A 114342-nucleotide genomic window follows, 5' to 3' on the forward strand; every position below is an offset into this window, starting at 1 on the left:
CCCGGTCCGCTGACCACCCGCTTTACCGCCAACGTTGACCAGACCCGGGCCGATCGGCCGGTCACCAATCCCGGCATCGCCAGACGCTTTACGCTGCCGCCGGAAGCCGTATTGCCTAAACTGCGTCATGCGCTGGAGAGCCCGCGCCCCAGGCTGCGCTATCCGGTAACGCTGGTGGCGCACGCTCTGTCCTGGCTGCGCCGTCTGCTGCCCGGACGCTGTCTGGATAATGTATTACGTACCCGTTCCTAATATACCCTATAGATTTCGAGTTGCAGGAAGGCGGCAAGCGAGCGAATCCCGATGAGCTTACATCAGTAAGTGATTCGGGTGAGTATACGCAGCCAACGCACCTGCAATTTGAAAGATGACGGGTAGTGGCTTGAAGCGACGCGTTCCGCCCCCATATCAAATCGAAACGGATAAGAGAGAACCCCATGCTAGAACAACAAGCAACGATTATCGATGTTAACGAGTCCAATCTTCATCAGGTGCTGGAACAGTCCGCGACGCTGCCCGTGCTGTTTTATTTCTGGTCGGAGCGCAGTCAACATTGCCAGCAACTGGAGCCGGCGCTAAATAAACTGGCGCAGGAATATGTCGGGCAATTTCTTCTTGCCCGCGTGGATTGCGACGCCGAGCAGCGCGTTGCGGCACAGTTCGGCCTGCGGGCGATCCCCACCGTCTACCTGTTCCAGGACGGCCAGCCCGTCGATGGTTTTCAGGGGCCGCAGCCGGAAGAGGCCATCCGCGACCTGCTGCAGCGGGTATTGCCGAAAGCGGAAGAACTGAAGGTCGCCGAAGCTCAGCAGCTGATTCAGGAGGGCAAACTGCCGGAGGCGCTGGCGCTGCTGAAAGAAGCCTGGCAACTGAGCCAGCAGCGCAGCGACATCGGCCTGCTACTGGCGGAGGTGCAGATTCAGCTCAACCGCAGCGAAGAGGCCGAAGCCGTGCTGGCAACCGTTCCGCTCCAGGATCAGGATACCCGCTACCACAGCCTGGTGGCGCAGATTGAATTGCTGAAGCAGGCCGCCGACACGCCGGAAATCCAACAGCTGCAACAGCAGTTGGCGGACGATGCGCAGAACGCCGAACTGGCGGTACAGCTGGCGCTGCAGCTGCATCAGGTGGGGCGTAATGAAGAAGCGCTTGAGCTGCTGCTCGGCTTTCTGAAGCAGGATCTCGGCGCGGCGCAGGGCAACGCCCGCAAAACGCTGCTGGATATCATGGCTGCGCTCGGCACCGGCGACGCCCTCGCCGCCCGCTACCGCCGCCAGCTTTATTCACTGCTGTATTAATATTCCCCTGACAAGGGGGGCTGTGAGGGAGTTGGCTCCTCCCCCTGACAAGGGCTGTCTCTTATACACAAATCCAAGGAACCTCTAGAGACCATGTGTATTCTGGTCTTGGGTTCATTCTTGGTTCTTTGTTTTTTGCTTTTCGTCGGCGTAAAAAATTATGCTGAGGAATGGGAGGTCTCCCGAATGAGCCGCATGGATGCGGCGAAAGCCAGTGCCGCGCCGGACAAAAACGCCGGGAGCGTTTTTGAACAGCACTTGTGCTGGCCCGTTAGGGCGAGCCCCATGGATGGGGCGAGTATCCCGCGTCAATGGCGGTTCGACAGGAGACCTCCGATTCCGAAGGCACCGCGAAGCGGCATAATTTCAGCCGATAGCCAGGGTTCGCAGGGCTGCGGCGACTGAGCGCCCTGCGTCGGGCGCGTGCTTCGACGTGGCATAAAAATCCCTTTCTTTTCGCGCACGAAATAGCGCTGAACTCACATATACCGTTAACAGTATATGTGACTAAGAGACAGTCGCAGGGGAGGGAGTTTGGCTCTTCTGACAAGGGTCCGCCAATAGTCAGAAACCAGAATTGGCTATTCCGCTGATAACCCCTGATGCCCTGACTCCAATGTCTCCAGCACGGCGATCCAGCCGTGGCCGCCGTAAACCGGCCAGCCATTCAGCCAGCGGCGCAGCATATTCATGGCGAATATGGCCGTCAGTTCCTGATGTATCTTCAGACTATAACGCGGCGCGGCGGACTGTATCGTCTGGGCAAACGTCCCTTGCGGCGTATGCAGCGCAATGGTCAGCCGCTCGTCATCCCTGGCGCCGACCGTCAGCGCCAGCGGGGCGGCGTGACGTTCCGCCAGTTGGCGGGTATCGGCCGCCAGTTGGTTCAAGTCCCGCGAGCGGGTATCTGCCGGCAACTCGCCCCCCGCCAGCGGCATGCCGACCGCCTGTAGCCGCCAGTTCAGCAGGCCGGCGGTAAAGCGCTCACTCACCGCCAGCCGAAGCCCGCGCTCAGCCAGCCGGCGCGCCAGCTGCGCGGGCAACCCCTCGGTGCCTTCAAATAGCGTATTTTCCCCCGCCACGCTACGCACCTGCTGCCACAGTTGCTCCATCGCCGTCCGCTGCGCCGCCGGCCCCGTCAGTTTCAGCTCGATAATCGGCATCGCGGAGCGATAGCCCAGCACCACGCCCGGCGGCAGCGCCAGCCCGTCCAGCTGGTTGGCGAGATCGCTTTCCGAACGGCCGAAGGTGGTCAAACGCAGACACAGCGGCGCCTGGCCGATGGCAAAACGCTCGCGCAGACGCGGCATGATTTGCTGCTCCACCATCACCTTGAATTCGGAAGGCACGCCCGGGGTAAAAAACAGCAGGCATTTATCTAACCGCAGGGAAAAACCGCAGGCCGTACCGACCGGGTTATCGATCATTTCCGCGCCGGCGGGGATCTGCGCCTGTTTACGATTGTTGGGCGCCATCACCCGTCCGCGCCCGGCAAAAAAGGCCTCCATGCGCGCCAGCCACTCCGCGTGCTCAACCAATCCTTCGCCCGCCGCGGTGGCCGCCGCCAGGGCGCTAAGGTCGTCGCTGGTCGGCCCCAGCCCGCCATTGACAATCAGAATATCGGCGATCCGGCTGCGCTGGGTCAGCGCGCTGACCAACGCGTCGAGATCGTCCCCCACCGTCATCCGGCTGCTCATCGGCAATCCCTGCTGAAACAGGTAGTCCGCCAGCCAGGCCGCATTGGTATCCATAATCTGACCATGCAGCACTTCATCGCCGGTACATAACATCTCGACCCTAAGCATTTTTCACTCCTGCGTAATAGCAAACGGGCGCGATCGCTCGCGCCCGTCACCACATCCGATGGCCGTGTGGGTAACGCCGGCTATCAGAAGCTCAGACCAACTCCGATGTAGGCTGAATCCGCCAGCTTGTTGTCTGAACGGCCGCTTTCGCCGGCCAGATTGATATAGCGGTAACCCACATCCACATTGAGTATCGGCAGCGCCTGCCAGCGCACGCCTGCCTTGCCTTCAACATAGTGATCGACATGGCTGGAGAACGCGTCCGGCGAGTAGTACCCTTCGCCGTAAACAGAGAAGTAACGGTTGATCGGCCACTGCACCCCGCCGCCCAGCGCCAGCGCATGGCCGTCCGACCCGCGATCCTGATTCAGATACAAAGCCTTGCCGCCCAGCGTTACTTTCAGCGGTCCCGCGGGAATAGTGTAGCCCAACCCGAAACCGTACACATCGTTATTATTGTCGCCGTGGGCATAGCTTACGTTGCCGGACAGGCCGGGGACCAGCAGCCCGAAGCTGGCGTTCGCGCCCGCATAGTCGCGCCCCGCCTCCCCGGAAATACCGATGGCATGCGCGGAAGCCGTGGCAAGCAGCAAGCTTCCCGCACAGGCAATCACAAATTTTTTCATTGTCGATTTCCCTCAAACAGTTAGTAAAAGCACGCAAAATGTATTGATATCGCTGCCGATTCTACCTCAATCCCGCCGCTACTCCAGCGCGACATTATCCTAAAACGCCGCCTGTTGCGCTAAATAATGCTAACCATTTCCATTCCCGACGGCTGCCGATAATAACGATAAGCGCCACCTATTTGGCTAAAACCACAAAATGAACAATAGTATTAAGAGTAAATATCCGTACCAATACCATGACTATAAGGAAGAAATGATGAGCAAGAAAAAGCTGACGACCGTAGCGGGCGCGCCGGTTGTTGATAATAATAATATCATAACCGCCGGACGGCGCGGCCCCATGTTGATGCAGGACGTATGGTTTCTGGAAAAACTGGCGCATTTCGATCGTGAAGTGATTCCGGAACGACGGATGCACGCCAAAGGTTCCGGCGCGCACGGCACCTTCACCGTTACCCACGATATTACCCGCTATACCCGGGCAAAAATCTTCGCTGAAATCGGCAAGAAAACCGATATGTTTATCCGTTTCTCCACCGTGGCCGGGGAACGCGGCGCCGCTGACGCGGAGCGCGATATTCGCGGTTTCGCCATGAAATTCTATACCGAAGAGGGCAACTGGGATCTGGTGGGCAACAATACCCCGGTGTTCTATCTGCGCGACCCGCTGAAATTTCCCGATCTCAACCATATTGTCAAACGCGACCCGCGCACCAACCTGCGCAACCCGGTCTACAAATGGGATTTCTTCTCCCAGTTGCCGGAATCGCTGCATCAATTGACCATTGATTTCAGCGACCGCGGATTACCCAAATCTTTCCGTCATATTCACGGCTTCGGCAGCCATACCTACAGCTTTATCAACGCCGCAAACGAACGCTTTTGGGTCAAATTCCACTTTATCTGCCAGCAGGGCATCGAGAATCTGATGGACGACGAAGCGGAAGCGCTGGTGGGCAAAGACCGCGAAAGCTCGCAGCGCGATCTGTTCAACGCCATTGAAAACGGGGATTTCCCGCGCTGGAAGCTACAGATCCAGATCATGCCGGAAGCCGAGGCGTCACAGGTTCCGTACAACCCGTTCGACCTGACGAAAGTCTGGCCGCACGGCGATTATCCGCTGATCGACGTCGGCTTTTTCGAACTGAACCGCAACCCGGACAACTACTTTGCCGAAGTGGAACAGGCAGCCTTCAACCCGGCGCATATCGTACCCGGCATCGGCTTTTCGCCGGATAAGATGTTGCAGGGGCGTCTATTCTCTTATGGCGACGCCGAACGCTACCGTTTAGGGGTCAATCACCATCAGATCCCGGTCAACGCCCCCAAATGCCCGTTCCATAACTACCATCGCGACGGCGCGCTGCGCGTTGACGGCAACAGCGGCAACGGCGCCACCTATGAACCGAACAGCTTTGGCGTATTTCAGGAGCAGCCGGACTTCAGCGAGCCGCCGCTAACCATTGAAGGCGCCGCCGATCACTGGAACCACCGTGAGGATGAAGATTATTTCAGCCAGCCGCGGGCGCTGTTCAATCTGCTGAGCGAAGAGGAACACCAGCGCATGTTCCAGCGCATCGCCGACGAACTGTCGCAGGTGCCCGAGTTTATTCAGCAACGGCAGATCGCGCTGTTCAACAAGGTCGATCCCGCATACGGGGCAGGCGTGGCGCAAGCGCTGCAAGCCGTTGGGAAATAACAGAACAAGCCTGAGGCGATCCCTCGGGTTTCAGGACTCGCGTCGTCGCCATTAATGACCCCCACCCGGCCTCCCCCTTGTCAGGGGGAGGAGCTAAACGCCCTCCCCTGCGAAGGGGAAATACGCCTCAGTCTTTCTGCGAATTACTCTCGCTATCCACCCACGCTTTCACCTGACGGCGGGAAATTTTAATCCCGCCGTTCTTCAATGCCGCCGGCAGATGATAATAGGCCACCGGACGCTGGAAGCCCGCCAACTGCGGCAGCAACCAATCCCGCAGCGCATCCAGCGTTGTCGAACCGCTTATTTCAACCACCGCGACGGGGCGCTGACCGAACTCCAAATCATCAATCGGCACCACGTAGGCTTGCCGCACCGCCGGGTGCGTGAGCAGCGCGGACTCGATATTTTCCGGCTGAATCCCCTCGCCGCCGCTGAAGAACTGGTTATCCAGACGGCCCAGAATATGCCACTCGCCGTCGGCGAAACGCCCGCGATCGCGGGTATGAAACCAGCCCTCTTCGTCGACCAGCGGGAAAAGCCGCCCGTCGCGCCAGTAGCCTGCCGCCAGCGTCGCGCCGCGCAGCAGCACCTCTTCACCCGCCAGACGGATTTCCCGCTCGCGCAACGGCAGCCCGACGCCCGCCCGGCCATCGGCGCGCTTGGCGCACACCGTGGACGCCAGCTCGGTCAAACCGTATCCACACCAGCAGTTGATGCCGCGCGCCTGCGCCTCGCGGGTTAATTCCTGCGGGATCGCCGCGCCCCCCAGCAATACCGATTTCAGCGCGGCCGGCGCCGCATCGTGCGTCAGCAGCCGCCATAGCTGGGTCGGCACCAGAGAGGCGTGAGAGCAGCCCTGCAAGGCGCGCTCCAAAGGCTGATGGGCGCGCACCACCACCGTCGCGCCGCAAAGCAGCCAGCGCCACAGGATGCCCTGCCCGGAAACATGAAACAGCGGCAATGAGAGCAGCCAGCTGTCGCCGGGGGCGAACGCCATCATCGCCAATACCCCCTCCGCGCTGGCCAAATGGGCGGCAAAGGTATGCGCCGCCGCCTTCGGCGCGCCGCTGGAGCCGGAGGTCAACGTCAGCGTCGCCAGCCGTTCCGGCCGCCAGGGCGGCGCGTTATAAGCGGCACCGCCGCGTTCGCCGGGCGCATACCGCAGGGCAACCACGCCCGACGGCCATGATTGCGCATTCAGGCATAGCCCGTAAGTCACGTCGAGCGAATCCCACAGTGCGTCGGTTAACGATGCCGGCAGTTGCGGATTCAGCGGCAGCAAACGGGCGCCGCACTGCAACAGCGCCAGATAACACCACAGCATCGCCGCGCTGTTTTTGCCGCGCAGCGCCACCCCGCAGCCCGACGTTACGCCCTGACGCTCGAAGTCGGCCGCCAGTTGATTAATCCGCTCCGCCGCCTGCCGCCAGCTCCAGCGGAGGTCGTCCTCCACCAGCGCCGCCGCCTGCGGCGCGCGTTCGGCCCAGTAATGCCAGGGCCAGTCGCTCAGGATTGCCATACCGTTTCCAGCCGTTCGGCGGTCAACAGCGGCAAGCGGCTTTCCGGCCAGCCCCTGACCACCTGCGCCTGCATCAGGTCCAGCGTGTCCAGGCCGGGCACCGTATGCGGCGTCAGCCAGTGCGCCACCCGCGCCAGTTGGGTTAACCCCAAGCTGGATTCGATGCTGGAGCTGATCACCGCGCTTAACCCCGCCTGGCGGGCTTGCTGCGCCAGCTCTCGACAGCGCGCCAGACTGCCGACCAGCGTCGGTTTGATCACGATGGCGCTGACGCCGGGTTCCGCTTCCACCCGAAAATCGGCTTCGCGCACGCTCTCGTCCCAGGCGATGTTGATGCCGGTTTCCCGCGCGAACTCGCGGGATTCCTGACGGGTTTTGCACGGCTCTTCCAGAAAGGCGATGCGCGAACGCAACGCCGGATCCACGTAGCGGGCAAAGCCGTCGGCTTTGGCGCGCGTCCAACTGCGGTTGGCGTCCAGCCGCAGTTGCAGGTCCGGCAAGGCTTCCAGCAGAACGTTGACGATCATGCCGTCACGCACCGCCTCGTACAGCCCGACCTTGACCTTGGCCACCTTTTCGCCCGGCATGCTCTGCAGCATGGCGAACAGTTCGTCGGGATCGCCGCTGCACAGCGGCGCCTTGCGGTAATCCGCCGCCTGCGGCAAACGCTGCTCCAGCTCGGCCTGCGCGCAGCTCAGGCCGAAAGCCACCGACGGCGGAAGGTCATCCGCCAGCGGCTGTCCCGCCGCCCAGCGTCGCAGCTGTTCAAGGGCGGCCGACTCGGCCTGCGCCAGCGTTTCCGCGCTGAACTCCGGCAGCGGCGCAATCTCCCCCCAGCCCTGCCCGTCACCCTGTTGCAGGTGAACGATCAGCCCGTCGCGGGTTTTCAGGCGCTGATGGCGCAGCACCACGCCGGCCTCCATCGGCACGCTGTAGCGATAAACCTTAACCCGGCGCATTACGGATTCCGTTTGAATTTACTGAAGTCGGGCTGGCGTTTTTCATTAAAGGCATTGCGCCCCTCCTGCCCTTCGTCGGTCATATAGAACAGCATGGTGGCGTTGCCCGCCAGCTCCTGCAAACCGGCCTGACCGTCGCAGTCGGCGTTGAGGGCGGCTTTCAGGCAGCGCAGCGCCATCGGGCTGTTCTGCAACATCTCGCGGCACCAGCGCACCGTCTCTTTTTCCAGCTCCGCCAGCGGCACCACGGTATTGACCAGCCCCATCTCCAGCGCCTGCGCCGCGTCATACTGCCGGCACAGGAACCAGATTTCGCGGGCTTTTTTCTGTCCGACGATACGCGCCATATAAGAAGCGCCCCAGCCACCGTCGAACGACCCGACGCGCGGACCGGTCTGGCCGAAGACGGCGTTTTCCGCCGCGATGGTCAGATCGCACATCATATGCAGCACGTGTCCGCCGCCGATGGAGTAGCCCGCCACCATCGCCACCACCGGTTTCGGACAGGTGCGGATTTGACGCTGGAAGTCCAGCACGTTCAGGTGATGCACCCCGCTGTCGTCCTGATAGCCGCCGTAATCGCCGCGCACTTTCTGATCGCCGCCGGAGCAGAAGGCCTTTTCTCCCGCGCCGGTCAGAATAATCACGCCGATGCCGTCGTCGTGACGGGCGTTATCCAGCGCCTGGATCATCTCTTTCACCGTCTGCGGGCGAAAAGCATTACGCACCTGAGGACGATTGATGGTGATTTTGGCAATGCCGTCGGTGGATTTGTGATAGAGAATATCGACGAAATCGCCGCTGCAATCGTGCCATTCCACCGGGGCGTAAAGCAGTTCTTCACTGGGATAAAGCATAATAATTAATCCTTAACGGGATGCGAAAGAAAAGAAAGTATCCGCGCGGCGTACTCCGCCGGGTTGGCCTGATGCGCATTATGGCCGGCCCGCGCCACGCTCAGTAACGGCAAATTATACTGCGCCGCCAGCGCCTGAAACTTGGCGTCGGCGGCGCCGCACAGATAAGCAAAGGGAACAGCCAGTTGCCGCAGTTTCTCCCCCAGCCAGGGCTGCCGCCCCAGCGAGGTGGCTTCCAGCATATCCGCCACCGCGGGGCCGTAATTCAGGCGGCGTAGGGCAACCAGGCCGGCGCGCTGCGCGGCGTTTAAATCAGCGAATACCGCCTGCCGATACCAGTCGTTCAATACCGCCGCCATCGGTTCATGGCGCAAGCGCCGCGCCCAGCCGGCGTCGTGCAACAGGCGCTGTTCACGCAACCGGGGCTGGGCCAACCCCGGATGGCCGCCCTCCGCCAGCAGCCCCCGCATGCCGCGAGGCTGCCCGCAACAGGCATGATACATGGCAATGCGGCCGCCCAGCGAGTACCCCAGCAGCAAATACTCTTCAATGCCCTGTTGGCGCAACGTGGCGCTCAACAGTTCGCTGACCTGGGCAAAACCGCCGGGCGTAACGCCGAGGGAGCCGCCATGCCCCGGCAAGTCCACCAGCAGCAAGGGCCAGTCGTTGAAAAAAGGCGCTATCGGTTGCCAGTCCTCTCCGCTGCCTAACAGGCCGTGCAGGCACACCAGCCACGGCCGGGCGGGAGAGCCTTCGGCCGGGGCTATTTTCCGGCAGTGCAGCATTACCACGTCGCCGCCTGCGCCACCAGGGCGCTCAGCGTTTCCGCCCCATCCTTCGGCGGCACCACCACCTCCAGCAGGGTGACGCCGCCCTGCGCCCAGCAGCGGGCGACGGCATCGCTTATCTGCCGCCAGCTGTCGGCGCGCACGTAGTCAAGACCGAACATCGCCGCCGCATGGCCGAACTCCACATTCTGCGGCATACAGTAAAACGCTTCCCGCTGCTGCGGCGGCGTCGGCAACAGGGAGAATATCTGGCCGCCGTTATTGTTGACCACGATCAGCACCAGCGGCGCCGGCGCCTGGCGCAGCAGCGCCAGCGCATTAAGATCGTACAGCGCGGAGAGATCGCCCACGATCCCCAGCGTCGCCTTGCCATTGCCGCGCTGAACGCCGGCCAGGGTGGAGATTAGCCCGTCGATGCCGCTGGCGCCCCGGTTACCGTACACCGGATATTGTTGCGGCAGCTGCGCCAGCGCGTCAATCAGCCGCACCACCAGGCTATTGCCGACAAAAAGCTGACCGTCCGGCGGCAGCAGTTCCGGCAGCCGTTGCGCCAATTGCGCCTCGCCAAAGCGCGCAGCCAGATGGGCCGTAACCTGCTGCCGGGCATGACGGGCTATCGCCGTCAGATCGTCGGCCCAGGGGGATTGCGTCAGCGGAGGATGCGCGGCGAGCCAGTCGCCGATGTCGGCGATCAGACGGCGGCCGCGATGCTGCGCCGGATCCAGCCGGCCGGGCAGCGCATCCACCAGCCAGAACGACTGCGGACGGCACGTTTCCTGCCACTGCAACAGCCGTTTTCCGGTCAGGCAGCCGCCGAACTGCACCACGATTTCCGCCCGATCGAGCCGCTCCAGCGCCGCGGGATTCGCCAGCCAGATATCCGCACAGGGTAACGGCTGGCCGCTTTGCGACAGCACATCGCCGATCAGCGGCCAGCCAAGGGCGCTGGCCCACCGCGCGATCTGCGCCCCCTGCTGCGGACCGACCTGTCCGACAATGACAACGCCGCGCTTGCGCCGCCATTCATCCCAGTCGGGCTGCTGCGCCAAGGTCGTCCGGCGCATTTCACGCAGCCAGGGTTCGCGGTGGCGCCACCAGTCGCCCAGCGCCGTCAGCCAGTCACGGTAGGCGGCTTCGTCGTCAGCGCCATATAGGGGTTCCGCAAACGGGCAATTGATATGCAGTACGCCGTGCGTCAGCTGAGCCATGGCGCTATCCAGCGTCGAGACCAGCCAGCGGGCCGGTATATCCGCCGTGGGCCGCGGCAGATTCAGCGCCAGCGCCGGGTGGGAGGCATACAGGCCGTGCTGGCGAATGGCCTGATTGGCGCCGCAGTCAATCAATTCGGGCGGACGATCGGCCGTCAGCACGATCAGCCGCTCGCCGGTCAGCCCCGCTTCCACGATCGCCGGATAAAGATTCGCCGCCGCCGTGCCGGAGGTCACCACCACCGCCACCGGTTCAGCGGCGGCCTTTGCCAGCCCCAGGGCCAAATGCCCCAATCCCCGCTCGTCAAAATGGGTATGGCAAATCAGCGCGCCGTGCTCGGCCGCCGCCAGCGTCAGCGGAGTGGAACGGGAACCCGGCGCGATGCAGATATGGCGCACGCCGTGGCGGGTTAGCGCCTCAAGCAACAACTCGGCCCAGCGGCGATTAAAGACACTTGTCGACATTATGTACTCAGCAATTCAGGTTGCGGGTTATCCCCGTCATATTTCAAGCTACGGAGGCGTTGGCTTTACCGCAATTCGAATTATTCAGGGCATATGGCAATAATTATAATTTTTTCCACTTGGCCGACTTTGATATAAACCGGCGCCGGACACAACAAACATAAAACAGAACTATGATATATCGTCTTCCAACAGGGATTTTAACCCGGCGGCCTTGTTTTGCCGCTTCTGCGATTCTTGTTGCGGATCGGAACCCGCCGTATGCCGGCGCCGGCATACGGCGTTAAAACAGCGTCGCTGATTTCAACCGAACGCATTGATAAACGCCGCCGTCTCCTGATGTAAGGTACGGGATTATACGGGAAAAAAAAGCGCCGTGGGTAAGAGGTTATACCGCTTGAAAAGGATCACCCGCCGTTCATTTTTCAGCCAGTCCGCGTTAACTTATCCGATAATCCGTCCATCTGTCGGTTTACGATCACGAATCCTTCGATTCGGCCTCCCGATTATGGTAGAAAGAAGCCCTTATTACGTCCATTAGGTATGTGTCGTTCAGGCTATGAGTACCGCACTGCATTCCGAAGCATCCTCCATCCGGCGGGAACAACCGGGCAAAAAGGCTCAGGCCGCCACGCGCAGCGCTTTTTTTATCGCCGGTTTTGCCATGGCTTCCTGGGCGCCGTTGGTGCCTTTCGTCAAAAACCGTCTGGCAATTAATGATGCCTCGCTGGGAATGCTGTTGCTTTCTCTCGGCATCGGTTCGCTGCTGGCGATGCCGTTCAGCGGATGGTTGACCGGCAAGCTGGGATGCCGGACGGTTATATTACTGGCGGGCGCCTTACTGTGCCTGGTGCTGCCGATGCTGACGCAGGCGGACAGGCTGCCGCTGATGGCGATCGTCCTGCTTTTTTTCGGCGCGGCCATCGGCATGATTGACGTCTCCATGAATATTCAGGCCGTGATTGTCGAACAGGCCAGCGGCCGGGCCATGATGTCCGGTTTTCACGGATTTTTCAGCATCGGCGGGATAGCCGGCGCCGGCGGCGTCAGCGCGCTGCTGTGGCTGGGGTTGTCTCCCGCGGCGGCGATGCTGATCGTGGTGGCGCTGATCGTGGCGTTACTGTCTCTGGCGCAGCGCCATCTGCTGCGCGCCGCCAATCGGGCCGATAGCGGTCCGTTATTCGTCATCCCCCGCGGCTGGGTGATGTTTATCGGCCTGCTGTGCTTCATTATGTTTCTGGCCGAGGGCGCCATACTGGACTGGAGCGCGCTGTTTTTAACCGTGGAGCGCAGTCTGGACGGCGCCCAGGCCGGCATTGGCTACGCCGCGTTTTCCGTCGCCATGGCGCTGGGTCGGCTTAGCGGCGATCGCGTCGTCAATGCGCTGGGGCGCTATGCCGTCCTAACCGGCGGCAGCCTGTGCGCGGCGTGCGGATTGCTGTTGGCCGTCGGCATCGACAACGCGGCGACCGCTATTCTGGGGTTCGTCATGGTAGGGATCGGCGCCTCAAACGTGGTGCCGATACTGTTCACCGCGGCGGGCAATCAGCAAGTCATGCCGGCGAATCTGGCTATCGCCTCTATTACCACCGTCGGTTACGCCGGTATTCTGGCGGGTCCGACGCTGCTGGGCTTTATCGCGCAGGCCAGCAGCCTGGGCGTCGCCTTCGGGTGCGTCGCGCTGTTATTGTTGCTCGTCGGCGCCAGTGCGCGCGCCGTTATCCGTTAATCAGGAGCGTAAATTCAATGCCGGCAATTATCATGCGTTATTTTGCTCTGTTCATCGTGCTGCTCCTCCTGCTCACCGGCACTTTTGGCTATAACTATCTCAGTAGCTGGCTGACGGAGAAAAAGTATGCCTTGACGGATATCGCCCAGGGGATACAAAAACGCATCGATACCTATCGTTTTTTTACCTATCAGATTTACGGCAACCTGAATGGCGAGGCCCCCGCCAGCGACGATAATATCAACGCCATCAATCTGATGCCGAATGTCTTTTACGTGGCGAAAAGCGGCCAGGTCACCGACGCGCTGATATTCGGCCAGCACGATCAAACCACCCTGAACGCCGTCTACCGCATATCACAACACTATCTGGACATTCTGTGGGGCGCGGAAAACGATGTCTATTCCATGTACTATCTTAACGGCATCGATAACAGTCTGACGATGATTTCAACCCAGACCCTGAAAGACATATCGTCCCAGTTCCGCGGCAGCTACATCAGCGCCATTGCGGAAGCGCGCCGCACGGAGATGCTGCAGCAGGCCAATGTACTCGATGAGCGCGAAAGTTTTTCGCCTATCCGCAAACTGCGGTTCTATAACGATTATTATTTCACCCTGCGCACCACATTTAATCAGCCCGGCCACCTGGCGACCATTATTGCCTTCGACTTGCCCATCAACGATCTGATCCCGGCCAATATGCCGCGCGAAAATTTCGTTCTGCGCCAGGATGCGCCGGCCTCGTATGACGCCAATAGCCACAATGAAGATAGCGCGCTGGTCCACTTGAACGGCGCGCTGCTTGAGATATCCTCGCCGCTGGTTAATGCGCCGGTAAAAATCGTTTTCCAGATTCCGGTGAAAGTGCTGGCCGTCGATATGCTGCATAATAATATCTGGCTGCTGTTGCTGACGCTGGTATTACTGATACTCACCCTTGCCGGCTTTTATCTTTTCCGTCAGAAATACGCTCGCCCCGGCGAAGATTTATCACAACGGCTGAGTAAGCGGTTGGATATCTATCATGAAACGCTCGGCCGCATTCCGCTGGGCGTACTGATTTACGACTTCAGCAGCAATAAGGTTATTGTGCAGAACGCGCTGGCGGAAAATTTGCTGCCCCATCTCAGCCTGCAAAAAATCACCAATATGGCCGATGAACATCAGGGCGTTGTTCAGGTCACGGTGAATAATGAAATGTATGAAATACGCCAGTTCCGCAGTCAATATTCCACGGACTATTGCCTGTTTCTGCTGCGTGAACAGGATAAAGAGATTCTGGTGAATAAAAAACTCCAGTTGGCGCAGCGTGAATATGAAAAAAATGTTCAGGCAAGGAAGCAACTGTTCAGAAATCTGTTCAATGAATTCAAACAGCCATTGCTTTCGCTACGTCAAAATATACTTTCCCTTCGCCGTAGCGATGATATTACCGAACGGCGGCAGATCGTGCGGCAACTGCTGACCGATGCGGACAACGCCATTGATCTGCTGGAGAATATCGCGTTGCAGGAAAAACTGGAGACGCAGGAATGGCAACTCGCCCATGAAAGCTTTTCTCCACTGACGATGGTCGACGGCCTATTGCTGGAATTACTGCCGAAGATTAATCAAAAAGGGCTTTCCCTGTTTAATCACTACAAGCTGGATATTAATCAAACCTATCTGGGCGATGGCGAACTGCTGAGAAAAATAGTATCGCTGCTGCTGAATTACGCCATTACCAATACCGACTACGGCAAGATTACGCTTTCCATCGATCGTGATACCAATACGCCGGAAAAGCTGATGATACAAATCAGCGATACCGGCGCCGGTATTCCGGGAATCGAACAGGATAATCTTAACCATCCTTTTTTACATCCGGCAAGCGCGGATCGTTTCAGTCAAAATTCAGGATTGACCCTATTCCTGTGTAATCAACTGTGCAACACACTGGGCGGCAAGCTGCATATCCACAGTAAAACGGGGCTTGGCACACACTATACCCTGACGGTAAGAGTGGAGCCCGAAACCCTGCCGGCCGAGGAAGAGAAACTGCTGGACGGCATCAACGTATTGCTGGATATCACCTCAAACGAAGTACAGCATATCGTCAGCCATCTGCTGACCGGCTGGGGAGCCAACTATCTGCTGGTCGACGATCGCCAGGTCAATCAGCAAGCCGATCTGTGCATCACCGACGATGAGCAAAGGAGCGCGGATTATTCCATATTGCTCAGCGGCGACGATACCGCGGTAGTTCTTTTGGGGCCACATCGGCTGCGGGTGAACTATAATATCAGCCAACTACTGCTGGAGGCGCTGCTTAAGTTGATTGAGCAGCAGTTGGAAACGCCGCCGTCGGAAGAGTGTCACGACGCCGTGTTCTACGCCCGACAATTGGCGTCAAGCGATTATTTTTCGCTGTTTGTCGAGACAGTACCGGATGATTTAAAGAGGCTGTATACTGAGGCGCAAGAGGGTGATTTTTTGTCACTTGCGCAAACGGCACATCGGCTGAAAGGCGTATTTGCCATGTTAAACCTGCATCCGGGCAAACAGCTCTGTGAGCAGCTTGAACAGCATATTACCGCGCACGATAGTGTACAGATAGAAAATAACCTTCATGAAATTGGAGGATTCGTCGGTGCATTACTACAGCAAGGTAGCCAACATATGAGTAACCAAAACGATGAGTAACCTAAACGTAATTATTGCCGACGACCATCCTATCGTCCTTTTTGGCATCAGAAAGTCGCTTGAACAAATTGAATGGGTCAACGTGGTGGGTGAATTTGAAGACTCAACCGCCTTGATCAATAACCTGCCGAAACTGGACGCCAACGTTTTAATTACCGATTTGTCGATGCCGGGAGATAAATACGGCGATGGCATTACTTTAATTAAATATATTAAACGTCACTTTCCGCACCTCTCCATTATTGTTCTGACCATGAACAATAACCCGGCCATTCTGAGCGCCGTACTGGATTTGGATATTGAAGGTATTGTGCTGAAACAAGGCGCGCCGACCGATCTGCCCAAAGCGCTGGCGGCGCTGCAAAAAGGCAAGAAGTTTACCCCGGACAGCGTCCTCAAGGTATTGGAAAAAATCAGCGCCGGCGGTTATGGCGACAAACGCCTGTCGCCGAAAGAGAGCGAAGTGTTGCGCTTGTTCGCCGAAGGTTTTCTGGTAACCGAAATCGCCAAGAAACTGAACCGCAGTATTAAGACCATCAGCAGCCAGAAAAAATCGGCGATGACCAAACTGGGCGTGGATAATGATATTGCGCTGCTGAACTACCTCTCTTCCGTTAACGGCAACGCCACGCATACGGAAAAAGAGTAACCCCCCTGCTCTGTTATCATGCCCGCGATATACGCGGGCTTCATCTTCTGGCGGCTCAGATTTCCGGCGCGGCCTCCCGCGTCTGGCGCACCACGTTGCTGTAGTAAAACAGCGTCTGCTGCAGGGTATCCAGCGTCACTGGCTTGGATAGACAATTATCCATGCCCGACTGTAAACAGCGCTGCCTCTCTTCCGCCAGCGCGTTCGCCGTAACGCCGATCACCGGGAAAGTCCGCTTTAATTCACGTAAGCGTTGCGTCAAGCGGTAGCCGTCCATATTCGGCATATTGACGTCCGTCAGCACAATATCAACGGTGTTTTTACTTAATACGCTTAACGCATCGACGCCATCGTTTGCCGTCAGCGCCATATATCCCAACGATCCGAGCTGGTCCGCCAGCAAACGGCGGTTAATCGGATGGTCGTCCACCACCAGAATCATGATGTCGCCATTCTCGATACGGTTATAGTTGGTCAACGGCGACGACAGGGTGGAATGCGATGCGTCGCTCGCCTCCGGCAGGTAAATTTTCTCCAGTAAATCAGGCAAATATTGCGGCGTCGAGGTACTGTGCAACCAGCGGCCGGGACTGACTTGCTGCGCCGAACCGGTATGTGCGCCGCTCATCACGATTTGCGCCCGCGCTTCAAAAGTCTGCGTAGGCGTATAATCGCTGATGATCACATCATTCGCGCCGATCGTTTGGCGCTGATGACGACAGGCCTGCAACCCGTGCGCCTGTAAAAAAGCCAGCAGATAGGACTCCAGCCGGACATTGCGCACCATCAGCCAGCAAATTTTCCCCTGCAAGGCGCCATTAATCGTCACCGGAACATAGCGCGCTTTATAGAGGGGGATCCTGACGCCAAACTGACTGCCCAGCCCCGGCTCCGACTCGATGGTAATATCGCCGTCCATCAGGTTGACCAGCTTCTCGCAGATGGCCAGCCCCAGCCCGGTTCCCTGGAAATGACGCTGCACGCCGCTCCCCGCCTGAAAAAAAGGATCAAACAGTTTCATCGTTTCTCGCGCCGGGATCCCCATGCCGGTATCGCGCACCAGAAACTCCAGATAGCCGTCGCGACAGCCCACCTGGAAAATAATGCATCCGGTATCGGTAAATTTGATGGCGTTGCTCAACAGGTTGGAGAGCACCTGCTGTAAACGCACCGGGTCGCCGGACAGGCTCACCGGCACATTCGGGTCGATAAAGCAGTACAGCGACAGGCGTTTTTTCACCACCAGCGGCAAATAGTTGCTGGTGATATGGCTGATAACCTCATGCGGCGCGAAATCACAGGGTTCGATTTTCAACTGCTCCGATTCAATCTTGGAAAAGTCGAGGATATCGCTGATGATTTTCAGCAGCAGCGAGGATGAATTATTCATCGCCGCCACCAGGCGATTGGCGTCCTTGGGCAACGCTTTGGTTTGCAGCAAGTCCAGGTTACCGATAATGCCATACAGCGGCGTGCGCAACTCGTGGCTCACCGTGGCCAGAAACATCGATTTGGACTGGCTCGCCTGCTCCGCGGCGTTGGCCATCTCCTGTAGCGACTCTTCCATTTTGACTCGGGCGCTGACATCCGATAGTACGCAAATCGCCACATTCTCATTACGATAGCGGGAGTGGACAAAGCTGATTTGCAGGTGATCGTTCCTGCTGGTCATCACATCGACGAATTTGGATTGCTGCTCGCAGATAATGCGGGTAATCCGCAGACGATCCTCATGGGTAAGTAGATTGAGGTAATTATGCGCCAGCTCGTTACTGAGAATATTCGTGCCGTCATTAATCCGCAGAATGCAAATCCCCACCGGGGCGGATGCCACGATTTTGCGGTTGAACTGTTCGTTTTCTTCTAATTGAAACGCATTGACTTCGGCGGGCAACAGCATTTTACGCTCAAAAACCCACGCCAGCACAAACAGCAAGATGGCCGACAGCGCGTTGAGCAGCGCCATATTCATTATCAGCCCGCCGATATGGGACAGTAACACCTTTAACGGCAGCGAATAAATAATGCTGAACGCGGTGGGCGGCAGGTTTTTTTTCAGAATAATTTCATCATAGCCGTTCACATAGCCAAAGTAATTATGTTCTATCGGATAGCTGTTCACCGAAGAGGCGTGGCGCCCTCCCCCTTCGGCAAACTGCAAAACGGTCTGGTTATACTGATTAAGCAGCTTGGCGCTTATCGGGAATTTCCCCAGGGTCACGAAGTCATCAAGGCGAATGGTCTGTTCAATCCCCATGATCACTTCCAGCTTATTATCGACATAAATCGGCGTCAGCGCGTAGAGATAACCGACGTCCGGGATTGAGGCCGGGGTAATCCAATAGAGAGTTTCATCGCGCGCCACCGACTGGATGGTATTTTTCTGCTCCAGAAAACGATCCTGCACGTTTTTCAGCAGGTTATCACGGTCGAGCGCCTGATTGCGGATACCGAAATCAACCATACAGCGTCGATCGCCGCCGACGAAAAATACCCGATTAAGATCGTACACTGCGGAAAAGTTTTCGCGCCAGCCATTAAAAAAATCATTTAACGACGCCAGGGGGTTATTATTTTCTCCCTCATTAGCCGAACAATTCGCCCCCGGCGATAACGGATAAATAGATAAGGCCGTATCTTCGTTTATCCGCCGTGGTTGATTGCCCTCGACGTTCATCAGGCGGTTGGAGGCTAAATATTTAAGCTCGCGTACAATATCGGCCGCATGGCGAATATATCCCTGAGACTGATCGAAGCTCAGATTGTATTCCTGCCGCAGTTCCGACTCCTTTTCATTCAGCGCCTTGCTGATATAAAAAAGCGATATCAGCGCGCCAAGCACCCACAGCATAGTCGCCAGCACCCGAAATAAATAACGGGAAACTTTTAATGTCGTATGGAACGAGGCCAGATATTTCAAGTGGATACCATTGCATTGTCAAAGAGGTAATAACCCGCGGAACCTGTCGATACACTACCGATACCGCATAAAAAAAGCCAGCGCATCACGCGCCGGCTCAATGTCGTCATCCCCGCGCTGGCGGGGAGCCGCGCTCAATAATCCGATACCCCGGATTATTCATCATCTTCCACGATGTCGTCATCGATATCGATATCGTCGGCGACGTCTTCGTCTTCGGCAATTTCACCCTCGACTTTCACCACGTCGTCCAACTCTTCATCTTCCACCGGTTCGGCGACACGTTGCAGACCGACCACGTTCTCATCTTCCGCCGTGCGGATCAGCGTAACGCCCTGAGTATTACGCCCGACGATACTGACTTCGGAAACGCGGGTACGAACCAGCGTACCGGCATCGGTAATCATCATGATCTGGTCGGCGGCATCCACCTGAACGGCGCCGACCACGTTGCCGTTACGCTCGCTCACCTTGATGGAGATAACCCCCTTGGTGGCGCGGGATTTGGTCGGATATTCGCTGACGGCGGTGCGCTTGCCGAAGCCGTTCTGCGTCACCGTCAGGATATCGCCGTCGCCGCGTGGAATAATCAGCGATACCACCCGGTCCTCGCCTTGCAGATTGATGCCGCGCACCCCGGTGGCCGTACGGCCCATGGAACGGACCGCCCCTTCGGAGAAGCGCACCACCTTGCCATCCGCCGAAAACAACATCACTTCATTGCTGCCGTCGGTCAGATCCACGCCGATCAGTTCATCGCCGTCGTTCAGATTAACGGCGATAATACCGGCGCTGCGCGGACGGCTGAATTCGGTCAGCGCGGTTTTCTTCACTGTACCGCTGGCGGTGGCCATAAAGACATGGCGGCCTTCTTCATATTCCCGCACCGGCAGGATCGCCGTGATACGCTCGTTCGGCTCCAGCGGCAGCAGGTTGACGATGGGCCGGCCGCGCGCTCCGCGGCTGGCTTCCGGCAGCTGATAAACCTTCATCCAGTACAGGCGGCCGCGGCTGGAGAAACACAGAATGGTATCATGGGTGTTGGCGACCAGCAGACGATCGATAAAATCCTCTTCCTTGATGCGCGCCGCGGATTTACCGCGTCCGCCGCGGCGCTGGGCTTCATAGTCGCTCAACGGCTGATACTTGACGTAACCCTGATGCGACAAGGTCACCACCACATCCTCCTGACAGATCAGGTCTTCAATATTAATATCGGCGGTGTTGTGGGTGATCTCGGTGCGGCGTTCGTCGCGATATTGCTCCTTGATCGCTTCCAGCTCTTCGCGGATCACTTCCATCAGCCGTTCCGGGTTCGCCAGGATATAAAGCAGCTCGGCAATCTGCGCCAACAGCTCTTTATATTCATCCAGCAGCTTTTCATGCTCCAGACCGGTCAGTTTCTGCAAACGCAGATCCAGAATCGCCTGCGCCTGCTGCTCGGTCAAATAATAGCGACCGTCGCGGATGCCGAACTCCGGCTCCAGCCATTCAGGGCGCGCGGCATCGTCGCCGGCACGCTCCAGCATCGCCGCAACCGTACCCAGCGCCCACGACTGGGCGATCAATCCGGCCTTTGCTTCCGCCGGGGACTGCGCGCGGCGGATCAGCTCGATAATCGGATCGATATTCGCCAGGGCAATCGCCAGCCCTTCCAGAATGTGCGCCCGGTCGCGGGCTTTACGCAGTTCGAAAATAGTCCGGCGGGTGACCACTTCGCGGCGATGGCGGATAAAGGCGGAAAGAATATCCTTCAGCGGCATAATCTTCGGCTGGCCCTGATGCAGCGCCACCATATTGATGCCGAAAGAGGTCTGTAGCTGGGTCTGGGAGTACAGATTGTTCAGCACCACCTCGCCCACCGCATCGCGCTTGATCTCGATAACGATGCGCATGCCGTCTTTATCGGACTCGTCGCGCAGCGCGCTGATGCCCTCGATACGCTTGTCTTTCACCAGTTCGGCAATTTTTTCAATCAGGCGCGCTTTGTTCACCTGATACGGAATTTCATGCACGATGATGGTTTCACGCCCGGTTTTGGCGTCGGCCTCCACTTCGGCGCGCGCGCGAATATAAATCTTGCCGCGTCCGGTACGATAGGCTTCTTCGATACCGCGCTTGCCGTTAATGATGGCGGCGGTCGGAAAGTCCGGCCCTTTGATATGCTCCATCAGGCCTTCAAGGCTGATATTTTCGTCGTCGATATACGCCAGACAGCCGTTCACCACTTCCGTCAGGTTATGGGGCGGAATATTGGTGGCCATCCCGACCGCGATACCGGAAGACCCGTTAACCAACAGGTTGGGTATGCGGGTCGGCATAACGTCGGGAATCTGCTCCGTGCCGTCATAGTTCGGCACAAAATCAACGGTATCTTTTTCCAGATCGGCCAACAGTTCATGGGCGATTTTCGCCATGCGTATTTCGGTGTAACGCATCGCCGCCGCAGAGTCGCCGTCAATCGAACCAAAGTTGCCCTGTCCGTCGACCAGCATATAGCGCAGCGAGAACGGCTGAGCCATACGGACGATTGTTTCATACACGGCGGAATCACCGTGCGGGTGATATTTACCGATCACATCCCCGACCACACGGGCTGATTTTTTATACGATTTATTCCAGTCGTTGCCCAATACGCTCATCGCATACAGTACGCGACGGTGTACCGGTTTTAGTCCATCACGAACATCTGGTAATGCACGCCCGACAATAACGGACATGGCATAGTCCAGATACGAGCTTTTCAGCTCTTCTTCAATGTTGACCGGTGTGATTTCTCTGGCAAGGTCGCTCATGGAGCCGCTATCCCTCTATTTTATGCATCTACCCGAGTTCAAAAGGTGAAAAAGTATATCACAAAGCGCGGTTTCGGGGGAAACTCCCCGCCGCCTGATAAAGGGGATGCGTTTTAGGCGCGGGGCGGGAAAATCGATGACGGCTACAACATTACCGGCGCTGACGATATACTCGCGGAAGATGAAAATAACCAAAGGTCGTAATTGCAGATGAATGCAGAAAATCAAACCCCAAACGTCGACCAGCAGGAAATCGCCAAATTTGAAGCCATTGCCTCGCGCTGGTGGGATCTGGAGGGGGAATTCAAACCGTTGCACCGTATCAATCCGCTGCGGCTGGGCTATATTGCGCAGCGCGCCGACGGCCTGTTCGGCAAGAAAGTGCTGGATGTGGGCTGCGGCGGCGGCATTCTGGCCGAAAGCATGGCGCGGGAAGGCGCCGACGTCACCGGGCTGGATATGGGCGCCGAACCCTTGCAGGTGGCCCGTTTACACGCGCTGGAAAGCGGCATGGCGGTGAATTACACACAGGAAACCGTCGAGGCGCACGCCCAGGCGCACAGCGGCGAATATGATGTGGTGACCTGTATGGAAATGCTGGAGCACGTTCCCGACCCGCAGTCGGTGGTGCGCGCCTGCGCCAATCTGGTCAAGCCGGGGGGTCATGTGTTCTTCTCCACCATTAACCGTAACGCCAAGGCCTGGCTGATGGTGGTGGTCGGCGCCGAATATATCCTGAAGATGCTGCCGCGCGGCACCCATGATATTAAAAAATTCATCCGTCCGGCCGAGCTGATTGAGTGGGTCGACGACACCCCGCTGCGGGAAAAACATATCACCGGATTACACTACAACCCGCTGACCGATCGCTTTAAGCTCGGCCCCAATGTGGACGTTAATTATATGTTGCATACAGAGGCGGCGAACAACCATTAGTTAGGAATAATCTCAAATATCGCGCGGCAAACCTGCGCGCGATACCCTCCCGTGGCGACTAATTCGCCAAACGATTCAAAATGACTTCCATCGCCAGCCGGAAACATCTTTCCCCTATGCCTTACCAGACGAGGGTTTTAACAAAATGCCTTTCCCTGGAACGCAAAATTTACAAAAAATCAACTCTTGTTCTTCAGCTAATCCTCACTACAATACTCATCATATAGTGATTCCTTTATCAAAATGCCCCAATATCTAGTATTTATCCACAGCGTTAGCCACAGCGGGGCCTCTGTGTATAAACGGGGGATATTTTTATTTCACAACAGGTAAAACCCACATGAACCAGAGCCTGCTAGTAACCAAACGCGATGGCAGTAAAGAAAAAATCAATCTGGATAAAATCCACCGAGTCATTACCTGGGCTGCGGAAGGATTGCACAATGTCTCTGTTTCTCAGGTGGAACTGCGCTCCCATATCCAGTTTTATGACGGTATCCGCACCGCGGACATCCATGAAACCATCATTAAGGCGGCCGCCGATCTGATCTCCCGTGAAAGCCCCGACTACCAGTATCTGGCGGCGCGGCTGGCGATTTTCCACCTGCGCAAAAAAGCCTACGGCCAGTTTGAGCCGCCCGCGCTGCTGGATCACGTCAGAAAAATGGTCGATATGGGCAAATACGACAAACATCTGCTGGACGACTACAGCGCGGAAGAGTTCGCCGCGATGGACGGCTTTATCGACCACTGGCGCGATATGAACTTCTCTTACGCCGCCGTCAAGCAGCTGGAAGGGAAATATCTGGCGCAGAACCGCGTGACCGGAGAAATCTACGAGAGCGCCCAGTTCCTCTATATCCTGGTCGCCGCCTGCCTGTTCTCCGGCTATCCGCGGGAAACCCGGTTGGACTACGTGAAGCGTTTCTACGACGCCATCTCCACCTTCAAGATCTCGCTGCCGACGCCGATCATGTCCGGCGTGCGTACGCCGACCCGCCAGTTCAGCTCCTGCGTGCTGATCGAGTGCGGCGATAGCCTGGACTCCATCAACGCCACCTCCAGCGCCATTGTAAAATACGTTTCCCAGCGCGCCGGCATCGGCATCAACGCCGGGCGCATCCGCGCGCTGGGCAGCCCGATCCGCGGCGGCGAAGCCTTCCATACCGGCTGTATTCCTTTCTATAAGCATTTCCAGACCGCCGTCAAATCCTGCTCCCAGGGCGGCGTGCGCGGCGGCGCGGCGACGCTGTTCTACCCGCTGTGGCATCTGGAGGTCGAAAGCCTGCTGGTGCTGAAAAACAACCGCGGCGTGGAAGGCAACCGCGTGCGCCATCTCGACTACGGCGTGCAGCTTAACAAGCTGATGTACCAGCGTCTGGTCAAAGGCGGAGATATCACCCTGTTCAGCCCGTCGGACGTGCCGGGGCTGTACGACGCGTTTTTCGCCGATCAGGACGAGTTCGAACGTTTGTACGTGCAATACGAGCAGGACGACAGCATCCGCAAGCAGCGTATCAAGGCGGTCGAGCTGTTCTCTCTGATGATGCAGGAACGCGCCTCCACCGGCCGTATCTATATTCAGAACGTGGATCACTGCAACACTCACAGCCCGTTCGACGCGCAGATTGCGCCGGTGCGCCAGTCCAACCTGTGTCTGGAAATTGCGCTGCCGACCAAGCCGCTCAACGACGTGAATGACGACAACGGCGAAATCGCCCTGTGTACGCTCTCCGCGTTCAACCTCGGCGCCATCGACAGCCTGGACGATCTGGAAGAGCTGGCGACGCTGGCGGTACGCGCGCTGGACGCCCTGCTGGATTATCAGGACTACCCGATCCCCGCCGCCGAACGCGGCGCCATGGGCCGCCGCACGCTGGGCATCGGCGTTATCAACTTCGCCTACTATCTGGCGAAAAACGGCGTGCGCTACTCCGACGGCAGCGCCAACAACCTGACGCACAGAACCTTTGAGGCCATTCAGTATTATCTGCTGAAAGCCTCCAACGTGCTGGCGCGCGAGCAAGGCGCCTGCCCGTGGTTCAACGAAACCACCTATTCCCAGGGGGTGTTGCCCATCGACACCTACAAGCGCGATCTCGACGCGATTTGCAACGAACCGCTGCACTATGACTGGGAAACGCTGCGTCATGAGATTAAGGAATTCGGTCTGCGCAACTCCACGCTCTCCGCGCTGATGCCGTCCGAGACCTCTTCGCAGATCTCCAACGCCACTAACGGCATTGAGCCGCCGCGCGGATACATCAGCGTGAAAGCCTCCAAAGACGGCATTCTGCGCCAAGTGGTGCCGGAGTACGAAACGCTGGAAGACGCTTACGAACTGCTGTGGGAAATGCCGAACAATGACGGCTACCTGCAACTGGTCGGCCTGATGCAGAAATTTGTCGATCAGGCGATTTCGTCCAACACCAACTACGATCCGTCGCGTTTCCCGTCGGGAAAAGTGCCGATGAAGCAACTACTGAAAGATTTGCTGACGGCGTATAAATTAGGCGTCAAAACGCTCTACTACCAGAACACCCGCGACGGCGCGGAAGACGCGCAGGACGACCTGTCGGCACAGCCGCAGGACGACGGTTGCGAAGGCGGCGCCTGTAAGATTTAAGCCTTTCCCCCTCCCATCCTCCCCCTTATCAGGGGGAGGCGCTAAACTCCCTCCCCTGCGAAGGGGAGGGTTGGGGTGGGGTTGATTCAGGCGCCCCAGGTGCTACGCAGCTTCTGCGTTTTTTATCGCGGGCAATCCCTGCAACCACGCTTTGTGGGCCGCCGCAAGCGGCGTTAAAAAATGCTCCCGGCATTTTTTTATGGCGGGCTATCCTGCCCGCCCCTACGGCCGCCGCAAGCGGCGTTAAAAAATGCTCCCGGCATTTTTTTATGGCGGGCTATCCTGCCCGCCCCTACGGCCGCCGCAAGCGGCGTTAAAAAATGCTCCCGGCATTTTTTAGGAGAAAACAATGGCCTATACCACATTTTCACAGAATAAAAACGACCAGCTACTCGAACCCATGTTCTTCGGTCAATCGGTTAACGTTGCCCGTTTCGATCAGCAAAAATACGAAATCTTTGAAAAGCTGATCGAAAAACAACTTTCCTTCTTCTGGCGCCCGGAAGAGGTGGACGTTTCCCGCGATCGCATCGACTATCAGGCGCTGCCTGAGCATGAGAAACACATTTTTATCAGCAACCTGAAATACCAGACGCTGCTGGATTCGATTCAGGGCCGCAGCCCCAACGTTGCGCTGCTGCCGCTGATCTCCATCCCGGAGCTGGAAACCTGGGTGGAAACCTGGGCGTTTTCCGAAACCATCCACTCGCGCTCCTACACCCATATTATCCGCAACATCGTCAACGACCCGTCGCTGGTGTTTGACGACATCGTGACCAATGAAGAGATCCTCAAGCGCGCCAAGGATATCTCCGGCTACTACGATTCGCTTATCGAAATGACCAGCTACTACCACCTGCTGGGCGAAGGCACCCATCAGGTGAACGGCAAAACCGTTACCGTTAATCTGTATGAGCTGAAAAAGAAACTCTATCTGTGCCTGATGAGCGTCAACGCGCTGGAAGCGATCCGTTTCTACGTCAGTTTTGCCTGCTCGTTCGCCTTCGCCGAACGCGAACTGATGGAAGGCAACGCCAAAATCATCAAGCTGATCGCCCGCGACGAGGCGCTGCACCTGACCGGCACCCAGCATATGCTGAACCTGATGCGCGCCGGCCACGACGACCCTGACATGGCTAAAATCGCCGTGGAATGTCAGCAGGAATGCTATGACCTGTTCGTGCTCGCCGCCCAGCAGGAAAAAGAGTGGGCCGACTATCTGTTCCGCGACGGCTCCATGATCGGCCTGAACAAAGAGATCCTGTGTCAGTACGTTGAATACATCACCAATATCCGTATGCAGGCGGTGGGCCTGGCGCGGCCGTTCGAAACGCGCACCAACCCGATTCCGTGGATCAACGCCTGGCTGGTGTCCGATAACGTCCAGGTCGCGCCGCAGGAAGTGGAGGTCAGCTCTTATCTGGTGGGTCAGATTGATTCTGAAATGAATGCCGATGACCTGAGTGATTTCCAGCTTTAACCGCCATGAATAACGCCACCATCACCCTGCGCGCGTCGGGTGCGCAGCTGGCCTGCGCGGACGCGGGGAACTCATTGCTGGATGTGCTGGAGTCCCATCAGATCAGCGTCGAATACCAGTGCCGCTCCGGGTACTGCGGCTCCTGCCGCCTGCGCCTGCTGAAAGGCCAGGTCGCCTACCGCCAGACGCCGCTGGCCTGCATTCAGCAGGGAGAAATTCTGCCCTGCTGCTGCATGCCCGTTAATGATATTGAACTGGATATGTGACGCGCGAGCTACGCCTGCTCCTGCTCCGCCGCAACCGGCTGTTCGGCCAGCCAGCCGAGCACCTCGTCAATGCCAAGCACATCCGCATAGCGGGCGTTAAGATCCAATAGGGTGAAATCCAGCACGGACTGACTTCTGTCGCCGGCAATCTCCCGCGGCAACACCACGTGAAACCCCGCCTGGAACGCTTCAATCGCCGTAGCGCGCAGACTGCCGCTGGCGGTCACGCCTCCCAGGATAAGCGTATCCACCCCCTGTTGCTTCAGCCACATCGTCAGATCGTGACCGTGCAAATCGGAGATATAGCAGGTGGACTGCATCCGATCGAACGCGATGCCCTCCAGCGCGGCATCGGTCCGATTAAGGTAGGCATCTTCCGCCAGGACGGTAATAGAAGAAAACTTTTTCCCCCACATCCGGGAAAAATGGTGATCTTGCTGATAAATCGTGCGGCTGAATACCGTCGGCGCTTGATGTCGCCTGGCCAATTCCAGCAACTGGCGCAGCGCGGTTTTATTAAACGGCGTATTAATCGCCAGCGTGGAGCCCGAATCCATAAAGGCATAGGTCACGTCGCGAATCAGAACGGCCGCCTTCGAGCCAAAGCCGATTTTACTGGCAAACCCGGTCTGTGAATAAATGCGCTGGATTTCATCGGCCAGATAGCGGCGTTGGCCGCCGGGGGTGTAAACCACCTTGAGGCCATAGGTTTTCACCTCGCCATTTTCCTCCAGCCGTCTCAGGGTGCTGGCGGAGATCCCCAGCATTTTCGCCGCATCGGAAACCGTCAATAACTTATCGTACATAACACGCCATCCTGGTTAACCGGAAAAGAGTACACGCACAAACCGTGCGCTTAAAAAAAATGCCAGGAGCATTTTTCAACGCCGCTAGCGGCGGCCCCCAGGGTGACGGGCAGGGATAGCCCGTCATAAAAAAATGCCCGGAGCATTTTTCAACGTCGCTGGCGGCTTATTTTCATTGCTGGCATACCGGCGGTAAACAGGCATGCCAATCGGTCATCTGCTGATAGTACAACCCCAGATCCACCAGCGCCTGTTCATTACCGTGCCGGGCGACCCACTGCATGCCGATAGGCAATCCCGAGCGGGAAAAACCCACCGGCAGCGCCAGCGTCGGCACACCGGCGTTGGTGAACGGCATATTAAACGCCGGCGAACCGGTAAGTTCCAGGCTATAAGGCGCCAGCGTCGGCGTGGCCGGCGTCATCAGAATATCCGCCTGCTCAAACAATTGCGCCAGTTCAGAGCGGTAACGGGCCCGCGTCTGCTGGGCCTGCAAATACTCATGGGCGGAAATAGCCAGCCCCTGTTGCAGGAACTCCTGTAAATAAGCGCCGAATAGCGCCGGCGTTTGCAGAAACGTGGTGCGGTGATAGGCCGCGCATTCGGCCTGCATCACGATCTGATGCGCCTGACAGGCCGCGGCAAAACTCTCCGGCAACTCGATGCGTCGCAGCCGAACGCCGCGTCCGGCCAGTTCGTCCATCGCCTGCCGGCAGGCCACGCCGATCTCGTCATCCACGTCGGCAAACCACGGATGTTCCACGATGCCGACAGTATAATCGTGCTTCTCCCTTAATTGCAGCGGCGTGTAAGGCTGGTTCTGCGTCGTCTCATCCCGCGGATCGGGGCCCGACAGCGCGTTATACACCAGCACGGCATCCTCAACGGTATGAGTAAAGGCGCCGACGTGATCCAGCGACCAGCTCGCGGGGATGACGCCGGCCTTGCTAATGCGCCCATAGGTCGCCTTAAGCACGGTGACGCCGTTAAACGCCGCCGGACGGGACAGCGATCCGGCCGTCTGCGTCCCCAGCGTCATCAGCGCCATACGCGCGCCAAGCGCCGCCGCGGAACCGCTGCTTGAACCACCGGGCGTATGCTGCGGATTCCAGGCGTTGCCGGTTTCGGGCGGCGTGCCCAAATTGGCGAACTCCGTCGTGGTCAGCTTGCCCAGCAACAGCGCTCCCATCTTATCCAGCCGATCGATAACGCTGGCGTTCTCGCTGGAGATCATTCCCTGACGGACTTTAGAACCGCCTTCGGTGGGCAATCCGCGCGTATGGAAGATATCCTTGGCGCCATAGGGAATGCCAAATAGCGCCGGCTTGCAGGCAATCGCCGTCATCTGCCTATCCAGCTCCGCCGCCCGCCGTTTGGCGCCGTCGCGATCGAGATAGCGCCAGGCCTTGATCTGAGTATCCCGCTCGTCAATGCGCGCCAGAAAATGACGCAGCAACTCTCCCGGAGAGACTTTGCGTGCCGCCAATAGCCGCCGGGTGGCGGCAATGGTGGCAAAAGGCGAATGGTCCAACACATTTTTCATAACGCCTCTCATTATCAGGGTTTGCTGGCGAACTGACCGTCAACAATCTGTTCATAAGGCATATCCTGCGTGATATTGCCGACGAATTTCTGGATGTCGATCGCGGTGCTGAATGCCAAAGGTGAAATAACCGCGTCGTTGGGATAGACATTGCTGTCGATCATGCGCTGTACCGCCGCGTCCACCACCTTGCTGTCCAGGGAAGCAAACTCCAGACGGGCCACCTTTTTCGCTTCATCCGGGTGCTGGTGAATAAAAGCCAGAGATTCGTTGATGGATTTGACGAAACGCGCGACCAACTGCGGATTGTCGGTGATGGTTTTCTCCGAAGTATTGATGGTGGAGAACGCATATTCGGGGTAGTCGCGGGTAAAGTCGTAAATCACCTTCAGCCCCTGCCCTACGCCCTGATCCGCCTGCGGCTCATAAACCACCGCCGCATCCGCTCTCCCGGCCAGCAACGGCCCCAGCTCCGAGCCATTTTGCACTTCGTTAATCGTGACGTCTTTCTTGGGATCCAACCCCTGTTGCTGTAGTAAACGCAGCAACAGCGTGTTGGAGGTGCCGGGCGCCAGCCCGGAAACCAACCGTTTTCCCTTCAGATCGGCGGGCGAATTAAAGGTAAAATCCGGCTTGGCCAGTATCCACACCGGCGCGCTGTTGGCGACGGCGCTGACGGCTTTGGCTTTACCGCCTTTCTGCTGGGCGAATCCCACATGTTCGGGACCGTGAACCGAGAACTGCGCCTCGCCGGACAGCACCGCCGCCAGCGCGGTGGGGCCGGAGCCGGCCGAGCGAATGGTCGCCACATCGATCTGGTTCTGAGCGAAGATTCCCTGATGTTTCGCCACATAGACCGGCAGATACAGCAGCGAGTGAAACGCTTCGGTTACCAGCACGCGATCGGCCTTGCCATCAGCGGCAAAACCGCCGGCAGACCCCAGAGTAAAGAGAGCGGCGCACAGCCATGAAACAATTTTATTCATCGGTGAATTCCTTCGGCTAATGATTATGAAACAGGCAAACGGCATGACTAACGATTATCGGACTGGCGCTCCCAGGGCAGCAGCCAGCGCTGTAGCTGGATAACCAGCAGATAAAGCACGATAGCGACGAACAACAAGGTAAAGACGCCGACCCATACCACGTTGAGGTTGAACAGGTTGCCGGCGACGAAAATCATTTTTCCCAGGCCGTAATCCGAGGAGATAAATTCCCCGCCGATATCGGCAATCAGCGCGAAACCGATATTCAGACGGAAAGCGGAGATGATCCACGGCAGCGTGGACGGGATCACCACCTTACGGAAAATCTGGTTCTTGTTGGCGCCGAGCGAACGCATCAAATTCACCTGGCTGGCGTCAATCTGATGTGTTCCCTGCCATGCCGACAATAGCGCAACGATGTAGGTGGCGATAAACGCCAGGGCGATTTTGGAAAACAGCCCGGAGCCGAACCAGATAATAATGATGGGGGCCAGCGCAATTTTCGGCAGTCCGTTCAGGGCGATAAAGAACGGATCGAGAATGCGCGCCAGCATAGGTGAAAACCACAGCAGCAGCCCGGACAATGACCCCAGCAGGCTACCGAGCACAAAGCCGATCACCGTCGCGTACACCGTGAAATAGGTATTGGTCAGCAGTTCGCCGTTAGCCAGCAAACGAACAAACTCATGCCAGATCCCCGCCGGAGATCCCATCAGAAAGGCATTGACCATGCCGGTATCCACGCCGTACTGCCACAGCGCCACCATCGCGATAAGGATCAGCGCCCGCCAGCTATTATCTTTGAGCAACGACAGACATTTCTTTTTGCGCCGACGGTTCGCCGCCGACAGGTTGGAACGCGTCTTATCCGCCGCGGTAACGGGTATGTTCATGGCCGACCTCCCAGCTGAATATCCATATCAGCCCATATCGCATCGAAAAACTGTTGATAGCGCGCATCTTTGCGGGCGCCCATGGCGGAACCGTGTTGTTTGGCCAGGCCGACTTCATAGGTTTTTTTATTCCACGTCGGCCGCTGCGACATCACCACGATGCGATCGGACATGGAGATGGCTTCGCCGATATCGTGCGTGATCAGCACCACCGTTTTGCCGAATTCATTAAGGATTGACAGGATCTCCTCTTCCAGCACCAGCCGGGTCTGATAATCCAGCGCGGAGAAAGGCTCATCGAGCAGAATGATGTCAGGGTCGGTCACCAACGTACGGATCAGCGCCGCTCTCTGGCGCATCCCGCCGGAGAGCGTGGACGGATAGGCATGGGCGAAATCCCCCAGACCATATTTCAACAGGTAGTCCATGGCCCGTTCATGGCGCTCTTTCTTCGGCACTTCGCTGATTTCCAGCCCCAGGCAGACGTTATCGAGGATGGTGCGCCAGGGAAACAGCAGATCCTTTTGCAGCATATAGCCCACCCGGCCTTTCTTGGGCATGGCGTAATATTGGTCGAATACCTGGATCTCGCCGGCGGTGGGCGTCAACAGGCCGGCAATCATATTGAACATGGTGCTCTTGCCGCATCCGCTGGGACCGACGATACTGATAAATTCCCGGTGATAAATATCAATCGAGATATCTTTAATCACATCCACCACGTTTTCATCGTGATCCAGAAACTGCTTTTTTACGCCTCTCATCGAGATAGCTACCGGAGGCGACGCGAGAGCGGTCGGCGGTGACTTGTTTATTGCAGGTGAAAGGTTCATCACATACTCCTGATTAACAGCATTCCCAGAGACGCCATTGCCACAGCACGGATGCATCGCCGGATATAGACCAAGAATTAAGTCAATCGATTGCGCAGCATCACCGTAGCAAAAACTTTCCAAACTTGTCTAATACGACAAACTTATCAAACTTGTCAGGCAATTCATTGAACGGAATTTTGCGCTAACGCCGCAAAGGATGCCAAAGGCGACAAAACGGTGGGAAATAACCACAGAGCCAACTGATTCCGGCTACGCTTGGGTTACACTAACGGCAGATAAAACAATCAGGAGGTTTTAGATAATGCTTACCGTCATCCCTATTTTGATCTTTGTTGCGCTGATCCTTGTCTGGTCAGGCATCAAAATCGTCCCGCAGGGCTATCAATGGACCGTCGAACGCTTCGGCCGCTATACCAAAACATTAATGCCGGGGCTGAATCTGGTGGTGCCGTTTATGGATCGCGTCGGCCGTAAAATCAATATGATGGAACAGGTGCTGGATATCCCGTCACAGGAGGTCATTTCACGCGACAACGCCAATGTGGCCATCGACGCGGTCTGTTTTATCCAGGTTATCGATCCGGCGCGCGCCGCTTATGAAGTCAGCAATCTGGAGCAGGCGATCGTCAACCTGACCATGACCAACTTCCGTACGGTGCTGGGTTCGATGGAGCTGGACGAAATGCTCTCCCAGCGCGATAGCATTAACAGCCGGCTACTGCATATCGTCGATGAGGCCACCAACCCCTGGGGCGTTAAAATCACCCGTATCGAAATCCGCGATGTGCGCCCGCCGGCCGAGCTGATTGCGGCGATGAATGCTCAGATGAAGGCGGAACGTAACAAACGCGCCGATATTCTTGAGGCCGAAGGGGTTCGCCAGGCCGCCATTCTGCGCGCCGAGGGAGAGAAACAGTCGCAGATCCTGAAAGCGGAAGGCCAGCGTCAGTCCGCCTTTTTAGAAGCGGAAGCGCGTGAACGTGCGGCGGAAGCCGAAGCGCAGGCCACCAAAATGGTCTCCGAGGCGATCGCCGCGGGCAATATTCAGGCCATCAACTATTTCGTGGCCCAGAAATATACCGACGCGCTGCAACAAATCGGCTCATCCAACAACAGCAAGGTCATCATGATGCCGCTGGAAGCCAGCAACCTGATGGGCGCTATCGGCGGCATTACCGAACTGATTAAGGATAGCCAGGACAAACGGAGTCAATAATGGATATTGAACTGGTGATGGAAAATGCGCACTGGTTCTGGCTGTCGCTCGGCGGTCTGCTGCTGGCGGCCGAGATGCTGGGCGCCAGCGGCTATCTGCTGTGGAGCGGGATTTCCGCGGTAGCGGTGGGGTTACTGGTCTGGCTGACGCCGATAGGATGGCCGTGGCAGGGCATTGCCTTCGCGCTGCTGACCATTATCACCGCCCTGCTGTGGTGGTACTGGCTGCGCAAACGCACGCTTGCCCGCCCGCCGTCGACGCTGAATCAGCGCGGGCAGCAACTGGTCGGGCTGCGCGCCACGCTGAGCGAACCCGTGGTGGACGGTTTCGGGCGCGTCAGGATTGGCGACAGCACCTGGCGGGTGAAAGCGCAACAGGATCTGGTCGTCGGCACGCACATTGAAGTCGTCGCCGTTGAAGGCATCACCTTGCATGTGCGCCCGGTTACCCCATAATCCCCGAGTTGGCAGTTCCGGTATCGCTCAGGCGTGCGAATAGCACGCCTGAACCAGTGGCTCCCTTGGCGACTCACCCGCCAGCTTGCTACTTAAAGACGTTCGACAATCATGGCCGTTCCCTGACCACCGCCAATACATAGCGTCGCCAACCCCAGCGTTTTGTCTCTGGCTTGCATGGCATGCAGCAGCGTCACCAGAATACGGGCGCCGCTGGCGCCAATCGGGTGTCCCAGTGCGATGGCGCCACCGTTCACGTTCACTTTTTCTTCGTCAAAACCCAGCTCCTTCCCCACTGCCAGAAACTGGGCGGCAAACGCTTCATTCGCTTCAATCAGATCGATATCCGCCAGCGTCAAGCCGGTGTTTTTCAGTACGTTGCGGGTTGCCGGCACCGGCCCCATTCCCATCAGCTCCGGTGCGACTCCGCCGCTGGCGTAGCCACGGATGCGGGCCAGCGGTTTCAGTCCCAGCTCGCCGGCGCGCCGTTCAGACATCACCATCAGCGCGGCGGCGCCATCGTTGATGCCTGAAGCATTGCCCGCGGTTACCGAACCATTTTTATCAAATGCCGGACGTAACGCGGTCAGCTTCTCCAGCGTGGTGTCGGCGCGGAGGTGTTCATCGGTAGCAAAAATGACGTCGCCTTTCCGGCCTTTGATCACCACCGGAGTGATTTCCGCCGCAAAGGCGCCGCTCCCTATCGCGGCGGCCGCCTTTTGCTGGGAAGCCAGCGCGGCGTTATCCTGCTGTGCGCGAGTGATATGGTACTTCGTCGCCACGTTCTCGGCCGTAATCCCCATATGGTAGCCATTAACGGCGCACAGCAGACCGTCCTGCAGAATAACGTCCTGAAGCGTGCCGTTTCCGAGACGGTATCCCCAGCGGGCCTTGCCGTCGAGCAGATAGGGCGCCTGGCTCATACTCTCCATTCCGCCGGCCAGCACGACCTGCGCATCCCCGGCGCGGATAGCCTGCGCGGCCAGCGCCACGCTTTTCAGGCCGGAACCGCAGACTTTGTTTACGGTAAACGAACTGATTTCATTGGCGAGACCGGCTTTTAACGCGGCCTGACGCGCCGGATTCTGCCCCAGCCCCGCCTGTAAAACGTTGCCCATAATGACTTCGTCAATCACGTTCGCTTCAATTCCGGCGCGGCGGATTGCCTCGCGTATCACGATGGCGCCCAGTTCCGTGGCCGGCAACGTGGCCAACCCGCCATTAAAACTGCCTACCGCCGTACGGGCGGCGCTGACAATAACTGCGTTATTCATGATTTATATTCCTTATGATGAGGGTCAGAACAGCGCGAGGCCGATGACAAAAATGACGCCGGAGAACAGCAAGGCGGTGACGCAATACCCCATAATGTCGCGCACGCCCAGCCCGGCAATGGCCAGTGCGGGCAGCGCCCAAAAGGGTTGAGCCATATTCATCCACTGTTCTCCATAGGCGATAGCCATGGTGGCTTTACCCAAATCGGCCCCCAGGGCCTGGGCGGCGGGGATGACGAACGGCCCCTGAATCACCCAGTGTCCGCCGCCGGAAGGCACGGCAAAGTTAATCAGCGCGGAGCTGAAAAACGTCATGATGGGGAAAGTGTCTTTGTTGGCGATATTGATGAACCATTCGGTTATCATGCCGCCGAGGCCGGAGTGCTCCATCATGAGCTGGATACCGGCATAGAAAGGAAACTGCACCAGAATACCGGCGGTACTGCGTGCGGCGGCTGAAATCGCGCGCATATACGCCATCGGCGTTTTATGCAGCAACATGCCGCCGATCAGGAACATCAGGTTGACGGTGTTGATCGTGATGTTGAAACCGTTTTTCCAGAAGTACATGCCGAGATAAGACACGCCCAGGGCGCAGATAATCAGCGTGATAATCCGGCTTTCCTCCATCTTCTCCGCAATTGAGGCGTCCGCCGGCAATTTCTTTTGAAAATCAGGCTCTTCTTCCAACAACGCGGGATCGATGGCGATCACCTTTTCCGGTTTCGGCATCATCATTCTGGTTACAAAAGGCATCACCACAATCAGTCCGATAGTGATGAAGAAGTTATAACCGGTCAGCAGGGTTTCACCGATCGGAATAATGCCGGCAATATGCTCAACCGGATTGCCCGGCGTCGCCGCCAGTAATGGCATCGATCCCGAAAAACCGCCGCCCCAGGAAAGGAAACCGATGTAGGCGCAGGCGATCAGCAGCGGATAGTCGGAACCGGGCACCCGGCGGGCCACTTCACGGGCAAACATCGCCCCGACAATTAACCCGAATCCCCAGTTGATCACACAGGCGACCAGTCCGAAGAAAGTGACCAGCATCACGCCCTGAACCGGCGTTTTCGCCAATGAAGCCGTGTTCTTCAGTACCCGCTTAACCGGTGATGAGCTGGCCAGTGCATGACCGGTAACAATGATCAGCGCCATCTGCATAGCGAAGCCGAGCAGATTCCAGAACCCGCTTCCCCACATGTTCACCATATCCATCGGCGTATGCGGCGTGAGTAATAGCCCGATGACGAACGTCAAAATGGTCAGCAGCATCGCAAAAATAAGCGGATCGGGTAGATAACGGCTGACAATGGTTGTCATGGCCCGGGAAATTTTTCCGATCATGATGCGGCCCCATCCGCCACAACCGGCATGACCTTCAGTTCGTCAGCGACGGTAAACCGGGCGGCCGTTTTCTCTTTTACCGTCTCCAACGCCACGCCCGGCGCCAATTCAGTCAGCATAAGCTGACCGTTGGCGAACACGAACACACCTAGCTCCGTCACCACCATGTCCACGACATTTTTAGCGGTCAGCGGTAATGTGCAGTGCTCCAACAGTTTGGACGAGCCATCTTTGGCACAGTGTTCCATGGCGATAATGACTTTGCGCGCCCCGGTTACCAGGTCCATTGCGCCGCCCATGCCGGGCACCATTTTTCCCGGCACCATCCAGTTCGCCAGATTCGCGTGGCGATCGACCTGTAATCCGCCGAGTACGCTGACATCAACGTGGCCGCCGCGGATCAGGGCAAAGGAAAAAGCGCTGTCAAACATCGCCGCGCCCGGAACCATGCCGCACGGCTGTCCGCCGGCATTAACCAGATTGGGGTGAGGTTCTCCTATCGCTCCCAGCCCCAGAAAACCATTTTCAGACTGCAGAGTGATATCCACCTCCGCAGGCAAGTAATTGGCAACCAGCGTTGGCAACCCAATCCCCAGATTCACAATGTCGCCATCCTGTAATTCCTGCGCTACGCGTTGAGCAATGAGTGTCTTGTTATTCATGCGTCAGCCTCCATAGGAACGACGATGTGATTAATGAGCGCGCCGGGGGTGACAACAATATCGGGTGAGATTTCACCGACATTGACCAGCACATCAGGTTCGGCGATGACCCTATCGGCCGCCAGTGCGATAAGAGGATTAAAATTACGGGCGGTGAGTTGATAGGTAAGGTTGCCGAACAGGTCGGCCGTGTGGGCCTGAATTAAAGCCAGATCGGCGCGCAGCGGCAGCTCCAGCAGGTAGGCGACGCCGTCTTGGGTAATTTTTTGTTTTCCCTCTTCAACCACGGTGCCGACGCCGGTCGGCGTCAACACCCCGCCCAACCCGGCGCCGCCGCAGCGTATACGTTCAGTCAGCGTTCCCTGAGGAACCAGTTCGACATCAATTTCCCCGGAAATCATCCGGCGTCCCGTTTCAGGATTAGTGCCGATATGGGAGGCAATAACTTTTTTCACGCGTCCGTTGGTAATTAACGGACCGATGCCGGTATCCACAAAAGCCGTATCATTACAAATCAGCGTCAGATCTTTTACGCCGGAATCGAGCAGTGCATCAATCAGCCGTGGCGGGGTGCCGATTCCCATAAAGCCGCCGACCATGATTGACATGCCGTCATGAAAATATTGGGAAATCTGAGAGGGTTTTATTCTTTTATCTTTCATTATGACTCCTTGGTATATATCCAATAAAAAATGGATTCGACCAGGGAGTGCAAGGCACAGGCCAATTTTTTCATGAAAATAAAAAATCGCAACACAATGAAATTAAAGGAGTAAAAAATTAATAAATAAAACAAACCCATCGTTGAAAGTGAAAATAAACGTCAGACCTGCGCACATAATTTTGCACACCCAGGGGCTATTTTAGTGAGACAGATCACATGAAAAAAAGGTCATTCCATCATTGAATGACCTTAATATTTAACCACAATTATTTATCGCGTTATTTTCTACTCAATACCATATTCCTGTAATTTATAAATTAACGCCCGCCGACTGATACCCAATATTTTTGCCGTTTTCACCCGGTTACCCTGATTATTATGTAACGCTTTTAAAATTAATTCCCGTTCGTAGGACTTCAGCCGTTCTTTCAGATTCTGTCCGTCTGCCTCAATAGCATCGACTGCTTCGTCCGGCGGGACGTCGTTTGTTATCTGTTGCACCTGTTCCGGTAAGTCGTCAGAGAAAATCATAAATCCGGTGCTCATAATCACTGCCCGCTCAATGGCATTTTCCAGTTCACGGACATTTCCCGGCCAACCGTATTTTTCAAGCGCAACAATGGCGCTGATATCCAGTCCAATGATTTCCTTACCATTCTCCGCGCTGAATTTATGTAGAAAATGCTGCGACAGCAACGCGATATCCTCCGGCCTTTCTCTGAGAGGAAGCGCGGATAAATGCATTACGTTTAAGCGATAAAACAGGTCGCGCCGAAACTCCCCGCTTTCAATCATTGCAGACAGATTTCGATTGGTTGCCGCCACAATACGGATATCGGTTTTAATCGTCTGACTGCCGCCCAGCCTTTCAAATTCCCGCTCCTGCAGAACACGCAACAGTTTGACCTGAAGGTTATGGGGCATCTCGCCAATCTCATCCAACAGCAGGGTTCCGCAGTGCGCACGCTCAAACAGCCCTTGCCTTTGCATTTGCGCGCCGGTAAACGCGCCTTTCTCATGGCCGAACAGTTCGCTTTCCAGCAGCGACTCGGGCAAAGCGCCGCAGTTTACCCTGATGAAAGGCCCATTGGCCCTGGCGCTATTGTAATGAATAAGCTCTTTGCCGGTCCCGCTCTCGCCGGTAATCAACACCGTGGCGTTACTTTGGGCGACTTTGGCGATATCGCGGCATAACTCCATCATTTTAGGGTTATTGGTCAGAATGCGATCCCAGGTATAGCTCTCCGACAACTCGCGATGCAGTAAATTAATTTCCTGTTTCATATCCCGCAGCTGTAACGCCCGGCTCATTAACAGCTTTAATTCATCCAGTTCAAACGGCTTTATCACGTAATCAAACGCCCCCAGCCGCAATGCTTCCACCGCCGTTTCCACCGCGGCGTAAGCCGTCATCAGAATAATGGGGATATCCTGCTGGATGGCTCTCATATGTTTCAGCGCATCAATACCGCTGATATTGGGCATGCGGATATCCATCAGCACAATGTCGGGCAGTTGTTCCTGGTAAAGCGTAATGGCCCGCTGTCCGTCCCCGGCACAGATAACCTGGTGGCCTTCATAGGAAAACACCGCCGTCAGCATGCGGCGGACACTCTCCTCATCATCCACAATAAGAATACGATAGGACTGGGTCATTGCAGACTCCTGTTACTACTTTGAATGGGGAGGATCAGCGTGACCGTGGTGCCATATTGCGGCTGGCTTTCAATGGTAATGTCGCCATTGTGGGCAGCGATAATACGCTGGGCAATCGCCAACCCCAGCCCGGTGCCAGCGGGTTTGGTGGTAAAAAATGGCGTGAATATTTTTTTCATCACGTCAGGGCTGATCCCGGTTCCACTATCGCGGATTTTTATCTGTAATTTGTCATCGCCACATTGCCGGGTGGATACCGTAATCTCGCCGCGCGCCGGGATCGCCTGAACGGCGTTAATCATTAAATTCAGTATCACCTGCTTTAGCAATTCGGCGTCGGCTTCCATATCCGGCAATGTTTCATCCAGCGTAATAGTGAAATTGACCCGGTTGTCCATGCCGTGCGTATGCACCAACACCAGCGTTTCGCGAATAAGCGGATTAATGGAAATACGTTGATAACAGTGGGGATGAGGACGGGCAAAATCGAGTAGTTGCTGTATGACATTATTAATCGAACGCACTTCCTTGAGAATAATATTGATATATTCAACCCGTTGAGCTTCTCTCTCCCCCTCTTTCAAATATTGTACAAAGCCACTGATTGCCGTTAGCGGATTACGCACCTCATGAGCTACCCCGGCCATCAGTTCGCCTAACGTTGCCAGCCGCTCCGCCCGTTCAATCTGCTTTTGCATCCGTTTTTGTGCGGTAAGATCGGTAAAAATCACCAGTGCGCCAATAATTTCTCCCTCAGCGTTCCTCAACTGGCTACTGCTGGCTTTGATATGCAATATTTTCTCTTTCGCCGGGTAATCCAGTTCGACCCCGACATGCCCCACGCCGTGCGTCAGCGTATCCAGCACCGGGCTTTTAAAGCCCTCTTTATCAAAAACCGATTTATAATGCTTCCCTATCAGTTCCTCATGCCGGTATCCCGAGATCTCCTGCGCTGCCGGATTACACATGGTTATTTTGCCGTAATTATCAATACTGATAACCCCGTCCGCCGCGCTCTCAATAATTAACTCATTCAGCGTCCGGGCTTCACGCAGATCGCGGGATAAGGTATTAATGCTGTCGGCAATGCGCCCCATTTCACCGCGCAGCGGCGGCAGCTGCGTTTTTAAACCAGTCGGCAGCTGACTTAAACCCGCGGCAATTAAATCTACGTCACGGGTAAGACGACGGGAAAAACTGATAATAAGAAAAAGGCTGATTATCAGACCGATACTAATAACCGTAATAATACTGACATCCATTGCCCATGCCTGTTTTTCAATATCATTAGAGAGTTCATTCGCCCAAATATAACCAATGACCTCGCCATGCCGAATAATCGGCAGCATGGCATTCATAATGTGTCCCCTGACCTGAAAACCCGACTTAATTAATGGCTCCCCTGTCGACATCACCTGCCGGCCCGGATGATCGGATGAAATGGCCGAACCAACGGTATTACCATATTTCGCCTGCGGAGCATAAGTGATAATAGCGTCTAACTGCCTGCTGTAATATCCGGCGCCAACATTCACAAATGCCTGGGTTATTTTATCGGTAACCGCCGACAACTGCCGATTAAGGGCACGAATACGCGCTTCCCGGGGCAACGTGGCGAACCGTTCTAATTTATCGCCCAACGCATCATCCAGGAGATGGGTAACAGCATAAAGCTTATGTTCTTTTTCCCGCAGCAACGCATCTTTTCCCTGCATCTCAACAATATAAGCCATGATTAAGGTAGGGAGAAAAACCATAAACACGGCCAGAAATATCATTTTGCTACGCATGGTATTAGGAAAAAAAGATCGCAAGCTGATGATAATCTTATGTGAAAAAATTAACTGGTTGGCGTTATTAAAAAAAGTAGTGATATCAGATAGTGTCATACTGGTTATTCTTTTAAGTTTATATCTCCCGTGGCAATCGGGATTATAAAATTTCACACGGCCAACTAGTGTGAGACAGCTATCTTTTCGTAGAAACGAATGGTTTTACCGGCGAGAGCGGTTTTTTTTGTGACCTGGCATCCCTGGCGGTCACCCTTCCGGGCCATCGCTGCGCGACGTCAAAAACTTCTCCTGGAAGTTTTTTGTGACCTGCCATCCCTGGCGGTCACCCTTCCGGGCCATCGCTACGCGACGTCAAAAACTTCTCCTGGAAGTTTTTTGTAACCTGCCATCCCTAGCGGTCCTCCCAAATTTATCAGAGAATGGCGCTTAACCCTTTTCTCTCAATGACCTCAAGCATTCGCAATGCTGCGCCTGTCGGTGTGCTTACTCCGCGCTCCCATTTTTGCACGCTGTTGGCCGACATATTGATGATGTTGGCAAGTTGGCTTTGGCTAATTTTTTCACGTTCACGGATCGCGCGCACTCGCGCAGCGTCCATGCCGGCGCGTGATTCCTTCTTGATACTCTCGGCCACCAGACGGTTGATAGCATCAAGATCGGCGTCGCTGGCAGTACCGGCGGCATGTTGCCTCAGGATCATGCGCTGTATATTTAACAATCGTTTATCAACCATTTTTCACCTCAACAAGCTCTTTATTTTTAAGGTCTGTTTCATGATTAGAAGTGAGATAAATAATACAGAGTCTGCGAGATAATTGTGGGACTAAGTGGGGTGAACTGGGAAGAAACAAGATGGTAATTGTAATTCTCTTACAGTATGTAAAAAAAACAGGCCGGACAAAAAATTAAGAAATTTGTCGTTCAGCCTGTTTGATTTTACTCCACCGGCGTCGGCTCATCATCAGGTTCACCATCAAACAGCTTGCCCTGCATCCTATCCAGTTCTTCCTTTCTGACACGCTTGACGACGCTGTAAACCCATTGTAGCGAGACGCCAAATTTACGCGCCAGTTCGTGATGATTCCTGCCGTTGAACTCGTGAAATATTTCTAGGTCACGCTGGCTAACTTTCCATGCCATCCCCATCGGAAAGTAGACGTTCTGACCGCCCCAGACCTGCATCATACGGTTGGCTACCGCCTCGCCAATTTGGTCGGCTATGTCGGTGTCGATCTCGACTACCTCTTTGATGGTACTGGCAGTATGCTGAGCCAGTTCGACCAGCAGTTCAGGGCCTTTACTGCGAAAGCTATTGGTATCATTGCTCATGCTGTTTTCCTCGCTCGGCGTTGCCACTGTTTCAGCTTTTCAATGATGCTGCTGGCCTGTTCTGAACTCAGCCATTGCAGACTATCAACGCCGGTTTCACGCTTTATCCAACGCGCCAGCGCTGCTTCAGAACGGTCACGAATGATGCCAGCGTCGGCCATTTCAAGCCATAAAGAACGGACTTTCCTGGACTGGGGAGCATCATCCAATGGGCGAGTACTATTAGCCTTTTTTGCAGACTTAATTTTAAACCCTCGTTTTTTCATCGCCTTCAGCACGTTATCTAACTGCGGGACTGTCATGTCCCGCGTTGAGGTTTTACCGGTTGTCGTAGTCAGCAACTGGCGATAAGTTTCATCGTCTAGTCGTAGATCGCGTTTTGCGATATGGATAAGTTTGATCAACTGAGGTTTATTCATCTTCACTCTCGCTTTCATCCCGCTGGACTTCGCCGCATATCAGTACGGCATCCGGGCGGCGTTCATGGACGATATCCATTACTAACTGGCACGACTCCCGGTTCAGATAAATGTCGTCTGAAACAGGCAACGCCTCGCAGAAACCGGAATCGCAGGCTGATACCAGCAATACAAAACCGATAATCATGAGCCACTCCCATATTTGCCGCATAAATCTTCAGCTAACAGGTGAAAATCGCCAGTAGGAATAAAGACGTTGTATTTCTGTCCGCAACATGGACAGGACAGAATCAAATCGACCACCCAACCGCCATCAACCGCATTTTCGGTAATGTCTGACTGTTCCGGGTTCAGATATTCGATTTCTTTTTTGCACGCCATGCATTTCAGTCCCATTTATTCCACCTCTTGTTCAAACGGAATAATGGCGAAATCCTCGATATCTTTTTTAATGGTGATGCCGGGAATATTTTTCACCGCCACTGGTTCATTCAGGATCGCGTCTTTATTAATTTCCTCCTTGACGCGAATAAAACGATCCAGCTTTAGGCGTTTTAATAATTCGATAACGGTTTCTGTCCCGCGAATTACGCAGGACGGGGGACGATTGCGCCACTGTACTTCGCCTGTCGTCAGGTTCGCCGTTTTCACTTTGCCGCCATTGGTAAGTTCGTTGCGGTTGGCTTCGCACCAGGTCTGGATGCCACCTTGTAACTCATCACGTTTGGCTTTCAGTTGTTCGATAACCGGGGAGTGGTACTCGGTTACTGTCGCGATCTGATCATTCATCTCGGTTTCAACGCGGGTTAATTCCCGTTGAATATCACCGAGCCGTTTAATGCCGGAAATAACTTCTTCTTTCGTCTGCGCAGCGTACGGGGCCGCCGCAGCTTTAAGCCGCTTTTTTGCCTTTGCCATTTTTAATTACCTGCTGGTAGTCGTTTGATGAGTGGTTATTAGTATTTAGTTATTTGGTATTATTCCCCTTTAATGTAATAGCGATTCAGACCAGATAATGCGGCAACCATATTGCTCAAATACGCCCTGACGAAAGAGTCCGGTGCTGCCACAGCCCACATGGATATAATTGGCTTGTCCTTTTTCAATTAATTTCTCGCAATGCCCGTTTCTGGCGATGCGGATAACCGGTTGCTTGCCGCATATCATTACGCTCTGAACAGTTGCATTGATTGCCTGCAATGAGGCCATCGCCAGATGTAGGTCGGCCAACTGCTGATTAATATTCGGGATAGCTTTCATCATTAAACTCCCTTAACCACGTCCGCATTCACCACCGGCACACCTATTTCAGCGGCCAGATTCATGGCGGCAATCACCAGATTGGAGACGGCCAACGGGTACAGCAGGCTGACGACATTCTTACGTCCGCCAACCTGATTGCTGAGACGGGCGCGGATAGCATCAATGGCGCTGCCATCCATCACGTCAGCCAGCTTCTTGCCGGTACGCTCCACTTTGAAAGTCAGAAACGCTTCCAGGCTGTTGTCCAGCGGCAGCAGTTCGACAACCTCACAGCGCTGGACAACTTCACGCACTTCCATATTGCGTTCCGAGAGTTTCACCGCCAGTTCCGGCTGGCCGATCAAGACGATGGAAAGCAGCTTCTTAAACCCGCTTTCTAACTCAAAGAATCTTTTTAAGTGCTTGAGCGTGGGGATCGGCAGGCTGTGAGCCTCTTCAATGATAAGAACGTGGTTATACCCGGCGTTGCTGCTCTCTTTCAGCACCCGATGCAATTGGCGGTAACGCGCCTCCTGCGAACGCTTGACGCCTTCCAACGGGGCGATGGTATTGATGATCGCCTCAGCGATGGATGCCGCTTTCAGGGTTTTGCCTTTAACATCGTTATCCTCCATCGCAATGATGTAGGGTTCGATAACGATAACCGGCGCATTCTCGCGGTTGATGCGGTCAATCAGGTCGCGGCGCAGCGTGGACTTACCCGCACCAGACTCGCCGATGACCGCCATAAACCCACCGTGCTTCGCGGTCTGGTACAGCGCCTCGCGCACATAGCGGATATCCGGCGTCGTGAACACGTCTTCACTGCCTTGCATCGCATCGTCGGCGAACGGATCGCGGAACAGCCCGAATGCCTTTTTTGTTGCGGGAAATAACACCTGCTTTTTAAGTAACATATTCTCCTCCGTATTGAGGTCTGTGGTTTCCGCTGTAAGGGAGTCCTGTACAGCGTCAAAACTACGTTGTGTTTCAATGCCATGAGCCGACAGCAAGGCCGTCAGACGCTGGCGAACTTCCCCGGCGTTGGTGCGTGGCCACTGGTCATGATTAACAATCTGTGCCAGCGTGGCCTCTGACACGGAAATGTTTCTGGCGACCACCGCCTGCGACAGTCGCGCTTGCTTTAACTGTTGTTTCAGTATCAGCATGTTTACCCCCTAGTTACCGTTGACGATGTTGATAGCGTTGCCGGAAACCGGCGTCAGCAGCGCATCCGCGACCTCGTCCAGTCGCGCCTCCTGAACGCCATTCGGGTACAGCGCGCTTAACTGGCGGTAGTGGTCTGCCGTCCAGGTCTGGTTACGTGCCGCAAACTGTTCACGTAACGCTTTGGCGGCTTCGACGTGGGTTAACGGACGCTGTTCAACACGCGGGCCGCGTACCTCGGATACCCGACCGCGACGCGGCATAAAGGTTGGCAGCGTGTTGTCGTCGATATGCTTATACGGGTCGAGTTTGCCGCCGAACGGCAGCGCTTTCGCTTTACGTACCGCTGCTGCATCCGTCGCGTTATCCGTTCCTGTAACCAACTGTTCAATTTCTTTGGTTGCGGTTTGGGCTGGCGTATCGGCATGCGATTTGTAACGTTCGCCGATCACTGCGGCAGAGTCGGCAAAGCCAAATTCATTTTTGGTGACTTCATCGACCAAGAAGAATGTGTCGTGGCCGTCTTCACCTGTCAGTACCACTTGCGCGGCATCGGTACGCCACGGATTGCGGGTAATCAGTAACTTCTCGCCGACCATTACGCCGGGTACGGTAGACACATCGTATTCAATGCCCCGGAACGACACGCGCAGCTTCGGCGTGACCTTGCGCTCTTCCGGCGTGGCCACTGCCAGTTCGCGGCATATCTCAACCGATGGCGCTTTTATCAACTGTTTGGTGGTGATTGTCAGCCAGACGTCGGTACGGGGTCTGCCGTGGCGGCTGTGAACGGCGGTGGCGTTAAAGTGAGAACGCCATTTCTGCGCCAGCGTGTTCAGTTCTTCCAGACTGTAAACCGGCTGAAACTTCAGGCCCGGTTCCAGCTTGCGTTCGATAATGTCACGCGCCTTTTCCACGCTACCGGTAGAACGGGCGGCATGGGCTTTATGCGCTATCAGTTCAATACCCAACGCACGGCATAGATTTTTCGTCATGCCAGCGGTGTTGGCGGAACCGGGATCGAGGTACAGCAGCTTTGGCACGCCGTGCAACACGTCCGCGCCGCCGCGTTCCTGCATGGCGTTAATCAATACCGAGCACAGGTTTTCGCCCGATTCCGCGCCCATCACATACTCGACATAGATCCAGCCGCTAGTATGGTCAGTGATTTCATAGCTCCAGACACGGTCGCTGGTGATGCGCGCCAGATTGGCCGGTTTATTCTTATAGAAACGGGCGCTGTCCATGACTTGCAGCCCTTTGTGACCGTTGCTCAGGTAATAAAGGGTGCAGAGCGAGGCGTCGATTTCCCATACATGGTTAGGGTGCAGGCTGGCCAGCTCGGTCACCGGCGCGGGCTGGTTTAACTGATCGGGATGCAGGCCGTAATTGCGTAGTGCGCGGCTGATGGCGGTTTCAGAAAGCGGCAGAAACTCGCCGGTTTCTGAAACCATGCGGCCAGCGGTGATCATGTCATTTGCCCGTAGGGTTTCCACCGCGTCGGCGATGGAATACAGCCGCTTACCATTTTTACGCGTCGCCTCCATCAGCGTGGCGGAAATCATTGCCGCCTCATCACGCGTTAAGGCGCTTTGTCCGGCATCGGTACGTTTTTTACGTTTGTCAGTCACCGCAACCTCCTTTAACTTGCGCAGCAGCGTGGCGCGGGATAATCCCAGTTCCATACAAGCGGCATCATAGATAGCGCCGCGTTCACCATGCCCGGCCTGTCGTGCTGTGCGGGCCACGGCCACTAATCTTTCCGTCAGGGCGGCACTCATGGCAGCCCCTTATGCGTCAGTGCGCTGAATCTGGGGTTCCGGGGCATCCAGCCATGCCGGACGTTCGCTGCCGGTAGGCGCGGCCTCAAGGTCAAAAACTTCACGAACACGGTGTAACGCCCGCTCAATCTGGCACACCAAACCGGCCATAAAGTCGTAAGGCGGCTCGACCTCGTTTTCGGAAGTAAAAGTGGTCAATGTTGAAAAGGCGGTGTGCAGTTTGGCGGTGATCGCCGCTTCCGCTTCAAACGCGATAGCGCTGACCTCTTTACGCAGCTTTTCCGCTTCCTGATTGGGGGCTGGCGGCTGGATACGGGATTTTTTTTCCAGCTTGGTGGAAAGGTCGTCGATCTTCTGATTCTTGTCGGTCAGCACACGCTGTTGGGCGGCGTGAGTTTCGCGGGCTTCGCGCAGAGCGGTTTTCAGTTCTCGGCTGGTCATGCGATCGATATCGTCGAGCGTCATGCCTGCAACGGTGCCGCCTTCGGCCAGTTCGATGAGTTCGTCATCACTTTCGGTCATCAGTTCAAACAGCTTGGTTTTGCCCAAAAGCGCAAGCGCCTGCGCTTTTGGTTCCAATTTGGGTGATAGATACTTAAGGGAAGCCTGCATCATGACTTGCGCCGTACGCTTCGATAGCGACAGTTGCGATTCAACGATTTCAATAAACTCACCATGCGGTTCATTCTCTTTGAGAATAACCAACCGCTTACCCGCCTCCAGCATGGCTTCCGCGCTTTGCGCCATATAGAACCGGGTTTCATGCACGATGCGATCACGCTCATACGGCAGGCCGTCGCCAAACTGATCCATTACCTGCATACGGTGCTCGGTCAGCGCATTGAGCTTGATGTTCAGATCCCCCGCTAACGGCGCATCTTCCATTAATTCAACAGATTGTGATTTTGTACGTGCCATTTTTTATCCTTAACGACTGCCAGCCAGCAGGCGTTGGTTCATTTCGTTAATACGGTCTTGCGCACGAGCGATCTCGTTAGCGTGCGCCTGAGCGATTTGCAGAGTCTGCATACTCAGCGCAAAGCGCCCGTTATCCAGTTTCTGCGCCAACCCTTCTTCAATCAGGGTATTCAGCGCCCGGTTAACGTTGGCCGGAGAATCGTCCAGCGCAGCCGCCAGTTCACCGTTTGATACGCCGTTGAGGGTATGGCCGCGCAGCGCCTTGAGAACGCGCAGAATGCGTGTGCCCGCGCTGGAAACATTGGGTTTGCTCATCACGCTGAGGCCTCCAATGGGTGTAACAGTCGGGAGACTTCATAGTCGGAAAGGTGTACATCGCCGTTATCGCCAGGGCCATTCAGTCCGGCAAATTCATCAACCCGAACAACAGTGAGAGCATGACGCCCGTATGTGCGTGGTGTACGGCGGATAACGGTGGCGCGAAACGCTCCTGGCAGGCCGAGGCTGGGGTGAAGCAGTACGCGCATACCGGCTTTTAATGTGCTGGGTTTCATGTCACATTCCCCTTTTTGCGATATGTGATAATCTGTTACGCAGGCTGATAGATATCAGGCTGCACGGGCGGTAGGTTTCAGGCCGAGTTTGACGGCGATTTCATGCGCCTGTCCGTACTTAGCCTTAGTGATGCCGTTCAATACGCGATAGACCGCCTCGCGGGAGTAACCGTTCTCCTGCGCCCACTGAGTGACGGTCATACCGCGCTGCTGAAAGCGGCTTTTAACTTGTTCGGGTGTCATGCTACGGCCTCCGGTTATGCAATGATGTTTGTAGAATACGTGATAGATTATGGTATATAAATTTATACCAGTCAATAGAGAAGGGTATGCAAAAATATATTGGAGAGCGGCTGCGAGAAGAACGTGAGCGGTTAGGTCTAAGCCAACCGGCTATGGGAGAGATCGGCGGCGTGAAAAAACTCACCCAGCTAAACTATGAAAAAGGTGAACGTTTTCCTGACGCTTCATATTTGGCAGCATTAGCAAAATTTGGTTTGGATGTTCAATATGTTGTCACTGGAGTTAGAGCCAGTGCAGCTTTACCTGATGATGAATTGGAACTGATTAACAACTATCGAGCAGCACCGTTAGCCGTTAAGTCTGCTGTGCTGGCAGCATTAACGGCAGGCTCTGTACCACAAGGAGCTTCTCAGGTTTTCCATGGTGATATTAACGGCCAATTTGCCGGTAATAAGATCGTTAATAACGGCGTAATAAGTAATAAAAAAAATAAATAGGATGAGTAACACACAGCGATAAGGAGGCAGGATGCGCCAGGAATTCAATGGAACGGCTCAGGGGCAGTTTTCATCCAGAGATATTATTAATATACATACCCCTCCGTCGGATATGGCATCCGACGATGAGCCGTTGCTTCAGGCTCAACGCCAACGCCTGCACCAATTGCTGGATGATATTATTGCTGTTAGCGGTGAATCTAAAAAAGACCTCTGGCGGGCGGTTCATGCCCATATTGATGTTCCCAGCATTCATAACATTACAACCAGAAAATATCATAAGGCTGAGGAGTATCTGTTACAGCGACTGGCAGATGCAAAGCAAGCGCGGGAATGTCGGCGTTTGGTGGGAGAGATCCTGCGGTTGACAACTGATAAAGTTATGGAGCGCGACAGGTTTTGCCTGAGGAGATTTGGTACTAAAACCCTGAATGATTTATCCCGTGAACAGCTTCAGATAGCGTTTGATCATTTTGATGGCGATGAACTGCCGCACTGTCAACCAGAGCCTATACAGGCCAAACAGGTGGATTGGCAAGAACTTATAAAAACTCATCCTAAAGTATTTATTGGCGTTTTCCTGCTGGGATTTTTTACGTCTTTTTTATTTAGATAAGGATATTGGTTATGCACAAATTAAGATTTGCCATCCCTATGGTACTGATGTTAGCTGGATGTGGAGACGAGCCAGAAAACAGTGTACAAACTGAACCGGAAAAAGCGCCTGTCCCAACGTTCTCAATAACAACCGATGATCCCATCATCAATCAATTATTACCCGCCATCCGTCATTTACTTCCTGGTCTTGATAAATACTCTGAGCAATTTCAGGAAAAAGCCATTGAGAATAACCGCTTCTTAACCATCAAATTTCACATCCCTGATAATGCCAGCATTCCTGCTGAATATGTCGCCACTGGTCATAACTGCTTCATTGAAATCAATGATGACCGCACAGGAATAAAAATCCCCAAAAGCGCCTGTCAGGCGACCTTGTTTGATCATAAAAATGTTCTGCCCGATAGCGACTACTGGGTATATTTCTATCCAGACGATTTGACCTATACGCCTTATGATTTCGCTCAAATGCCGAATGCAGAACGAATTGATACAGCAAAAAACTATCTGAAGAAAATTGCTGAAACCATAGAGAATGTTCAGCAGAAAAATGACTGGGCAGCTTACGATTTCCCGAATTATGGACGTCTATTCAGACAAATAGGACATGAGGGAAAACGTTTTTTATCTCAGGATGTGATTCAGCTTTATAGCTCTTGTCAGATGGCTGGCTCTAATGCGCAAAGCTGGTGGTCTGAACAGGTAAGCTCGGTTAAAGACCTCACCTCGAACGATCCGCAGAAAATCGCGCCTGCGTTGCAGAGAATTGAATCCGTCTATCAGGCATATCAAATGAGTGCATCCGAGTGTTTGAAAGACATTAAAACCGCACCGCCGAAATCTAAGCCGATAGAAATCTTACCTCCGACGAAAGATAATAAACCACCGCGCCCAGGATGTCTGATGGTGTTTAAGCCGGATGATAAGACCGAGTGGAGTTGCCCGATTGCAGGAAGCTAACCTAAACATTGATTTTTAATTATAAATCATGAGGTTGTTATGACAAATTCAAACATAGAAAAATTTAATGAACTGGTTGGTATTATTTTCGCAAAATTATATGAATCGTTTCCGTTGAAAAGGGATCTTTTTACGGATGATATTCTTGGTAAAGAATTTTTGGCATCAAATTCCCAAGAAATAGGAACATCTGCAGAGGATGAGATTTTCTTTCTCGATTCAATTGACTGGCTTTTAATGAGTGGCTATATCGTCGGTGCTCGTAGTAGTGGAGGATGCCACAATGTTGTTCTGACGGCCAAGGGATTAGAAGTTTTAAAGGCTGTCCCTCAAAGTCTAAATTCACCTTTAGGTGAACGGATTGTGGCAGCAGTAAACGCTGAAGGCCGTAAAGCGCTTAGCTCACTGGTCAGCCAGGCTTTAGGACTTGGTTTACAATATGCGATTCGCTCAATTTGAAGTAATGGAATGACAAAATGAAATAACTAATTTTGTCATTCTGTTTTCGTCAAAAACTACAAACCACCAACTCCCGCCGTGGCGCGGTTTTGCCGCTTACAGTCAGGTTATAGCGGATATCCACGCTTTCCATTCGCATCCCGGAAAAGGCCTCGCGCATTGCCGGGATATCGTTTACCGAAATAATCATCTTCCCTTTGATGCCGCGCGCCAGCTCCGCCATGCGGGCATAGTTCTCCAGCCCAAACGCCACGCCGTAGCCCTCCGTTCCCCAGTACGGCGGGTCGCAATAGAACAGCGTATGCGGACGGTCATAGCGGCGGATGCATTCCGCCCAGTCGAGGTGTTCGATAATGGTGCGGGCCAGCCGCAGATGGGCCATCGATAACTCTTCCTCAATCCTTAGTAGATTAAAACGCGGCGCACTGGTGGTTGAGGTACCAAAGGTGTGATCGGCAACCTTGCCGCCGAACGCCTGCTTTTGCAGGTAATAGAATCGGGCGGCACGCTGGATATCGGTCAAGGTTTCTTGCGGCGTGTCCCGTAGCCATTTATAGATTTGTCGGCTGATCAATGCCCATTTGAACTGGCGCACAAATTCTTCCAGGTGGTGTTTCACTACCCGATAAAGGTTCACTAGTTCGCCGTTGATATCGTTGATCACTTCAGTCTTGCTAGGGTGTTTGAGAAAATACAGAGCTGCCGCACCGCAGAACGGTTCGACATAGCATGTATGGGTGGGGAATAACGGCAGGATATGTTTTGCCAAACGACGTTTGCCACCGATCCACGGCACGATGGGCAAAGATTGCTCTTTCATTATCTGTAAGCCTTTTTCGTTTATCGAAAATACGGTAGGCTTTTCCTGTTCTCGAGAACGGGAGAGCCTTGGTTGACTCACAGGTCGTATCTGTGTGTTGACGGCTCGGCGGATGTTGACGCATCTGACGGGCCGCTCTTTTCCCCGCCATACTGCCGTTACGCCACGGCCCCCACTATTAACGCCGTTTAAAATCCCCGCCGCGCTATCCCGGTAATGATGTCTCCACTCACTTCACAGGAGACAGTTCATGAACCTTAACATTCGAATCAAACGCCTGCTGGGCTGGCAAATCACCGCTGTTTTGCTGCTGGTCGCTATAGCGCTGGTATCGCCGCAACAGCTTCCCGTGGTTATCTACAAAATCTCACTGATTACATTGGCCGCCGTGCTCGGTTACTGGCTGGATCGTTCGTTATTCCCTAAAGCCGGGCTGGCGCAGTATCTGGTGCATGAGCCTGAACGGATGGAGCAAGGCGAGTACCCGGTCAAAGACGGTTACCAGCGGGTATTCGCCGCCGCGCTGATCCGTCGCGCCATCATTGTGGCGGCGGTCTGTCTGGCCGTGGCGACGGGGCTGTGATATGGCAAGCCGAATTCGTCACAACGGATCGGGTTCCGGTCTGCTGTTTTTACTGTTGTTCCTGTTGCTCGTAGGCACGTTTGACAGTGATGCCGCCCAGCCGCCCGCCGCCGCTCAGCAATACCGCAACGATCTGATCCGTAACGCTCGTCTGGACTGGGGGTTGAATGCCCCGGTAGCGGATTTCGCCGCGCAGCTCCATCAGGAGTCCGGCTGGAATGCGCGTGCGGTATCGCCCGTTGGCGCACAAGGGCTGGCGCAGTTTATGCCATCTACATCCGAATGGATCAGCCAACTTATGCCGGAACTGAAAGCCAATCAACCGTTTAATCCGGCGTGGGCTATTCGGGCGCTGACCCGTTATGACCGCTGGATTTGGCAGAGAGTTAATGCTGCTGACGACTGCCAGCGCATGGCAATGACGTTATCCGGTTATAACGGCGGGCTGGGCTGGGTCCAGCGCGATCAAAAGCTGGCGGCGCAGCGCGGGTTAGATCGTCAGCGCTGGTTCGGTCATGTCGCCGCCGTCAACGCCGGGCGCAGCAAGGCCAACTGGCGCGAAAACCGCCACTATCCGCAGCGCATCCTGCTGGAATTAGCGCCGCGCTATCTGACCTGGGGAGGCCGTAGCTGTGCTGAACCTGCTTAAAACCCTGCCGTGGAAACCGCTGTTATGGATTGCCGCCGCGCTATTTGCGCTGTGGCTGATTCATCAGCACGGCTATCGGCGCGGATTTACCTCGGCGGAATTGGACGGCAAGACCGCGCTGGAAAAACAGCAAGCCGAAAGCAAGGCGGCGCTGGCTTCACTTCAGGCGGATTTTGCCCGGCAGATTCACCGGCACGCCGAGCGGGAAAATGTCGCTTTGCTGGCCTGGCAGCAGCGCTACCAACAGCAGGTAAACACCGCCAATAAAGCGGAACAGCGCTACCTCAGCCAAACGGCCTCGTTGCGTCAGCAGAATGAAAATCTGAAACGGAGAATTGATGATGTCACCCAACGCTGGATTGACGAGCAAGGCAAGTCTCACCCTGTGCAGTGCGTGTTTACTGCTGGTTTCGTGCAGCAATACAACGCCGCCTACGGATTATCAACCGACTCTGAAACAGGCTCTGCCGCCGCTGTCGGCAGGGTTGGCGGTACGTCCACCACCGCTGAGGCCGTTAACCCCCGGCTACGCGACTCCGGCATCACCCAGCGCGACATCCTTGCCCACAGCGCCGACGCCGGTGAGCGCAGCCAACAATTAGCCGCGCAGGTGAACGGCCTGCTGGATTACATCGAAGGATTACAACAATGAAAATGGAAGTGGAGTTCTGGCAACTGGTGGGCTTGCTGCTGGGGTTTCTCGGCTTTGTGTTTACCATCGCCAAAATGTTTTTCTCCCAGTTGGAAAAACGGCAGACCGAACTGGTGGATACGCTGGAAAACAGCCTGCGCGAGTTCAATGGCAGCCTGACCGGGTTAGAGCGTGACCTGATGGCGCTGAAGGCCGATCTGCCGCTCAACTATGTACGGCGCGAAGATTACGTGCGCGGCCAGACTGTGATCGAAGCCAAGCTGGACGCGCTTTATAACAAACTGGAACTGGTGCAACAGCGCGGGAGGCAATGATGGTGGATATGTTACGGGTGCGCCGCGAGTCGATGCGCTGGAATTTAATGGTGACGCTCAATAAGGCGCGGCCTTATACCTCGAATGAGGCTTTTTTGCTGGATGTGATGCGGGCGATTTACCCGGATACCACCGCGCTGGAGCTGCGGCGCGAGCTGGATTATCTGGCCGACCGCAAAATGATTGATCTGGTCAAACAGCCCAGCGGCATCTGGTTTGCCGATCTGACCCGGCTGGGCGTCGATCTGGTGGAATACACAGTGGAGTGCGGCCCCGGTATCGCCCGCCCTGAAAAATACTGGAGCGAATGATGGCTCGTCGCAGCACTATCGACAAACTGCCGGAAGACGCCCGCCGCTGGCTGGAGCGGGCGCTGACAGAGTCCGGCTTTAGCGGTTATGCCGAGCTGGAGAGCCTGCTGCGTGAGCAAGGCTACGTGATCAGTAAATCGGCTATTCATCGTTACGGCCAGAAAATTGAACGCCGTTTCGGCGCTATCCGGGCCGCCACCGAAGCTGCCCGCATGCTGACCGAAGGCGCTGCGGACGATCAGGACGCCCGCTCGGAGGCGGTGATTGCGCTGATCCAGACCGAGCTGTTCGAAAGTATCGTCCAGTTGCAGGAAGCCGATGAGGGGGAAATCGACCCGCAAGAGCGCGTGGCGCTGCTGTCGAAGGTGGCCAGGAACGTCGCCACCCTGTCGCGGGCCAGCGTCAATCTGAAGAAGTTTCAGGCTGAAGTCAGAACCAAGGCGCAGCAAGCGGCCAGCAATGCCGAGAAGATCGCCCGCAAAGGAGGATTGTCTACCGATGCCGTACAGGCGCTGCGGCGGGAAATTCTGGGGATCGCCTTATGACCAAATCATCTGGAAATCTTGCCCCCGTTCTGCCCGATACCTCTTTGCTGGATGCGCCGGTGGCGCTGATGCCCTATCAGCAGCGCTGGGTGGCGGATGACTCTCCGCTGAAAGTGATCGAGAAAAGCCGCCGCACCGGTATCACCTGGGCGGAAGCCTCTGATGATGTGCTGACGGCGGCATCATCCGCCGCCGCTGGCGGGATGAATGTCTACTACATCGCCTACAACCAGGATATGACGATTGAATATATCCAGGCATGCGCCATGTGGGCGCGGGCGTTCAACTATGCGGCCAGCGAAATTGAGGAAGGTTTCTGGGAGGAGGACGAAGACGACAAGCATATCAAGACCTATACCATCAAGTTCCCGGATTCCGGGTTTCGGGTGGTGGCGCTCTCCAGTCGCCCGTCCAACCTGCGTGGACGTCAGGGAATTATCGTGGTGGATGAGGCCGCGTTCCATGAGCAACTGGACGAGCTGCTGAAGGCGGCACTGGCGATGTTGATCTGGGGCGGCAAGGTACGGGTGATCTCTACCCATAACGGTTCGGAGAATCCATTTAACACGTTACTTAACGATATTCGCGCAGGACGCCGACAGGGCAGCGTGCAGCGTATTGCCTTTCGTGATGCGGTGGCCGAGGGGCTGTTCCGCCGCGTCTGCCTGCGCACCGGGCGAGCATGGTCAGTTGAAGCTGAACAACAATGGATGGACGGCGTCTATAAGTTCTACGGCGACGGTGCGACGGAAGAACTGGATTGTATCCCGGCCCATTCCGGCGGAGCCTGGCTATCCCGCGCGTTGATTGAATCACGGATGTCGGCGGATACGCCGATACTGCGTTTTACCTGCCCGCCGGGTTATGAAATGAAGCCGGATGGGGTGCGCGAAAGCGAAACGCAGGACTGGCTGGAAACCCATCTGAAACCGCTGCTGGAGACATTGCCCAAAGAGTCAATGTCTTATCTGGGGCGCGACTTTGGCCGCAGTGGTGACCTGTCCATTGATTTTCCCCTGATACAGCAAAAGAACCTGACGCGCCGGGTGCCGTTCGTGCTGGAGCTGCGCAACGTCCCCTTTAAACAGCAGGAACAGATCACCTGGTTCCTGATGGACGGTTTGCCCCGGCTGATGGGGGCGGCGTTCGACGCACGCGGCAACGGCGCTTATCTGGCCGAGTACGCCATGCAGCGCTATGGTGCCAGTCGCGTCCAACAGGTGATGCTGAGCGAGGGCTGGTATCGGGACAATATGCCGCCGGTTAAAGCGGCGCTGGAGGATGGCACGCTGGAAGCCATCCCCAAAGATGAAGATACCCTGACCGACTTACGCGCCGTGCAGGTGATTAAAGGCGTTCCGCGCGTCCCGGACACCCGTACCAAAGCCAAAGCGGACGGTGGTCAGCGGCACGGTGACGCGGCTATCGGGCTGGCTCTGGCCTATTTCGCCAGCCGTGAACTGAACAAAGGCCCGGTCACCGTCAATTCCCGCAGGCGTCGCCAGTCTGCACGTTTACTGGAGGGTTACTAATGGCGCGTGGACTCTGGGTTTCCCCCACCGAGTTTGTCAGTTTCGCCGAGTCGGAGAAATCGCTGACGGAACAGATTGCCTCGCGCAGCCGCTCCATCGATTTCTACGGGCTGGGGATGTATCTGCCCAATCCCGATCCCATCCTCAAAGCGCAGGGTCGGGATATCAAAATCTACCGCGAGCTGCGCACCGACCCGCTGGTCGGCGGCTGTATTCGTCGCCGTAAAGCGGCGGTGAAAGGTCTGGAGCGCGGCCTCGAACGCGGTAGCTCACCCGTCCGGGTGTTCAATATTGTGCGTGATATGCTGGCCGACCTGGATATGTCCCGCATTATCGGCGAGATGACCGACGCGGTGCTGTATGGCTATCAACCCTGCGAGGTGATGTGGCGGCGTACCGGGACAAGCTGGCTAGTTGACGACATCGTGGGCAAGCCTGCCGATTGGTTCCAGTTCGATACCGACAACCGGCTGCGCTTTCGCGCCCGTGACAGCGGGTTCGAAGGGGAAGCGGTGCCGGAATTCAAGTTCCTGGTGCCGCGTCAGGATGCCAGCTACGACAATCCCTATGGCTTCCCCGATCTTTCGATGTGTTTCTGGCCGGTCACTTTTAAGAAAGGCGGTATGAAATTCTGGGTGCGCTTTGCCGAGAAATACGGTTCGCCGTGGGTGATTGGCAAACATCCACGCGGCACGTCGCAGGGCGAGATCGACAACCTGCTGGATTCGATGGAGTCGATGATCGAGGATGCGGTCGCCGCCATTCCCGATGACTCCTCCATCGATATCAAAGAAGCGGCAGGCAAGGCCGATAGCAGCGAGATTTACCAGAACCTGATCACCCTGTCGCGCAGTGAAATCGCCATCGCATTGCTGGGGCAGAACCAGACTACCGAGGCTACGGCGAACAAAGCCTCTGCGCAGGCCGGGCTGGAAGTCACCGACGATATCCGCGACGGCGATGCCGACATTGTGGCAAGCGCCGTCAATCAACTGATACGCTGGGTAGTCGATCTTAATTTCGGCAATAACGTTGTCGCCCCGGTTTATCGCCTGTGGGAACAGGAATCGGTGGATGAGGTACAGGCCACGCGCGACGAAAAGCTAAGCCGCGCCGGTGTTAAATTCACCCCGCAATACTGGAAGCGCGAGTACCAGCTTCAGGACGGCGATATCGACGAGACGCCGCAGCAGGATGCGCCCGGCCAATCGCTGGCGTTTGCCGAGGCGGTCGATGCCGACCTGAAGGCACAGGATATGCTGGATGAAGCGCTGGATATTGTGATAAACGGCGGCGCATTGGATGCCGCGCTGGAGTCGGTGCTGGTTCCGTTGTTTGAGCGCGTCCAGTCCGGCGTTCGCCCCGGCGATCTGCTGGGCGAACTGGCGGAACTGTATCCGCAGATGAAAGCCGACGACCTGCAAGAGCGGCTGGCGCGCATCCTGTTCGTAGCCAATATCTGGGGGCGGCTGCATGAGCGCGACAGCGACTGAACTGGCGTACTGCATGACGCTGCCGCCGAAGCGGGCTATCGGCTACCTCCAGTCAAAGGGCTATGCCATTAGCTGGGACTGGGAAGAAGTCTGGCAGGATGCGCACGCCCGCGCCTTTACCGTCGCTAAGGTGACTCGGCTGGATATTCTGGAGGATATCCGCCGCGCCCTACAGGAAACGCTGGACGAAGGGAAGACCGACCGCTGGTTTCATAAAGAACTGGAGCCGGTGTTGCAGAAGAAAGGCTGGTGGGGGCCGCGTGATACCACCGACCCGGTAACCGGCGAACCGATCACCGTCCAGCAGGGTAGCCGGTGGCGGCTGGATACCATCTTTCGCACCAATATGTCGGTGTTGTACAGCAGCGGACGCTGGGCGGCGCAGATGGAAAATATCGACGATCGTCCCTACGGCATGTACAGCGCTATTCGCGATAACCACACGCGGAAAAGCCATCTGGCGCTGCATGGCATGGTATTCCGGCTGGATGACCCGTTCTGGCAGGCGTTCTACCCGCCGAACGGCTGGCGCTGCCGTTGTAGCGTGATCGCTCTGAGCCAGCAGGATATCGAGCGACGCGGGCTGAAGATAGCCAGCTCCATCAAGGCAATGGGCTGGGAATTGAAGCTGGTATCGGAGAAAACCGGCGAAATGCAGCAGGTGGCCACGTTCAATACCGGCACGACGAAAGTGTCTACCGATATCGGCTGGTCATATGCGCCGGGCGCATCCTATCGCCCGGATTTGGCTCGTTATCAGGGAAACCTCTCATCCCTGGCTAAACAGGAACTAAAGTCATGAGTAGCGTAAATATTACGATTAACGACAGAGAGTTACAGCGCGGTCTGCGGGCGCTGGAGAGTGCGGCGACGGATATGACGCCCGCCATGCGTAAGATTGCCGGGACGTTGCAGGCGGAAACCGATATCAATTTTGACGAGGGTGGACGACCGCAGTGGATTGTGTCGCAGGCGGCGGAAGATAGGGACGGCCAGACGCTACGTGACAAAGGCAGGCTACAAGGTTCGGTGTCAACGGATTATGACGCCAGCCACGCGATGGTCGGCACCAATACTGTTTACGGCGCTATCCACCAATTCGGCGGCAAAGCCGGACGTGATGAATCCGTGGTGTTGCCCGCTCGCCCGTATCTGCCGATGGATGAGGACGGCAACCTACAGCCGGAGGCGTCGCGTTCTGTGCTGGACAACATTCAGCGCCATCTTGAATCTGCGGCGCGGCGTTGATTTCAGGCGGCACAGCTAAGTCGATGTGCCGCCAGCCGCGAAAAGCGGCCAGATTGCCTTTATAAAGGCTTTACAGCCGCGTTCCGTTTCCTGCCCGACATCGTCACCGCATAAGTTTTTTCTAAACTGGATTAAAAGCCGCTTTCCCTTTGTTCCCCGACACTGACTGGAGTTTTCCAAACCGGGACAGTGTTATGCCACTCCACATTTTTAAATCCGGCACCCATACCGATATGCACGGCACTAAACTGCCGTTCACGCCAGCCGATTTAGCGGCCTGCGCCGCCGCCTATGATCCGGCGGTGCATGAAGCGCCGATGGTGATCGGCCATCCGCAAGCGGATGCGCCCGCCTATGGTTGGGTAGCCTCGCTTTCAACCACCGGCGGCGATCTGCTGGCTGAACCCAAACAGGTCGATCCGCAGTTCGCCGAACTGGTGGACGCCGGGCGCTATAAGAAAATCTCCGCCTCATTCTATCTCCCTGATTCGCCCAATAACCCGAAGCCCGGCACGCTCTATCTGCGCCATGTCGGTTTTCTGGGCGCGCAGCCGCCATCGATTAAAGGGCTGCGACAGGTGGCATTCGGCGAACGGGAACAAGGCGTGGTGGAGTTCGCCGATTGGGGAATGATGACCAGCGCCAGTCTGTTTAGCCGTTTGCGCGACTTCATTATCAGCAAATTCGGTCTGGAAGAAGCCGACAACGTGTTGCCGTCATGGCAGTTGGACACGCTGCGCGATGAGGCTACACGCGACGACATCCCATCTCAATCCGGCCCGGCGTTTCAGGAGCCGGCCCCCGTAACATCCGTACCATCCCAGGAGGAGTCCACCGTGACCAAAGAAGAAATTGACGCCATTCAGGCCGAAAACGCCCGGCTGAAAGCGGAGGCGGCGGCGCGGCTCGCCGATGACGCCAAACGTAAACAAGAGACTATTCACACCGGCAATGTGGCCTTTGCCGAGAAGCTGGTAAGCGACGGTAAGCTGATCCCGGCGGCGAAGTCCGTGGTGGTTGCCCTATTGGATGAAGTGTCCAAAGGCGACGCGCCGGTTGAATTTGCCGAAGGCGAGGTGAAAAAACCGTTGGCCAGCGCTTTCAAAGCGCTATTAGGCGGCACTGCGCCGGTACTGAATTTTGCCGAGCATGCCACCAAAGAGCGCGTCACGCCAACTGACGCGCCGGTATCGGCTGAGTTTGCCGAAGCCGACCCGGAACGGCTGGCGCTTCACAAGAAAGCCACTGAACTGGCGAAGAAAGAAGGCATCAGCTACGACGCCGCCGTCGCCCGCTGCCTGTAACGGCGTCTACCCGTAACCGTAAAAGGAAAAATCATGTCTGACTATTTAAAAGGTAAACGCGTCGTCGACCCGGTGTTGACCAGCGTGGCTCGGGGTTACAAGAACGCCGCGTTTATCGGCGAAATTCTGTTCCCCATCGTGCAGGTGGAGAAAGAAGGCATAGTGGTGCCACTGTTCGGTAAAGGCGCGTTTGTCGAGTATGACACCGCGCGGGCCGTGGGCGCGGAGAGCAACGTATTGCTGCGCGAGAAATCCAGCACCATGGATCTGGTGCTCAACGAGCACGATCTGGCTGCGCCGGTGGACTACCGCGAACAGGCGGAATCGTTGTTCAACGAAGAGGCTAAGGCTATCCGCCGCGCCACTAACGGCGTCAATTTGAAGCGTGAACTGTACGCCGCGCGGTTGGCGCAAGATCCGAAAGTCTATCTGGCCAAAGCGAAGCGATCGCTGGCGGCGGCGGAGCGCTGGGCAGGCGGCAAAGGCGAGCCGGTTGCCGTTATTGAGGCGGGCATTGAGGCTGTGCGTAATGCCACCGGGTTGCGTCCTAATGTGATGACGATGGGCGCCAGCGTGATGTCGGTATTGCGCTATCACCCGGCGATCCAGGCGCAAATCGGCGCTAACGAACGCAAGCGCATTACGCCGGAAATTTTGCAGGACATTTTCCAGATCCAGAAAGTGGTGATTGGCGAGCCGGTTGCCTCGGAGTCAGAGAGGAAAGACACATCGGATATCTGGGCCGACAACCTGATGTTGCACTACGTTTCCCCGCCACAGCCGGGCGTCGACAGCTCAGACGAAAACGAACCGTCGTTTGGCTACACCTTCCGTCGCAAAGGAATGCCGGTGGCCGACAAATATCCGGGCGTTGGCGGCAAGGTCTCTTATGCGCGCTTCACCGATATCTACAAAGTCGCGGTAGTCGGCGGCGATGCCGGATATCTCATTACCAACATCCTGAAATAACGGGGGCATCATGGCAGCAACACAGCAAACGATCCTCACCACCACGGTGGTGGCGCTCGCCGCATTAACGCAGCAGCATTTTGTCGGGGCGGATAACGCCCCCTGTCAGGCGGGCGCTATCGCGCTGGGCGTCGCCGAAGTGGATGGTGCGGCGGGCGATGCGGTGCCGGTCAATGTGCTGGGCATTATCGCGGTGGAAGCCGGAGCCGTCGTGGGGCGAGGAAAAACCGTTCAATCTGACTCCGATGGGCGGGCCATTGAGCAGGTAGCGGCAACAGAAACGGAACCGGCAGGCATCTCTAATGGATTCGCGCTGGATGAAGCCACCGCCGAAGGCGACATCATCCGTATTTTGCGCGGGGTATAACGATGTACTGCACGCTGGCGGATGTACTGGAGCAGGTGCCGGAAACGACGCTGATTCAACTGACGAATGAGATGATCTCATTTGACGCTTCTGTTTCCGTCAATGTCGACGTCGTCAACGGGGCCATTCGCTACGCCGATGAGTTAATCGACGCCCATCTGCGGGGGCGTTACACCCTGCCGCTGGCGGAGATCCCCACTGTTCTGCGCGATATCGCGGTCACGCTAACTCGCTACCGGCTATATGCCCGTCGCCCGGAAGGCGCGATGCCCGATACGGTAAAGGATGACTGCAAAACGGCATTGCGCCAACTGGAGGGCGTCCGCGATGCGAAGCTGACGCTGGGCCTGCCGTCCACCGGAACGGATGCGCCGGAGTCCGGCGAGTTTCGAGTCCGGGCGCGGCGGGCCACCTTTGGCGGCAACAGCGGCCTACTGGAGAAATACTGATGGACGTCAATCCGGTTATCGAGGCGGTGGTCGCCCGCCTGAAAGAAAAACTGCCCACGCTGTTGATTGAATATTTCCCAGAGAACCCCGCCGATTTCAGGCTGAATCACCCAGTGGGCGCGGTACTGGTGAGCTATCCCGGCTCCCGCTTCGGCAAGCCGGAAGATATCGGCGCGGTGATGCAATCCCATACCGTCACCCTCAATGCCACTGTGGTGTTTCGCCAGTTAAATGGGCGTCAGGGCGCGGTGGCGGTACTGGATATCGTACGCCGGGTGTTATGCGGCTATCAGCCCCCGAACTGTCGCCGCAAAATCTGGCTGGTGCGGGACGTGTTTCTCGGCAATGTCGGCGGGTTATGGCAGTACGCGCTGGATTTTGCCACCGAGTCCGTCCTGATTGAGGACACTGATTTACCCGATGGGCCATTCCTGACCATCGTCAACTATGAGGAAAGCGAATGATGAAATACCGTTATACCGGCCCGGCCAGCGGCGTGACGCTGGCCGACGGCACCGAGGTGCTGCTGTGGCCCGATAGTATCGTTGAGCTACCGGAGGCGCACGACTACGTCAAAACGCTAGTGGCGCTCAAGCACTTGCACGCCGAGCCTGACGTCACGGCTGTAGCGACCTCGCGCCGCAAAGCTGTCGCCACCGAGGATAAAACGGAGGTGAACAGTGGCAGCTAACTACTTACACGGCGTGGAAACCACCGAGGTGGAAAACGGCGCACGCCCGGTGAAAACCGTCAAATCCGCCGTGATCGGCCTGATCGGCACTGCGCCAATGGGGCCGGTCAATGAGGTTACCTTGTGTCTGTCGGAAAAGGACGCGGCGCAGTTCGGCAGCCAATACAGCGGCTTTACCATCCCGCAGGCGCTGGATGCCATTTATGACCACGGCGCGGGAACGGTGCTGGTGATCAACGTGCTCGACCCGGAAGTGCATAAAACCCATGTCGATAATGCCATCGTGACGTTTGCCGCCGCGACCGGCAAAGCGCAGTTGATTCATCGCGCGGTGGCTAATCTGGTATTGCGTCAGTCGGCGGAAACCACGCCTTATGTCGCTGATACGGATTACCGGCTCGATGCACAAACCGGGGTTATCACCCGCCTGAACAACAACATCCCCACGGATGAGGCGGTGCTGGCCAGTTACGATTATGCCGATCCGACCAAGGTTACAGCGGCGGATATTATCGGAGCGCTCAACGCGGCGGGTAATCGTACCGGCATGAAGCTGTTGCACGACACTTACAACCAGTTCGGCTTCTTCGCCAAAATCCTGATCGCCCCGGTGTTTTGTACGCAGAACAGCGTCAGCGTGGAACTGATTGCGCTGGCGGAAAAACTGGATGCCATCACTTATGTCGATGCGCCCATCGGCACCACATTTGCGCAGGTGTTGGAGGGGCGTGGGCCACAAGGCGTTATCAATTTCAACACCAGTTCGGACCGCGTGCGACTGTGTTATCCGCACGTCAAAGTGTACGACGCGCAAACCAACGCCGAACGGCTGGAGCCGCTCAGTCAACGAGCCGCAGGACTGCGGGCAAAGGTCGATCTGGAGAAAGGCTTCTGGTGGTCGTCATCCAATCAGGAACTGCTGGGTATCACCGGCGTGGAGCGTCAGCTATCGGCGATGATCGACGACCCGAATAGCGAAGTGAACCTACTGAACGAGCAAGGTATCACCACGGTATTCAACTCTTATGGCTCCGGGTTGCGTCTGTGGGGCAACCGCTGCGCCGCATGGCCGACCGTCACCCATATGCGGAATTTCGAGAATGTGCGCCGCACCGGCGATGTAATTAACGAATCCATCCGCTACTTCAGCCAGCAATATATCGATATGCCGATCAGCCAGGCGCTGATTGACGCGCTGACCGAATCGGTCAACAGCTATGGCCGCAAACTGATCGGCGACGGCGCGTTGCTGGGCTTCAAATGCTGGTACGACCCGGCGCGCAACGAAGAGACCGAACTGGCGGCGGGCCACCTGCTGCTGAGCTACAAATACACGCCGCCGCCACCGTTAGAGCGGCTGACGTTTGAGACGGAGATCACCTCCGAATATCTGGTTACGTTGGAGGGCAATAGCTGATGGCCGGGAAAATTGAAGTGAACCGTATCACCAATGCCAATATCTATATTGACGGGGTGAACCTGCTGGGGCGGGCGGAGGAAGTGAAGTTGCCGGACGTCAGCATGATTATGCAGGAGCATAAAGCGCTGGGCATGGTGGGTAAGGTCGAACTGCCCGCCGGATTCGACAAGCTGGAAGGCGAGATTAAGTGGAACTCGTTCTACCGTGACGCCATGCTCGGCGCGGCCAACCCCTATAAGACGCTGGCGTTGCAGTGCCGCTCCAGCGTCGAGCGCTACAGTTCTCAGGGGCGTATTGACGAGATCCCGCTGGTTACCTACCTGACCATTATGTTTAAGAAGAACCCGCTCGGCACCTTCAAACAGCATGAAAACGCCGAGTTCTCCAGCGGCTTCACCTGTTCCTATCTGAAACAGGTGCTGGATGGCGAAGAGCTGCTGGAGCTGGACTATCTGGCCAATATTTTCCGCGTCGGCGGAGTCGACCAGTTGACCGATTACCGCAGCAATATCGGCGGATAAACCGGCGTGTCTGCTGGTTCATTAGGGAGAGACGGCGATCTCTCCCTTTCTTTAAATCCCTTTAATAGTCGTATTCGTTCCCGCTTTTCATACTGTTCCTGAAATCTTACTTTCCCACATTCAGGAGCACATGATGTCAGAACAATCCTTTCCGCTATCCATTCCGTTTACCACCGCTGCCGGTATTCGCATTGACTCCCTCAATCTGCGCCGTTTGCAGGTCAAGGACCTGAAAGCGGTGCGCAAAATCAGTGATAACCCCGCCGACTGGGACGATCTGTTGATCGCCCGCGCCAGCGTTCTGCCGCCGGAAGATCTGGATAACATGGACCTGGCCGACTATCTGGCGTTGCAAAAACGATTTCAGCAACTTACCGGGGTGGCTGCATCATCCGAAAACCTTGATTCAGGCGCAGGGGTTGCTGGCGAGGTGGTTTCGGTTTCAACCGAGTGAGTTGAACGAGCTGGATCTGGAGGAGTTTGAGTGCTGGCTGGAGACGGCCAGCACGCAGATTAAGCGTGAGAACGGCGATAGCGGCGGATGAGATAACTCAGCAAAGAACCTACGCCACCAAAGATCATGCCGCTTACAACGATGAGCGGCTGTATCAGCCAGGCTATGAGCGCGGCAACAATGGTGATTGCAACAACGCCGCCGCCGATCATTAGCACCCATGCCAGGGGATCGCTGTTGTGGATGCTATAGATCGTCCAGGCGACGATGGCCCCAATATAGGCACCGCCAAACAGGGTCATGATCATCCATCCATAAACAGTCAGTGATTTTTCCATATCCGTAACTCCGTTGCGATAATGTCAGGAGTATAAATCGTGGCCACTGAATTTTCCATAGGCGTAATCATCGGCGGGGCTGTATCCGGGGCGTTCCGTTCGGCCATTGCCGGCACGCGTCGCACGTTGGATTCCCTTAATGAAACTACCCGCCGTTTGCAGGAACGACAGACCGGCCTAACGCAGGCAATGGAGCGCTATGGGCATATTGGCGGCACCGCCGCCCGGCGTATGAATAGTGATTTGCTGCGCGTTGGCCGCACGATGGAACAACTTCAGCGTCAGCAGCAACGCCTGTCGTCTATTTCTGCAAAAAGCGATGCCCTACGGGCTAATCGAATGAGTCTCTACGGCAAAGGCGTTGAAACTTATGCAATGGCCAGAACGGTGGCTGCCCCGCTTGTCAGCTCCGTCACCCAGTATTCCCGATTTGAGTCCGGGCTGCGGGATATCGCCGTTACCGGGAACCTGAACTCCGAAGATGAGAAGACAATCGGCGCGGCTATCCGCCAGTCATCGCTGCAAACCAATCAGACCCAGGAGGCCATGCTGGCCGGGGTGAATCAGTTGGTTGCCGACGGTATGAATGCCAACCAGGCATCGCAGCTTTCAGGCATGCTGGGTAAAGCGGCCACGGCCACTAAGGCCGACATGGAAGATCTGGCCAAAATGACCTTTGCCTTCAGCGACTCGCTCGGGATTTCCAGTCCGAAAGAAATTGCAGAAGCCTTTGCCATGGCTGCGGCGGGGGCGAAGACTGGCTCGTTTGAGATGAAGGACATGGCGAAAGCCCTGCCGGGGCTGTCGAAGGCATTCGCGGCCAGAGGGATCACCGGAAAAGAGGCCATCACTCAGATCATCTCCAGTCTGGAGGCCGCAAAAGGCGCCGGTTCCTCGGAAGAGGCGGTCACCAACATGAACAACTGGCTGGCGGCGATGGGCCGCTCGGACACCATCCAGAAGTACAACAAGGCGGGAATCGACTACCAGAAATCGATGAGCAACTACGTATCGCAGGGGTACTCGCAGTACGAATCGTCCCTGATGATCGCTAATCGCTTTATCGACAATAAAGGTAAGGCATTCGTCACTCAGTGGGAAGCCGCGGGCAAGGTGGGAGACAAAGAAGCGCAGCAGAAACTGTTTGAGTCGTTCGGGATGGCAGAGGTATTTACGGATATTCAGACCGTAAACCACCTGGTTTCGATGCGCCAGAATTGGGGCAAATACGAATCGAACAAAAATGAGATGAACAGTCCGGAAGCGCAAAAGTCACTGGATACTGATTTTGCCAAGCAGAACGACACGTTAGAAGCACGCTGGCGTCGGGTTGGCGTCGGTGTCGCCGATATGGCGCTCTCCATCGGCGAGTCGCTGCGACCAACGCTGGTCGCGTGGAGCGATGCGATTATCCCATTCCTGGACGCGGCGGGAAAATGGATCACGGCAAACCCGGAAATCGTGAGCACGGTCGCCCAGGTGGCGGCCGGTCTGGTGGCGTTCAAGGGGGCGACTATTGTCGCAAAGCTGGGTGGAAACCTGTTGCTCTCCGGGTTTACCGACCTGTGGAAAGGCGCGGTACTGGTTCAGTCAAAATTTATGCTTCTGCGCTCGGCGCTCAGCGTGGGGGGGCGTCTGGCTGGTATCGCCAACGGCGTCACGTCCCTGACCCGCGCCTTGAGCAGCGGTCTGATGAGCGGTCTACGCCTGGCGGGCAACGGTCTGGCATGGTTGGGCCGGGGAGCAGCGCTACTGGGGCGCTTACTGGGCGGCACATTATTGCGCGGCATTACCCTAGTCGGTCGCGCCGTGCTGATACTGGGACGGGCGTTAATGCTGAATCCCATCGGCCTGCTAATCACCGGCATCGCCGTAGGCGCATACCTGATTTACCGCTACTGGGGGCCGATCAGCAACTGGTTCCGGGCGCGCTGGAACGATATCCGCACCGCCTTTAGCGGCGGTATCGGCGGCGTGTCTCGCTTAATCATTAACTGGTCGCCGCTGGGACTGTTTTATAAAGTCTTTGCCGGAGTGATGAAATATTTCGGCATTGATATGCCGAATAAATTCACCGAGTTCGGCGGCAATATTATCAGCGGGCTGGTTAACGGTATCCGTAATAGATGGCAAGCCGCCAAAGCCAGCGTGTCCGAATTGGGGAACAATATCTCCGGCTGGTTTGCCGACAAGCTCGGTATCCATTCGCCCAGCCGCGTGTTTATGGGATTCGGCGCCAATATCGTGCAGGGAGCCGCTATTGGCATTAGCCGTACCACGCCGCAGGCGGCACAGGCGGGACTGCAATTGGCGCGGGCGCTGATTCCCACCGTGCCTAAAATCAGCTTGCCGGCACTACCGCCATTACCTTCGTTACGCGCCAGAACGACAGCGAAAGCCTTACCGGAAGTCCCGGAGTTGCCCACAGGAACGGAAAATACGGTTGTCGGCCGTCGTGCTGGCCATCAGGCGGGCAACGCCAGCGGCGGTATTCGGGTGACGTTTTCGCCCAACATTTATATGGATGGTAAAAGATCCGCTTCAACGCCGGAAATCGCCAACGCATTGAATCTCAGTCTGCACGAATTGGAAAAAATGCTGGAGCGCATCATGACGCAACAACAACGCCGGGGGTATGCCTGATGTTTGCCGTTCTCGGAGATATTGAGTTTGAGTTAATCACCTATTGGGACGGCTTCGAGTCCACCTTTGGCGTCGATTATGCTGAACATAGCCGTATTGAAGGTAAACCGGGCTTACAGTTTATCGGTGAGCAACTGGATGAGTTTCGCATTAGCCTGGTATTCCACAGCATGTACTGTACGCCGGATAGCGAACTGGCCCGACTGCGTCGCGCCATGCGGGCGCATCAGGCGCTGGCGCTGGTGTTTGGCAACGGCGATTATCGCGGCTGGTTCGTGGTGACGGCGGTGACGGCCAGCAGCCAGCAGACGGATGCGTCCGGCAATGTGATGGCTATGACGGCGGAAGTCACATTGCGCGAATATACTGGCGATCCGAAAAGCCCGCAGGTTCCCTCCGCGATTAAAAGCACCGTTCCGGGTAGCGGAGTTGTCACCGGCTCAGTGACCAAACCCAGCGGACTGGCGCAGTCGGTGCGCGATGCCGTGAGTAACGCCAAAAAAGCCCAGTCGGCACTGCAAACTGCCGCCAGTACGGTGCGCATGGTGCAAAAAATGGCGTCCAACCCGGCGATTGCGCTGACCCGCGTTCCCGGTCTGTTAACGCAAATCAGCGGCGTTGCCACGCCATTAGCCGCGTCGGTTCCCGCGCTGAGCGCCATCACCGCAACCTTTCCCGATGCTATTCACGTCGCCAGAGCAACCAATCAGGCAACCGACTTTGTTAACGCGGCGCGTGATTCCCTGGCGAACGTCGACAGCCGCAATATTGCCAGCGCATTGAACAGCGTTTCCGGCCAGTTCAGTTCTGCTGGCACCTTACTTACCAACGTTTCACCAACGCTGAGCCAGATAACGGCGGCGATTGCCACGCGGAGGGTGTGATGTACATTGAGCATGTAACCAAAATGGGCGAGCGCTGGGATCTGCTGGCCAACCATTATTACGGCGATCCATTAGGGTATAACCGGATAATCGCCTCCAATCCGCATGTAGCCATCACGCCGGTGTTGCCTTCCGGTATCGTGCTGCTGATCCCGCTGATTGCAGCGGATGAGGCGGTGACTGCCGAGGAGAGCGCGCCGTGGCTACGTTAATTCAGCAGGCTAATCTTTCTCCGGGTATTTCCGGGGTACTTCAGCCGATCTTTTCTCTGTGGTATCTGCAACAGGATATCACCAGCGATATCGCGCCCTATGTCACCCGCGTCAGCTATAGCGACAATATCAAGTCGGAATCGGACACCATCGACGTCGAACTGGAGGATAGCGACGGTCGCTGGCTGGATAAATGGTATCCGGGCAAAGGCGATACGTTGACGCTGAAGCTGGGCTACAGCGGAGAAAAACTGCTGTCCTGCGGTACTTTCTCTATCGATGAAATCGAAGTCGGTGGGCCGCCGTCAACGGTATCGATTCGCGGCGTGGCCGCGTCGGTGAACTCGGCGCTGCGTACCAAATCCAGCAGGGGTTTTGAAAACACCACGTTGGCCGCTATCGCCAGCCGGATAGCCAAAAAGCACGACCTGAAACTGATCGGCGGCATCGAGCCGGTAAAGATTGATCGCGTAACCCAATATGCCGAAACCGACGTCGGCTTTCTTAAGCGGCTGGCGAGCGAGTACGGCTATGCGGTCAAGGTGGTCAGCGATCAACTGGTGTTCTCGCATCTGGCCACGCTGCGCCAGCTCGATCCCGTCAGGCAACTGACGCCGCAGGACGTGGCCCGCTATTCGCTGCGCGACACCATCAATCGCGTGTACAAGTCGGCAAAGGTCAAGCATCAGAAAGCCAGCGATAAGAAACTGGTGGTGTATGAGGCGGACGGCAGTACGACGACCACGACGAAAAGCGGTGGCAAGGCCACCAGTGCGGATACGCTGAAGCTTAACAGCCGCGCAGCGGACAAAGACAGCGCGCAGCTTAAAGCCGATGCGGCGCTGGATGGGCATAACGAGTACCAGCAGACCGGTTCGATAAGCCTGATGGGTACGCCGCAGCTCATCGCCGGCAACAAAATCGAGTTGGTGAAATTCGGTCAACTGTCGGGTCACTGGCTGATCACCTCCGCCCGGCATTCGTTTGACCGCAGCGGCGGTTATATCACTGAGATCGAGATTGCACGCGGCCCGGTCACCACCGGCAAATCGACGCGCAGTAAAACGCAGAAATTAACGGTGTATAAACCGGACGGCACCACTGAAACCGTCACCAGGGAAAAGAAAAAATGAGCGTATCCCGCCAGGTAGGCACTATCAGCGCCGTTGACCCAAAGAACGTCCGCGCCCGCGTTCGCCTGCCTGAATGCGATAACCTTCGCACCAACTGGCTGGACGTGCTGCAACACAATACCCAGAACAATAAGGACTACTGGCTGCCCGACGTCGGTGAGCAGGTTGTCGTGCTGCTGGACGCCAACGGCGAAGACGGCGTGATCCTGGGCGCGGTCTATTCCAGCGTCGATACGCCGCCCATCAATAACCCGGACGCACGCGGCGTGACCTATGCGGACAGCGCGGCGTTTTACTACGACCGCCTAACCCACACGCTGACGATTAACGGTGGTATCGAGCATATCGTGATTACCTGCGGCACGGACGTGACGGTCAAAACGCAAAAAGCTGTTATTGACACACCGGAAACGGAAGTGACGGGCAATCTGCTGGTTAAAGGCAAATTCACCTATCAGGGCGGTATGGCGGGATCTGGCGGTGATGGCGCGGCGGCGATTATTCAAGGGAATGTCAGCGTTGAGGGCGATATCGATGCCGGTGGTAAGATCATGGACAAGGGCGGCAACTCGAATCATCATACTCACTGAATATTATCTACTTTTCAGGTGAGCATATGCCGTCTTTTTCTCAGCGGATGGGAATCCGCCCGATGCAGAAAGCCATTCAGCGTGAATCAATGGATAATGAGTTGCGTATTGGACTTTGGAATGTATTACAAATTGCAGTTTGGGATAAATGGTCAGATGGATCTTTTTCAAGAGAAAAACTTGAGATTACAATTAAAAAGATATGGATTCATTTTTTTAAACTACCAGTAGATAAAATACCTGCATTTCATTACGACCCCTATAGATCCTCAAAGGATGCACATGAAATTATACGGGACTTTTTTTTCGAGATGGAATGGTGGGAGTTGTATGATTTTTTTGAATTTACCCTTCAAAACATTCCAGATGAGTGGCGTGCTTCCTTATCATCATCATGCAATTATGTGTTGGAAAAGGAAAATGCGGCTTATCGCTTAATAGATGAAGAAATCGTCGAAATAACCGACAATTTGGAAATTGAGGCCATTGAAGATGCTATTGGCAATAGTTCACAATCGGCAAAATCGCATCTTCAGCGAGCATTAGAACTACTCTCCGACCGTAAACAGCCTGACTACCGTAACTCCATCAAAGAGTCGATTTCCGCCGTTGAGTCAGTATGCAATGCTATCTCTGGCGACTCGAAAGGTACACTGGGTAAAGGTCTAAAACAAATTGAAACCGCTATCAGCCTGCATCCCAGCCTGAAAAGTGCATTTTCAAATCTGTACGGCTATACCTGTGATAGCGGCGGTATTCGCCATGCTTTTATTGATGGCGATATCACACCTTCTTTTGCCGACGCCAAATTTATGCTGGTTGCCTGTAGCGCTTTCTGCAATTACCTATGGACGAAGGTGGCGGAAAACGGGCGCTAATTCCGGGTTTCTCCTTTTTAACTCCCTTTAATATCGGCCAATCCTTCCGGGGGCGATACTGCCCCCCATGAATACTCACTCTGTTTTCTGGCAACCGGCCCTGCAACGCCCCGGCGAACTCGTCGAGGGGGTCGCCGATATTACGCAGGCCATCCACATCATTCTGCGCACGCCGCGCGGCAGCGATCCCCATCGTCCCGAATTCGGCAGCAATTTGCATCGCTACATCGACTATCCCATCGACCGGGCCGTTCCGCATGTGGTGCGTGAAGCGGTTGAGGCCATCAAGCGCTGGGAGCCGCGTTGCAAATTACTGGCGGTCAAACCGCTTATCAGCGGCGAGCAGATGACGCTGCGCGTGAGCTGGGAAACCACCAGCGGCGTATTGCAGGCCACGGAGGTGTTATGGCGGTAACTGAAGAACCGATCTTTATTGCGCGTGACGCCGAGGCGATCACCGCCGAGATGATCGCCAAATATGAAGCCGATAGCGGAAAAACACTCTATCCAGCGCAGGCGGAGCGCTTACTGATCGACCTGATCGCCTACCGGGAAATGCTGCTGCGCAGCGGCATTCAGGAAGCGGCGAAACAGAATCTGGTGCGCTATTCCCGCGCGCCGATGCTCGATTACCTCGGCGAACTGGTCGGCACTTACCGGCTGGCGGCTCAGGCGGCGCAAACCACGCTGCTTTTCAGCATTGAAGCCGCACTACTGACGGATACGCTGATTCCGGCCGGAACGCGCGTCAGCGCTTCAGACAGCATTGTGTTTGCTACCGATGGCGACGTGCTGATGAACGCGGGAGCGCTGAGTGCGACCATTAGCGCCACCTGTACGCAAACCGGCACCGCCGGGAATAACTGGCAACCGGCGCAGGTCAGCACCCTGCTCGATGATATTGCTGATGTCGATTTCACGGTGGTCAACACCGTCGCCAGTTCCGGCGGTGCGGAAGAAGAAAGCGACGAGCGGCTACGGGAACGCATTCAACTGGCTCCGGAGTCTTTCAGCACGGCGGGTTCAAGATTGGCGTATCGCTATCACGCACTGAGCGCGCACCCGGATATTGTCGATGTGGCGGTGGTCAGGGCTGAACCGGGCATCGTTCATCTCTATCCGCTGCTGTCTGGCGGGTTGCCCGATACCGCGCTATTGGCGCAGGTGGAAAGCGTCTGTTCGGATGAGAAAGTGCGACCGCTGACCGATACGGTGGCCGCCAAAGCGCCCGTTGCGGTGGAGTATAGGCTCCATGCCCGGCTGACGCTTAAACGCAATGTTCAGGCATTGCCTGTCAAACAGGAAGCTGAACGGGTAGCCGCCGACTGGGCGGAAAACCGCCGCGCAACGCTGGGGCAAGATATCGTCCCCAGCCAGATTATCGCCGCGTTATCGATCGATGGCATCTATAGCGTCGAGCTGTTATCCCCCGGATTAACGGTGCTGGATGACTGGCAACTTGCCCTTTGTACCGGCGTCACCGTCACCATTGCCGGAGTCGCCGATGAGTGACGTGCTGCTTCCTCCTCCGCTGGCCGCCGACGTCAGCTTCCGGTCGCTGGCGTCGCTCATCGACCGCTTTGACGCGCTGAAGCTGGAAGCGCTGATGGTCTATCTGGTCGATATCGTCGACAGCAGCGCGCTGGATTCGCTGGCCGAACAGTTCTCGCTGACCGAAGACGGCTGGCAACTGGCGGAATCCGAAGATGCGCGCCGGGCCATGATTAAATCGGCCATTGAGATGCACCGTTATAAAGGTACGCCGTGGGCGGTACGCGAGGTGATCCGTAGCCTGGGGTTCGGCGAAGTCGAACTGATCGAGCATATCGGACGGCTCAACTACGACGGCGTCCGCAGTTACAACGGCCATATGGTCTATGGCGATAAAACCCAATGGCCGGTCTACCGGGTGTTGCTTCAACAGCCCATCACTAACGATCAGGCGCAGATGCTGCGCAATACCCTTGAGATGATCGCCCCCGCACGCTGCCAGTTGGCCAGTCTGGAATATTGGGGCGTTCCTATTCGCTACAACGAAACCGCATCGTATGACGGTAACTATAACCACGGGAGTGCATAAGTATGGCGAACTTGCCGGAAAAACAGGAATGGATTGACGGTATCTACCAACTGGAGACCTCAGACCCGGTAGTCGGCGGCCCCGGCGGGGTATCCAACCGACAGGCGGAGCAACTGGCCGACCGTACCGCCTATCTGAAGAAGGAAGTGGAAAGTACCGGAGAAAACCTGCAATCGCATATTAAAGCCGCCGATCCGCATACGCAGTACGCGCCGAAAGCCAGCCCTGCATTAACGGGAACACCGACAGCGCCGACGGCGGCGGCGGGAGTCAATAATGCACAGATCGCCACTACGGCCTATGTGATGGCCGCGATAGCCGCATTGGTTAATGGCTCGCCGGGGGCGCTGGATACACTAAAAGAATTGGCCGCCGCGCTGGGAGATGATCCGAATTTCAGTTCCACCGTGCTGAATAAGCTGGCGGAAAAGCTGGATAAAGCGCAAAACGGCGCGGACATTCCCGACAAAGTCAAATTTATGGCGAACGTCGGGTTAAAATCCGCAGCTACACGCACGGTAGGCTCAGGGGCCAGCGATATTCCCGATATCACTATTGGCGATGGACGCTATTTAGGGAAAACCGCCACGGCGGCAGCGGCCACTAAATTAGCCGCCGCGAGAAAAATCGCCGGCGTGACGTTTGATGGCACGGCGGATATCGCAATCAATCCAGCTAACGTGGGTGCGTTACCTATCGCGGGCGGCACATTGACCGGTAACCTGATTTCGACGGTAGCCGATGCATTACGCCTTATTTATGGCGGATACGGTGCTATTTTTCGTAATGACGGAAGCGGTTTTTATATCCTGCTGACCAATAAGGATGCGGCTAGCGGAGCCTTCAATAGCTTGCGGCCACTTCGAATTAACCTAGCTACAGGGGATATCGAATTCGGTCATACCGCAAATGCCTCCGTACTTCAGGAAAAAGGTCAGCGCGTCTACAGCCCCAATAATAAACCCACGGCGGCGGATATCGGTGCGTTACCAGCCGGTGGGACGGCGGCGGCGGCCACCAAATTATCCATGGCCCGGAAAATAGCCGGAGTGGCGTTCGATGGTACGGCGGATATCACGCTGACACCGGCTAATGTGGGGGCGCTGCCTGCGGCGGGAACGGCAGCGGCGGCGACCAAATTTGCCTCCGCGCGCAAGATTAACGGTGTAGCGTTTGACGGCACCAGCGATATTAGTTTAACCCCTGCAAATATCGGCGCATTGGCAACCACTGGCGGAGATATGTCTGCATCAGCGCGTATTTCATGGAAGGGGGTAAATGACTACGGGCAAATAGGTTTCACCGACCGCAGTACTGCTTCACCAGCACATAGTTCGCTCTATTTCAAAGTGGGGGATGACTTACCGAATGGCGATGGCGATTATTTTCTGTGGCAGGCATTTACCGGTTCATTAGAGTCTCCGACCGCCACCGTGGATCTTATGAAGCTAAATGGTGTGGGTTTGTACTATAAAGGTAACCAGGTTTATCACACTGGTTATAAACCCACTGCCGCCGATGTAGGAGCCTTGCCTGCTGCGGGAACTGCTGCCGCTGCTACCAAACTTGCTACAGCACGTACCATCAATGGTGTGGCATTCGATGGGACGGCGAATATTTCTCTTACCCCGGCAAACATCGGCGCGTTGCCTGCGGCGGGGACTGCCGCTGCCGCTACCAAGCTGGCGGCTGCACGCAAGATTAACGGTGTAGCATTTGATGGCACAAAAGATATTGATGTTGGAGCGGGACTGGGATTAAAACTGGTTGCGTTGTTACAGACGTCAGTTCATCGATTAGATGAGGTATCATTTAAGGCGATCGATGCGTCTACGTTGGAAGCCACATTCTCTTTTAATTCTCGAGGCCGTTTTATTGAGACAGGCGAAACGAAATTGTTGCTGCTCGATCAGTCTGCCACATCGTCACGATATCAACCGGTGGGAAAATTTGTCGTTACGTCAGTAAGCGCGCCGGCAAGCGACACAAAAGATACGACTATTCGTATTAATTATCCCTCACACGGTGTTACCACAGGGTCAACAAAAACATTCCGTCTGGGCGGTTTCATTTATAGAGAAGTTGGTTGCTCTTTCGATGGACACGTCAGTACCGTTGCAAACGTTACATTTGCGTACCTTATGACACTCAGCAATGCATTATCGTCAAAAAACGTACCTATCATGGCTTCATCGACCAGTGATGTATATACCTATAACAATACCTATGGCACCCGAACGTTGGCTACTGATAACCATGCGATGGTAATTAATGCTGAACAGGTTAATACCAAAACAATTAGTTTTAATGTTGTAGATAACAATACGGACGAAGCACTGCGTGTGGATATGCTTACGATTATGGTGTACGACATTTAATAAGATGGCTCTCTGGTGAGAGCCTATAACATGTTAACCAAGCTCTTTAAAAACTTTTGATAAATTTATCTTTTTGTACGAATGTTTAATGATATCGCCGTGATTAATTCTTTCCTCCAGCTTATCGATAAACGCATGGATATTCTTGGTTTCATCGGCAGGAATATCCGCTGTTTTGTAGTCCCACCATGCCAGTTCTTGCAGTTTGTGAATAACGTCTTTTTCAAATCTGAACCGAATGATCTTTGCAGGTACACCAGCGACAATCGCGTAAGGAGGGACGTCTTTGGTGACAACCGCGTTAGCGCCAATAACGGCTCCATTACCAATCGTTATGCCGCCCTTTAGCACGACGTTGCCACCAATCCAAACATCGTGACCGATGCTGGGAAGCGGCAAATTTTCGTTGAAGCAATCCCGGTGTCGCATACCGGATAGTCTGGCAAAATCATCATGGTATGTTATTGGGTTGGTCGTGAATCTGTCGGTGGGGTGCTGAGTTCCCATAAACGTAACGCCCTGGGCAATACTACAGTATCTCCCTATGCGCATTTCATTGGGTAACCGGCAGTCTGCATAGGAATATGCCCCCACTGAGCAAAAGCCTCTACGCGGCATCGTGGCAAAATTTTCGGCGAAAATATCACATGTAACGATGAAGGTTTTCCCTTTTTTGAACCACCAAGGCTTCCACTGTTTGTACACGCCTTTTATTTTCAGTGTGTGTTCCAGAAAGATATTCTCTGTAACGCAGAACTCTTCATGACGTGCGGTCCATCTGAAGCTGAGCGGATAATCCATTTTCCCTTTGCTTACCCCTAGAGTAGCTGTGCATGTAAGTTTATCGTAATGATATCGTCAGCTTTTTGACTTTCTTTAAATTGCTTGATGGAACAGTGAAATCGATCACAAGGGAATTAATGAGAGGGGATTATTGCTGGGTAAGATCAAACCTCAAGGCGCGGATACCGAACTGACGATAACGAGCGTCAGGACCGGTTCATGAAACCGAACCAGCCCCGCTAACAATCAACTCAAATTCAGTCACGGCGGCAGTACGATTAAAAAATCACTACGCGGCAGGCTTGTGGCCTCGATCTCTGATTACTCTGGATATAGGACATCCGTTAGTATCGTAATATCGATTGGGCCAGATCTCCGATGGGGGAATGCCAAGCGCATTGGCGATCAATAATTCGCCTTTAGGCCAGGGCCGCAAAAGCGCGTTTGCCAAAGTGGAAGAACTCAATCCTGCCGCCCGCGAAACGGCGGCAAGCGTGGTTCCTTTCTTGCGTAAAGCGGCGATGATGTCGGCCGGATGCCAGTCGTTGTGCTGTATAGTCATATTCACTGCTCCCCTTCCTGGTGGCGATTCAGACAGGGTTTGCAGTACCGGCATGTGACCACCCGGCGCGGATTTCTCCGCCCCTGCCTGAACCGCCATTGAGGCGAGCACAGGCGCATCAGTTGAATAATTCACTGATGGGTCACAGTTCGGGGCTGCAAATCCCCGGCTCTGGATTTTGCCAGAGCAGTAATACGGTAAAGGGTTGAGGTGAAAAAGTGAAATTGTTTCTCATATACTGCAAAATTTTTCGCCGCCATTTATCTCACAGGTCACGACGCATTTATCGCGCGCGGCATCAGTTTCAATGTCGGCAGCGGATTTGTTTTTAAATACCGCTGATGCAATTTTAAAGGCAGCCAATACATCATCAGGTATCTCCTTTCCACGCTTTAATACCGCATTTTTCTCCCATCCCTCAAAGAAAAAGACTTTCTCCGCGCGATGGTAAGCGATGATTGGCGACGGCATCAATGACGCCCCGGCGATGCCACTGTCGTCCAGTGGTCGGCAACGCCAACCGCCTGCTGCGTTTCAAGCCGAAAGCGTAAGGCCGGGGGATAAGCATTTTTCAGCCGAATAGCGGTACAACTTATCCCGTTTAGCGTTTAGCATAGACCTGTTGATATCAGGAGACAGGATCTATGGGGCAACTGCTGCGCAGAATGGCGACTTTTTTCGGGTTTATCTCGCCGCTAACTTACGCCTATCCGGCGGTGGACGTCCAGTTGGCGGACCAGCGCCAGCTCCATCTGGTCGGCAGTATTCATATGGGCAGTATGGATATGGCCCCCCTGCCCGATGAGTTGCTTAAACAGCTAAAAAGGGCCACGGCGCTGATTGTCGAAGCCGATATCGCCGATTCCGCTTCGCCTTTTGCCCATACCGAGTCTGACTCCCCCTTGGCGGAACGCCTCGCCGCGGCGGATTACGCTCAGCTACGGCAAATCTGCCAAACGCTCTCTTTCAGCGAAAATCTTATCGATCGCCTGCCCGCCTGGCAGGCGGCGCTGATGCTCCAGGCCCGTCAGGCGCAGGTGCTGGGGCTGCGCCCGGATTACGGTATCGACTATCAGTTGATAAACGCCGCCAAGGCGCAGGGGCTGAACGTTATTGAGCTTGAGGGGCAGCAAACGCAGGTCGATTTGTTGCAACAGCTGCCGCAGGGCGGTCTGCCGCTATTGGAGGATACCATCAGGCACTGGCACATCAACGCCCGCCTGCTGCAAACCATGATGGGCTGGTGGCTGGACAGCAAACCCGGCAAACTGACCCCGAAAATTCCCGCCATCTTCAGCAATGAAATGACCGACCTGCTGATGAACCAGCGCAACCGCCGCTGGCAACGGCAACTCCAGGCGCTGCCGCCGGGAAACTATGTGGTTGCGGTCGGCGCCCTGCATTTATATGGTGATAACAATCTGCCCGAGTTATTACAGGAAAATTGAGCGACGTATCGCGCCCGTAAGGATATTTGAATCATGACACCCGCAATCAAACTGCTTGAGAAAAACAACATCGACTTTCGGTTACACAGCTACCATCACGACAGCGATGAAACCAATTTCGGCGAGGAAGCGGCCCAAAAGCTGGGGCTGAATAAACAACAGGTCTACAAAACGCTGCTGGTGGCGCTGAACGGCGACGCCAGGAATCTTGCCGTGGCGGTGACCCCGGTCGCCGGGATGCTGGATTTAAAGAAAGTGGCGCGCGCCCTGGCGGCCAAAAAAGCCGATATGGCCGATCCGGCCATTGCTCAGCGGGTAACCGGTTATCTGGTGGGAGGCATCAGCCCGCTGGGGCAGAAAAAACGCTTGCCGACGGTGATTGACGAAACGGCGCAGCGGTTCGAGACCATTTTTATTTCCGGCGGCAAGCGCGGACTGGATATCGAGCTGGCGGCAAACGACCTGGCCGCCCTGCTGCAAGCGACCTTTGCGGATATCGCCAAACAGGATGGATGATTGCTGTTTGAGATGCCGCCTCGCGCAGGCGGGCATAACGGCGGCGGGCGCATCACCCGCCGCTAAAAAGAGTCCGACAATCAGTGCGCCGTCAGCCGGGCGAACCCCTCGCGGATTTCCTGCTCGGGCAGATCCCTGCCGATAAACACCAGTACGCTTTCTCTGGCTTCGTCCGCGCGCCATTCGCGATCCCAGTCGGCGCTGTACAGCCGCTGCACCCCCTGAAACAGCAGACGGCGCGAGTCGTCCTTAATCGCCAGTATGCCTTTGTAACGCAATAGATTATCGGCGTAGTTCACCAGGAAACTTTCCATCAGATCGGACACCGCGCCGAGCTCTACCGGGGTAGAGAAAGAAATCGCGATGGACTGAACGTTGTTTTGCGCCGGGGCGATAAAGCGAAAGACCGGCGCATTCAGCGCCAGCCGGTCGTTAAGCATAAAGCCTTCGATATTGAATAACAGGCTTAGGTCGATTTCCCCGTTTACCGCCAGATAAAGCGGCGCCCGGGCATTGATGCGCTGCAGACGCTGAATCAGGGCGTCGTCTTCGCCGGCAATATCGGTTTTGGTCAGCAGAATACGGTCGGCATAGCCAATCTGCGCCTGGGCGATAGTGAATTGATCGAGCTGCTGCCGGGCGTGTACCGCATCCACCAGGGTGATAATCCCATCCAGCACAAAGCGCTGGCAAATCACCTCATGGGAGAAAAATGTCTGCGCCACCGGCCCCGGATCGGCCATGCCGGTGCATTCGATAATCAGGTGATCGAAATCCAGCGCGCCGTTATCCACGCCGTCCAAAAGATCAAGCAGCGCATCCTCCAGCTCATTGGATTGCGTACAGCAGATACAGCCGTTGCTCAGCGTGGTGATCTGGCTGGCCCGCTCGCCGATCAGCGCGTTATCGATCGGTACTTCGCCGAATTCGTTTTCAATCACGGCAATTTTGTAACCGTGATCGGCATTGAGAATATGGCGCAACAAGGTGGTTTTACCGGCGCCGAGAAAGCCGGTCAGAATGGTGACGTAAAGTGGTTGAGTCATAACGGATTCCGATTGGTTAACAGCAGCGCATCCCGCCTTTGCCATCTCCGCCGTAGCGCGCCTGCTGGCGCTCGCGGAAAAATTCTTCGTAAGTCATCATCGGCTTATCCGGATGATTGGTCTGCATATGCGTCACATAGGTATCGTAGTCTGGCATACCCACCAGCATACGCGCCGCCTGGCCTAAATATTTGCCCGCCTTTCCCAGATTACCGAACATAAATTACCTCCGGGCCATCGGCCGCTTTATAAAAAATACCCCGCATAACATTTATATATTATACGGGGTATTTATACCCGTCATCTTTCATTACTCGGTCGTGTCGGCGACCTCGCGAAATCCGACGGGCGATATCGCCGGCTTAGTGGCCGGAAGAGAGCTTCACGCCGCCTTCCGGAACCGGAACATAAGGCGTTTCCTGGTCGGTGCGTTCGGGGTTCTTGCGGGCCGCCAGCGCCGCTTTGAAACCGTACGCGATGATGCTGTAGACCACGATCAGGAACAGGATGCTCAGACCGGCGTTGGTGTAGTTGTTGGTCACGATATGGTTCATGTTGGCAATCTGCTGCGCGCTCAGGTCGGCGCCGCCTTCGGCGATTTTGCCTTTGAACATGTTGGCCATATAGAAGAAGCCTTCCAACTGCGGGTTGTCGCTGAACAGTTTCAGACCCAGCGCCCAGGTGGTGCAGATAAGCAGCCAGACAGCCGGCACCAGCGTCACCCAAACGTACTGCGCGCGTTTCATCTTGATCAGGATAACGGTGCCCAGCACCAGCGCCACGGCGGCCAGCATCTGGTTGGAGATGCCGAACAGCGGCCACAGGCTCTTCACGCCGCCCAGCGGATCCACCACGCCCTGATACAGCAGGTAGCCCCACAGCCCGACGCAACCGGCGGTGCCGATCACGCCGGCGATCAGCGAGTCGGTTTTCTTCAGGAACGGCACGAAGTTGCCCAGCAGATCCTGCAGCATAAAGCGTCCGGCGCGGGTGCCCGCATCCAGCGCGGTCAGAATGAACAGCGCCTCAAACAGGATGCCGAAGTGATACCAGAAGCCCATGTCGGCGCCCGGAATGATCTGGTGGAATACGTGCGCAATACCCACCGCCAGCGTCGGCGCGCCGCCGGCGCGGTTGAGAACGGAAGGCTCGCCGATATCTTTCGCCGTTTGCAGGATCTGCTCGGGAGAAATCACGAAGCCCCAGGAGCTGACCGCCGCCGCCGCGTGCGCGGAGACATCCTGCAGTTGCGCCAGGATCATCGGCGCATCCGCCGTGCCCAGACGGTGCAGATCCGGCATGGTAATGCCCAGCGCCGCCGGCGGGGTGTTCATCGCGAAGTACAGACCCGGCTCGATGATAGAGGCCGCCACCAGCGCCATGACCGCCACGAAGGACTCCATCAGCATCGCGCCATAGCCGATGAAACGGGCGTCGTTTTCGTTAGCCAGCAGTTTCGGCGTAGTGCCGGAGGCGATCAGCGCGTGGAAGCCGGAAACCGCGCCGCAGGCGATGGTGATAAACAGGAACGGGAACAGCGTACCCTTCCACACCGGACCGGTGCCGTCGATAAACTGTGTTACCGCCGGCATTTTCAGATCCGGATTGAGGATCACGATACCGATGGCCAGACCGACAATCACCCCGATTTTCAGGAAGGTAGCCAGATAGTCGCGCGGCGCCAGGATCAGCCATACCGGCAGCAGAGCGGAAATAAACGCATAGCCGATCAGCGTAAAGGTGATGGTGGTATCTTTAAAGGTCAGCGCCGGTCCCCAGTACGGGTCATGGGCCACCACGCCGCCAAACCAGATGGACAGCACCAGCAGCACGATACCGATCACCGATACCTCGCCCACGCGACCGGGGCGGATAAAGCGCATATAGATGCCCATAAACAGCGCGATCGGCACCGTGGAGCACACGGTAAACACGCCCCACGGGCTTTCCGCCAGGGCTTTCACCACAATCAGCGCCAGAACGGCCAGAATAATAATCATGATCAGGAAACAGCCGAACAGGGCGATGGTGCCCGGCACCGGCCCCAGCTCTTTCTTGACCATTTCCCCCAGCGACGCGCCGTTGCGTCGGGTAGACAGGAACAGCACCATAAAGTCCTGCACCGCGCCGGCCAGCACTACGCCGCCCAGCAGCCACAGCGTACCCGGCAGATAGCCGACCTGCGCCGCCAGAACCGGGCCGACCAACGGACCCGCGCCGGCGATGGCCGCGAAGTGGTGCCCGAACAACACGTTGCGGTTGGTCGGAACGTAGTTGAGACCGTCGTTATTCACCACCGCCGGCGTCGCCCTGGTGGGATCCAGCCGCATCACTTTCTCGGCGATATACAGGCTGTAGTAGCGGTAGGCCACCAGATAGACGGCAACGGAAGCGACGATAATCCATAACGCGCTGACATGCTCGCCGCGGCGTAGCGCAACCACACCCAGACAAGCCGCCCCGATGATCCCGAGGATTACCCAGGGGATGTGTTTAAGAAAGGTACTGCTCTTCATAAGACATCCTTCATTAAAATTAAAAGCCGTAATCGTTTGATTTTGATGTTTATTAAAAAAATAGTGCGCTGGCGTCGATCGTCGGATTCATCCGTCGCGCGTTGTATTCGGATAAATGGAAATGGTCAGGTTGCAGCACATTACGTTATCGCACGCGCGTGCAGGGGGAGGATTTCGCCAGCCGGTAAAATAGCGAGCTAAGCGGTTGGAATCGCCCGGTGAACGGTTGGAGAAAAAAACGCCGGGCTGTCAGCGCCGTGAAACGTTAAGCTGCGGCGTCAGAAAGGCGTTGCGGAAATATTCGCGAATAGCCTGCATCGGCGGGGTGAATACCGCGTCACGATGCCAGGCCAGCCCGACGCTCATCGGATGCACGGCATCTTTCAGGGAACGGGTTTCGATACGCCGCCCTTCCAGCGACCACGGCCGGTAAACCAGATCGGATAAAATCGCCACGCCCAGACCGTTCGCCACCATGCTGCGCACCGCTTCCACCGAGCTGGTGCGCAGCATAATGCGCGGACGATATCCGCTCAGTTCCCAATAGCGCATGGCGCTGTGATCCGCCTCATCCACCGTCAGCATGATAAAGGGTTCTTGCGCCACATCGGCCAGACTCACCTGCGGTTTTTCACACAGCGGGTGGCGGCTGGGCAGCCATAGCCGTCGCTCGGAGTTAAACAACTTTTCCGCGGTGATTTCCGGGTGGGTGAGATTGGCGGTCAACACCAGCGAGATATCCAAGGAGCGGTCGATCAGCCCCTGCTCGATGTCGCTGCGTTCCCGTTCATTCAGATTGATGGTGATATGCGGAAAGCCGTAGGCCAGGCGTTGCAGGTGAAACGGCAAAAAGTACCCCATTACCGTGTAGCTGGCCGCGATGTTCAGCGCCCCTTTGGTGCGATTATCCGTGAGCGGCAACATCATCGCGTCATCAACGCTGCGCAGAATGGAATAGGCATGATTGAGAAAGTAGCTGCCGCTTTCGGTCAGCGTCATACCGTGGACCGAGCGCAGAAACAGCGGTTTCCCCAGCATGTTTTCCAGTTCCTGGATCGCCGCGGTCACCGCCGACTGTGAAATATTCAAATGGATGGCCGCCTGGGATATTTGCCCCATCTCGGCGGTCGCCACGAAATACCGAACCTGACGTAGTGTAATCATATCTTTCTCTTATTGTTGCAGCGTTCTGTTTTTCAGATATTCATCCATCTGAAAATACGTCTTTCCGAATGGAAAAAATTCACTCTATATTATTTTTAAACAAAGACATCACAAATAAGAAATAGTTATGAAACATGAAATCGATCTGAATTCCGATATGGGTGAGAATTTCGGCTCTTGGGCAATAGGCGATAATGTCGATAAAGAAATTATGCCTTATATAAGTTCCGCCAATATTGCCGCCGGTTTTCACGCCGGCGATCCCAATACCATAAGCCAGACAATTGAATTAGCGAAATATCATGGCGTAGCGATTGGCGCCCATCCCGGATTTCGTGATTTGGTGGGATTCGGACGACGGCATATTAATATTACGCCGCAGGAGTTGACTAATGACATTATTTATCAATTAGGCGCGTTGCGCGAATTCGCCAGCCTGCATCAGGTGCCGCTACAGCATATAAAACCGCACGGCGCACTGTATATGCACCTGGCGCGGGATCGGGCCGCCGCGCAGCTATTTGCGGCCACGTTACATGCGCTGTCCCCCGATTTATTGCTGTACTGCCTGCACGGCTCCGCGCTGTGGCAGGCGGCGACAAAGCTACAACACCCTGTTATTTGTGAGTTTTATGGCGACAGAGAGTATGACCGCAGCGGATCGATCGTCTTTGTGCGCCGGGTCAATCCGCTCGATCCCGAGCAGGTGGCGCAGAAAGTATTACGCGCCTGCCGGGAAGGGAAAGTGCGTACCGTTGAAGGCGACGATATTCCCGTGGCGTTTGATTCAGTCTGTATTCACAGCGATACCCCAGGGGCGCAGGCATTAATCAAGAGCACGCGCGAACGGCTTAATGACGCCGATATTAATGTTAAATCCCCAGTCAGAATAATTTCTTATCCCACATCTTAATAATATAAGGAGAGTTTGAGATGAAAGAATATGAGGTGTGCTCCCCTCTACCCGGTATTTTTTATCGGCAACCCGCGCCGGATGCGGCCGTTTTTATCCAGGAAAAAGATATTGTTACTGAAAACACCGTCATTGGATTAATTGAGGTCATGAAGCAATTCAGCGAAGTTTATGCAGAGCAGGCCGGGCAATTAATTTCATTTAACATCGGCAACGGCGAGGCTGTCGAGCCAGGGCAGGTAATAGCCATCATAAAAACGAATACATAAATACCACAATAACGTTTTTCTGCGCAGGGGAGATGAAAATGCCGATAACCAAATTACTTATCGCCAATCGTGGTGAAATAGCGGTACGTATTATCCATGCGGCTAAAAGCCTGGGGATCCCTACCGTGGCGGCATGCAGTGAAGCGGATGCCGATTCTTTGCCCGCCCGCCTGGCCGATGAGGTCTGCATTCTCGGTCCGGCCCGCGCCGACCAAAGCTACCTGAATAGCGATGCGCTGCTTGCGGGCGCCCGCCGCTTCGGCGCCAACGCCATTCATCCGGGATATGGTTTTCTGTCGGAAAACGCCGACTTCGCCCAGGCGGTTGAAGAGGCCGGGCTGCTGTTCGTCGGCCCGACGCCGCACACCATCCGCATGATGGGAGACAAAGCCGTCGCCAGGCGCACCGCGCAGGCGGCCGGCGTTCCGGTGGTGCCCGGTTCCGCCGCCGCGCTGAGCGACATCGATGAAGCGCTGCGCTGCGCGCAAGAGATCGGTTATCCGCTGCTGATTAAAGCAGCGGCCGGCGGCGGCGGTCGGGGCATCCGTATTGCCGCCGACGCGGCGGAGCTGGCGCGTGATTTTCCCATCGCCCGCAGCGAGTCCAACGCCGCATTTGGCTGCGGCGACGTCTATCTGGAACGTTTTATTCAGCATGCGCGGCACATTGAGGTGCAGATACTCGGCGACGGCGAACGGGTTGTACATCTGTATGAGCGGGAATGCTCATTACAGCGACGGCGCCAGAAAATATTTGAAGAGGCGCCCTCGCCGGCGCTCTCCCCCGTTCAGCGCCAGGCCATTTGCCATAGCGCCCTGCAACTGGCGCGGCAGCTGGGGTATCGCGGGGCGGGAACGCTGGAATACCTGTTTGATGAGGAGAGCGGTGAATTCTATTTCATTGAAATGAACACCCGTATTCAGGTGGAGCATCCGGTGAGCGAGATGGTCACCGGAATCGACCTGGTGCAATGGATGCTGCGCATCGCGCAGGGCGAAAAACTCAGCCTGCGCCAGCAGGATATTACTCTCAGCGGCAACGCCTGCGAGATGCGCATCAACGCCGAGGATCCTGAGCGCAATTTTTTCCCCTGCCCCGGCATGGTGGAAAAGCTGGTCTGGCCGCAGGGGGATGGGGTCCGTATCGACAGCCACCTGTTCAGCGGTTACCGCATCCCGCCCTACTACGATTCCCTGCTGGCGAAACTGGTGATTCACGGCGGCGATCGCCGGCAAATGCTGGCGCGCGCGGAGCTGGCGCTGCGCCAGCTCCGCCTGACGGGGATCACGACCACCCAGTCTCTGCATCAGTGGCTGATAGCCGATCCGCGCCTGCAGGCCGGACGGTTCGACACCAACGCGCTGGAGGCGTGGTTAATAGAACGCGCGCCGGCCAAGACGCCGCTTTCCCGGGAGGCCTGAGATGGAAAATAGCGCAATTCGTTACAGCTTTGGCGGCGATGAGCACCTTTTCGCCGAAATTGATCAGGCCATGTCGCTGTCCGCGTTCTTTCGCGGGCTGGCGATTACCCGCGCCCTCGAACGGCGGGCGATCCCCGGCATCCTGGATATTTGCCTGGCTAACGCCTCTTTTCAGATCCGTTTCAATCCGGATGTGGTTGCGCCGCAGGCGCTGCTGGAGGTGGTGCAGCAGGAGGAAAGTCAGGCGCAAACGGTTAACCGGCTCGAAACGCGCATCATTGAAATTCCGGTGCTGTACAACGATCCCTGGACGCATGAAACGCTGATGCGCTTTCGCGATCGCCATCAGGATCCCGACGCCACCGATCTGGAGTACGCCGCCAGCATCAATGGTTATCAGGATATCGCCGGATTTATCGAGGCCCATAGCGCAACGCCGTGGTTTGTGTCGATGGTCGGATTCGTCGCCGGTCTGCCGTTTATGTTTCAGATGGTCGAACGGGAAAAGCAGCTTCAGGTGCCCAAATATCTGCGCCCGCGCACCGATACGCCGCGCCTGTCGCTGGGACACGGCGGCTGCTTCGGCTGTATTTATTCGGTGCGCGGCGCCGGCGGCTATCAGTTATTCGGCGTCACCCCCGCCCCCATTTACGACCCGCAGCAACAGTTGGACTATTTACGCGAATCGCTGGTGTTTTTCCGCGCCGGGGACATCGTGCAGTTCAAGCCCATCGACCGCCAGCGCTATGAGAGGGATGTACAGGCGGTCGAGGCCGGCGCCTTCAGCCTGCGCATCCGGCCCGTAACCTTCGAAGCGGATAAATTCGCCGCCGACCCCGTCGGCTATAAAAAATATCTCCAGGAGGTGCTGTATGCAGATTAAGGTTCTCAAACCCGGGCTGGCGACCTCCGTGCAGGATACGGGACGCGAAGGCTATTACCATCTCGGCATTCCGCCTTCCGGCGGGCTCGACCAGTATTCGCTGCGTATGGCGAATCTGCTGGTGGGAAATCCCGCATCCGCCGCGGTGCTGGAAATCACGCTGCTGGGGCCGGAGCTGGAGTTTAGCGGCGCGGGGGTGGTGGCCCTGTGCGGAGCGAGCATGCAGCCGCAGTTGGACGGCGCGGAGATGCCCATGCATACCGCCTTTAGCGTCAAGGCGGGACAGATACTGCGTTTCGGTTATGCCGCCGCGGGTTGCCGCAGCTATCTGGCCGTCGCCGGCGGTATCGAGGTGCCCCTGGCGCTGGGAAGCCGTTCGACTTATACCCTGGGCGCGCTGGGGGGGCATCAGGGACGCCGTCTGGCGGCGGATGACCTACTTCCCGTAGGGGCGCCCGGCGGCAAAGCCAAACCGGGAACCACCGTACCCGCAGATTGTCTGCCGGCGTTCGGTAAGGACGTCTCGCTGCGCATGGTGCCCGGCCTGTATATCCATCGCCTCACTTCACAAGCGGTGACGCAGTTTTTTGCCGATGACTGGTCGGTGGGAACCGAAGCGGACCGCATCGGCTATCGGCTGAAAGGCGGAAGTCCGCTGGCCTTCCAGCCGCGTACGCCGCCGTTTGGCGCGGGATCGGACCCATCCAATATCGTCGATGCCTGCTATCCGATTGGTTCGGTGCAGGTGCCCGGCGGACTGGAACCGATTGTCCTGCTGCGCGATGCGGTTTCCGGCGGCGGTTATATGACGCTGGGAACGGTGATCGCCGCCGATTTGGATCTTGTCGGCCAGCTACAGCCCAATTATCGCGTTCGCTTTGAGGCGATCTCGCTGGAAGACGCGCTGGAGGCGCGATGGCGCTACCGTCAGCGCCTGGCGCGGCTGGAACATTTGTTGGTGAACTAAACCCACACGGGCCGGACGTCTCTCCCGTCGCTTTTGGCTATGCCGGAACGGCGGGGTTGCCCGCCCTTGATATCGACGATCGCAATCAGGCCGCCTCTGCCGTCCGGCAAGGCATCGCCTGCTTTCCGGAGGTTTACGATGGCTGATTTATCTCAAATTGAAGGTTCGCAGAATGTCACGGCCGCCGAAGCGGTCAGCGACGCGGAGCGGATGGGCAAATTCTCCCTGACGATGGCCTGGTGGGCCGTCTGCAGCGCCATTTTCTATATCGTGGTCGGGGCGTCGCTGGCGTTGAGCTATGGCGCTAAAAACGCCATTATCGGCATGATCCTGTCGATAATCAGCTACGGGCTGGTAAACGGGGCGATTAGCCGTTTCGCCATTCGCAGCGGTTTATCGGTGGCGTTGTTTTCCAATCTGCTGTTCGGACGTCTTGGTTCGGCGCTGGCCACGCTGATTTTCTTCTCCACCGCCATCTACTACGCGGTGTTTGAAGGGGCGGTCATCGCCTATGCCATCCATCATCTTTTCCCCCAGTTAGCCTATTATTGGGCGGCGCTGATCGTGGTGTTATACAGCGTGCCGCTGATTTTCGGCAGCGTACAGCACTGGCTGGACAAGTTTAACGGCGTTTTGCTGCCCTTCTATCTGGCGGGCCTGTTGCTAACCGTACTGGTGGCGATTAACCATTATGGCTATCAGCCGCAATGGCTGGATTTCGGACCGGAGTCGCCGCCGGCTTACGGCTGGTGGAACTGCTTCACCTACTATATGGGGGTATGGATCCTGATGATGTATACCTTCGACTATGCCCGCTTCGGTAAACAGCAAGACATCAATTATCATGCGCAATTCAACTTCGGCATGCCATTCTACCTGATCACCTTCCTGCTGAACGGCGTGGCCGGTATTTATCTGGTCAGCAGCCTTGAACCGCAGGGCGAGGTGAGCGAAGTCGCGGTAGTGGTGGCGATCCTGAACCTGCTGGGGCTATGGGGATTGCTGTTTGTCTGGGTCACCCAGACGCGCATCAACACCGCCAATTATTATCTGGCGACGGTGAATATGCAGGTGTTCTTCGACCGTTTGTTGCGCATCCGCGCTCGTAAGATCGTCTGGGCGTGCATCGTCGGCGCGGTAGTGTACCTGCTGATGCTGGCGGATATTTTCGCCTATATCCTACAGGCGCTGGCCTATCAGGGCGTGTTTGTGGTGGCATGGGTCGGCGTGGCGCTGGGGCATATTTTTTTCGCCGGCCGGACGCCGCCGCATACCGAGCAGACCTTCAGCCCGCGCGGACTCAGCGCCTGGTTTGTAAGCGTCGCCGCGGGCATCGTGCTGATGCACGGCAACGCCGCGCTGCAATCGTTTTCCGCGCCGGCGACATTCGCCATCGCGTTGCTGCTGTACAGCTTCTGGCCGGGACGGAAAATGGTTTAAGCCGGGTTTGATGAACTCGCAATCCATTGATTCATAAATAATTGTAAATACTTTATTGCGGAAACCGTTCCTCGTCTCTTATAATAAGATACTGTATATAAATACAGTTAACAGAGAGACGAAATCACACGCGGCAACGAAAAGATTAAAGATCTACTACAGAAGACATGGAAGTCTGACGATGATTGGTTTTATAGGGTTTTATGTAAGGCCTGTCGCGCTGCGGGTTAATTGACTACGGCATTGCTAGTACTCATAATGTATACACAATTACCTTTTTGGTTATTGTTTTGGAGGTTGAATGAATGTGTTCAGCGAAAATAAAACCGCTCAAATGGCTGGTTACCTGCTGCTCAAGCGCGGCGGACGCATGGCATACATCAAACTCATGAAATTGTTGTACTTGGCCGATCGAGAGTACATGCTGACATACGGCTACTCTATGACTGGCGATCGCGCAGTGTCCATGGATAATGGACCTGTGCTCTCGAAAACCTATGACCTGTTAAAATCAGGAAGCCCGCAAGATGAATCGCCATGGAACGAATGGATTGCGGGGGAAAAGGATTACGAGGTATCAATCAAGAAACAAGTTCGCGGTCTGGATGACGATGAGGCATTTGATGAATTGAGTAGGGCCGACTTGAGAATATTGGATAAGGTATTTTCAGAGTTTGGTGGGTACAAGCGTTTTGAATTGTGCGATCTTACTCACAAGATGTGTGCAGAATGGCAAAATCCGCATGGTTCTTCTGTTCCGATTAGCCCAAAAGATATTTTTATGGCTGGAGGAAAAACAGAAGCAGAAGCTAACGCACTAATCGAAAGAATGCGTGAACGCAATGCCGTTCAAGAATTTAGCCATCAATTATCATGACCCAATACCTACCATACAGAAAAGGCACTATACCCTAAATAATTCGAGTTGCAGGAAGGCGGCGACGCAACGAATCCCCGGGAGCTTACACCAGTAAGTGACCGGGGTGAGTGAGGAAAGCCAACGCACCTGCAGCTTGAAGTATGACGGGTATATATTGGCCCCTGTTGGTGGGTCTAACCATCTTCATATCATTTGTAATGATCCTGTTTATTATGCGATAAATGGGTGTGATTGTATCTTGGTTGTCAATATAACCACGATATACCCACCACCAGTTCATCATGATCCTGCATGCATTTTGCGGTCTGGGGATCATGATTTTATTCGACATGATAGTTACGTTTATTATGCAGATGCAATTATTTGGAAAGTTCCAAATGTCATTTCTCGACAACAGAGTGGCGAGCTAATACCACGAGCAGACATGTCCGAAGCCACTTTTCAGCGCGTACTTGATGGTTTTGGCATATCGGATTTTACTCACCCCAGAATATTAAAGTTCTACAGAAATTATTGTATTTAATCCCACCTAAAAAGCTAAAGTAAAAAAAATCAATAAGTTACCCCCCCACCAGAAAGACATTCTCTGCGGTTCGTCCGCAATCTGAGACTGCGCAAAGCGCAGTCTCAGACCATTGACAAAGCCTGTTATTAGGGAGAGCGTGGCGAGGGGCCGTAGCGGCGTAAGCCGCCGACAAATTTGCCAGGAGCAAATTTGAACTGCATTTATGCTGGCCCGCAGGGTGGGACACAAGGATGTGTCCCATAATGGCCCCTCGGTACGGTAGGCCCGGGTATCGCCGACTTACAGGCGACTTTGAGCAACCTCAGTCTCAGACCAACGGCTATTTATAGACAATCTCGCCCTTGGGCTGATACGCGGCGGCATCCAGCGGGGAATGCTTCTCGATGTACTGTTTCAGCACCTCCGCATCGATAAAGCCGGTATTCACATAGCTCGGCAGGTTATCAATCCGCGGATACCCGTCGCCGCCCATGGCGTTAAAATTCAACGTCGACATGCGGTAGACCTTATCCGCCTGCAATGGCTCGCCGTTGATTTTAATATCCCGCACGCCTTTGCCGTCCGCCGTCAGGCTAACGTTAAGGAATTGCGCATAGGCGCCGGAGTCCACCTCTTTATTCGCCACCACGGCCAGGTATTTTTCGACCTCGCTGCCGGTCATATCCACATAGACCAGCGTGTTGGCGAACGGCTGCACTTGCAGCACGCTTTTATAGGTGATATCACCGGATTCAATGGAATCACGGATGCCGCCGCCGCTCATGACGGAAAAATCCGCATTGGCGCGCTCACGCTGGGCTGTCAGCAGTACCCGCGCCAGATTGGTCTGGTGGAAACGGACCTGATTACGATCGCCTTCCAGTTTTCCTTCGACGCTCCCCAGTTTGACATCCAGCTGCGCCTGCCCTTTTTCCTGGAACGGCGTCAACATTTTCAGCACCGACGAGTCCTGTTTGATTTCATGCGTATAGAAAACACGCTCCGTCTTGCCATCCTCTGTGGCGACTTTTTTCTTCAGGTTTACCGGGATCAGCTGATAATGCCGCAGCGCCAGTTCTCCGTTGCGGAAGGTGAAATCCGCCCGGCCGACATATTTTCCCCACTCATAGGCCTGAACGATCCAGATTCCGTTTTGGCGATCGGGCGCGCAAGGCGTACCCGGCACATAGTCCACCTGTTTCTTATTCTCGCCGGCCATACAGACCGGATCCTGCGAATGGCCGCCGACGATCATATCCAGATACCCCGCCGGCAGGCTACGCGCCATTTCCACATCGCCCGGCGCGTTTGAACCGTGCCTGCCGTCGTCATAGTGCCCCATATGGGTTGCGGCAATAATGACATCGGGTTTTTCATTACCGCGCAACGCCTCGACAACCTGCTTCACTTCCGCGGCGGGCTGACGAAATTCGATATCGGTGAAATATTCGGGATTGCCTAATTTGGCCGTATCGTCGGTGGTCAGGCCGATAACCGCAATTTTGACGCCTTGTTTATCAAACAGCGCATAGGGTTTGAATAAACGTTTATTGGTGCTTTTTTGATAAATATTGGCCGACAGCAGGGGGAAATGCGCCCATTTTTCCTGCTGTCTCAGCACGCTGAGCGGATTATCGAATTCATGATTACCCAGCGCCATCGCATCATAACCCACCATGTTCATGCCGCGGAAATCGGGTTCGGCATCCTGTAAATCCGATTCGGGAACCCCGGTATTAATATCCCCGCCGGAAAGCAGCAGTAGGCTTCCGCCGTTGGCGGCAACCTCCTGACGAATTTGATCAACCAGCGTTTTCTGCGCGGCCAGCCCATATTCGCCGTGTTCGTTGTGCCAAAAATGGCCGTGATGATCGTTGGTGTGCAGTATGGTGATGGCGTACGTCTTATCTTTTTCCCAGGCCATGGTCCCAAACGGCGCCAGCGCCAGCGCCAGCGATATCGCCAAAGTACAGCCCAGTATTTTTGTTGAAAAACGCATCAGAAAAAATCCCCGTTTATTTTAAATATTCCACCAGAGAGCGTTATCAGAACATGCCGACAACGCGCTATACGCAAAGCGTGCAGCCGCCTCCTCCCTGTCGTCAGCATTGTATAATAGATACATATCGTCAGGAACACAGCCCCGTCCGGTTTGCCCGGCTGTCTTCGCACTGTAACGAATTCCTCATAATATGGATGTTTCATCGGAATAATCCGTTAATATGCGTTTTATTCCCTATTTTCTATAGTCTTCGACTGACGGACAGCGTTTTTTTACTAAACAAGGAAAGAAATCATAAGGTATACTGACCAAGAAGCAGGCTTTATAGCGATAATTACGCATGTTTATCAATGCTTATCCGGAGAAACCGTCCGTAAATCTGTGTTACCATGGAAATATGCTGGTAAGCTAACATTTTTGGTAGAATACCTGTTTTACCCAAGCAACATTTCTCTATATGCAATAGAATTTATACCAGAAGTCCGCTCATTCACTTTTCATACATGGCAAAAGGAGTCGGGATGCATGTTGCAACACCTCTAATTTCAACGATCGCCGGAGGGCTGGTTCTCGCCTTTCTGCTCGGTATTTTGGCAAATCGCCTGCGCATTTCCCCTCTTGTCGGTTATCTGGCCGCCGGTGTGCTTGTCGGACCTTTTACCCCGGGATTTGTCGCCGATACCTCGCTGGCTTCAGAGTTGGCCGAGCTCGGGGTCATTCTGTTGATGTTTGGTGTTGGCTTGCATTTCTCCCTAAAAGACCTGATGGCGGTTAAATCGATCGCCATTCCCGGCGCGATTGCGCAGATTGCCGTGGCAACGCTGCTCGGGATGGGGCTTTCCGCCCTGCTGGGCTGGAGCCTGGCGAGCGGTCTGGTGTTCGGCCTCTGCCTTTCCACCGCCAGTACCGTGGTGTTATTGCGCGCGCTGGAAGAGCGTCAGCTGATTGACAGCCAGCGCGGCCAAATCGCCATCGGCTGGCTGATTGTCGAAGATCTGGCCATGGTGCTGACGCTGGTACTGCTGCCCGCCTTTGGCGATATGATTGGCGCGGAACATGCCGACACAGGTAAACTGCTGCGCGATCTGGCCTGGACCATCGGTAAAGTCATCGCCTTTATCACCCTGATGATTGTCGTCGGGCGCCGCCTGGTGCCTTGGGTGCTGGCAAAAAGCGCCAGCACCGGTTCGCGTGAGCTATTTACGCTGGCGGTGCTGGCCATGGCGCTGGGAATCGCTTTCGGAGCGGTGAAACTGTTTGACGTTTCCTTTGCGCTGGGCGCGTTCTTTGCCGGCGTGGTGTTGAACGAATCCGAGCTAAGTCAGCGCGCCGCGCATGATACGCTGCCGCTGCGCGATGCGTTCGCGGTGCTGTTCTTCGTTTCCGTCGGCATGCTGTTCGACCCGATGATTCTGATCAACGATCCGCTGGCGGTGCTGGTTACCCTGGCGATTATCGTCTTTGGTAAATCCGCCGCCGCATTTCTGCTGGTGCGACTCTTCGGCCACTCGAAGCGCACGGCGCTGACCATTTCCGCCAGCCTGGCGCAAATCGGCGAATTCGCCTTTATTCTCGCCGGGCTGGGCATCGCCTTGGGATTGCTGTCCGAAGAGGGGCGCAGCCTGGTGCTGGCGGGCGCCATCCTTTCCATCATGCTTAACCCGCTGCTCTTTACCATGCTCGAACGCTATCTGGCGAAAAATGAAACCATTGAAGAACAGATCGTGGAAGAAGCGATCGAAGAAGAGAAACAGATCCCCGTCGATATGTGCAACCACGCGCTGCTGGTCGGCTACGGACGCGTCGGCAGCCTGATCGGCGCCAAACTTCATCAGGCGGGTATCCCGGTGGTGGTGGTGGAAAACTCCCGCGCGCGCGTCGATGCATTACGTGAGCAGGGCATTAAGGCGGTGCTCGGCAACGCCACCAAACCGGAGATTATGGAGATCGCCCGTCTGGACTGCGCCCGCTGGCTGTTGCTGACCATCCCCAACGGCTATGAAGCCGGTGAAATCGTCGCGGCGGCGCGTGAAAGAAGGTCCGACCTGGAAATTATCGCCCGCGCGCATTATGACGACGAAGTCGCCTATATCACCGAGCACGGCGCCAATCAGGTGGTGATGGGCGAACGGGAGATCGCCAACAGCATGATTACCTTGCTCAAGCTTGAAGAAACGCCGGCGACGCCGCAGGAGTGCCCAATCTAATCCTTATCAGGCGGGCGTCGCCCGCCTGAGGTTGCTGACAAAGTCGCCTGTAAGTCGGCGATACCCGGGCCTACCGTACCGAGGGGCGCTCCGGCGGCTTACGCCGCTACGGCCCCTCGCCACGCTCTCCCTAATAACGAGCTTTGTCAATGGTCTGAGGCGGGCGTTGCCCGCCTGCTCTTTTCGCCTACTCCGCTTTTGTCACCAGTTGTTCCAGCAGATCGATATGCAGCGGATCGTCGTTTAACGCCGGAATATAGGTAAATTTCTCACCGCCCGCGTGCAGGAATATCTCTCTGTTCTGCTCCTGAATCTCTTCCAGCGTTTCCAGACAGTCCGCCGCAAAGCCGGGACACATAACCTGAATATGCTTAACGCCCTGCGCCGGCAGGCCTTTCATCGTCTCGTCCGTATAGGGCGTCAGCCAGGGCTCACGTCCAAAACGCGACTGAAAGGTCACCAGCACCTTCTCTTCAGGCAAGCCTAACGCCGCCACCAGCGCCCTGGAGGTCGCCATACAGCGCAGCGGGTAGTCATCCCCCTCGCTGGCATAGCGTGCCGGAATGCCGTGGTAAGAAAGCACCAGCCGGTCCGGCTCCCCCTGTTCGGCAAACGCCCGCTCTACGCGGGATTGCAACGCGGAGATATAAGCCGGGTGTTGCGCATAATCGCGAATAAAACGGATGGCGGGCAAACGGCGGTATTGCCGCAACAGCCTGGCCAGCCCGTCCCAGACGGCGGCGGTCGTCGAGCAGGAATATTGCGGATAGAGCGGCAACACCACCAGTTGCGTGACCCCCTGCGCCAACAATTTATCCAGCGCCGAATGCAGGCTGGGAGAGCCATAGCTCATCCCCAGTTCAACCGGAACATCCGCCATGCGGGCCGCCAACGCCTGTTGCTGGCGGCGGCTAATCACCAGCAGCGGCGAACCTCCCTCCATCCACACCGACTGGTAGAGCTTCGCCACGCGCGGCGAGCGGATAGGTAAAATAACGCCGCGCAATAGCGGCCACCACAGCAGCCGTGAGGTATCAACCACCCGCCGATCGCTCAGGAATTCAGCCAGATAGCGTTTCACCGCCCGCGGGGTGGGTGCATCGGGAGTGCCTAAGTTCACCATCAGCACGCCGTACTTCTGTTGCGTCATCACAACCTTCCTCTTATGGAGCGGCAGGCTTCCACTTCCCGCTCCGTATCTAGGTATCAGACTGTCTATTGTAGCGAAAAACGCCGCATAAAAACGGCAAGATAGCCGGGATAAAACCGATGCCACCAATAGGAAAAACAGGGGGAGTGCTGCCGACATGCCGTAACGGGCAAAAAAATGCCAGGCGATCGCCTGGCGGTACTATTATAAACCGTCGGGAATTAACCCAGGATCTTTTCCAGCTCGGCGCGCACTTCCGCTACCTGGCGCGTACCTTCCACCTTGAAGCAGCGGGTATTGCCGGCATCCGCTTCCTTCTGGTAGTAAGCCACCAGCGGCGCGGTCTGCTGATGATACTCCACCAGACGTTTGCGCACCGTCTCTTCCTGATCGTCTTTGCGAGTAACCAGATCTTCACCGGTTACGTCGTCTTTGCCTTCCACCCGCGGCGGATTAAATTTCACATGGTAGACACGCCCGGAAGCGGGATGCACCCGACGCCCGACGATGCGATCGACAATCAGTTCGTCGGGAACCGCAAACTCGATAACATAATCCACGTCGATGCCCGCCTCTTTCATGGCGTCAGCCTGGGGAATGGTACGCGGGAAGCCATCCAGCAGGAAACCGTTGCGGCAATCGTCCTGAGCGATGCGCTCTTTTACCAGCGCAATAACCAGTTCATCAGTGACCAGCTTGCCGGCATCCATGATTTCCTTGGCCTGCTTGCCCAATTCGCTGCCGGCTTTTACCGCCGCACGCAGCATGTCGCCGGTGGAAATCTGCGGAATACCGTATTTTTCCATGATGAATTGAGCCTGAGTACCTTTGCCTGCGCCCGGAGCGCCCAGCAGAATAATACGCATTGCGTAAATCCCCTTGCTATAGAGTATTTATAAAATAAATTTGAAAAGCGCTAAACCATACCATTCCAGGCGTTTATCCTCAAGGAACGGGCTCGTTTCAGCCTGTCGTCAACGGTCAGAAAACCTCATCACCGACGTTTTGGGGCGACGGCAAACGGGCGGAATACCCGTTGAATACCCTTATTCCTCATCTCCGCAGGCGATGACGGCAACCGTGGGGCCGCCGTCATAAGGCTTATTATTTACCGGTCAAGCCGGTCAACACTTTTTCAAAGTCATTGAACGGGCAGAAACCGTCGGCGTTGACCGGGCACCCTTGCAGTTCAAGCGTGACGCGCTGCGGCGGATTGGCCCGATTAAGCTGCGCCAGGGTTCTGATCTGATCGGTGGATTGATAGACATATTCCATTTTCAGCAGCGACGCGCCGCTGCTCTTGTCTTTCCAGCGCTCGAATACCACTTTGCCGCCGATCGGCGTGGTTTCAAACTGATGCGGCAATTTGTAGGGTTTGACGCCCAATGCTGAAAACAGCGACGCGACGTTGGAGTCATGTCCCACCAGGAAAGTAAATTTCGGCGTGTTCTCGCCGAATGAACGCTCCAGTTCTTTCACCAGATTCACCGAGACTTCTTTGGCGACCACCGGGGCGCTGAACACCACGCTGTTATAGTACTCCTTGATCGACACCAACGATTCGAACTGCTGGTTGTCTTTGATTCTGCCCCAGCCGACGTTCTCGATCGGCGCGCCTTCATAATATTGCAGAATAAACGCATCCGAAATGGAGGTGCCGGTTCTTAACGGGCCGGAGACGCCGGGTTCCTGATCGGCAACAATTTTCACCGTGGTTGGCTGAGCCGTGAGATCGCACTGTTTATCGTCTTTACAATTTGCCGATTCAGCATAGCGGATCACCTGCGCCATCTGCTGGTAGGTTGGCTTCAGCCTCTCATTCAGGCCCTCAAGGCCTTTACCACCGGCCGTTTTATTGATTGAATCAATGGCCCGCTGCTTAAAGTCCGCGCTACCGTCGCGGATAATCGGATTAAAGGTCGCATCCATCGTGCCTAATTTTTCTTTATGTTCCACCGGAACGATACAGCCCGGAAACGCCCCTACGGCGAAGTATTGGGCGGTGGCGATGGTGCGTTGCAGGCTGTTGGCGTAAAAACGCACCTCCTTTTCCGTCGGACAGCTATCAGCGGTCAACAGGCGGTTATCCACCAGCCATTCGCTGAAATAGTGGCCGAAGAAAGCTTCCAGCGCGCCGCCGCGGGTAGTCAGATAGCTGCTGGGAGTATCCCATTGCGGCCAGGCGTCCGGCGTCATTTTGCCGAGGGTACTGCTCGGGCTTGCCAATGGCGCCCGCAGACCGTGGCGGCTAAATACCACGACCTGCTCCAAGGCAAAATTATCACCGCCGGCCAGGGTTTCTGTTGAAAACGGCAACAGTAAAGGCAGACAAAACAACGCCTTCATTTTTAATGACATTATTCACTCTCCTCGTTGAGGAAATGTTATTTCCCCTATTAAAAAAACGCCGGGAGCGTTTTTCAACGTCGCTTGCGACGGCCTGAAAGGTGGCGGGCAAGGACGCCCGCCATAAAAAAACGCCGGGAGCGTTTTTCAACGTCGCTTGCGACGGCCTGAAAGGTGGCGGGCAAGGACGCCCGCTATAAAAAAAGAAAATAGCGGGATCCATTGAATAGTAGGCCTGACGGCGGGTTAATGGCTGGTTGAGAGGATAAAGAGTCATCAAAGTGTGATTTAAATCATGCAATCTCTGGCGAATGCGGCAGACATTTTTCGATGGCGCACGGATTTATGCGGGGATGGTCGATTTTTTTATCTTGGCGGAAGCAATATTTCTCTTTGTGAAATATGTTCTTTACCGCAGGATCACAACCCTCCCGCATGCATCGGGGGGGTTGTGCGGCACAGACTCAGAGCAACATCAGGCGCTCAGTAACTGATTCATGCGGCGGATAAACTGGTTCGGATCGTCCAGCGTACCGCGCTCGGCCAGCAAAGCCTGATCCAGCAGCAGTTCAACCCACTCGGCGAACTGCGCGTCGTCGCTCACGTCGGAGGCGCGCCTGACCAGCGCATGATCCGGGTTAAGTTCAAAAATATACTTCACTTCCGGCGCCTGTTGCCCGGCGGCGGCGAAGAGTTTCGCCATCTGGGTGCTCATTTCGTTGGCGTCGGTGGTGACAATCGCCGGCGTATCCGTCAAACGGTGGGTCAGACGAACCTCTTTCACCCGATCGCCCAGCAGCGTTTTTACGCGCTCAACGAAAGGCTCCAGCGCTTTTTCCGCTTCTTTCTGCGCATCGGTTTCTTCATCCGCCAGCTTGTCCAGCGCCTCATCCGCTTTGCTGACGGACTGGAAGTGCTTACCGTCGAACTCCGTCAGGTAGCTCATCATCCATTCGTCGATGCGATCAGAGAGCAGCAGCACCTCAATGCCTTTCTTGCGGAACAGCTCCAGATGCGGGCTGCTCTTCGCCGCGGCATAGCTGTCGGCGGTGATGTAATAGATTTTCTCCTGCCCTTCCACCATACGGCCGACGTACTCTTCCAGCGAAACGGTCTGCGCCGAGCTATCCGAATGGGTGGTGGCAAAACGCAGCAGCTTGGCGATGGCTTCCCGGTTGCCGCCATCTTCCGCCGGCCCCTCTTTCAGCACCAGGCCGAACTGCTGCCAGAACGTCTGATATTTGTCCTTATCGTCCTGCGCCAGTTTTTCCAGCATCTGCAAGACGCGCTTGGTCAGCGCATTGCGCAGATTCTGGGTAACGCGGCTGTCTTGCAGAATTTCGCGGGAAACGTTGAGCGGCAGGTCATTGGAATCAATCAGGCCGCGCACGAAGCGCAGGTAGTTGGGCATAAACTGTTCCGCGTCATCCATGATAAACACGCGCTGCACATAAAGTTTCAGACCGTGCTTATGGTCGCGGTTCCACATATCCCACGGCGCCTGGGCGGGAATGTACAGCAGGCTGGTATATTCCTGTTTCCCCTCCACCCGGTTGTGGCTCCAGGTCAGCGGATCGGTAAAGTCATGGGCGATATGCTTATAGAATTCGGTATATTCTTCATCGCTGATTTCGGATTTGCTGCGCGTCCACAGCGCCTGCGCCTTGTTAATCTTTTCCCAGCTCACCGTGGCTTCGCTGTCCTCTTCCTCGCTCTCCTGGCGGGACTCGATTTCCACCGGCAAAGCGATATGGTCGGAGTATTTGCTGATGATGGAACGGACGCGCCAGTCATCGAGGAACTCATCTTCGCCCTCGCGCAGGTGCAGGGTGATTTCGGTGCCGCGATCTTCTTTGGTGATGTCGGCAATGGTGTAATCCCCTTCACCGGCGGATTCCCAGAACACGCCCCGATCGGCGGCGGCGCCCGCGGCGCGGGTGCGCACGGTCACTTTATCGGCGACGATAAAGGCGGAGTAGAACCCCACCCCGAACTGACCGATCAACTGGCTGTCTTTTACCTGATCGGAACCCAGCGATTCCAGAAATGACTTGGTGCCGGATTTGGCGATGGTGCCGAGGTTATCGATCACCTCATCGCGGCTCATCCCGATGCCGTTGTCGGAAATGGTCAGCGTGCGTTTTTCCTTATCGGTGGCAACACGCACGCGCAGCTCACCGTCGCCCTCGTATAATTCAGGCGAGGAGAGCGCGCGAAAACGTAATTTGTCCGCCGCATCGGAGGCATTGGAGATCAGTTCACGCAGAAAGATTTCTTTGTTGGAATAGAGTGAATGGATCATCAAGTGCAGCAGTTGCTTTACTTCAGACTGGAATCCGCGGGTTTCTTGGCCTTTCATACTCATTATTGCTTACCTCAATCCTAATATTATTCAGGCTGATTACATTGGCGATGAGCATGAAGTGGGGATAAGCCGCGATAATTTCAAGGGCTAACGCGGCATTTCCAATATGTTATAAGGCAAACGCCGCACCCGAAAACGACCGCGGCTTCGCGTACGGCGCCATAAACAACCTCCTGGCCTAGTTCAGTTACCGGATATCACGTACAGGCAGTCGCCCTGAAAGGCATGCATAGGCAAATGCATCCGCTCATCCGCCAAGGTGGCGTCAAGCGACATGGTACGCCGGCTTTCCAGTTCAATCACGCTGATACGTTCTACCTTCATCTCCGGTCTCAGAGACAATTCGATATTAAAAGGCATATAAACCAGTAATGTATTTTTCTGGCGCGCGGCCCTGATTTCAGCCGGCGCATCAATCAGTCCTGCGAATGGCGACAGGTCAAATAGCCCATGCTGAGAAATAAAATCCTTAATAAACGAATAGTCCCAGGCTGCGGGAAAATGAATCGCCTCTCGCCATAAATAGGGAGATAAAAAACCTTCCCCCAGCGCGACACCGTAACTAAGACCTTTTTCATGCCAGTTCCAGATACCGTGCGCGCCATAGCTGACCCCTGCGCCCGCCCCCGACAAAATGCTCTGCCATGCGGCTCGACGCACGTCAAAACGGGTAAAGCGGCCATATTGCTGGCGGCTATAGCTGATCATTTCATAACAAGGCTCGGAATTAATGACGGGTTTAGGCGGTATTTTGGCGGAAAAACATTGCGCCAACGTATAGGCCGTCGATTGAAATTGCGCATTATGCCCGGACTGATAGCACCAGAAATCAAGATTAGGGTTCTCTTCCAGCCGTGACGGGATGGTATCCAGACGTCCCCGGATATGCAGCGTAGCCAGGCTCTCCGGCGCCAGCGCCTTAACCTTGTTCAAGGCGATTTCATAGTAGTCGATAATATCGTCGGATTCGAAATCCGTATCGCCGCTGACCATATAGATCGGGTGATATTTTGAGAAGTAGCGATCGACGGTTTCTACATAAGACTCAACGCAATCTTTCGGCATCACGACCGTTCTTCGTAATTTATCCGCCCAGGTATCAGGAACATATGAACACCACAATAATACCAACGCCACGACGAATCCTTTTTCCGTCGCCAGTTTTACCATGTGCTCGGCATGTTGAAAATAAGCCGCATTGCACATGGTAAAATCATAACCATCGTCGTTCTGTATATAAGGATGAAGGTGCTCACGCCCTTTGCTTCTGTCCCACTGCGGCAAGATATTTATCTGTAATACCGTGAACCCCTGCCGTTTGCGATAATCGAGATAATATTCCCACTCTTCCTCGCGGATATTGGTGAAAGCACTCCATACCGTATCCGCCAGATAAAAAAACGGCTTGCCATGATGAAGAAACGCTTTTCCGTTTTTATGAATACTTAACATGCCGTTTTCTCCTCAAGACGCTGAACCACTTTTATTGAATAGCGCAACCGGATTATTTTTATAACCGATGGTGATGGTCAGCAAAGAGGCCACTAAAAATGCGACAAAAAGTGAAATACAAAAACCGTAGAAACCCCAGTCCGCGCCTTCTGCGCTAATAAACATCGGAATACCGAACACCCCGCCGGTTGCAAACCCGCCAAACATTTTGGCGCTGAAGAATCCGGCAACGGCTCCGCCGGCCGCTGAACCGATAGAAGCCATAATGAAAGGTTTTCTCGAGGGTAAATTAACGCCATAGATAGCGGGTTCGGTAATGCCGAGAAAGCCGGATAACGAGGCGGTATAGGCGATAGATTTCAGCTCGGTTTGACGTGTTTTAATGGCGACGGCAAGCGCGGCACCGGTCTGAGCAAAGACGGTGCAATACAGCAACGCATTGATGGGATCAAAGCCATAAACGGCAATGTTGTTAATAAAGATAGGAATAAAGGCCCAATGCAGTCCGAAAATCACCGCAATCTGCCAGATGCCCGCCAGCAGGAATCCCGCAACAACCGGGCTTAAGTGATAAAGCGCCAGCGATCCATCTGCAAGCAACTTACTGGCGTAGATAGAGATCGGACCAATAGCCAGCAGCGTCGCAGGTATGACAATAATCAGCAGGAAAAAAGGAACAAAAATAAGCTGGAGATTCACCGGAATAACTCTTTGCAGCAGGCGATCCAGTCGGGCGGTAAACCAGGCAGCGATAATAATAGGGATCACCGACTGCACATAGTTCATTAACATGACCGGAAGATGTAGAAAGCTTAAAGGCGTTCCCGCCTGATGAAGCTGGATAACAGCCGGGTACACCAATGCCGCGCCGATGGTCGCGGTAATGTACGGGTTGGTATTAAATGTTTTCCCGGCTGAAAATCCTAAAATAACGGGCATAAAATAAAACATGGCGTCAGAAGCAACAAAAAGAATCTGATAAGTGCCTTCATCCTTATTCATCAACCCGGTGATCAGCGCCGCGGTCAGAAATCCTTTCAATATCCCTGACGCGGCAATCACCCCCAGTACGGGCAGAAAAACGCCGGAAATAATGCCAACAAACGCTTCAAATAGATTGCCTTTTTTTACCGGGATAGGTTCTGGCGGCGCCAAAGACGTTATTCCTTTCTGTAACTCCAGATAAACCTTATTAACATGTTCGCCAATAACAAGCTGAACCTGCCCACCACTGTAGATTACCGTTAAAACGCCTTGGATGGCTTCAAGACGTTCTTTGATTGGAAGCGCTTCATCCTTCAATTGAAAACGCAGTCGGGTAGCGCAATGCATAACGCTGACGATATTGTCATTGCCGCCTATTTCTTTCAGTATAGTTTGAGCCAGTTTCGGGTAATCCATATTCTCTCGCCTTGTTAAAAGGTAAGTAGCATTAATGGCATGGCGTGCAAACAACTCTTTGCCAGGGGCTGTTTTGTTGAATGTATTCGTCATCCCACTACCATGGCCCGTCACGACGGCGTTCGACAGTTATAGATAAACCGCGCTTACAACACATAAGATCGCACGGTTACGTTCGCTTTTCGCCGGGATACTACCGATTATGAATATATATTCACAATGGATTTATTATTCAAGGCAACTATGCGTTCAAAAAACGCTTTTGTCCATATCCGGCATCTTGAAAGGAGAAAAGGATCACAGAACGTCAAATACCCGCATTTCTCAGGAAGAAAAGGCGTTTAACGTCGAAAAAATATAATAACGGCTTCAATTCGACGAGAAGTTGATCTGTTGGCGGGAGACTGAAACGCATTAAAACAAGCGATAAACGGATAAGAAACATCAGGAGGTAGCCGCCAAACAGCGGCTATAAGAATTAAAACCGGAAAGGCTGACGCCCGGCCAGCGAATGGGACAATGTGGTGCCGTCCACCATTTCCAGTTCGCCGCCGACTGGCACGCCGTGCGCGATGCGGCTGGCCATCACGCCGTACTGCGCGCACAGTTCGGCAATATAGTTGGCCGTCGCGTCGCCCTCCACCGTCGGGTTGGTGGCCAGAATCACTTCGCTGACGGACTCGCTTTGCAGCCGCTCTTCCAGCCGCCCCAGCCCGATATCATCCGGGCCGATGCCGTCCAGCGGCGACAGATGCCCCATCAGCACGAAGTAACGCCCGGCAAACTGCCCGGTCTGCTCGACGGCGTGGATATCCGCCGGGCTTTCCACCACGCAGATTTGACCGTTTTGCTGGCGCCTGGGGTTCGAGCAGATCGAACACACCTCCTGTTCGGTAAAGGTGCGGCAATCCGCACAGTGACCGATTTCAGACATCGCGCGGGTCAGCGCCTGCGCCAAACGCATTCCCCCGCTGCGGTCGCGCTGCAACAGCTGAAACGCCATACGCTGGGCGGACTTCGGTCCGACGCCCGGTAAACAGCGCAGCGCCTCCATCAACGATTCAAGAAGCGGACTGGTTTGCATCAGAACGGCATCTTAAAACCCGGCGGCAACTGCATGCCGCTGGAAACCGACGCCATTTTTTCCTTCTGCGTTTCAGCAACGCGACGGGCGGCATCGTTGAACGCCGCGGCGATCAGGTCCTCCAGCATCTCTTTGTCGTCCTCCATCAGGCTGGGATCGATCTCCACCCGGCGGCAGTTGTGCGCGCCGTTGATGGTGATTTTGACCAGCCCCGCGCCCGATTCGCCGGTGACTTCCAGATTTGCAATCTCTTCCTGCATCTGCTGCATTTTTTCCTGCATCTGCTGGGCCTGCTTCATCAGATTGCCAATTCCACCTTTACCAAACATAGTTTTCTCTCTATCTCACGTCGGGCTGCGCACACGCAGCGGTTAAACAGGGCGGATACTCTCTTCGTCCAGTTCCGCATCAAAGAAACGCCGCAGCGTTTGAATCGTATTATCAGCCATAATCGACTGGCGCGCCTGCGCCAGCTTTTCTTCATAAATTGCCTGGCGCCACTCCAGCGGCGTCAGCACCGCCGGGTTGTCGTCTTCGATCACCGACAGCTCGATGGCGCGGCCATAGTGCGCCGTCAAGGCTTCCGTCAGGGTTTGCTGCGCCGCCGGCGAGTTGAGATGGCGCTGGGCAGAGCGCAGATGTAGCTGTATTTTACCGGCCTGCGGGCACTCCCTGAACGCATTTAACGCCAGCTGTTGCACCAGTTTCGGCAACGGCAGGCGATTGATTTCCGCCGCCCACTCATCGCGCTCCATCGCCTCTTGCGCCAGGCGCGCCGCCAGTTCGGGCGTTTTTTCATGCTCCAGCGCCGAACGCAGCGCTTTCGGCGTGGCGACATCGGTTTTGACGTCCTCCACCTTGTTCTGCGCCCGCCAGCGATAGGCTTCCGGTTTCTTTGCCGCGGCCGATGCGCCGTCTGCCGCGCTTTTGCGCTGCATGCTGAGCTCGGTCACCGAGGCTAAACGCTCAAGTGCCGAATTCGCCGGCCGCGTTTTATTTAACGCCGCCGGCTCAGTTTTTTTTGGCGGGGTCGCCCCCTGCTTACGCAACAGTTGGCTGCGTGCCTGCAACAGCTGCGACGTGGCGTCGGAAAGCCCGTCATCGGCCGGCGGTTGCGGCTCAGGCGGTTCAGCGGCGGAAGGCGAGGACGGCTCCGGCGCGCTTTCCTGCCGCCCGGCGGCTAACGCCGGGTTAGCCGCCGGCGCGGACTGCGGCGGCACCTCAGCCGGCGTTACCGGCGTTTCAATAATCTGCTGGGGATGAAAGGCCAGCGCGCGCAGCAGCGTCATTTCCACGCCCATACGGCGATCCGGCGCATAAGAGAGCTCTTTGCGGCCAATCAGCAATGTCTGGTAGTAGAGCTGCAAGTCCGCCGGCGGCAGAGTGCGGGCCAGATCCCGCAGGCGGGCTTCAACCGCCGCATAATCATTGCTCAGCGCGGCCGGCAGCAGTTGAACCATCGCAATGCGATGCAATAGCGTCAGGGTTTCAACCAGCAGCGACTCCCAGTCGACGCCGCGCGCCGCCGCCTGATCGAGCAAAGACATCACGCGCGCGCCGTCGGCCTGCACCAGCGCTTCAATGATCGCCAGCGGTTGCTCGTCGTCCAGGGTTCCCAGCATCTGGCTGACCGAGGCCGTCGTCACCTGCCCCTGCCCCATGGCGATCGCCTGATCGGCGAGGCTGAGCGCATCGCGCAGGCTGCCGTCGGCGGCGCGGGCCAGCAGTTGCAGCGCCCTTGGCTCGCTCTCCAGTTGCTCGGCGTGCAAAACGCGTTCTAAATGGGCGCGGATCTGTTCAACATCCAGCGCCTTAAGGTGAAACTGCAAGCAGCGCGACAGGATCGTCACCGGCAGCTTTTGCGGATCGGTGGTCGCCAGCAGGAATTTTACGTGCGGCGGCGGCTCTTCCAGCGTTTTCAGCAGCGCATTAAAACTGTGGCGCGACAGCATATGCACTTCATCGATCAGGTATACCTTGAAACGCCCGCGCGCCGGGGCATACTGCACGTTGTCCAGCAGGTCGCGGGTATCCTCGACCTTGGTGCGGGAAGCGGCATCGATTTCGATCAAATCCACAAAGCGGCCTTGTTCGATTTCACGGCAATTATCGCACTTACCGCAGGGCGTCGCCGTTACGCCGTTTTCACAGTTGAGTCCTTTCGCCAGCAGGCGGGCGATGGTGGTTTTGCCGACGCCGCGCGTACCGGAAAACAGATAGGCGTGATGAATTCTGCCTAAAGAAAGGCCATTGGCTAAGGCGGTCAGGACATGCTCCTGACCGACGACATCAGCAAAGGTTTGGGGACGCCACTTACGGGCAAGAACCTGATAGCTCATCAATACCGCAACAGTCGAGTTATTGAGGAGGCCATGCTAACACAGCCGCGCGGTTATCGGCGAGACCGTTGTGATTAATGACCGGGGAAGTCGACCAGGCTATGGCAGGTTACGCCCATCGCTTCCAGGCGCTGCGCGCCGCCCAGATCGAACAGATTGATAACGAATGCGGCGTCGGTTACCGCGCCGCCGAGACGACGGATCAGTTTTACCGTGGCCTCTACCGTTCCGCCCGTTGCCAGCAGATCGTCGATAACCAGGACGTTATCCTTGGCGTTAATCGCATCCGCATGAATTTCCAGGCTATCCGAACCATATTCCAGTTCGTAGCTTTCGCTGATGATCGGACGCGGCAATTTGCCCGGTTTACGCACCGGAACAAATCCGACGCCCAACGCCAATGCAACCGGCGCGCCAAACAGAAAGCCGCGCGCTTCAGTTCCCACCACCTTGGTAATCCCCGTATTACGATAGCGCTTCGCCAGCATATCAATACTGGCGGCATACGCCGTCGGATCTTCCAGCAGGCTGGTTACGTCACGGAACAGTATGCCCGGCTTCGGATAATCGGGAATGCTTTTGATACTGTTTTTAATCAATTCTTGTTGTTGCGCCGTTGCGGTCATCATCTCTGTGCCTGATAAAACGTTCTGCTCATACCAATGCCGGCCGCTTCCCGCCCATCCTTCCGCCAATATCCGACGGTAACGGCGGTTTTCAAAACAGGAAAAGTGGCGGTCCGCGCACGAAAACGCTCAAATCTAGTCAAACTGGCCGATAAATGCAACACGTCCCCACGATCTCAGCGTATTTTTTTATGGTCATCCACCACCGGCAGACGAAGCATAAACGTCAGCAAAATCGCCAGGATCACCAATAACAAGACTCTAACCCAGTTGATTTTAACCAGCCAGAGGGAGAGAGCAAAAGTCAATAAAATAACCATAACCGCTTTCCATTTCGCGCCGGGCGGCAAAGCCCGGTATCGCTGCCAGTGACGCAAATATCCCCCGAACCAGGAACGATACAGCAGCCAATGATGGAAACGCGGCGACGAATGGGCAAAACACCAGGCGGCCAACAATAAAAAGGGCGTGGTCGGCAACAAAGGCAATACCACGCCCAACGTTGCCAGAACGACGGCCACCCACCCTATGACAATCAGCAACGCGCGATACATATTCACCTTTTTGTCTGTCCGCTGTTAATGGGTAAATAAAGCGCACCCCGCCAACCACACTCTATCATCAACATTGGTCGTCTGTTAATGGCGCTGCGGAAATCTGCATATCCCGGTGAATAAGTTGTGTCGGACGTTATTCCCGGGCAAGCTAGGCTATCGGCTTAGACAAGCCAATATAGGTATAGGGAACAGAGTGAATACCCACAAACTGCTGCTGGTGCTTGAACAACAAATCGACACGCTGGCGAAAGCGATCGCGCCGCTGGCGGATAAGCCAGTGGCGCAATCACGCTTCGATCGTCAGTTGTTCAGCAGCTATGGCACACGGTTGAAAGATTATTTCCATGAGGTTGAGCAGAATCTGCAATCCATCAGGCAGTTGGTCGCCGATCAACATTCCGATCGGGTGGCGTTTATGGCCGATAAACTGGTGAGACAAATCACGGCGCTGCAACGCGAACTGGCGACGCAGTCTCTGCGACGTCAGGAGCGGGCGACGGCAACGCCATCGCCGGATCTTTACCATAAACTGGCCGAACACCAGGACTATGAGCGGCGCTTGCTGTCCATGATCCACGACCGGGAAAGCTTGCTGAACGCTGAAACTCGACCGGGCGAGCGGCAACGCCTGCAAAAAGAGCTGGCGGCGCTGGAAGGACGGCTGACCCGATGCCGCCAGGCCTTGTCTCGCCTGGAGCGAGTAATTGAACGCCGGGAGCAGGGATTGTAAACTCCGGCGGGTTCTTTTTATTCTCTGCTATATCTATACAAGCCTGAAAGGGGGCGAAATGTCACTGGAAAATGCGGCTCCGGAAATCAAGCTGGCGGTCGATCTGATTATGCTGCTGGAGGATAACCACATCGACCCGCTGGTGGCGCTGGCCGCCCTGGAGATTGTGCGTAAAGACTTGCAGCAAAAAGCGCGGCGGGAAAAAGGCGACGCGGTCGACTAGGAGGCCCGTCCGGCACGGAGAATCACCCCTCCCCTCTTCTTACCGAATAGGCTTCCATTGACGCGGACTGGCGAAACGACGCGCTGAAGCGCAGCATATCGATAAAGGAATCAACCAGTATCGGGGCGTCCCGCGCGAGATCGAAGCTTTCCGGCATAAACAACCAGTTTTCCATCAGGCCGGAAAAATAAGCACGCAGCGCGACGGCGGCCCGACGGGGTTGAATATCCTCGGGCAGCAATCCCATGCGAATACAGCGCATTAAATGGCTTTCAATATCGGAGTAGCAGCCGAAATAAAGCTCTTTGCGGGCGTTGAAAGAGGGTAGCATTTCACCAACAAACTCGCATTTATGAAATACAATCTCCATCATCAACCGCCACTGATTATCATTCACCGTTGAACGGAGCATATAAATCAACAGCTCACGCATCACATGGAGTGGATTATCAGGAAATTTTGTTTGATACTCTAATTCGAACTGACTGAGTTTCAACTCGGCCTGGATCCATATTTCGTCAAACAGTTCGGCTTTATTTTTAAAATGCCAGTAAATAGCGCCGCGGGTTACCCCTGAGGCGGCGGCAATGTCAGCCAGCGATGTTGCGGACACGCCGTGCTCTGAGAACACTCTCAACGCAGCATCCAGTATCTGTTGTCGGGTTTCCTGAGCCTGTTGTTTGGTTTTTCGTGCCATATCGTTGTATTTGAAACAAAGGATGATTTACATACATTCGAGTATGTATGTAACATAGCATCAACATAAGATTAGCGCAGCAATGGGTTTTAAAACGCGTGATCCATTGGTCAATTTCAAATCGGACACTTGAGGTTTATCTATGAACAAAAACAGAGGGCTAACGCCTCTGGCGGCAGTTCTGATGCTTTCTGGCGGCTTAATTCTCGCGGGATGTGATAATAGTGAACAACAGGCAGGGGCGCAACAACAGCCCCCCGAAGTCGGCATCGTAACGCTGAAAGCGCAAACTCTCAATGTGACGACCGATTTGCCAGGACGCACCAACGCTTATCGTATCGCGGAAGTCCGCCCTCAGGTCGGCGGTATTATTCTCAAGCGCAATTTTACCGAGGGCAGTGACGTCCAGGCGGGTTCATCGCTGTATCAAATCGATCCGGCGCCCTATCAGGCCGATTACAATAGCGCCAAAGGTTCACTGGCCCAGGCTCAGGCAAGCGCCGAAATCGCCCGCCTGACGGTTAACCGCTATAAACCGCTGCTGGGAACCAATTACATCAGCAAACAGGATTACGATCAGGCCGTCGCCACGTTGCGTCAGGCCGACGCCAGCGTTCAGGCCGCCCAGGCCGCGGTGGATAATGCGCAAATCAATCTTGCCTACACCAAAGTCAACGCGCCGATATCCGGCCGGGTGGGAAAATCAACGGTAACGGAAGGCGCGCTGGTTTCCACCGGCCAGACCACGGCGTTAACCACAGTACAACAACTCGATCCGATTTACGTCGATGTAACCCAATCAAGCAATGACTTCCTGCGCCTGAAAAAAGAACTGGAAGACGGCACGCTGAAACAAAGCGAAGGCAAAGCCAACGTTCGCCTGCTGCTGGATAACGGTTCTGAATATGCGCAGTCCGGCACATTGGAATTTTCCGATGTCACCGTGGATGAAACCACCGGCTCTATCACCCTGAGGGCGATTTTCCCTAACCCGCAACACGATATTTTACCCGGCATGTTTGTCCGAGCTCGCCTGGATTCCGGCGTGAAAGACGACGCATTGCTGGCTCCACAAATGGGCATTACCCGTAATGCGCGCGGCGAGGCAACCGCAATGGTCATTGGTGAAGGTGATAAGGTTGAGGCTCGCAACGTGACCACATCAAAAGCTGTGGGTAATAAATGGCTCGTCACCGACGGTTTGAAAGCCGGCGATCGCATCATTGTGACCGGTTTGCAAAAGATTCAACCCGGTATTCAGGTAACAGGAAAAGAAGTCGCTCAAGATAACGAGCAGCCACAGCAGTCTCAGGCTGAACCCGCGAAGTCTTAACAGGAGCCGGTAATTCATGGCTAAGTTTTTTATAGATCGACCCATTTTTGCATGGGTAATCGCCATCGTGGTGATGTTGGCCGGCGCGTTGGCGATTGTGAATTTGCCTGTCGCGCAATACCCGACAATCGCTCCCCCAGCGATTGAAATTACGGCAACCTATCCAGGGGCGGATGCCTCAACGCTGCAAGACTCGGTAACGCAGGTTATCGAACAGAATATGAACGGTATCGATAACCTGATGTATATGTCCTCCAGTAGCGACTCATCAGGTACGGTTCAGCTTACGCTGACCTTTGAGGCGGAAACCGATCCTGATATCGCGCAGGTTCAGGTACAGAACAAGCTCCAGTTGGCAATGCCTTTACTGCCGCAGGAAGTTCAGCAGCAGGGCGTCAGTGTTCAGAAATCCAGCAGCAGCTTCCTGATGATCGCCGCCTTCATCAGCGAGGATGGCAAAATGACCCAGCAGGATATTGCCGACTATACGGCCGCCAATGTGCTGGATCCCATCAGCCGTATCAACGGCGTCGGCGATGCCCAACTGTTCGGCGCTCAGTACGCCATGCGTATCTGGCTGGATCCGAACAAGCTGAACAACTATCAACTGACCACCGGTGATGTCACCACGGCCATTACCGTACAAAACAACCAGATTGCCGCCGGTCAGTTGGGCGGTTCGCCGCCGGTCGCCGGCCAGCAGTTGAATGCCTCGATCATCGCGCAGACGCGCTTGCAATCACCGGAAGAGTTTTCCAACATTTTACTGAAGGTTAACGCCGACGGTTCGCAGGTACGCCTGAAAGACGTGGCGCGCGTCGAGCTTGGCGGTGAAAGCTACGACATCATTGCGCGCTACAACGGCCAGCCAGCCGCCGGTATCGGGATTAAACTGGCGACCGGCGCCAACGCGCTGAATACCGCTTCAGCGGTAAAAGCCGAGTTCTCTCGCCTGCAGGAGTTCTTCCCGAGCGGACTGAAAGTGGTTTACCCCTATGACACCACGCCTTTCGTGCAAATCTCCATTAACGAAGTGGTGAAAACGCTGGTGGAAGCCATTGTGCTGGTGTTCCTGGTGATGTATCTGTTCCTGCAGAACTTTCGCGCCACCCTGATCCCAACCATTGCCGTACCTGTCGTACTGTTGGGGACGTTCGCCATCCTGTCGGTATTCGGCTATTCCATCAATACGCTAACCATGTTTGCGATGGTCCTGGCGATCGGGCTGCTGGTGGATGACGCCATTGTGGTGGTGGAAAACGTCGAGCGTGTGATGGTGGAGGAAGGGCTGCCGCCCAAAGAAGCCACCAGAAAATCGATGGGGCAGATACAGGGCGCATTAGTCGGTATCGCGCTGGTCCTTTCGGCGGTATTTGTGCCGATGGCGTTCACCGGCGGTTCAACCGGCGCCATCTACCGTCAGTTC

The 114342-nt window shown here is 55.5% G+C and carries 115 protein-coding genes and 1 other annotated feature (2 of these 116 cut by a window edge); of the genes, 60 read left to right on the forward strand and 55 right to left on the reverse strand.

Annotation, left to right across the window (positions count from 1 at the left end):
* Both EH206_RS16080 and EH206_RS16085 read left to right on the forward strand, forming a co-directional pair.
* Positions 1-252 carry the end of an SDR family oxidoreductase gene (locus tag EH206_RS16080; protein WP_009113880.1) on the forward strand. The gene continues 525 nt to the left of window position 1, outside the view, so the window shows 252 of its 777 coding nt (coding positions 526-777); the start codon falls outside the window, past its left edge; its stop codon occupies positions 250-252.
* Between the two features lie 185 nt (positions 253-437).
* Positions 438-1298 carry a thioredoxin family protein gene (locus EH206_RS16085; RefSeq protein WP_009113881.1) on the forward strand — a complete coding sequence of 287 codons (861 nt, stop codon included), beginning with the start codon at positions 438-440 and terminating at the stop codon, positions 1296-1298.
* A 581-nt stretch (positions 1299-1879) separates the two neighbouring features.
* Here EH206_RS16085 and EH206_RS16100 read toward each other — a convergent pair.
* Both EH206_RS16100 and EH206_RS16105 read right to left on the reverse strand, forming a co-directional pair.
* A complete protein-coding gene (locus tag EH206_RS16100; RefSeq protein ID WP_009113883.1) occupies positions 1880-3103 on the reverse strand; it encodes a nicotinamide mononucleotide deamidase-related protein YfaY in 1224 nt (407 codons plus the stop codon).
* A gap of 83 nt (positions 3104-3186) precedes the next feature.
* Complete coding sequence (locus tag EH206_RS16105) at positions 3187-3729, reverse strand: YfaZ family outer membrane protein (RefSeq protein ID WP_009113884.1); 543 nt, start codon at positions 3727-3729, stop codon at positions 3187-3189.
* 259 nt (positions 3730-3988) lie between these two features.
* Between EH206_RS16105 and EH206_RS16110 the strand changes: the two genes are divergently transcribed.
* On the forward strand, positions 3989-5431 hold the full coding sequence (locus EH206_RS16110) for a catalase (RefSeq protein ID WP_009113885.1): 1443 nt from the start codon (positions 3989-3991) through the stop codon (positions 5429-5431).
* A 127-nt stretch (positions 5432-5558) separates the two neighbouring features.
* On the opposite strand, the gene menE is transcribed toward EH206_RS16110, so the two are convergent.
* The 5 genes from menE to menD are packed head-to-tail and all read right to left on the reverse strand — an operon-like array spanning position 5559 to position 11230.
* Positions 5559-6953 (reverse strand): o-succinylbenzoate--CoA ligase, encoded by a 1395-nt coding sequence (gene menE / locus EH206_RS16115; RefSeq protein ID WP_009113886.1) that lies wholly within the window; start codon positions 6951-6953, stop codon positions 5559-5561.
* Positions 6941-7912, reverse strand: a complete 972-nt coding sequence (gene menC, locus EH206_RS16120; RefSeq protein ID WP_009113887.1) for an o-succinylbenzoate synthase — start codon at positions 7910-7912, stop codon at positions 6941-6943. Before menC ends, menE begins: the two co-directional genes overlap by 13 nt.
* On the reverse strand, positions 7912-8769 hold the full coding sequence (menB, locus tag EH206_RS16125) for a 1,4-dihydroxy-2-naphthoyl-CoA synthase (RefSeq protein WP_009113888.1): 858 nt from the start codon (positions 8767-8769) through the stop codon (positions 7912-7914). The genes menC and menB overlap by 1 nt, the downstream gene beginning before the upstream one ends.
* A gap of 5 nt (positions 8770-8774) precedes the next feature.
* Positions 8775-9554, reverse strand: a complete 780-nt coding sequence (gene menH, locus EH206_RS16130) for a 2-succinyl-6-hydroxy-2,4-cyclohexadiene-1-carboxylate synthase (protein ID WP_009113889.1) — start codon at positions 9552-9554, stop codon at positions 8775-8777.
* Positions 9554-11230, reverse strand: a complete 1677-nt coding sequence (menD, locus tag EH206_RS16135; RefSeq protein ID WP_009113890.1) for a 2-succinyl-5-enolpyruvyl-6-hydroxy-3-cyclohexene-1-carboxylic-acid synthase — start codon at positions 11228-11230, stop codon at positions 9554-9556. The genes menH and menD overlap by 1 nt, the downstream gene beginning before the upstream one ends.
* Before the next feature lie 559 nt (positions 11231-11789).
* On the opposite strand from menD, the gene EH206_RS16140 reads away from it, so the two are divergent.
* The 3 genes from EH206_RS16140 to rcsB are packed head-to-tail and all read left to right on the forward strand — an operon-like array spanning position 11790 to position 16292.
* Positions 11790-12959: an MFS transporter gene (locus tag EH206_RS16140; protein ID WP_009113891.1), complete on the forward strand. Its 1170-nt coding sequence runs from the start codon at positions 11790-11792 to the stop codon at positions 12957-12959.
* 17 nt (positions 12960-12976) lie between these two features.
* Entirely contained in the window at positions 12977-15643 is a 2667-nt protein-coding gene (rcsD, locus tag EH206_RS16145) for a phosphotransferase RcsD (protein WP_009113892.1), read from the forward strand.
* Positions 15636-16292, forward strand: a complete 657-nt coding sequence (gene rcsB, locus EH206_RS16150) for a response regulator transcription factor RcsB (RefSeq protein ID WP_136163845.1) — start codon at positions 15636-15638, stop codon at positions 16290-16292. Before rcsD ends, rcsB begins: the two co-directional genes overlap by 8 nt.
* 55 nt (positions 16293-16347) lie before the next feature.
* Here rcsB and rcsC read toward each other — a convergent pair whose 3' ends face one another.
* Complete coding sequence (rcsC, locus tag EH206_RS16155; RefSeq protein WP_009113894.1) at positions 16348-19212, reverse strand: two-component system sensor histidine kinase RcsC; 2865 nt, start codon at positions 19210-19212, stop codon at positions 16348-16350.
* A 155-nt stretch (positions 19213-19367) separates the two neighbouring features.
* Entirely contained in the window at positions 19368-22007 is a 2640-nt protein-coding gene (gyrA, locus tag EH206_RS16160) for a DNA topoisomerase (ATP-hydrolyzing) subunit A (RefSeq protein WP_009113895.1), read from the reverse strand.
* 210 nt (positions 22008-22217) lie between these two features.
* On the opposite strand from gyrA, the gene ubiG reads away from it, so the two are divergent.
* From ubiG to yfaE, 4 genes are all read left to right on the forward strand, one after another.
* Complete coding sequence (gene ubiG / locus EH206_RS16165; RefSeq protein ID WP_009113896.1) at positions 22218-22943, forward strand: bifunctional 2-polyprenyl-6-hydroxyphenol methylase/3-demethylubiquinol 3-O-methyltransferase UbiG; 726 nt, start codon at positions 22218-22220, stop codon at positions 22941-22943.
* A 340-nt stretch (positions 22944-23283) separates the two neighbouring features.
* On the forward strand, positions 23284-25569 hold the full coding sequence (gene nrdA, locus EH206_RS16170) for a class 1a ribonucleoside-diphosphate reductase subunit alpha (protein ID WP_009113897.1): 2286 nt from the start codon (positions 23284-23286) through the stop codon (positions 25567-25569).
* A 349-nt stretch (positions 25570-25918) separates the two neighbouring features.
* Positions 25919-27049, forward strand: a complete 1131-nt coding sequence (nrdB, locus tag EH206_RS16175) for a class Ia ribonucleoside-diphosphate reductase subunit beta (protein ID WP_009113898.1) — start codon at positions 25919-25921, stop codon at positions 27047-27049.
* Positions 27050-27054: 5 nt separating this feature from the next.
* On the forward strand, positions 27055-27315 hold the full coding sequence (gene yfaE, locus EH206_RS16180; protein WP_009113899.1) for a class I ribonucleotide reductase maintenance protein YfaE: 261 nt from the start codon (positions 27055-27057) through the stop codon (positions 27313-27315).
* An 8-nt stretch (positions 27316-27323) separates the two neighbouring features.
* Here the strand turns inward: yfaE and EH206_RS16185 are convergent, their stop codons facing one another.
* From EH206_RS16185 to EH206_RS16205, 5 genes are all read right to left on the reverse strand, one after another.
* On the reverse strand, positions 27324-28121 hold the full coding sequence (locus EH206_RS16185) for an isochorismatase family protein (RefSeq protein ID WP_009113900.1): 798 nt from the start codon (positions 28119-28121) through the stop codon (positions 27324-27326).
* Positions 28122-28293: 172 nt separating this feature from the next.
* The gene (locus EH206_RS16190; protein WP_009113901.1) at positions 28294-29664 is read right to left on the reverse strand and encodes an amidase; all 1371 of its coding nucleotides are present in this window, start codon (positions 29662-29664) and stop codon (positions 28294-28296) included.
* Positions 29665-29678: 14 nt separating this feature from the next.
* Positions 29679-30650, reverse strand: a complete 972-nt coding sequence (locus EH206_RS16195) for an ABC transporter substrate-binding protein (protein ID WP_009113902.1) — start codon at positions 30648-30650, stop codon at positions 29679-29681.
* A gap of 47 nt (positions 30651-30697) precedes the next feature.
* The gene (locus EH206_RS16200) at positions 30698-31543 is read right to left on the reverse strand and encodes an ABC transporter permease (protein WP_009113903.1); all 846 of its coding nucleotides are present in this window, start codon (positions 31541-31543) and stop codon (positions 30698-30700) included.
* Positions 31540-32307, reverse strand: coding sequence for an ABC transporter ATP-binding protein (locus EH206_RS16205; protein WP_040343348.1), 768 nt, complete (start codon positions 32305-32307; stop codon positions 31540-31542). The genes EH206_RS16200 and EH206_RS16205 overlap by 4 nt, the downstream gene beginning before the upstream one ends.
* Positions 32308-32680: 373 nt before the next feature.
* On the opposite strand from EH206_RS16205, the gene EH206_RS16210 reads away from it, so the two are divergent.
* Both EH206_RS16210 and EH206_RS16215 read left to right on the forward strand, forming a co-directional pair.
* A complete protein-coding gene (locus EH206_RS16210) occupies positions 32681-33595 on the forward strand; it encodes an SPFH domain-containing protein (protein ID WP_009113905.1) in 915 nt (304 codons plus the stop codon).
* Positions 33595-34050: an NfeD family protein gene (locus EH206_RS16215; protein WP_009113906.1), complete on the forward strand. Its 456-nt coding sequence runs from the start codon at positions 33595-33597 to the stop codon at positions 34048-34050. The genes EH206_RS16210 and EH206_RS16215 overlap by 1 nt, the downstream gene beginning before the upstream one ends.
* Before the next feature lie 92 nt (positions 34051-34142).
* Here EH206_RS16215 and EH206_RS16220 read toward each other — a convergent pair whose 3' ends face one another.
* The 19 genes from EH206_RS16220 to EH206_RS16310 form a co-directional block, all read right to left on the reverse strand.
* Positions 34143-35324, reverse strand: a complete 1182-nt coding sequence (locus EH206_RS16220) for an acetyl-CoA C-acetyltransferase (protein WP_009113907.1) — start codon at positions 35322-35324, stop codon at positions 34143-34145.
* A gap of 24 nt (positions 35325-35348) precedes the next feature.
* Positions 35349-36671, reverse strand: coding sequence for a TIGR00366 family protein (locus EH206_RS16225; protein WP_009113908.1), 1323 nt, complete (start codon positions 36669-36671; stop codon positions 35349-35351).
* Positions 36668-37333, reverse strand: a complete 666-nt coding sequence (locus tag EH206_RS16230) for a 3-oxoacid CoA-transferase subunit B (protein WP_009113909.1) — start codon at positions 37331-37333, stop codon at positions 36668-36670. Before EH206_RS16230 ends, EH206_RS16225 begins: the two co-directional genes overlap by 4 nt.
* Positions 37330-37995 (reverse strand): acetate CoA-transferase subunit alpha, encoded by a 666-nt coding sequence (gene atoD, locus EH206_RS16235; protein ID WP_009113910.1) that lies wholly within the window; start codon positions 37993-37995, stop codon positions 37330-37332. Before atoD ends, EH206_RS16230 begins: the two co-directional genes overlap by 4 nt.
* 287 nt (positions 37996-38282) lie before the next feature.
* Positions 38283-39653 (reverse strand): acetoacetate metabolism transcriptional regulator AtoC, encoded by a 1371-nt coding sequence (gene atoC / locus EH206_RS16240; protein ID WP_009113911.1) that lies wholly within the window; start codon positions 39651-39653, stop codon positions 38283-38285.
* Positions 39650-41431 carry a two-component system sensor histidine kinase AtoS gene (atoS, locus tag EH206_RS16245; protein WP_050815660.1) on the reverse strand — a complete coding sequence of 594 codons (1782 nt, stop codon included), beginning with the start codon at positions 41429-41431 and terminating at the stop codon, positions 39650-39652. Before atoS ends, atoC begins: the two co-directional genes overlap by 4 nt.
* Positions 41432-41858: 427 nt before the next feature.
* Positions 41859-42179, reverse strand: coding sequence for a helix-turn-helix domain-containing protein (locus EH206_RS16250; RefSeq protein ID WP_009113913.1), 321 nt, complete (start codon positions 42177-42179; stop codon positions 41859-41861).
* 203 nt (positions 42180-42382) lie between these two features.
* The gene (locus EH206_RS16255; protein WP_009113914.1) at positions 42383-42775 is read right to left on the reverse strand and encodes a Mor transcription activator family protein; all 393 of its coding nucleotides are present in this window, start codon (positions 42773-42775) and stop codon (positions 42383-42385) included.
* Complete coding sequence (locus tag EH206_RS16260; RefSeq protein ID WP_009113915.1) at positions 42772-43194, reverse strand: gp16 family protein; 423 nt, start codon at positions 43192-43194, stop codon at positions 42772-42774. The genes EH206_RS16255 and EH206_RS16260 overlap by 4 nt, the downstream gene beginning before the upstream one ends.
* The gene (locus tag EH206_RS16265; RefSeq protein ID WP_009113916.1) at positions 43187-43381 is read right to left on the reverse strand and encodes a hypothetical protein; all 195 of its coding nucleotides are present in this window, start codon (positions 43379-43381) and stop codon (positions 43187-43189) included. The genes EH206_RS16260 and EH206_RS16265 overlap by 8 nt, the downstream gene beginning before the upstream one ends.
* Positions 43378-43590, reverse strand: a complete 213-nt coding sequence (locus tag EH206_RS16270; RefSeq protein ID WP_009113917.1) for a hypothetical protein — start codon at positions 43588-43590, stop codon at positions 43378-43380. Before EH206_RS16270 ends, EH206_RS16265 begins: the two co-directional genes overlap by 4 nt.
* A complete protein-coding gene (locus EH206_RS16275; protein WP_009113918.1) occupies positions 43591-44112 on the reverse strand; it encodes a host-nuclease inhibitor Gam family protein in 522 nt (173 codons plus the stop codon).
* 69 nt (positions 44113-44181) lie between these two features.
* A complete protein-coding gene (locus EH206_RS16280) occupies positions 44182-44457 on the reverse strand; it encodes a hypothetical protein (protein WP_232216513.1) in 276 nt (91 codons plus the stop codon).
* Positions 44457-45605: an ExeA family protein gene (locus tag EH206_RS16285; protein ID WP_009113920.1), complete on the reverse strand. Its 1149-nt coding sequence runs from the start codon at positions 45603-45605 to the stop codon at positions 44457-44459. The genes EH206_RS16280 and EH206_RS16285 overlap by 1 nt, the downstream gene beginning before the upstream one ends.
* A gap of 9 nt (positions 45606-45614) precedes the next feature.
* A complete protein-coding gene (locus EH206_RS16290) occupies positions 45615-47384 on the reverse strand; it encodes a DDE-type integrase/transposase/recombinase (RefSeq protein WP_009113921.1) in 1770 nt (589 codons plus the stop codon).
* A 9-nt stretch (positions 47385-47393) separates the two neighbouring features.
* Positions 47394-48302 carry a DUF3102 domain-containing protein gene (locus EH206_RS16295; RefSeq protein WP_009113922.1) on the reverse strand — a complete coding sequence of 303 codons (909 nt, stop codon included), beginning with the start codon at positions 48300-48302 and terminating at the stop codon, positions 47394-47396.
* A 9-nt stretch (positions 48303-48311) separates the two neighbouring features.
* A complete protein-coding gene (locus EH206_RS16300) occupies positions 48312-48617 on the reverse strand; it encodes a helix-turn-helix domain-containing protein (RefSeq protein ID WP_009113923.1) in 306 nt (101 codons plus the stop codon).
* Complete coding sequence (locus EH206_RS16305) at positions 48617-48856, reverse strand: hypothetical protein (RefSeq protein ID WP_009113924.1); 240 nt, start codon at positions 48854-48856, stop codon at positions 48617-48619. Before EH206_RS16305 ends, EH206_RS16300 begins: the two co-directional genes overlap by 1 nt.
* 54 nt (positions 48857-48910) lie before the next feature.
* Positions 48911-49099 carry a DNA-binding protein gene (locus EH206_RS16310; RefSeq protein ID WP_009113925.1) on the reverse strand — a complete coding sequence of 63 codons (189 nt, stop codon included), beginning with the start codon at positions 49097-49099 and terminating at the stop codon, positions 48911-48913.
* Between the two features lie 86 nt (positions 49100-49185).
* On the opposite strand from EH206_RS16310, the gene EH206_RS16315 reads away from it, so the two are divergent.
* The 4 genes from EH206_RS16315 to EH206_RS16330 are packed head-to-tail and all read left to right on the forward strand — an operon-like array spanning position 49186 to position 51633.
* On the forward strand, positions 49186-49596 hold the full coding sequence (locus tag EH206_RS16315; protein WP_009113926.1) for a helix-turn-helix domain-containing protein: 411 nt from the start codon (positions 49186-49188) through the stop codon (positions 49594-49596).
* A gap of 31 nt (positions 49597-49627) precedes the next feature.
* Complete coding sequence (locus tag EH206_RS16320; RefSeq protein WP_009113927.1) at positions 49628-50212, forward strand: hypothetical protein; 585 nt, start codon at positions 49628-49630, stop codon at positions 50210-50212.
* An 11-nt stretch (positions 50213-50223) separates the two neighbouring features.
* Positions 50224-51174: a hypothetical protein gene (locus tag EH206_RS16325; protein ID WP_009113928.1), complete on the forward strand. Its 951-nt coding sequence runs from the start codon at positions 50224-50226 to the stop codon at positions 51172-51174.
* Positions 51175-51213: 39 nt separating this feature from the next.
* A complete protein-coding gene (locus EH206_RS16330) occupies positions 51214-51633 on the forward strand; it encodes a hypothetical protein (RefSeq protein WP_009113929.1) in 420 nt (139 codons plus the stop codon).
* A gap of 49 nt (positions 51634-51682) precedes the next feature.
* Here the strand turns inward: EH206_RS16330 and EH206_RS16335 are convergent, their stop codons facing one another.
* Complete coding sequence (locus tag EH206_RS16335; protein WP_009113930.1) at positions 51683-52453, reverse strand: DNA adenine methylase; 771 nt, start codon at positions 52451-52453, stop codon at positions 51683-51685.
* Positions 52454-52703: 250 nt separating this feature from the next.
* On the opposite strand from EH206_RS16335, the gene EH206_RS16340 reads away from it, so the two are divergent.
* The 19 genes from EH206_RS16340 to EH206_RS16430 all read left to right on the forward strand — a co-directional run bounded on the left by EH206_RS16340 (position 52704) and on the right by EH206_RS16430 (position 65955).
* Positions 52704-53036, forward strand: a complete 333-nt coding sequence (locus tag EH206_RS16340) for a putative holin (protein WP_009113931.1) — start codon at positions 52704-52706, stop codon at positions 53034-53036.
* Between the two features lies 1 nt (position 53037).
* A complete protein-coding gene (locus tag EH206_RS16345) occupies positions 53038-53685 on the forward strand; it encodes a transglycosylase SLT domain-containing protein (RefSeq protein ID WP_009113932.1) in 648 nt (215 codons plus the stop codon).
* Positions 53669-54337: a hypothetical protein gene (locus tag EH206_RS16350; protein WP_009113933.1), complete on the forward strand. Its 669-nt coding sequence runs from the start codon at positions 53669-53671 to the stop codon at positions 54335-54337. Before EH206_RS16345 ends, EH206_RS16350 begins: the two co-directional genes overlap by 17 nt.
* A complete protein-coding gene (locus tag EH206_RS16355; RefSeq protein WP_009113934.1) occupies positions 54334-54651 on the forward strand; it encodes a hypothetical protein in 318 nt (105 codons plus the stop codon). Before EH206_RS16350 ends, EH206_RS16355 begins: the two co-directional genes overlap by 4 nt.
* Positions 54651-54962 carry a hypothetical protein gene (locus tag EH206_RS16360; protein ID WP_009113935.1) on the forward strand — a complete coding sequence of 104 codons (312 nt, stop codon included), beginning with the start codon at positions 54651-54653 and terminating at the stop codon, positions 54960-54962. The genes EH206_RS16355 and EH206_RS16360 overlap by 1 nt, the downstream gene beginning before the upstream one ends.
* Entirely contained in the window at positions 54962-55507 is a 546-nt protein-coding gene (locus EH206_RS16365) for a DUF3486 family protein (protein ID WP_009113936.1), read from the forward strand. The genes EH206_RS16360 and EH206_RS16365 overlap by 1 nt, the downstream gene beginning before the upstream one ends.
* Complete coding sequence (locus EH206_RS16370; protein WP_009113937.1) at positions 55504-57039, forward strand: hypothetical protein; 1536 nt, start codon at positions 55504-55506, stop codon at positions 57037-57039. Before EH206_RS16365 ends, EH206_RS16370 begins: the two co-directional genes overlap by 4 nt.
* A complete protein-coding gene (locus EH206_RS16375; RefSeq protein WP_009113938.1) occupies positions 57039-58532 on the forward strand; it encodes a DUF935 domain-containing protein in 1494 nt (497 codons plus the stop codon). The genes EH206_RS16370 and EH206_RS16375 overlap by 1 nt, the downstream gene beginning before the upstream one ends.
* A complete protein-coding gene (locus EH206_RS16380) occupies positions 58513-59334 on the forward strand; it encodes a phage head morphogenesis protein (RefSeq protein ID WP_009113939.1) in 822 nt (273 codons plus the stop codon). Before EH206_RS16375 ends, EH206_RS16380 begins: the two co-directional genes overlap by 20 nt.
* Positions 59331-59780: a phage virion morphogenesis protein gene (locus EH206_RS16385; RefSeq protein WP_009113940.1), complete on the forward strand. Its 450-nt coding sequence runs from the start codon at positions 59331-59333 to the stop codon at positions 59778-59780. Before EH206_RS16380 ends, EH206_RS16385 begins: the two co-directional genes overlap by 4 nt.
* A gap of 194 nt (positions 59781-59974) precedes the next feature.
* The gene (locus tag EH206_RS16390; RefSeq protein ID WP_009113941.1) at positions 59975-61084 is read left to right on the forward strand and encodes a peptidase; all 1110 of its coding nucleotides are present in this window, start codon (positions 59975-59977) and stop codon (positions 61082-61084) included.
* A 33-nt stretch (positions 61085-61117) separates the two neighbouring features.
* Positions 61118-62053 (forward strand): major capsid protein, encoded by a 936-nt coding sequence (locus tag EH206_RS16395; RefSeq protein WP_009113942.1) that lies wholly within the window; start codon positions 61118-61120, stop codon positions 62051-62053.
* Positions 62054-62063: 10 nt separating this feature from the next.
* Positions 62064-62420 carry a DUF2190 family protein gene (locus EH206_RS16400; protein ID WP_009113943.1) on the forward strand — a complete coding sequence of 119 codons (357 nt, stop codon included), beginning with the start codon at positions 62064-62066 and terminating at the stop codon, positions 62418-62420.
* A 2-nt stretch (positions 62421-62422) separates the two neighbouring features.
* On the forward strand, positions 62423-62869 hold the full coding sequence (locus tag EH206_RS16405; RefSeq protein ID WP_009113944.1) for a gp436 family protein: 447 nt from the start codon (positions 62423-62425) through the stop codon (positions 62867-62869).
* Positions 62869-63333, forward strand: coding sequence for a Gp37 family protein (locus EH206_RS16410; protein ID WP_009113945.1), 465 nt, complete (start codon positions 62869-62871; stop codon positions 63331-63333). The genes EH206_RS16405 and EH206_RS16410 overlap by 1 nt, the downstream gene beginning before the upstream one ends.
* Positions 63330-63560 (forward strand): hypothetical protein, encoded by a 231-nt coding sequence (locus EH206_RS16415; protein WP_009113946.1) that lies wholly within the window; start codon positions 63330-63332, stop codon positions 63558-63560. The genes EH206_RS16410 and EH206_RS16415 overlap by 4 nt, the downstream gene beginning before the upstream one ends.
* Entirely contained in the window at positions 63550-64977 is a 1428-nt protein-coding gene (locus EH206_RS16420) for a phage tail sheath subtilisin-like domain-containing protein (protein ID WP_009113947.1), read from the forward strand. The genes EH206_RS16415 and EH206_RS16420 overlap by 11 nt, the downstream gene beginning before the upstream one ends.
* Positions 64977-65501, forward strand: a complete 525-nt coding sequence (locus EH206_RS16425; RefSeq protein ID WP_009113948.1) for a phage major tail tube protein — start codon at positions 64977-64979, stop codon at positions 65499-65501. The genes EH206_RS16420 and EH206_RS16425 overlap by 1 nt, the downstream gene beginning before the upstream one ends.
* A gap of 133 nt (positions 65502-65634) precedes the next feature.
* Positions 65635-65955, forward strand: a complete 321-nt coding sequence (locus EH206_RS16430) for a phage tail assembly protein (protein ID WP_009113949.1) — start codon at positions 65635-65637, stop codon at positions 65953-65955.
* 59 nt (positions 65956-66014) lie between these two features.
* Here the strand turns inward: EH206_RS16430 and EH206_RS16440 are convergent, their stop codons facing one another.
* Positions 66015-66293: a hypothetical protein gene (locus tag EH206_RS16440; RefSeq protein WP_009113950.1), complete on the reverse strand. Its 279-nt coding sequence runs from the start codon at positions 66291-66293 to the stop codon at positions 66015-66017.
* 39 nt (positions 66294-66332) lie between these two features.
* Between EH206_RS16440 and EH206_RS16445 the strand changes: the two genes are divergently transcribed.
* The 10 genes from EH206_RS16445 to EH206_RS23435 all read left to right on the forward strand — a co-directional run bounded on the left by EH206_RS16445 (position 66333) and on the right by EH206_RS23435 (position 77091).
* On the forward strand, positions 66333-68936 hold the full coding sequence (locus EH206_RS16445) for a phage tail tape measure protein (RefSeq protein WP_009113951.1): 2604 nt from the start codon (positions 66333-66335) through the stop codon (positions 68934-68936).
* On the forward strand, positions 68936-69820 hold the full coding sequence (locus EH206_RS16450; protein WP_009113952.1) for a phage tail protein: 885 nt from the start codon (positions 68936-68938) through the stop codon (positions 69818-69820). Before EH206_RS16445 ends, EH206_RS16450 begins: the two co-directional genes overlap by 1 nt.
* Complete coding sequence (locus tag EH206_RS16455) at positions 69820-70032, forward strand: tail protein X (RefSeq protein ID WP_009113953.1); 213 nt, start codon at positions 69820-69822, stop codon at positions 70030-70032. The genes EH206_RS16450 and EH206_RS16455 overlap by 1 nt, the downstream gene beginning before the upstream one ends.
* Entirely contained in the window at positions 70020-71165 is a 1146-nt protein-coding gene (locus EH206_RS16460) for a phage late control D family protein (protein ID WP_009113954.1), read from the forward strand. Before EH206_RS16455 ends, EH206_RS16460 begins: the two co-directional genes overlap by 13 nt.
* Entirely contained in the window at positions 71162-71755 is a 594-nt protein-coding gene (locus EH206_RS16465) for a phage baseplate assembly protein V (RefSeq protein WP_009113955.1), read from the forward strand. Before EH206_RS16460 ends, EH206_RS16465 begins: the two co-directional genes overlap by 4 nt.
* Before the next feature lie 26 nt (positions 71756-71781).
* Entirely contained in the window at positions 71782-72633 is an 852-nt protein-coding gene (locus EH206_RS16470) for an AbiJ-NTD4 domain-containing protein (RefSeq protein WP_009113956.1), read from the forward strand.
* Positions 72634-72700: 67 nt separating this feature from the next.
* Positions 72701-73048 (forward strand): GPW/gp25 family protein, encoded by a 348-nt coding sequence (locus tag EH206_RS16475; protein WP_009113957.1) that lies wholly within the window; start codon positions 72701-72703, stop codon positions 73046-73048.
* Positions 73039-74145: a baseplate assembly protein gene (locus EH206_RS16480; protein WP_009113958.1), complete on the forward strand. Its 1107-nt coding sequence runs from the start codon at positions 73039-73041 to the stop codon at positions 74143-74145. Before EH206_RS16475 ends, EH206_RS16480 begins: the two co-directional genes overlap by 10 nt.
* The gene (locus EH206_RS16485) at positions 74138-74713 is read left to right on the forward strand and encodes a phage tail protein I (protein ID WP_009113959.1); all 576 of its coding nucleotides are present in this window, start codon (positions 74138-74140) and stop codon (positions 74711-74713) included. The genes EH206_RS16480 and EH206_RS16485 overlap by 8 nt, the downstream gene beginning before the upstream one ends.
* A 2-nt stretch (positions 74714-74715) precedes the next feature.
* Positions 74716-77091, forward strand: coding sequence for a phage tail fiber protein (locus tag EH206_RS23435; RefSeq protein WP_009113960.1), 2376 nt, complete (start codon positions 74716-74718; stop codon positions 77089-77091).
* A gap of 33 nt (positions 77092-77124) precedes the next feature.
* Here the strand turns inward: EH206_RS23435 and EH206_RS16500 are convergent, their stop codons facing one another.
* The 3 genes from EH206_RS16500 to EH206_RS16510 form a co-directional block, all read right to left on the reverse strand.
* Positions 77125-77892 (reverse strand): CatB-related O-acetyltransferase, encoded by a 768-nt coding sequence (locus EH206_RS16500; RefSeq protein ID WP_009113961.1) that lies wholly within the window; start codon positions 77890-77892, stop codon positions 77125-77127.
* 271 nt (positions 77893-78163) lie between these two features.
* Positions 78164-78436: a helix-turn-helix domain-containing protein gene (locus EH206_RS16505; RefSeq protein ID WP_009113962.1), complete on the reverse strand. Its 273-nt coding sequence runs from the start codon at positions 78434-78436 to the stop codon at positions 78164-78166.
* Positions 78437-78667: 231 nt separating this feature from the next.
* Entirely contained in the window at positions 78668-78907 is a 240-nt protein-coding gene (locus EH206_RS16510) for a hypothetical protein (RefSeq protein ID WP_040343359.1), read from the reverse strand.
* Between the two features lie 173 nt (positions 78908-79080).
* Here EH206_RS16510 and EH206_RS16515 point away from each other — a divergent pair, with 173 nt between their 5' ends.
* Together EH206_RS16515 and ybaK are read left to right on the forward strand one after the other, a co-directional pair.
* Entirely contained in the window at positions 79081-79884 is an 804-nt protein-coding gene (locus EH206_RS16515) for a TraB/GumN family protein (protein WP_009113964.1), read from the forward strand.
* Positions 79885-79917: 33 nt separating this feature from the next.
* A complete protein-coding gene (ybaK, locus tag EH206_RS16520; RefSeq protein ID WP_009113965.1) occupies positions 79918-80400 on the forward strand; it encodes a Cys-tRNA(Pro)/Cys-tRNA(Cys) deacylase YbaK in 483 nt (160 codons plus the stop codon).
* A gap of 80 nt (positions 80401-80480) precedes the next feature.
* On the opposite strand, the gene yjiA is transcribed toward ybaK, so the two are convergent.
* From yjiA to EH206_RS16540, 4 genes are all read right to left on the reverse strand, one after another.
* Positions 80481-81446, reverse strand: a complete 966-nt coding sequence (gene yjiA / locus EH206_RS16525) for a GTPase (protein WP_009113966.1) — start codon at positions 81444-81446, stop codon at positions 80481-80483.
* Positions 81447-81462: 16 nt separating this feature from the next.
* Positions 81463-81666: a YbdD/YjiX family protein gene (locus EH206_RS16530; protein ID WP_009113967.1), complete on the reverse strand. Its 204-nt coding sequence runs from the start codon at positions 81664-81666 to the stop codon at positions 81463-81465.
* A 142-nt stretch (positions 81667-81808) separates the two neighbouring features.
* Positions 81809-83962 carry a carbon starvation CstA family protein gene (locus tag EH206_RS16535; RefSeq protein WP_009113968.1) on the reverse strand — a complete coding sequence of 718 codons (2154 nt, stop codon included), beginning with the start codon at positions 83960-83962 and terminating at the stop codon, positions 81809-81811.
* A 249-nt stretch (positions 83963-84211) separates the two neighbouring features.
* Positions 84212-85126, reverse strand: a complete 915-nt coding sequence (locus EH206_RS16540) for a LysR family transcriptional regulator (protein ID WP_009113969.1) — start codon at positions 85124-85126, stop codon at positions 84212-84214.
* Between the two features lie 127 nt (positions 85127-85253).
* Between EH206_RS16540 and EH206_RS16545 the strand changes: the two genes are divergently transcribed.
* The 8 genes from EH206_RS16545 (at position 85254) to EH206_RS16580 (ending at position 91896) form a co-directional block, all read left to right on the forward strand.
* Positions 85254-86039, forward strand: a complete 786-nt coding sequence (locus EH206_RS16545) for a 5-oxoprolinase subunit PxpA (protein WP_009113970.1) — start codon at positions 85254-85256, stop codon at positions 86037-86039.
* Positions 86040-86059: 20 nt separating this feature from the next.
* Positions 86060-86308: an acetyl-CoA carboxylase gene (locus EH206_RS16550; protein WP_009113971.1), complete on the forward strand. Its 249-nt coding sequence runs from the start codon at positions 86060-86062 to the stop codon at positions 86306-86308.
* A gap of 32 nt (positions 86309-86340) precedes the next feature.
* Positions 86341-87729, forward strand: a complete 1389-nt coding sequence (locus EH206_RS16555; protein ID WP_040343361.1) for an acetyl-CoA carboxylase biotin carboxylase subunit — start codon at positions 86341-86343, stop codon at positions 87727-87729.
* A gap of 1 nt (position 87730) precedes the next feature.
* Positions 87731-88612 (forward strand): 5-oxoprolinase subunit B family protein, encoded by an 882-nt coding sequence (locus EH206_RS16560; protein WP_009113973.1) that lies wholly within the window; start codon positions 87731-87733, stop codon positions 88610-88612.
* On the forward strand, positions 88602-89579 hold the full coding sequence (locus EH206_RS16565) for a 5-oxoprolinase subunit C family protein (RefSeq protein WP_009113974.1): 978 nt from the start codon (positions 88602-88604) through the stop codon (positions 89577-89579). The genes EH206_RS16560 and EH206_RS16565 overlap by 11 nt, the downstream gene beginning before the upstream one ends.
* Positions 89528-89725, forward strand: coding sequence for a hypothetical protein (locus tag EH206_RS16570; RefSeq protein ID WP_009113975.1), 198 nt, complete (start codon positions 89528-89530; stop codon positions 89723-89725). Before EH206_RS16565 ends, EH206_RS16570 begins: the two co-directional genes overlap by 52 nt.
* Positions 89718-91019, forward strand: coding sequence for a purine-cytosine permease family protein (locus EH206_RS16575; protein ID WP_009113976.1), 1302 nt, complete (start codon positions 89718-89720; stop codon positions 91017-91019). The genes EH206_RS16570 and EH206_RS16575 overlap by 8 nt, the downstream gene beginning before the upstream one ends.
* Positions 91020-91320: 301 nt before the next feature.
* Positions 91321-91896, forward strand: coding sequence for a Panacea domain-containing protein (locus EH206_RS16580; protein ID WP_009113977.1), 576 nt, complete (start codon positions 91321-91323; stop codon positions 91894-91896).
* A gap of 848 nt (positions 91897-92744) precedes the next feature.
* Here EH206_RS16580 and ushA read toward each other — a convergent pair.
* Positions 92745-94403, reverse strand: a complete 1659-nt coding sequence (gene ushA, locus EH206_RS16590; RefSeq protein WP_009113979.1) for a bifunctional UDP-sugar hydrolase/5'-nucleotidase UshA — start codon at positions 94401-94403, stop codon at positions 92745-92747.
* Between the two features lie 524 nt (positions 94404-94927).
* On the opposite strand from ushA, the gene ybaL reads away from it, so the two are divergent.
* Complete coding sequence (gene ybaL, locus EH206_RS16595; protein ID WP_009113980.1) at positions 94928-96613, forward strand: YbaL family putative K(+) efflux transporter; 1686 nt, start codon at positions 94928-94930, stop codon at positions 96611-96613.
* Between the two features lie 187 nt (positions 96614-96800).
* On the opposite strand, the gene hemH is transcribed toward ybaL, so the two are convergent.
* From hemH to EH206_RS16655, 11 genes are all read right to left on the reverse strand, one after another.
* A complete protein-coding gene (hemH, locus tag EH206_RS16605; RefSeq protein WP_009113981.1) occupies positions 96801-97763 on the reverse strand; it encodes a ferrochelatase in 963 nt (320 codons plus the stop codon).
* Positions 97764-97984: 221 nt separating this feature from the next.
* Entirely contained in the window at positions 97985-98629 is a 645-nt protein-coding gene (gene adk / locus EH206_RS16610; protein ID WP_009113982.1) for an adenylate kinase, read from the reverse strand.
* A 238-nt stretch (positions 98630-98867) separates the two neighbouring features.
* Positions 98868-100121, reverse strand: a complete 1254-nt coding sequence (gene agp / locus EH206_RS16615; protein WP_009113983.1) for a bifunctional glucose-1-phosphatase/inositol phosphatase — start codon at positions 100119-100121, stop codon at positions 98868-98870.
* 463 nt (positions 100122-100584) lie between these two features.
* A complete protein-coding gene (gene htpG, locus EH206_RS16620) occupies positions 100585-102468 on the reverse strand; it encodes a molecular chaperone HtpG (protein ID WP_198008365.1) in 1884 nt (627 codons plus the stop codon).
* Between the two features lie 189 nt (positions 102469-102657).
* Positions 102658-103926 carry a glycoside hydrolase family 140 protein gene (locus tag EH206_RS16625; RefSeq protein WP_009113985.1) on the reverse strand — a complete coding sequence of 423 codons (1269 nt, stop codon included), beginning with the start codon at positions 103924-103926 and terminating at the stop codon, positions 102658-102660.
* A 12-nt stretch (positions 103927-103938) separates the two neighbouring features.
* Entirely contained in the window at positions 103939-105420 is a 1482-nt protein-coding gene (locus tag EH206_RS16630) for a PTS transporter subunit EIIC (RefSeq protein ID WP_198008299.1), read from the reverse strand.
* Positions 105421-105805: 385 nt separating this feature from the next.
* Positions 105806-106411, reverse strand: coding sequence for a recombination mediator RecR (gene recR / locus EH206_RS16635; protein WP_009113987.1), 606 nt, complete (start codon positions 106409-106411; stop codon positions 105806-105808).
* Complete coding sequence (locus EH206_RS16640) at positions 106411-106740, reverse strand: YbaB/EbfC family nucleoid-associated protein (protein ID WP_009113988.1); 330 nt, start codon at positions 106738-106740, stop codon at positions 106411-106413. The genes recR and EH206_RS16640 overlap by 1 nt, the downstream gene beginning before the upstream one ends.
* 42 nt (positions 106741-106782) lie before the next feature.
* Positions 106783-108750 carry a DNA polymerase III subunit gamma/tau gene (gene dnaX / locus EH206_RS16645; RefSeq protein ID WP_009113989.1) on the reverse strand — a complete coding sequence of 656 codons (1968 nt, stop codon included), beginning with the start codon at positions 108748-108750 and terminating at the stop codon, positions 106783-106785.
* Positions 107389-107453: a sequence feature (DnaX frameshifting element), on the reverse strand. (Overlaps the previous gene by 65 nt.)
* 74 nt (positions 108751-108824) lie before the next feature.
* Positions 108825-109376: an adenine phosphoribosyltransferase gene (gene apt, locus EH206_RS16650; RefSeq protein ID WP_009113990.1), complete on the reverse strand. Its 552-nt coding sequence runs from the start codon at positions 109374-109376 to the stop codon at positions 108825-108827.
* 176 nt (positions 109377-109552) lie between these two features.
* On the reverse strand, positions 109553-109930 hold the full coding sequence (locus tag EH206_RS16655; protein ID WP_009113991.1) for a DUF454 family protein: 378 nt from the start codon (positions 109928-109930) through the stop codon (positions 109553-109555).
* Positions 109931-110126: 196 nt separating this feature from the next.
* On the opposite strand from EH206_RS16655, the gene priC reads away from it, so the two are divergent.
* Both priC and rsmS read left to right on the forward strand, forming a co-directional pair.
* The gene (gene priC / locus EH206_RS16660) at positions 110127-110663 is read left to right on the forward strand and encodes a primosomal replication protein PriC (protein ID WP_009113992.1); all 537 of its coding nucleotides are present in this window, start codon (positions 110127-110129) and stop codon (positions 110661-110663) included.
* Positions 110664-110721: 58 nt separating this feature from the next.
* Positions 110722-110886, forward strand: coding sequence for a pleiotropic regulatory protein RsmS (gene rsmS, locus EH206_RS16665; protein WP_009113993.1), 165 nt, complete (start codon positions 110722-110724; stop codon positions 110884-110886).
* 22 nt (positions 110887-110908) lie between these two features.
* Here the strand turns inward: rsmS and acrR are convergent, their stop codons facing one another.
* Positions 110909-111583 carry a multidrug efflux transporter transcriptional repressor AcrR gene (gene acrR, locus EH206_RS16670; RefSeq protein ID WP_009113994.1) on the reverse strand — a complete coding sequence of 225 codons (675 nt, stop codon included), beginning with the start codon at positions 111581-111583 and terminating at the stop codon, positions 110909-110911.
* 142 nt (positions 111584-111725) lie between these two features.
* Between acrR and EH206_RS16675 the strand changes: the two genes are divergently transcribed.
* Together EH206_RS16675 and EH206_RS16680 are read left to right on the forward strand one after the other, a co-directional pair.
* Positions 111726-112916: an efflux RND transporter periplasmic adaptor subunit gene (locus EH206_RS16675; RefSeq protein ID WP_009113995.1), complete on the forward strand. Its 1191-nt coding sequence runs from the start codon at positions 111726-111728 to the stop codon at positions 112914-112916.
* 16 nt (positions 112917-112932) lie between these two features.
* A protein-coding gene (locus EH206_RS16680) for an efflux RND transporter permease subunit (protein WP_009113996.1) crosses the window boundary here: on the forward strand, positions 112933-114342 show its 5' portion. The gene runs 1740 nt beyond the window's last position; 1410 of the gene's 3150 nt are visible here — the first part of the coding sequence; the start codon lies at positions 112933-112935; its stop codon lies off the right edge, out of view.

Origin of the sequence: Brenneria nigrifluens DSM 30175 = ATCC 13028 (assembly GCF_005484965.1) — a bacterium.
Taxonomy (GTDB): Bacteria; Pseudomonadota; Gammaproteobacteria; order Enterobacterales; family Enterobacteriaceae; genus Brenneria; species Brenneria nigrifluens.

Excerpts from the sequence above, each read along its gene's own strand:
- EH206_RS16085 (WP_009113881.1), top strand. The coding sequence starts at position 438 with ATGCTAGAACAACAAGCAACGATTATCGATGTTAACGAGTCCAATCTT.
- EH206_RS16100 (WP_009113883.1), bottom strand. The coding sequence starts at position 3,103 with ATGCTTAGGGTCGAGATGTTATGTACCGGCGATGAAGTGCTGCATGGT.
- EH206_RS16105 (WP_009113884.1), bottom strand. The coding sequence starts at position 3,729 with ATGAAAAAATTTGTGATTGCCTGTGCGGGAAGCTTGCTGCTTGCCACG.
- EH206_RS16110 (WP_009113885.1), top strand. The coding sequence starts at position 3,989 with ATGAGCAAGAAAAAGCTGACGACCGTAGCGGGCGCGCCGGTTGTTGAT.
- menE (WP_009113886.1), bottom strand. The coding sequence starts at position 6,953 with ATGGCAATCCTGAGCGACTGGCCCTGGCATTACTGGGCCGAACGCGCG.
- menC (WP_009113887.1), bottom strand. The coding sequence starts at position 7,912 with ATGCGCCGGGTTAAGGTTTATCGCTACAGCGTGCCGATGGAGGCCGGC.
- menB (WP_009113888.1), bottom strand. The coding sequence starts at position 8,769 with ATGCTTTATCCCAGTGAAGAACTGCTTTACGCCCCGGTGGAATGGCAC.
- menH (WP_009113889.1), bottom strand. The coding sequence starts at position 9,554 with ATGCTGCACTGCCGGAAAATAGCCCCGGCCGAAGGCTCTCCCGCCCGG.
- menD (WP_009113890.1), bottom strand. The coding sequence starts at position 11,230 with ATGTCGACAAGTGTCTTTAATCGCCGCTGGGCCGAGTTGTTGCTTGAG.
- EH206_RS16140 (WP_009113891.1), top strand. The coding sequence starts at position 11,790 with ATGAGTACCGCACTGCATTCCGAAGCATCCTCCATCCGGCGGGAACAA.
- rcsD (WP_009113892.1), top strand. The coding sequence starts at position 12,977 with ATGCCGGCAATTATCATGCGTTATTTTGCTCTGTTCATCGTGCTGCTC.
- rcsB (WP_136163845.1), top strand. The coding sequence starts at position 15,636 with ATGAGTAACCTAAACGTAATTATTGCCGACGACCATCCTATCGTCCTT.
- gyrA (WP_009113895.1), bottom strand. The coding sequence starts at position 22,007 with ATGAGCGACCTTGCCAGAGAAATCACACCGGTCAACATTGAAGAAGAG.
- ubiG (WP_009113896.1), top strand. The coding sequence starts at position 22,218 with ATGAATGCAGAAAATCAAACCCCAAACGTCGACCAGCAGGAAATCGCC.
- nrdA (WP_009113897.1), top strand. The coding sequence starts at position 23,284 with ATGAACCAGAGCCTGCTAGTAACCAAACGCGATGGCAGTAAAGAAAAA.
- nrdB (WP_009113898.1), top strand. The coding sequence starts at position 25,919 with ATGGCCTATACCACATTTTCACAGAATAAAAACGACCAGCTACTCGAA.
- yfaE (WP_009113899.1), top strand. The coding sequence starts at position 27,055 with ATGAATAACGCCACCATCACCCTGCGCGCGTCGGGTGCGCAGCTGGCC.
- EH206_RS16185 (WP_009113900.1), bottom strand. The coding sequence starts at position 28,121 with ATGTACGATAAGTTATTGACGGTTTCCGATGCGGCGAAAATGCTGGGG.
- EH206_RS16190 (WP_009113901.1), bottom strand. The coding sequence starts at position 29,664 with ATGAAAAATGTGTTGGACCATTCGCCTTTTGCCACCATTGCCGCCACC.
- EH206_RS16195 (WP_009113902.1), bottom strand. The coding sequence starts at position 30,650 with ATGAATAAAATTGTTTCATGGCTGTGCGCCGCTCTCTTTACTCTGGGG.
- EH206_RS16200 (WP_009113903.1), bottom strand. The coding sequence starts at position 31,543 with ATGAACATACCCGTTACCGCGGCGGATAAGACGCGTTCCAACCTGTCG.
- EH206_RS16205 (WP_040343348.1), bottom strand. The coding sequence starts at position 32,307 with ATGAGAGGCGTAAAAAAGCAGTTTCTGGATCACGATGAAAACGTGGTG.
- EH206_RS16210 (WP_009113905.1), top strand. The coding sequence starts at position 32,681 with ATGCTTACCGTCATCCCTATTTTGATCTTTGTTGCGCTGATCCTTGTC.
- EH206_RS16215 (WP_009113906.1), top strand. The coding sequence starts at position 33,595 with ATGGATATTGAACTGGTGATGGAAAATGCGCACTGGTTCTGGCTGTCG.
- EH206_RS16220 (WP_009113907.1), bottom strand. The coding sequence starts at position 35,324 with ATGAATAACGCAGTTATTGTCAGCGCCGCCCGTACGGCGGTAGGCAGT.
- EH206_RS16225 (WP_009113908.1), bottom strand. The coding sequence starts at position 36,671 with ATGATCGGAAAAATTTCCCGGGCCATGACAACCATTGTCAGCCGTTAT.
- EH206_RS16230 (WP_009113909.1), bottom strand. The coding sequence starts at position 37,333 with ATGAATAACAAGACACTCATTGCTCAACGCGTAGCGCAGGAATTACAG.
- atoD (WP_009113910.1), bottom strand. The coding sequence starts at position 37,995 with ATGAAAGATAAAAGAATAAAACCCTCTCAGATTTCCCAATATTTTCAT.
- atoC (WP_009113911.1), bottom strand. The coding sequence starts at position 39,653 with ATGACCCAGTCCTATCGTATTCTTATTGTGGATGATGAGGAGAGTGTC.
- atoS (WP_050815660.1), bottom strand. The coding sequence starts at position 41,431 with ATGATATTTCTGGCCGTGTTTATGGTTTTTCTCCCTACCTTAATCATG.
- EH206_RS16250 (WP_009113913.1), bottom strand. The coding sequence starts at position 42,179 with ATGGTTGATAAACGATTGTTAAATATACAGCGCATGATCCTGAGGCAA.
- EH206_RS16255 (WP_009113914.1), bottom strand. The coding sequence starts at position 42,775 with ATGAGCAATGATACCAATAGCTTTCGCAGTAAAGGCCCTGAACTGCTG.
- EH206_RS16260 (WP_009113915.1), bottom strand. The coding sequence starts at position 43,194 with ATGAATAAACCTCAGTTGATCAAACTTATCCATATCGCAAAACGCGAT.
- EH206_RS16265 (WP_009113916.1), bottom strand. The coding sequence starts at position 43,381 with ATGATTATCGGTTTTGTATTGCTGGTATCAGCCTGCGATTCCGGTTTC.
- EH206_RS16270 (WP_009113917.1), bottom strand. The coding sequence starts at position 43,590 with ATGGGACTGAAATGCATGGCGTGCAAAAAAGAAATCGAATATCTGAAC.
- EH206_RS16275 (WP_009113918.1), bottom strand. The coding sequence starts at position 44,112 with ATGGCAAAGGCAAAAAAGCGGCTTAAAGCTGCGGCGGCCCCGTACGCT.
- EH206_RS16280 (WP_232216513.1), bottom strand. The coding sequence starts at position 44,457 with ATGATGAAAGCTATCCCGAATATTAATCAGCAGTTGGCCGACCTACAT.
- EH206_RS16285 (WP_009113920.1), bottom strand. The coding sequence starts at position 45,605 with ATGCTGATACTGAAACAACAGTTAAAGCAAGCGCGACTGTCGCAGGCG.
- EH206_RS16290 (WP_009113921.1), bottom strand. The coding sequence starts at position 47,384 with ATGAGTGCCGCCCTGACGGAAAGATTAGTGGCCGTGGCCCGCACAGCA.
- EH206_RS16295 (WP_009113922.1), bottom strand. The coding sequence starts at position 48,302 with ATGGCACGTACAAAATCACAATCTGTTGAATTAATGGAAGATGCGCCG.
- EH206_RS16300 (WP_009113923.1), bottom strand. The coding sequence starts at position 48,617 with ATGAGCAAACCCAATGTTTCCAGCGCGGGCACACGCATTCTGCGCGTT.
- EH206_RS16305 (WP_009113924.1), bottom strand. The coding sequence starts at position 48,856 with ATGAAACCCAGCACATTAAAAGCCGGTATGCGCGTACTGCTTCACCCC.
- EH206_RS16310 (WP_009113925.1), bottom strand. The coding sequence starts at position 49,099 with ATGACACCCGAACAAGTTAAAAGCCGCTTTCAGCAGCGCGGTATGACC.
- EH206_RS16315 (WP_009113926.1), top strand. The coding sequence starts at position 49,186 with ATGCAAAAATATATTGGAGAGCGGCTGCGAGAAGAACGTGAGCGGTTA.
- EH206_RS16320 (WP_009113927.1), top strand. The coding sequence starts at position 49,628 with ATGCGCCAGGAATTCAATGGAACGGCTCAGGGGCAGTTTTCATCCAGA.
- EH206_RS16325 (WP_009113928.1), top strand. The coding sequence starts at position 50,224 with ATGCACAAATTAAGATTTGCCATCCCTATGGTACTGATGTTAGCTGGA.
- EH206_RS16330 (WP_009113929.1), top strand. The coding sequence starts at position 51,214 with ATGACAAATTCAAACATAGAAAAATTTAATGAACTGGTTGGTATTATT.
- EH206_RS16335 (WP_009113930.1), bottom strand. The coding sequence starts at position 52,453 with ATGAAAGAGCAATCTTTGCCCATCGTGCCGTGGATCGGTGGCAAACGT.
- EH206_RS16340 (WP_009113931.1), top strand. The coding sequence starts at position 52,704 with ATGAACCTTAACATTCGAATCAAACGCCTGCTGGGCTGGCAAATCACC.
- EH206_RS16345 (WP_009113932.1), top strand. The coding sequence starts at position 53,038 with ATGGCAAGCCGAATTCGTCACAACGGATCGGGTTCCGGTCTGCTGTTT.
- EH206_RS16355 (WP_009113934.1), top strand. The coding sequence starts at position 54,334 with ATGAAAATGGAAGTGGAGTTCTGGCAACTGGTGGGCTTGCTGCTGGGG.
- EH206_RS16360 (WP_009113935.1), top strand. The coding sequence starts at position 54,651 with ATGGTGGATATGTTACGGGTGCGCCGCGAGTCGATGCGCTGGAATTTA.
- EH206_RS16365 (WP_009113936.1), top strand. The coding sequence starts at position 54,962 with ATGGCTCGTCGCAGCACTATCGACAAACTGCCGGAAGACGCCCGCCGC.
- EH206_RS16370 (WP_009113937.1), top strand. The coding sequence starts at position 55,504 with ATGACCAAATCATCTGGAAATCTTGCCCCCGTTCTGCCCGATACCTCT.
- EH206_RS16375 (WP_009113938.1), top strand. The coding sequence starts at position 57,039 with ATGGCGCGTGGACTCTGGGTTTCCCCCACCGAGTTTGTCAGTTTCGCC.
- EH206_RS16380 (WP_009113939.1), top strand. The coding sequence starts at position 58,513 with ATGAGCGCGACAGCGACTGAACTGGCGTACTGCATGACGCTGCCGCCG.
- EH206_RS16385 (WP_009113940.1), top strand. The coding sequence starts at position 59,331 with ATGAGTAGCGTAAATATTACGATTAACGACAGAGAGTTACAGCGCGGT.
- EH206_RS16390 (WP_009113941.1), top strand. The coding sequence starts at position 59,975 with ATGCCACTCCACATTTTTAAATCCGGCACCCATACCGATATGCACGGC.
- EH206_RS16395 (WP_009113942.1), top strand. The coding sequence starts at position 61,118 with ATGTCTGACTATTTAAAAGGTAAACGCGTCGTCGACCCGGTGTTGACC.
- EH206_RS16400 (WP_009113943.1), top strand. The coding sequence starts at position 62,064 with ATGGCAGCAACACAGCAAACGATCCTCACCACCACGGTGGTGGCGCTC.
- EH206_RS16405 (WP_009113944.1), top strand. The coding sequence starts at position 62,423 with ATGTACTGCACGCTGGCGGATGTACTGGAGCAGGTGCCGGAAACGACG.
- EH206_RS16410 (WP_009113945.1), top strand. The coding sequence starts at position 62,869 with ATGGACGTCAATCCGGTTATCGAGGCGGTGGTCGCCCGCCTGAAAGAA.
- EH206_RS16415 (WP_009113946.1), top strand. The coding sequence starts at position 63,330 with ATGATGAAATACCGTTATACCGGCCCGGCCAGCGGCGTGACGCTGGCC.
- EH206_RS16425 (WP_009113948.1), top strand. The coding sequence starts at position 64,977 with ATGGCCGGGAAAATTGAAGTGAACCGTATCACCAATGCCAATATCTAT.
- EH206_RS16430 (WP_009113949.1), top strand. The coding sequence starts at position 65,635 with ATGTCAGAACAATCCTTTCCGCTATCCATTCCGTTTACCACCGCTGCC.
- EH206_RS16440 (WP_009113950.1), bottom strand. The coding sequence starts at position 66,293 with ATGGAAAAATCACTGACTGTTTATGGATGGATGATCATGACCCTGTTT.
- EH206_RS16450 (WP_009113952.1), top strand. The coding sequence starts at position 68,936 with ATGTTTGCCGTTCTCGGAGATATTGAGTTTGAGTTAATCACCTATTGG.
- EH206_RS16455 (WP_009113953.1), top strand. The coding sequence starts at position 69,820 with ATGTACATTGAGCATGTAACCAAAATGGGCGAGCGCTGGGATCTGCTG.
- EH206_RS16465 (WP_009113955.1), top strand. The coding sequence starts at position 71,162 with ATGAGCGTATCCCGCCAGGTAGGCACTATCAGCGCCGTTGACCCAAAG.
- EH206_RS16470 (WP_009113956.1), top strand. The coding sequence starts at position 71,782 with ATGCCGTCTTTTTCTCAGCGGATGGGAATCCGCCCGATGCAGAAAGCC.
- EH206_RS16475 (WP_009113957.1), top strand. The coding sequence starts at position 72,701 with ATGAATACTCACTCTGTTTTCTGGCAACCGGCCCTGCAACGCCCCGGC.
- EH206_RS16480 (WP_009113958.1), top strand. The coding sequence starts at position 73,039 with ATGGCGGTAACTGAAGAACCGATCTTTATTGCGCGTGACGCCGAGGCG.
- EH206_RS16485 (WP_009113959.1), top strand. The coding sequence starts at position 74,138 with ATGAGTGACGTGCTGCTTCCTCCTCCGCTGGCCGCCGACGTCAGCTTC.
- EH206_RS23435 (WP_009113960.1), top strand. The coding sequence starts at position 74,716 with ATGGCGAACTTGCCGGAAAAACAGGAATGGATTGACGGTATCTACCAA.
- EH206_RS16500 (WP_009113961.1), bottom strand. The coding sequence starts at position 77,892 with ATGGATTATCCGCTCAGCTTCAGATGGACCGCACGTCATGAAGAGTTC.
- EH206_RS16505 (WP_009113962.1), bottom strand. The coding sequence starts at position 78,436 with ATGACTATACAGCACAACGACTGGCATCCGGCCGACATCATCGCCGCT.
- EH206_RS16510 (WP_040343359.1), bottom strand. The coding sequence starts at position 78,907 with ATGCCGTCGCCAATCATCGCTTACCATCGCGCGGAGAAAGTCTTTTTC.
- EH206_RS16515 (WP_009113964.1), top strand. The coding sequence starts at position 79,081 with ATGGGGCAACTGCTGCGCAGAATGGCGACTTTTTTCGGGTTTATCTCG.
- ybaK (WP_009113965.1), top strand. The coding sequence starts at position 79,918 with ATGACACCCGCAATCAAACTGCTTGAGAAAAACAACATCGACTTTCGG.
- yjiA (WP_009113966.1), bottom strand. The coding sequence starts at position 81,446 with ATGACTCAACCACTTTACGTCACCATTCTGACCGGCTTTCTCGGCGCC.
- EH206_RS16530 (WP_009113967.1), bottom strand. The coding sequence starts at position 81,666 with ATGTTCGGTAATCTGGGAAAGGCGGGCAAATATTTAGGCCAGGCGGCG.
- EH206_RS16535 (WP_009113968.1), bottom strand. The coding sequence starts at position 83,962 with ATGAAGAGCAGTACCTTTCTTAAACACATCCCCTGGGTAATCCTCGGG.
- EH206_RS16540 (WP_009113969.1), bottom strand. The coding sequence starts at position 85,126 with ATGATTACACTACGTCAGGTTCGGTATTTCGTGGCGACCGCCGAGATG.
- EH206_RS16545 (WP_009113970.1), top strand. The coding sequence starts at position 85,254 with ATGAAACATGAAATCGATCTGAATTCCGATATGGGTGAGAATTTCGGC.
- EH206_RS16550 (WP_009113971.1), top strand. The coding sequence starts at position 86,060 with ATGAAAGAATATGAGGTGTGCTCCCCTCTACCCGGTATTTTTTATCGG.
- EH206_RS16555 (WP_040343361.1), top strand. The coding sequence starts at position 86,341 with ATGAAAATGCCGATAACCAAATTACTTATCGCCAATCGTGGTGAAATA.
- EH206_RS16560 (WP_009113973.1), top strand. The coding sequence starts at position 87,731 with ATGGAAAATAGCGCAATTCGTTACAGCTTTGGCGGCGATGAGCACCTT.
- EH206_RS16565 (WP_009113974.1), top strand. The coding sequence starts at position 88,602 with ATGCAGATTAAGGTTCTCAAACCCGGGCTGGCGACCTCCGTGCAGGAT.
- EH206_RS16570 (WP_009113975.1), top strand. The coding sequence starts at position 89,528 with ATGGCGCTACCGTCAGCGCCTGGCGCGGCTGGAACATTTGTTGGTGAA.
- EH206_RS16575 (WP_009113976.1), top strand. The coding sequence starts at position 89,718 with ATGGCTGATTTATCTCAAATTGAAGGTTCGCAGAATGTCACGGCCGCC.
- EH206_RS16580 (WP_009113977.1), top strand. The coding sequence starts at position 91,321 with ATGAATGTGTTCAGCGAAAATAAAACCGCTCAAATGGCTGGTTACCTG.
- ushA (WP_009113979.1), bottom strand. The coding sequence starts at position 94,403 with ATGCGTTTTTCAACAAAAATACTGGGCTGTACTTTGGCGATATCGCTG.
- ybaL (WP_009113980.1), top strand. The coding sequence starts at position 94,928 with ATGCATGTTGCAACACCTCTAATTTCAACGATCGCCGGAGGGCTGGTT.
- hemH (WP_009113981.1), bottom strand. The coding sequence starts at position 97,763 with ATGACGCAACAGAAGTACGGCGTGCTGATGGTGAACTTAGGCACTCCC.
- adk (WP_009113982.1), bottom strand. The coding sequence starts at position 98,629 with ATGCGTATTATTCTGCTGGGCGCTCCGGGCGCAGGCAAAGGTACTCAG.
- agp (WP_009113983.1), bottom strand. The coding sequence starts at position 100,121 with ATGTCATTAAAAATGAAGGCGTTGTTTTGTCTGCCTTTACTGTTGCCG.
- htpG (WP_198008365.1), bottom strand. The coding sequence starts at position 102,468 with ATGAAAGGCCAAGAAACCCGCGGATTCCAGTCTGAAGTAAAGCAACTG.
- EH206_RS16625 (WP_009113985.1), bottom strand. The coding sequence starts at position 103,926 with ATGTTAAGTATTCATAAAAACGGAAAAGCGTTTCTTCATCATGGCAAG.
- EH206_RS16630 (WP_198008299.1), bottom strand. The coding sequence starts at position 105,420 with ATGACGAATACATTCAACAAAACAGCCCCTGGCAAAGAGTTGTTTGCA.
- recR (WP_009113987.1), bottom strand. The coding sequence starts at position 106,411 with ATGCAAACCAGTCCGCTTCTTGAATCGTTGATGGAGGCGCTGCGCTGT.
- EH206_RS16640 (WP_009113988.1), bottom strand. The coding sequence starts at position 106,740 with ATGTTTGGTAAAGGTGGAATTGGCAATCTGATGAAGCAGGCCCAGCAG.
- dnaX (WP_009113989.1), bottom strand. The coding sequence starts at position 108,750 with ATGAGCTATCAGGTTCTTGCCCGTAAGTGGCGTCCCCAAACCTTTGCT.
- apt (WP_009113990.1), bottom strand. The coding sequence starts at position 109,376 with ATGACCGCAACGGCGCAACAACAAGAATTGATTAAAAACAGTATCAAA.
- EH206_RS16655 (WP_009113991.1), bottom strand. The coding sequence starts at position 109,930 with ATGTATCGCGCGTTGCTGATTGTCATAGGGTGGGTGGCCGTCGTTCTG.
- rsmS (WP_009113993.1), top strand. The coding sequence starts at position 110,722 with ATGTCACTGGAAAATGCGGCTCCGGAAATCAAGCTGGCGGTCGATCTG.
- acrR (WP_009113994.1), bottom strand. The coding sequence starts at position 111,583 with ATGGCACGAAAAACCAAACAACAGGCTCAGGAAACCCGACAACAGATA.
- EH206_RS16675 (WP_009113995.1), top strand. The coding sequence starts at position 111,726 with ATGAACAAAAACAGAGGGCTAACGCCTCTGGCGGCAGTTCTGATGCTT.